The 115343-nt window shown below is 50.5% G+C and carries 115 protein-coding genes and 3 tRNA genes (2 of these 118 only partly in view); 39 read left to right on the top strand and 79 right to left on the bottom strand.

The window, feature by feature from the left end:
- The 6 genes from OGY72_RS24735 to OGY72_RS24710 form a co-directional block, all read left to right on the top strand.
- On the top strand, positions 1-286 hold the 3' end of the coding sequence (locus OGY72_RS24735; protein WP_286550204.1) for a RecT family recombinase. It extends 806 nt beyond the left edge of the window; only the last 286 of its 1092 coding nucleotides appear in the window; the start codon falls outside the window, past its left edge; its stop codon occupies positions 284-286.
- 34 nt (positions 287-320) lie between these two features.
- Positions 321-665 carry a hypothetical protein gene (locus OGY72_RS24730; RefSeq protein WP_234692051.1) on the top strand — a complete coding sequence of 115 codons (345 nt, stop codon included), beginning with the start codon at positions 321-323 and terminating at the stop codon, positions 663-665.
- Positions 658-852, top strand: coding sequence for a hypothetical protein (locus tag OGY72_RS24725; RefSeq protein ID WP_234692052.1), 195 nt, complete (start codon positions 658-660; stop codon positions 850-852). Before OGY72_RS24730 ends, OGY72_RS24725 begins: the two co-directional genes overlap by 8 nt.
- Positions 849-1091, top strand: coding sequence for a DUF4060 family protein (locus tag OGY72_RS24720; RefSeq protein WP_137375969.1), 243 nt, complete (start codon positions 849-851; stop codon positions 1089-1091). Before OGY72_RS24725 ends, OGY72_RS24720 begins: the two co-directional genes overlap by 4 nt.
- Positions 1092-1155: 64 nt before the next feature.
- Entirely contained in the window at positions 1156-1428 is a 273-nt protein-coding gene (locus tag OGY72_RS24715; RefSeq protein WP_181640991.1) for an excisionase, read from the top strand.
- Positions 1397-2482, top strand: coding sequence for a tyrosine-type recombinase/integrase (locus tag OGY72_RS24710; protein WP_286550196.1), 1086 nt, complete (start codon positions 1397-1399; stop codon positions 2480-2482). The genes OGY72_RS24715 and OGY72_RS24710 overlap by 32 nt, the downstream gene beginning before the upstream one ends.
- Positions 2483-2818: 336 nt before the next feature.
- Here OGY72_RS24710 and OGY72_RS24705 read toward each other — a convergent pair whose 3' ends face one another.
- From OGY72_RS24705 to yobA, 3 genes are read right to left on the bottom strand one after another with little or no spacing between them, the layout of a single operon-like run.
- Positions 2819-3157, bottom strand: coding sequence for a YebY family protein (locus tag OGY72_RS24705; RefSeq protein WP_003833793.1), 339 nt, complete (start codon positions 3155-3157; stop codon positions 2819-2821).
- Positions 3158-3177: 20 nt separating this feature from the next.
- Positions 3178-4050: a copper homeostasis membrane protein CopD gene (copD, locus tag OGY72_RS24700; RefSeq protein ID WP_286550194.1), complete on the bottom strand. Its 873-nt coding sequence runs from the start codon at positions 4048-4050 to the stop codon at positions 3178-3180.
- 3 nt (positions 4051-4053) lie between these two features.
- Positions 4054-4428, bottom strand: a complete 375-nt coding sequence (gene yobA / locus OGY72_RS24695) for a CopC domain-containing protein YobA (protein WP_003833799.1) — start codon at positions 4426-4428, stop codon at positions 4054-4056.
- A 143-nt stretch (positions 4429-4571) separates the two neighbouring features.
- Here yobA and OGY72_RS24690 point away from each other — a divergent pair, with 143 nt between their 5' ends.
- The 3 genes from OGY72_RS24690 to exoX all read left to right on the top strand — a co-directional run bounded on the left by OGY72_RS24690 (position 4572) and on the right by exoX (position 6251).
- Positions 4572-4802 (top strand): DNA polymerase III subunit theta, encoded by a 231-nt coding sequence (locus tag OGY72_RS24690; RefSeq protein WP_003833800.1) that lies wholly within the window; start codon positions 4572-4574, stop codon positions 4800-4802.
- A gap of 106 nt (positions 4803-4908) precedes the next feature.
- Positions 4909-5565: a carbon-nitrogen hydrolase family protein gene (locus tag OGY72_RS24685; RefSeq protein WP_003833801.1), complete on the top strand. Its 657-nt coding sequence runs from the start codon at positions 4909-4911 to the stop codon at positions 5563-5565.
- 23 nt (positions 5566-5588) lie between these two features.
- On the top strand, positions 5589-6251 hold the full coding sequence (gene exoX, locus OGY72_RS24680; protein WP_003833802.1) for an exodeoxyribonuclease X: 663 nt from the start codon (positions 5589-5591) through the stop codon (positions 6249-6251).
- On the opposite strand, the gene ptrB is transcribed toward exoX, so the two are convergent.
- The 4 genes from ptrB to yebG form a co-directional block, all read right to left on the bottom strand.
- Positions 6242-8296, bottom strand: a complete 2055-nt coding sequence (gene ptrB, locus OGY72_RS24675; protein WP_286550190.1) for an oligopeptidase B — start codon at positions 8294-8296, stop codon at positions 6242-6244. The two genes, exoX and ptrB, sit on opposite strands and share 10 nt — an antisense overlap.
- 86 nt (positions 8297-8382) lie before the next feature.
- Positions 8383-9042 (bottom strand): tellurite resistance TerB family protein, encoded by a 660-nt coding sequence (locus OGY72_RS24670; RefSeq protein ID WP_063940875.1) that lies wholly within the window; start codon positions 9040-9042, stop codon positions 8383-8385.
- A gap of 94 nt (positions 9043-9136) precedes the next feature.
- On the bottom strand, positions 9137-9490 hold the full coding sequence (gene yebF / locus OGY72_RS24665; protein WP_126317828.1) for a protein YebF: 354 nt from the start codon (positions 9488-9490) through the stop codon (positions 9137-9139).
- A gap of 121 nt (positions 9491-9611) precedes the next feature.
- Positions 9612-9902 carry a DNA damage-inducible protein YebG gene (gene yebG, locus OGY72_RS24660; RefSeq protein ID WP_032943780.1) on the bottom strand — a complete coding sequence of 97 codons (291 nt, stop codon included), beginning with the start codon at positions 9900-9902 and terminating at the stop codon, positions 9612-9614.
- Between the two features lie 132 nt (positions 9903-10034).
- Here yebG and purT point away from each other — a divergent pair, with 132 nt between their 5' ends.
- A complete protein-coding gene (gene purT / locus OGY72_RS24655) occupies positions 10035-11213 on the top strand; it encodes a formate-dependent phosphoribosylglycinamide formyltransferase (RefSeq protein ID WP_149384876.1) in 1179 nt (392 codons plus the stop codon).
- A 102-nt stretch (positions 11214-11315) separates the two neighbouring features.
- Here the strand turns inward: purT and kdgA are convergent, their stop codons facing one another.
- From kdgA to zwf, 3 genes are all read right to left on the bottom strand, one after another.
- Positions 11316-11957 (bottom strand): bifunctional 4-hydroxy-2-oxoglutarate aldolase/2-dehydro-3-deoxy-phosphogluconate aldolase, encoded by a 642-nt coding sequence (gene kdgA / locus OGY72_RS24650; protein WP_286550184.1) that lies wholly within the window; start codon positions 11955-11957, stop codon positions 11316-11318.
- A gap of 34 nt (positions 11958-11991) precedes the next feature.
- A complete protein-coding gene (gene edd, locus OGY72_RS24645) occupies positions 11992-13803 on the bottom strand; it encodes a phosphogluconate dehydratase (protein ID WP_008785050.1) in 1812 nt (603 codons plus the stop codon).
- A 233-nt stretch (positions 13804-14036) separates the two neighbouring features.
- Positions 14037-15512 carry a glucose-6-phosphate dehydrogenase gene (gene zwf / locus OGY72_RS24640; protein ID WP_003833817.1) on the bottom strand — a complete coding sequence of 492 codons (1476 nt, stop codon included), beginning with the start codon at positions 15510-15512 and terminating at the stop codon, positions 14037-14039.
- Between the two features lie 364 nt (positions 15513-15876).
- Between zwf and OGY72_RS24635 the strand changes: the two genes are divergently transcribed.
- Together OGY72_RS24635 and pyk are read left to right on the top strand one after the other, a co-directional pair.
- Positions 15877-16746 carry a MurR/RpiR family transcriptional regulator gene (locus OGY72_RS24635; RefSeq protein ID WP_126319786.1) on the top strand — a complete coding sequence of 290 codons (870 nt, stop codon included), beginning with the start codon at positions 15877-15879 and terminating at the stop codon, positions 16744-16746.
- Positions 16747-16865: 119 nt separating this feature from the next.
- Positions 16866-18308 (top strand): pyruvate kinase, encoded by a 1443-nt coding sequence (pyk, locus tag OGY72_RS24630; RefSeq protein ID WP_003833821.1) that lies wholly within the window; start codon positions 16866-16868, stop codon positions 18306-18308.
- Positions 18309-18355: 47 nt separating this feature from the next.
- Here the strand turns inward: pyk and lpxM are convergent, their stop codons facing one another.
- From lpxM to znuA, 3 genes are all read right to left on the bottom strand, one after another.
- Positions 18356-19327 carry a lauroyl-Kdo(2)-lipid IV(A) myristoyltransferase gene (gene lpxM, locus OGY72_RS24625; protein ID WP_148361861.1) on the bottom strand — a complete coding sequence of 324 codons (972 nt, stop codon included), beginning with the start codon at positions 19325-19327 and terminating at the stop codon, positions 18356-18358.
- A 120-nt stretch (positions 19328-19447) separates the two neighbouring features.
- A complete protein-coding gene (gene mepM / locus OGY72_RS24620; RefSeq protein ID WP_003833825.1) occupies positions 19448-20767 on the bottom strand; it encodes a murein DD-endopeptidase MepM in 1320 nt (439 codons plus the stop codon).
- Positions 20768-20782: 15 nt separating this feature from the next.
- On the bottom strand, positions 20783-21727 hold the full coding sequence (gene znuA, locus OGY72_RS24615; RefSeq protein WP_063940898.1) for a zinc ABC transporter substrate-binding protein ZnuA: 945 nt from the start codon (positions 21725-21727) through the stop codon (positions 20783-20785).
- A 78-nt stretch (positions 21728-21805) separates the two neighbouring features.
- On the opposite strand from znuA, the gene znuC reads away from it, so the two are divergent.
- Together znuC and znuB are read left to right on the top strand one after the other, a co-directional pair.
- On the top strand, positions 21806-22561 hold the full coding sequence (znuC, locus tag OGY72_RS24610) for a zinc ABC transporter ATP-binding protein ZnuC (RefSeq protein WP_003833829.1): 756 nt from the start codon (positions 21806-21808) through the stop codon (positions 22559-22561).
- Positions 22558-23343, top strand: coding sequence for a zinc ABC transporter permease subunit ZnuB (gene znuB / locus OGY72_RS24605; RefSeq protein ID WP_003833831.1), 786 nt, complete (start codon positions 22558-22560; stop codon positions 23341-23343). The genes znuC and znuB overlap by 4 nt, the downstream gene beginning before the upstream one ends.
- 78 nt (positions 23344-23421) lie before the next feature.
- Here the strand turns inward: znuB and ruvB are convergent, their stop codons facing one another.
- The 6 genes from ruvB to aspS all read right to left on the bottom strand — a co-directional run bounded on the left by ruvB (position 23422) and on the right by aspS (position 28678).
- On the bottom strand, positions 23422-24432 hold the full coding sequence (gene ruvB / locus OGY72_RS24600) for a Holliday junction branch migration DNA helicase RuvB (RefSeq protein ID WP_003034872.1): 1011 nt from the start codon (positions 24430-24432) through the stop codon (positions 23422-23424).
- 8 nt (positions 24433-24440) lie between these two features.
- Complete coding sequence (ruvA, locus tag OGY72_RS24595; protein ID WP_286550170.1) at positions 24441-25052, bottom strand: Holliday junction branch migration protein RuvA; 612 nt, start codon at positions 25050-25052, stop codon at positions 24441-24443.
- Positions 25053-25132: 80 nt separating this feature from the next.
- Positions 25133-25654, bottom strand: a complete 522-nt coding sequence (gene ruvC, locus OGY72_RS24590; protein ID WP_003034867.1) for a crossover junction endodeoxyribonuclease RuvC — start codon at positions 25652-25654, stop codon at positions 25133-25135.
- Between the two features lie 34 nt (positions 25655-25688).
- Positions 25689-26432 (bottom strand): YebC/PmpR family DNA-binding transcriptional regulator, encoded by a 744-nt coding sequence (locus tag OGY72_RS24585; RefSeq protein WP_003833836.1) that lies wholly within the window; start codon positions 26430-26432, stop codon positions 25689-25691.
- Between the two features lie 28 nt (positions 26433-26460).
- Entirely contained in the window at positions 26461-26904 is a 444-nt protein-coding gene (gene nudB / locus OGY72_RS24580) for a dihydroneopterin triphosphate diphosphatase (RefSeq protein WP_003034863.1), read from the bottom strand.
- Between the two features lies 1 nt (position 26905).
- Positions 26906-28678 carry an aspartate--tRNA ligase gene (gene aspS / locus OGY72_RS24575; protein ID WP_003833841.1) on the bottom strand — a complete coding sequence of 591 codons (1773 nt, stop codon included), beginning with the start codon at positions 28676-28678 and terminating at the stop codon, positions 26906-26908.
- A gap of 287 nt (positions 28679-28965) precedes the next feature.
- Here aspS and OGY72_RS24570 point away from each other — a divergent pair, with 287 nt between their 5' ends.
- From OGY72_RS24570 to cmoB, 5 genes are read left to right on the top strand one after another with little or no spacing between them, the layout of a single operon-like run.
- Positions 28966-29532 carry a hydrolase gene (locus OGY72_RS24570; RefSeq protein ID WP_286550164.1) on the top strand — a complete coding sequence of 189 codons (567 nt, stop codon included), beginning with the start codon at positions 28966-28968 and terminating at the stop codon, positions 29530-29532.
- The gene (locus OGY72_RS24565; RefSeq protein WP_003833844.1) at positions 29529-30347 is read left to right on the top strand and encodes a DUF72 domain-containing protein; all 819 of its coding nucleotides are present in this window, start codon (positions 29529-29531) and stop codon (positions 30345-30347) included. Before OGY72_RS24570 ends, OGY72_RS24565 begins: the two co-directional genes overlap by 4 nt.
- 52 nt (positions 30348-30399) lie before the next feature.
- Positions 30400-30795, top strand: a complete 396-nt coding sequence (locus OGY72_RS24560; protein ID WP_003833847.1) for an MAPEG family protein — start codon at positions 30400-30402, stop codon at positions 30793-30795.
- A 40-nt stretch (positions 30796-30835) separates the two neighbouring features.
- Entirely contained in the window at positions 30836-31579 is a 744-nt protein-coding gene (cmoA, locus tag OGY72_RS24555) for a carboxy-S-adenosyl-L-methionine synthase CmoA (protein ID WP_003034686.1), read from the top strand.
- Positions 31576-32544 carry a tRNA 5-methoxyuridine(34)/uridine 5-oxyacetic acid(34) synthase CmoB gene (gene cmoB / locus OGY72_RS24550; RefSeq protein ID WP_125112494.1) on the top strand — a complete coding sequence of 323 codons (969 nt, stop codon included), beginning with the start codon at positions 31576-31578 and terminating at the stop codon, positions 32542-32544. The genes cmoA and cmoB overlap by 4 nt, the downstream gene beginning before the upstream one ends.
- A 231-nt stretch (positions 32545-32775) precedes the next feature.
- Here cmoB and cutC read toward each other — a convergent pair whose 3' ends face one another.
- Positions 32776-33522 (bottom strand): copper homeostasis protein CutC, encoded by a 747-nt coding sequence (gene cutC, locus OGY72_RS24545; protein WP_286550160.1) that lies wholly within the window; start codon positions 33520-33522, stop codon positions 32776-32778.
- A gap of 2 nt (positions 33523-33524) precedes the next feature.
- Positions 33525-34091: a VOC family protein gene (locus tag OGY72_RS24540; protein ID WP_003833855.1), complete on the bottom strand. Its 567-nt coding sequence runs from the start codon at positions 34089-34091 to the stop codon at positions 33525-33527.
- A gap of 238 nt (positions 34092-34329) precedes the next feature.
- On the opposite strand from OGY72_RS24540, the gene argS reads away from it, so the two are divergent.
- Positions 34330-36063, top strand: coding sequence for an arginine--tRNA ligase (argS, locus tag OGY72_RS24535; RefSeq protein ID WP_003833857.1), 1734 nt, complete (start codon positions 34330-34332; stop codon positions 36061-36063).
- A gap of 230 nt (positions 36064-36293) precedes the next feature.
- Positions 36294-38231 carry a peptidoglycan DD-transpeptidase MrdA2 gene (gene mrdA2, locus OGY72_RS24530; protein WP_286550157.1) on the top strand — a complete coding sequence of 646 codons (1938 nt, stop codon included), beginning with the start codon at positions 36294-36296 and terminating at the stop codon, positions 38229-38231.
- On the opposite strand, the gene bglB is transcribed toward mrdA2, so the two are convergent.
- The 10 genes from bglB to tar form a co-directional block, all read right to left on the bottom strand.
- Complete coding sequence (gene bglB, locus OGY72_RS24525) at positions 38203-39342, bottom strand: beta-galactosidase BglB (RefSeq protein WP_286550154.1); 1140 nt, start codon at positions 39340-39342, stop codon at positions 38203-38205. The two genes, mrdA2 and bglB, sit on opposite strands and share 29 nt — an antisense overlap.
- 306 nt (positions 39343-39648) lie before the next feature.
- Positions 39649-40041: a flagellar protein FlhE gene (gene flhE, locus OGY72_RS24520; protein WP_003833862.1), complete on the bottom strand. Its 393-nt coding sequence runs from the start codon at positions 40039-40041 to the stop codon at positions 39649-39651.
- On the bottom strand, positions 40041-42119 hold the full coding sequence (gene flhA, locus OGY72_RS24515; protein WP_003034666.1) for a flagellar biosynthesis protein FlhA: 2079 nt from the start codon (positions 42117-42119) through the stop codon (positions 40041-40043). The genes flhE and flhA overlap by 1 nt, the downstream gene beginning before the upstream one ends.
- Entirely contained in the window at positions 42112-43263 is a 1152-nt protein-coding gene (gene flhB / locus OGY72_RS24510) for a flagellar biosynthesis protein FlhB (protein ID WP_079939875.1), read from the bottom strand. Before flhB ends, flhA begins: the two co-directional genes overlap by 8 nt.
- Before the next feature lie 158 nt (positions 43264-43421).
- Positions 43422-44066 carry a protein phosphatase CheZ gene (gene cheZ, locus OGY72_RS24505; protein WP_003034659.1) on the bottom strand — a complete coding sequence of 215 codons (645 nt, stop codon included), beginning with the start codon at positions 44064-44066 and terminating at the stop codon, positions 43422-43424.
- Positions 44067-44076: 10 nt separating this feature from the next.
- Positions 44077-44466 (bottom strand): chemotaxis response regulator CheY, encoded by a 390-nt coding sequence (cheY, locus tag OGY72_RS24500; RefSeq protein ID WP_003034656.1) that lies wholly within the window; start codon positions 44464-44466, stop codon positions 44077-44079.
- A 17-nt stretch (positions 44467-44483) separates the two neighbouring features.
- Positions 44484-45533, bottom strand: coding sequence for a protein-glutamate methylesterase/protein-glutamine glutaminase (locus OGY72_RS24495; protein WP_286550147.1), 1050 nt, complete (start codon positions 45531-45533; stop codon positions 44484-44486).
- Complete coding sequence (cheR, locus tag OGY72_RS24490) at positions 45530-46402, bottom strand: protein-glutamate O-methyltransferase CheR (RefSeq protein ID WP_032943796.1); 873 nt, start codon at positions 46400-46402, stop codon at positions 45530-45532. Before cheR ends, OGY72_RS24495 begins: the two co-directional genes overlap by 4 nt.
- 19 nt (positions 46403-46421) lie before the next feature.
- The gene (gene tap / locus OGY72_RS24485) at positions 46422-48023 is read right to left on the bottom strand and encodes a methyl-accepting chemotaxis protein IV (RefSeq protein ID WP_148361848.1); all 1602 of its coding nucleotides are present in this window, start codon (positions 48021-48023) and stop codon (positions 46422-46424) included.
- A gap of 43 nt (positions 48024-48066) precedes the next feature.
- Positions 48067-49722, bottom strand: a complete 1656-nt coding sequence (gene tar, locus OGY72_RS24480) for a methyl-accepting chemotaxis protein II (protein WP_003833879.1) — start codon at positions 49720-49722, stop codon at positions 48067-48069.
- 406 nt (positions 49723-50128) lie between these two features.
- Between tar and OGY72_RS24475 the strand changes: the two genes are divergently transcribed.
- Complete coding sequence (locus OGY72_RS24475) at positions 50129-51388, top strand: dicarboxylate/amino acid:cation symporter (RefSeq protein WP_003833882.1); 1260 nt, start codon at positions 50129-50131, stop codon at positions 51386-51388.
- A 76-nt stretch (positions 51389-51464) separates the two neighbouring features.
- Here OGY72_RS24475 and cheW read toward each other — a convergent pair whose 3' ends face one another.
- The 6 genes from cheW to flhD all read right to left on the bottom strand — a co-directional run bounded on the left by cheW (position 51465) and on the right by flhD (position 56890).
- On the bottom strand, positions 51465-51968 hold the full coding sequence (cheW, locus tag OGY72_RS24470) for a chemotaxis protein CheW (protein ID WP_003034638.1): 504 nt from the start codon (positions 51966-51968) through the stop codon (positions 51465-51467).
- 20 nt (positions 51969-51988) lie between these two features.
- Positions 51989-54025, bottom strand: a complete 2037-nt coding sequence (cheA, locus tag OGY72_RS24465; protein ID WP_063940886.1) for a chemotaxis protein CheA — start codon at positions 54023-54025, stop codon at positions 51989-51991.
- Positions 54026-54029: 4 nt separating this feature from the next.
- On the bottom strand, positions 54030-54959 hold the full coding sequence (motB, locus tag OGY72_RS24460) for a flagellar motor protein MotB (protein WP_003034631.1): 930 nt from the start codon (positions 54957-54959) through the stop codon (positions 54030-54032).
- A complete protein-coding gene (gene motA / locus OGY72_RS24455; protein WP_003034628.1) occupies positions 54956-55843 on the bottom strand; it encodes a flagellar motor stator protein MotA in 888 nt (295 codons plus the stop codon). The genes motB and motA overlap by 4 nt, the downstream gene beginning before the upstream one ends.
- A gap of 124 nt (positions 55844-55967) precedes the next feature.
- A complete protein-coding gene (flhC, locus tag OGY72_RS24450) occupies positions 55968-56552 on the bottom strand; it encodes a flagellar transcriptional regulator FlhC (RefSeq protein ID WP_008785071.1) in 585 nt (194 codons plus the stop codon).
- Positions 56549-56890, bottom strand: coding sequence for a flagellar transcriptional regulator FlhD (flhD, locus tag OGY72_RS24445; protein ID WP_003034622.1), 342 nt, complete (start codon positions 56888-56890; stop codon positions 56549-56551). The genes flhC and flhD overlap by 4 nt, the downstream gene beginning before the upstream one ends.
- 793 nt (positions 56891-57683) lie before the next feature.
- On the opposite strand from flhD, the gene uspC reads away from it, so the two are divergent.
- Entirely contained in the window at positions 57684-58112 is a 429-nt protein-coding gene (uspC, locus tag OGY72_RS24440) for a universal stress protein UspC (RefSeq protein WP_063940887.1), read from the top strand.
- A gap of 17 nt (positions 58113-58129) precedes the next feature.
- On the opposite strand, the gene otsA is transcribed toward uspC, so the two are convergent.
- The 6 genes from otsA to OGY72_RS24410 form a co-directional block, all read right to left on the bottom strand.
- Complete coding sequence (otsA, locus tag OGY72_RS24435) at positions 58130-59551, bottom strand: alpha,alpha-trehalose-phosphate synthase (protein ID WP_200921453.1); 1422 nt, start codon at positions 59549-59551, stop codon at positions 58130-58132.
- Positions 59526-60377: a trehalose-phosphatase gene (otsB, locus tag OGY72_RS24430; RefSeq protein ID WP_502873464.1), complete on the bottom strand. Its 852-nt coding sequence runs from the start codon at positions 60375-60377 to the stop codon at positions 59526-59528. Before otsB ends, otsA begins: the two co-directional genes overlap by 26 nt.
- 127 nt (positions 60378-60504) lie before the next feature.
- Entirely contained in the window at positions 60505-61491 is a 987-nt protein-coding gene (araH, locus tag OGY72_RS24425) for an L-arabinose ABC transporter permease AraH (RefSeq protein WP_003034609.1), read from the bottom strand.
- A gap of 14 nt (positions 61492-61505) precedes the next feature.
- Positions 61506-63020 (bottom strand): arabinose ABC transporter ATP-binding protein AraG, encoded by a 1515-nt coding sequence (araG, locus tag OGY72_RS24420; protein ID WP_063940899.1) that lies wholly within the window; start codon positions 63018-63020, stop codon positions 61506-61508.
- A 132-nt stretch (positions 63021-63152) separates the two neighbouring features.
- A complete protein-coding gene (locus tag OGY72_RS24415) occupies positions 63153-64142 on the bottom strand; it encodes an arabinose ABC transporter substrate-binding protein (RefSeq protein WP_003833897.1) in 990 nt (329 codons plus the stop codon).
- A 318-nt stretch (positions 64143-64460) separates the two neighbouring features.
- A complete protein-coding gene (locus tag OGY72_RS24410; protein WP_206159597.1) occupies positions 64461-65018 on the bottom strand; it encodes a DJ-1/PfpI family protein in 558 nt (185 codons plus the stop codon).
- 553 nt (positions 65019-65571) lie between these two features.
- Between OGY72_RS24410 and OGY72_RS24405 the strand changes: the two genes are divergently transcribed.
- Positions 65572-66075: a non-heme ferritin-like protein gene (locus OGY72_RS24405; RefSeq protein ID WP_003034597.1), complete on the top strand. Its 504-nt coding sequence runs from the start codon at positions 65572-65574 to the stop codon at positions 66073-66075.
- A gap of 139 nt (positions 66076-66214) precedes the next feature.
- Here OGY72_RS24405 and OGY72_RS24400 read toward each other — a convergent pair whose 3' ends face one another.
- Positions 66215-66466: a DUF2766 family protein gene (locus tag OGY72_RS24400; RefSeq protein ID WP_003034595.1), complete on the bottom strand. Its 252-nt coding sequence runs from the start codon at positions 66464-66466 to the stop codon at positions 66215-66217.
- Positions 66467-66595: 129 nt separating this feature from the next.
- On the opposite strand from OGY72_RS24400, the gene OGY72_RS24395 reads away from it, so the two are divergent.
- Entirely contained in the window at positions 66596-68017 is a 1422-nt protein-coding gene (locus OGY72_RS24395; RefSeq protein WP_286550130.1) for an MFS transporter, read from the top strand.
- 33 nt (positions 68018-68050) lie between these two features.
- On the opposite strand, the gene OGY72_RS24390 is transcribed toward OGY72_RS24395, so the two are convergent.
- Positions 68051-68689 (bottom strand): RpiB/LacA/LacB family sugar-phosphate isomerase, encoded by a 639-nt coding sequence (locus OGY72_RS24390; RefSeq protein WP_003034591.1) that lies wholly within the window; start codon positions 68687-68689, stop codon positions 68051-68053.
- Between the two features lie 267 nt (positions 68690-68956).
- On the opposite strand from OGY72_RS24390, the gene yecR reads away from it, so the two are divergent.
- Both yecR and ftnA read left to right on the top strand, forming a co-directional pair.
- Positions 68957-69292 carry a YecR family lipoprotein gene (gene yecR, locus OGY72_RS24385; protein ID WP_149282011.1) on the top strand — a complete coding sequence of 112 codons (336 nt, stop codon included), beginning with the start codon at positions 68957-68959 and terminating at the stop codon, positions 69290-69292.
- A gap of 194 nt (positions 69293-69486) precedes the next feature.
- Entirely contained in the window at positions 69487-69984 is a 498-nt protein-coding gene (ftnA, locus tag OGY72_RS24380; protein ID WP_125112500.1) for a non-heme ferritin, read from the top strand.
- Between the two features lie 45 nt (positions 69985-70029).
- On the opposite strand, the gene OGY72_RS24375 is transcribed toward ftnA, so the two are convergent.
- Positions 70030-70269 (bottom strand): YecH family metal-binding protein, encoded by a 240-nt coding sequence (locus OGY72_RS24375; RefSeq protein WP_003034586.1) that lies wholly within the window; start codon positions 70267-70269, stop codon positions 70030-70032.
- A 225-nt stretch (positions 70270-70494) separates the two neighbouring features.
- Here OGY72_RS24375 and tyrP point away from each other — a divergent pair, with 225 nt between their 5' ends.
- Positions 70495-71706: a tyrosine transporter TyrP gene (gene tyrP / locus OGY72_RS24370; protein WP_148361841.1), complete on the top strand. Its 1212-nt coding sequence runs from the start codon at positions 70495-70497 to the stop codon at positions 71704-71706.
- Positions 71707-71732: 26 nt separating this feature from the next.
- On the opposite strand, the gene OGY72_RS24365 is transcribed toward tyrP, so the two are convergent.
- The 6 genes from OGY72_RS24365 to OGY72_RS24340 form a co-directional block, all read right to left on the bottom strand.
- The gene (locus OGY72_RS24365; RefSeq protein WP_003034581.1) at positions 71733-72398 is read right to left on the bottom strand and encodes a YecA/YgfB family protein; all 666 of its coding nucleotides are present in this window, start codon (positions 72396-72398) and stop codon (positions 71733-71735) included.
- 209 nt (positions 72399-72607) lie between these two features.
- Positions 72608-72889, bottom strand: coding sequence for a heavy-metal-associated domain-containing protein (locus OGY72_RS24360; RefSeq protein WP_003833910.1), 282 nt, complete (start codon positions 72887-72889; stop codon positions 72608-72610).
- Positions 72886-73242 carry a mercuric transporter MerT family protein gene (locus OGY72_RS24355; protein WP_003833912.1) on the bottom strand — a complete coding sequence of 119 codons (357 nt, stop codon included), beginning with the start codon at positions 73240-73242 and terminating at the stop codon, positions 72886-72888. The genes OGY72_RS24360 and OGY72_RS24355 overlap by 4 nt, the downstream gene beginning before the upstream one ends.
- Entirely contained in the window at positions 73220-74362 is a 1143-nt protein-coding gene (locus OGY72_RS24350) for a transglutaminase-like domain-containing protein (RefSeq protein ID WP_149282013.1), read from the bottom strand. Before OGY72_RS24350 ends, OGY72_RS24355 begins: the two co-directional genes overlap by 23 nt.
- Positions 74363-74570: 208 nt before the next feature.
- A complete protein-coding gene (locus tag OGY72_RS24345; protein WP_286550122.1) occupies positions 74571-75041 on the bottom strand; it encodes an SRPBCC family protein in 471 nt (156 codons plus the stop codon).
- An 11-nt stretch (positions 75042-75052) separates the two neighbouring features.
- On the bottom strand, positions 75053-75742 hold the full coding sequence (locus OGY72_RS24340; protein ID WP_286550119.1) for a LolA family protein: 690 nt from the start codon (positions 75740-75742) through the stop codon (positions 75053-75055).
- Positions 75743-75946: 204 nt separating this feature from the next.
- Between OGY72_RS24340 and OGY72_RS24860 the strand changes: the two genes are divergently transcribed.
- A complete protein-coding gene (locus OGY72_RS24860) occupies positions 75947-76291 on the top strand; it encodes a hypothetical protein (RefSeq protein WP_353655459.1) in 345 nt (114 codons plus the stop codon).
- Positions 76292-76818: 527 nt separating this feature from the next.
- Here the strand turns inward: OGY72_RS24860 and mzaE are convergent.
- The 12 genes from mzaE to OGY72_RS24275 all read right to left on the bottom strand — a co-directional run bounded on the left by mzaE (position 76819) and on the right by OGY72_RS24275 (position 96336).
- Positions 76819-78615, bottom strand: a complete 1797-nt coding sequence (gene mzaE / locus OGY72_RS24330) for an MZA anti-phage system associated AIPR family protein MzaE (protein WP_097470985.1) — start codon at positions 78613-78615, stop codon at positions 76819-76821.
- A complete protein-coding gene (gene mzaD / locus OGY72_RS24325) occupies positions 78602-79630 on the bottom strand; it encodes an MZA anti-phage system associated PD-(D/E)XK motif protein MzaD (RefSeq protein WP_286550113.1) in 1029 nt (342 codons plus the stop codon). Before mzaD ends, mzaE begins: the two co-directional genes overlap by 14 nt.
- Positions 79614-82472: an MZA anti-phage system associated Z1 domain-containing protein MzaC gene (mzaC, locus tag OGY72_RS24320; protein ID WP_286550110.1), complete on the bottom strand. Its 2859-nt coding sequence runs from the start codon at positions 82470-82472 to the stop codon at positions 79614-79616. The genes mzaD and mzaC overlap by 17 nt, the downstream gene beginning before the upstream one ends.
- Positions 82469-83971 (bottom strand): MZA anti-phage system associated ATPase MzaB, encoded by a 1503-nt coding sequence (gene mzaB / locus OGY72_RS24315; protein ID WP_097470988.1) that lies wholly within the window; start codon positions 83969-83971, stop codon positions 82469-82471. Before mzaB ends, mzaC begins: the two co-directional genes overlap by 4 nt.
- Positions 83968-86019, bottom strand: a complete 2052-nt coding sequence (gene mzaA, locus OGY72_RS24310; RefSeq protein WP_286550106.1) for an MZA anti-phage system associated sigma-70 family RNA polymerase sigma factor MzaA — start codon at positions 86017-86019, stop codon at positions 83968-83970. The genes mzaB and mzaA overlap by 4 nt, the downstream gene beginning before the upstream one ends.
- 433 nt (positions 86020-86452) lie before the next feature.
- Positions 86453-87634, bottom strand: a complete 1182-nt coding sequence (locus OGY72_RS24305) for a restriction endonuclease (protein WP_286550104.1) — start codon at positions 87632-87634, stop codon at positions 86453-86455.
- A gap of 104 nt (positions 87635-87738) precedes the next feature.
- Entirely contained in the window at positions 87739-88866 is a 1128-nt protein-coding gene (locus OGY72_RS24300) for a PD-(D/E)XK nuclease family protein (protein ID WP_237931716.1), read from the bottom strand.
- 106 nt (positions 88867-88972) lie between these two features.
- Entirely contained in the window at positions 88973-89461 is a 489-nt protein-coding gene (locus OGY72_RS24295) for a hypothetical protein (protein ID WP_286550099.1), read from the bottom strand.
- 41 nt (positions 89462-89502) lie between these two features.
- Complete coding sequence (locus OGY72_RS24290; protein ID WP_286550095.1) at positions 89503-90258, bottom strand: M48 family metallopeptidase; 756 nt, start codon at positions 90256-90258, stop codon at positions 89503-89505.
- A complete protein-coding gene (locus OGY72_RS24285; protein WP_286550092.1) occupies positions 90255-93539 on the bottom strand; it encodes a type I restriction endonuclease subunit R in 3285 nt (1094 codons plus the stop codon). The genes OGY72_RS24290 and OGY72_RS24285 overlap by 4 nt, the downstream gene beginning before the upstream one ends.
- Positions 93540-93560: 21 nt before the next feature.
- Positions 93561-94823: a restriction endonuclease subunit S gene (locus tag OGY72_RS24280; protein ID WP_286550089.1), complete on the bottom strand. Its 1263-nt coding sequence runs from the start codon at positions 94821-94823 to the stop codon at positions 93561-93563.
- Positions 94813-96336, bottom strand: a complete 1524-nt coding sequence (locus OGY72_RS24275) for a type I restriction-modification system subunit M (RefSeq protein WP_000998251.1) — start codon at positions 96334-96336, stop codon at positions 94813-94815. Before OGY72_RS24275 ends, OGY72_RS24280 begins: the two co-directional genes overlap by 11 nt.
- Positions 96337-96667: 331 nt before the next feature.
- Here OGY72_RS24275 and OGY72_RS24270 point away from each other — a divergent pair, with 331 nt between their 5' ends.
- The 7 genes from OGY72_RS24270 (at position 96668) to OGY72_RS24240 (ending at position 104259) form a co-directional block, all read left to right on the top strand.
- Positions 96668-97795 (top strand): hypothetical protein, encoded by a 1128-nt coding sequence (locus OGY72_RS24270; RefSeq protein ID WP_286550080.1) that lies wholly within the window; start codon positions 96668-96670, stop codon positions 97793-97795.
- Positions 97796-97944: 149 nt separating this feature from the next.
- Entirely contained in the window at positions 97945-99066 is a 1122-nt protein-coding gene (locus OGY72_RS24265) for a tyrosine-type recombinase/integrase (RefSeq protein ID WP_286550077.1), read from the top strand.
- A gap of 136 nt (positions 99067-99202) precedes the next feature.
- The gene (locus OGY72_RS24260; RefSeq protein ID WP_286550074.1) at positions 99203-99391 is read left to right on the top strand and encodes a helix-turn-helix transcriptional regulator; all 189 of its coding nucleotides are present in this window, start codon (positions 99203-99205) and stop codon (positions 99389-99391) included.
- A gap of 25 nt (positions 99392-99416) precedes the next feature.
- On the top strand, positions 99417-100019 hold the full coding sequence (locus tag OGY72_RS24255; protein WP_286550072.1) for a hypothetical protein: 603 nt from the start codon (positions 99417-99419) through the stop codon (positions 100017-100019).
- Between the two features lie 70 nt (positions 100020-100089).
- Positions 100090-102681: a DNA polymerase type-B family protein gene (locus OGY72_RS24250; RefSeq protein WP_286550219.1), complete on the top strand. Its 2592-nt coding sequence runs from the start codon at positions 100090-100092 to the stop codon at positions 102679-102681.
- 263 nt (positions 102682-102944) lie between these two features.
- The gene (locus OGY72_RS24245; protein ID WP_286550069.1) at positions 102945-103871 is read left to right on the top strand and encodes a helix-turn-helix transcriptional regulator; all 927 of its coding nucleotides are present in this window, start codon (positions 102945-102947) and stop codon (positions 103869-103871) included.
- Complete coding sequence (locus OGY72_RS24240; RefSeq protein WP_286550066.1) at positions 103864-104259, top strand: hypothetical protein; 396 nt, start codon at positions 103864-103866, stop codon at positions 104257-104259. Before OGY72_RS24245 ends, OGY72_RS24240 begins: the two co-directional genes overlap by 8 nt.
- A 79-nt stretch (positions 104260-104338) precedes the next feature.
- Here the strand turns inward: OGY72_RS24240 and OGY72_RS24235 are convergent, their stop codons facing one another.
- The 7 genes from OGY72_RS24235 to OGY72_RS24210 all read right to left on the bottom strand — a co-directional run bounded on the left by OGY72_RS24235 (position 104339) and on the right by OGY72_RS24210 (position 108723).
- Positions 104339-104731 carry a hypothetical protein gene (locus OGY72_RS24235; RefSeq protein WP_286550063.1) on the bottom strand — a complete coding sequence of 131 codons (393 nt, stop codon included), beginning with the start codon at positions 104729-104731 and terminating at the stop codon, positions 104339-104341.
- A gap of 29 nt (positions 104732-104760) precedes the next feature.
- Entirely contained in the window at positions 104761-105093 is a 333-nt protein-coding gene (locus tag OGY72_RS24230; protein ID WP_286550060.1) for a hypothetical protein, read from the bottom strand.
- 85 nt (positions 105094-105178) lie between these two features.
- A complete protein-coding gene (locus tag OGY72_RS24855; protein WP_167350270.1) occupies positions 105179-105412 on the bottom strand; it encodes a DeoR family transcriptional regulator in 234 nt (77 codons plus the stop codon).
- A 298-nt stretch (positions 105413-105710) separates the two neighbouring features.
- Positions 105711-106145 (bottom strand): DUF2787 family protein, encoded by a 435-nt coding sequence (locus tag OGY72_RS24225; protein ID WP_286550057.1) that lies wholly within the window; start codon positions 106143-106145, stop codon positions 105711-105713.
- A 72-nt stretch (positions 106146-106217) separates the two neighbouring features.
- On the bottom strand, positions 106218-106748 hold the full coding sequence (locus tag OGY72_RS24220; RefSeq protein WP_286550055.1) for a hypothetical protein: 531 nt from the start codon (positions 106746-106748) through the stop codon (positions 106218-106220).
- 25 nt (positions 106749-106773) lie between these two features.
- A complete protein-coding gene (locus tag OGY72_RS24215) occupies positions 106774-107145 on the bottom strand; it encodes a hypothetical protein (protein WP_286550052.1) in 372 nt (123 codons plus the stop codon).
- 360 nt (positions 107146-107505) lie between these two features.
- Positions 107506-108723 carry a site-specific integrase gene (locus tag OGY72_RS24210; protein WP_286550049.1) on the bottom strand — a complete coding sequence of 406 codons (1218 nt, stop codon included), beginning with the start codon at positions 108721-108723 and terminating at the stop codon, positions 107506-107508.
- Positions 108724-108803: 80 nt separating this feature from the next.
- Between OGY72_RS24210 and OGY72_RS24205 the strand changes: the two genes are divergently transcribed.
- Complete coding sequence (locus OGY72_RS24205) at positions 108804-109544, top strand: hypothetical protein (protein WP_286550048.1); 741 nt, start codon at positions 108804-108806, stop codon at positions 109542-109544.
- A gap of 241 nt (positions 109545-109785) precedes the next feature.
- On the opposite strand, the gene OGY72_RS24200 is transcribed toward OGY72_RS24205, so the two are convergent.
- From OGY72_RS24200 to uvrY, 6 genes are all read right to left on the bottom strand, one after another.
- Positions 109786-109872 (bottom strand) — tRNA-Leu (locus OGY72_RS24200).
- Positions 109873-109884: 12 nt separating this feature from the next.
- Positions 109885-109958 (bottom strand) — tRNA-Cys (locus tag OGY72_RS24195).
- 52 nt (positions 109959-110010) lie between these two features.
- Positions 110011-110086, bottom strand: a tRNA-Gly gene (locus OGY72_RS24190).
- 151 nt (positions 110087-110237) lie between these two features.
- Entirely contained in the window at positions 110238-110786 is a 549-nt protein-coding gene (gene pgsA / locus OGY72_RS24185; RefSeq protein ID WP_003030490.1) for a CDP-diacylglycerol--glycerol-3-phosphate 3-phosphatidyltransferase, read from the bottom strand.
- A gap of 55 nt (positions 110787-110841) precedes the next feature.
- The gene (gene uvrC, locus OGY72_RS24180) at positions 110842-112674 is read right to left on the bottom strand and encodes an excinuclease ABC subunit UvrC (RefSeq protein WP_126317802.1); all 1833 of its coding nucleotides are present in this window, start codon (positions 112672-112674) and stop codon (positions 110842-110844) included.
- A complete protein-coding gene (gene uvrY / locus OGY72_RS24175; protein WP_006684079.1) occupies positions 112671-113327 on the bottom strand; it encodes a UvrY/SirA/GacA family response regulator transcription factor in 657 nt (218 codons plus the stop codon). Before uvrY ends, uvrC begins: the two co-directional genes overlap by 4 nt.
- A 296-nt stretch (positions 113328-113623) precedes the next feature.
- Between uvrY and OGY72_RS25015 the strand changes: the two genes are divergently transcribed.
- Entirely contained in the window at positions 113624-113767 is a 144-nt protein-coding gene (locus tag OGY72_RS25015) for a hypothetical protein (protein WP_420269641.1), read from the top strand.
- A gap of 19 nt (positions 113768-113786) precedes the next feature.
- On the top strand, positions 113787-114011 hold the full coding sequence (locus tag OGY72_RS24170; RefSeq protein WP_003030482.1) for a DUF2594 family protein: 225 nt from the start codon (positions 113787-113789) through the stop codon (positions 114009-114011).
- Positions 114012-114077: 66 nt separating this feature from the next.
- On the opposite strand, the gene sdiA is transcribed toward OGY72_RS24170, so the two are convergent.
- Both sdiA and tcyN read right to left on the bottom strand, forming a co-directional pair.
- Positions 114078-114800: a quorum-sensing transcriptional regulator SdiA gene (gene sdiA, locus OGY72_RS24165; RefSeq protein WP_032934487.1), complete on the bottom strand. Its 723-nt coding sequence runs from the start codon at positions 114798-114800 to the stop codon at positions 114078-114080.
- Positions 114801-115030: 230 nt separating this feature from the next.
- Positions 115031-115343 carry the final stretch of an L-cystine ABC transporter ATP-binding protein TcyN gene (gene tcyN, locus OGY72_RS24160; RefSeq protein WP_003030477.1) on the bottom strand. 440 nt of this gene lie beyond the right edge of the window, so only the last 313 of its 753 coding nucleotides appear in the window; its start codon lies beyond the right edge, outside the window; it ends in the stop codon at positions 115031-115033.

Here is a 115343-nt window from a genome sequence, read left to right as displayed (position 1 = left end):
TGCAAAAGCACTGCGCGCTGATATCGAAAGCGCGAAGGCCACACTCGGATCTGCCCTGTTCACCGAGCTGAAGAACAAAGCGGTGAAACGCTATTACCTGGTTGATTCACGTAACAAGGTTGAGGCCGCGATCAACTCCCTGCCGTCTCCGGACGAACCGGATGCAGCTGAGCGGTTTGGGGAAGTTGAGCGAGTTCTTGCAACTGCGAAACGTCATCTTGGCGACGAGCTGCACGATCAGTTCAGCATCACCCTGGCGGATATGAAACCGGAATACGTGGCCTAAGGGAGGCGGGAGGGTCCGCCCTCCCTGTAACAAGATGAGTAAATCTTTAAACGCACGCTGCATCCGCCGCTGGGAAATTGAGTTCAAAGGACGTTGCGATTCGAAAGTAAGTCCTTGGTGGCGCAAACACCACCTTCGCGGTTACATCCGGGAATGCGCCCTGACAACTGCCGACTGCATGGTTGAGCGTATGGCTGAGGACAACGCTCTGGTTGATTTTCAAGGTAATGGTCGCGGCTGGTCGCCGGAGTTCTCTGCCTGGTACCACGAACGCCGAGAACAGTATCTCAAAGAGGCGCGCGACTATCTAAACGATGACGCCACTAATGACGAGATCGACGAGGAAATCGAGAACGAGCTGGAGGCCTGGAATGACTGAACTGAATTACAACCCGGCAGACCCCGACAAAATGCAACTCCCGGAGGGTAAGACCTGCGGCGACTGCGCCCATATCCGTCGCTGTAAGGCAATTTTCGGGCATACCGAAACCGATGCATATTGCGATTGGTCGCCGTCCCGAGCAATTTTCCGTCAATCATCCAACCCAGATGGCGGTGAAGCATGAAACTGATTAACCGAGGCAATCAGCAATCCCCGTTAGCGCGTCAGGCTTGCGATATCGCGCTGGCCACTCATCACGAACGTTACGGCGACTACGGGCGCAGCAAGATGAAGGAGACATACACGGTGAGAGTTGAAGGTGTGAAGGTCTGGGTGGAGGTAGTGAACCGTAAGGCTAGCTACGTGGCCACGGCGATGACAGGTATGCGCCGGTTGCGCGCGCTACCTGGCCAGGTGAGTTGATAACGATATTTCATTAACAATTTTCCGGCAGCTCTATAATAAGTTGCCGGAAGCCGGAGGTAGTATGGCCAAGCTTCTTAATCTGCTGGAATGGGCGAATTCAACTTATTCAACCCCACCGTCTCTTTCAACACTTCGCCGCTGGGCACGGGAGGGGCGTATTTACCCAGCTCCGGAACTTCACGGCAAAGAATATAAGGTTCAGCCTGACGCCATCTATGTGGATCCGAGCAAAAAGAACCTTCGTCCCAAAGCAAAACGCATACCGCTGCCAACTGGTGGCACTCTACTGGAGAGACTGACTCATGGCGAAAAGGCCAGTACGTTACGACGCTAACCTGCCCCGTAACCTGACCTATCGTAAAAGAGACCGGCTTTACAGCTGGCGAAACCCGATTACCGGTCAAGAATTATCTCTTGGCCGGATCGACAGAAAGGACGCCATTTCTCAGGCCATCGAGGCCAACAACTACATCGACCAGAATTACCTTCCGTCAGCGCTGCTGGACCGTATAAAGGAAACACCAACATTTACGGTGAAAGCGTGGCTCGAGCGCTACGAAGTAATTCTTGAGCGAAGAGAATTGAAGCCCAACACGATGAAGGTCAGGCACAATCAGATCGCCACTATCAGTGATGAATTCGGACGTATGCCGCTATCGTCGGTCAGCACGAAGGATGTATCTACTTTCCTGGAGAGTTACATACTCTGCGATAAGAAGAGCATGGCCTCAGGCCTGCGTTCGGTATTGTTGGATATTTTCAGGGAGGCGATCGTCGAGGGACATATTGAAAGGAACCCGGCAGAGCCGACAAGAACGCCGACGCCAAAAGTGAAGCGTGAGCGTCTTTTGCTTGAGCAGTTTGAGATAATAAGGGATGCCGCAACCGCTCATTCTGGATGGGCTGCAAATGCATGTGACCTGGCGCTGGTCACCGGGCAGAGAAGAGAGGACGTATCGCTGTTCAGATTCAGCGATATCAGGGATGGAAGATTGTTTGTCACGCAGGAAAAGACAGGTCACAAATTGGCGTTGCCACTTGATTTGCGACTGGACTCTGCTGATTTGGTATTGCAGGATGTTATCGACCGTTGTCGTAAAAACAACCCGTCAGACTTCATGCTTTATTCTGCGGTAAGGCGTGGTGGCAGGAAGCCAGGTCCGTTAACTCCGGACGGAATCACCCAAGCATTTTCTGATATCAGGGATTCTACAGAGTTAAAGTTTGGCCCCAACCCTCCCCCGTTCCATGAGATCAGGAGCTTGGCGAGCAGACTGTATGAAAGGGAGCGCGGAGAGGATTTCGCACAGAGACTGCTGGGGCATAAAAATTTAACAATGACCAAAAAATACCTGGACGCACGCGGTGCAGAATATGTTATGGTTTAGACAGGATATGGAAATTTCGAGTAATTTTCGTGGGATTTCGTGAAAGAACCGAAAAAACTCAATGAAAACAGACAGATAAAAAGAGACCGAATACGATTCCTGTATTCGGTCCAGGGAAATGGCTCTTGGGAGAGAGCCGTGCGCTAAAAGTTGGCATTAATGCAGGCTAAGTTACCCTGCCATTTAAGAATAGATGACAGCGCCAGGTTTTCCAGTCCGCGACTAAAGTGGCCGGAAAAAAAGGACGTTTGTTACGCATCCAAACGCAAAAACCGCAAGTTCTCCTGCGAGATGCTTGCGGTTTTTTATTGGAAATCAGAGCGCTACATCTGACAATTAACAGAGCTTTTCTGCACGCTCTACAAACGGTGCCAGGCTCATTTTTTCGCCCGGTTTCGCCGGATCATCAATCTGGATAATCTCTATCGGCTTTGCCGTGGTTTTTCCGCTCTCCACCTGCTGTCTGGCGACATCGTTCAACGGGTATTGCACCAGCGTACTGGGATTGATGACATACAGCGCGTTACCTGGACGGCAGGTCAGCATCACCTCTTCCCGATTAAACGCCCACTTATCTTTGCCAACCTCAAAACGGCTGACGGTAATGACCTGCGGCGCAGCCAGCGCGGCTCCGGAGCTTGCCAGGAGTAATAAAGAGATAATGATTTTTTTCATGCGTTTCGCCAGTCCATCAATCAGAAAGGTTCGAGGGTTGCAAACAGGCTGACAATCGCCAGAACAACGGCTCCTATACCCCATTCCAGCTTGGTCATCCAAATAAAATAGAGAGTCATGCCGCGGTTATCCTGCCGCATGCGTGGTACCAGAACATACCGATTCACCAGCGCAATCGCCACCATTAGCATGACCAGGGCACCTTTTAACAAAAGCAGTCGCCCGTAAGCCATGTGCCAGGGAACAGAAAAACCGACAATAAACAGCGCATTCATAATACCGGTTAGTAAAACACCGATAACGAAAAGATGTCCATAGCGTGAGAAGCGCATCATGGTACTGATGGCCTGTTCCCGCCAGCGACCTTGCGCCATTCGCATACAGTAAAGTACGGGCAGCAAACCACCGAACCAGGCGGCAGCGCATACCAAATGTAAAGCGTGGTTAACCTGCTGGATTGCGCCAGGGATACCGCTGTGCAGCGTCGCATGTCCGACGCCAGCCAGCAAAATAAACTGCGCAATAGTCAGCATTAACAGTAGTCGCGGCATACTGCGCGGCACCATGATGGTCACCACCATCGTGACCAACGCGAGGATAATCTGCCATAACCAGACGCCACCAAATTGCGTTTGCAACACGGCGAGCCAAACGTCAGTAGAGACAACATCCCGCCAGCCTGAGCCCATTAACCCACCCTGAATCGCCAGCATCAGCGTCGCGCTGATAAAGCTCCACGTCGCAGCATGCCGTTGCAGACGTAAAAAACGACGCATCATTAAACGACGAACCGAAACGGGAGCCAGCCATGCGCCGTAAAGCGCACAGCCAAACACCAGCATCAAAGCGGTAAAATGGATAAACCGTAGTGCAACCCAGGTAAATGCCAGCATTGGTTATTTCACGCTAAAGGTATATTGCCCCTTCGTCTTGTGACCATCCACGGAGACAACGTGCCAGTCGACCGTATATTTTCCTGCTTCAAGTGTTTGATCAAGCGGAACAATCAGCTGCGTTTTGTCCTGCTCACTGCGCGATGCCTTGCCCGTTTTGATCTGTTCTTTGTTAGGACCGGTCAGCGTTGCACCGCTGAATCCCGGCTCTACGCCTTCAGAAAAATTCAGCGTCAACGCCTGAGGAGATGCCGCAACTTCAGCGTTAGCCGCCGGACTTTGTTTTGTGAGGTGGGCATGCGCCAATGCCGCAGGTGTTGCCAGAACGCTGGCGAGTACGATGAGCGCGTTGCGAAGCATAGATGCAGATGAAGCCATTTCAACTATTCCTTTTTGTTATGTCTAACCTGTAGAGAATAACCTTCTACAATGGTCGAGTCGAGAATCATCATTTCTGTCTTGCCATTAACGCACACTCTTAGTAACTTTGCGCGCCGAAAGACAGAGAAAAGGAAAAGCCCATGAACATCAATCTGGCCAAACTTGAGCAAGCGGAAATGGATAAGGTCAATGTCGATCTGGCTGCGGCTGGAGTGGCATTTAAGGAGCGATACAATATGCCCGTTGTTGCAGAAGTTGTTGAACGCGAACAGCCAGAGCATTTACGCGACTGGTTCCGCGAAAGACTCATCGCGCACCGTCTGGCATCCGTTACGCTTTCACGTTTACCATACGAGCCTAAAGTTAAATAAAACTTATATTACGTTACGATTCCTTACATGACGCCTGCTACAGTATAAGCATATTCTTAATCCACACATTAAGGATGGTTGTAGACACTATGAAAAGGAAATCATTATGTCATACTGGAAAATCGCAGCAGCACAATACGAACCTCTTCACACCTCAGTTACCGAACATGTCGCGCATCACCTGCAATTCATTCATGCGGCAGCTCAATGCCAATGTGAATTGCTGGTCTTCCCTTCCCTCTCATTGCTGGGTTGTGTTGATGAGAATGACGCGCTTCCTGCCCCACCCGATGAAGCGCTGTTAGAACCTCTCGCACATGCCGCCGCGACTTATCGCATGACGATAATTGCGGGACTACCGGTAGAACATAACAACCGGTTCGTGAAAGGCATTGCGCTTTTCTCTCCCTGGATGACTTCGCCATTAACCTTCCATCAGAGCCACGGGGCCTGTATTGCCAGACAGCGAAATGCCATCAGCGTTGTAGATAGCCAACCGGAAGGCATTGATATCGACCCGGCTTTTTCGCTGTTCACCAGCTGCCAGTCAGTCAGTGAACCGGAACTGCTCTCCTCTACATCTCGCCTACAAAGTTTCTCACATAAATTCGCCATCGCGGTATTAATGGCCAATGCGCGGGGTAGCAGTGCGTTATGGGATGAACGAGGTCGATTGATTGTTCGCGCAGACAGCGGTTCGTTGCTGTTAACCGGCCAACGCACGCCACGGGGTTGGCAAGGTGATATCATTCCATTACGCTAGTCGTTTTGGGTCAGGAGCATGGCATGTTGCGCATAATAGATACAGAAACCTGTGGTCTACAGGGAGGCATTGTTGAAATTGCTTCTGTCGACGTGGTTGACGGAAAAATAGTCAACCCCATGAGCCACCTGGTACGCCCTGACCGCCCCATCAGCCCACAAGCAATGGCTATCCATCGCATTACTGAAGCAATGGTGGCCGATAAGCCATGGATTGAAGACGTCATCCCGCAGTATTACGGCAGCGAGTGGTACGTGGCGCACAATGCCAGCTTTGACCGCCGCGTATTGCCCGATATGCCCGGGGAATGGATTTGCACCATGAAGCTCTCCCGTCGGTTGTGGCCGGGGATCAAATACAGCAACATGGCGTTGTATAAATCGCGCAAGCTGAGCGTCCAGACACCAGCGGGTCTCCACCATCACCGCGCCCTGTACGACTGCTACATCACTGCGGCACTGCTGATCGACATCATGCAGACGTCAGGCTGGACAGCCGATCAAATGGTCGATATTACCGGCCGTCCCGCCTTACTCACTACTTTCACTTTTGGTAAGTACCGCGGAAAACCGGTATCAGAAGTGGCTGAACGCGATCCGGGCTATCTGCGCTGGTTATTTAATAACCTTGACAATATGAGCCCGGAACTGCGATTAACGCTAAAACACTATTTGGATCACGCCTGAGCAGGCAGCGTTCCCTGCGCCAGTCCAATCAAAAAAGCGTACTCAAGGGCCACGCCTTCGTAAGATTTAAAACGCCCGGATTTACCGCCGTGTCCGGAATCCATATCCGTGCAAAGTAGCAGCAAACGATCGTCCGTTTTCAGCTCACGCAGTTTTGCCACCCATTTTGCTGGTTCCCAGTATTGCACCTGGGAATCGTGCAATCCCGTCGTGACCAGCAGATGTGGGTATGCCTGCGCGGTTACATTGTCATACGGGCTGTAGCTTTTCATATAGGTGTAATACTCTTCGTCCTGCGGATTACCCCACTCTTCAAACTCACCGGTCGTCAGGGGAATTGATTCATCGAGCATTGTGGTTACCACATCGACAAACGGCACCTGAGCAATAACACCATGGAAGCGTTCCGGGCGTTCATTAATGGCGACGCCCATTAACATGCCTCCGGCGCTTCCGCCCATGCCATAACATAACTCAGGCGCGCCATAGCCCATTTTTAGCAACGCATCACAGACGTCGAGGTAATCATTAAAAGTATTTTTCTTGTGCAGAAACTTACCGTCCTCGTACCACTGTTGTCCTAATTCACCACCACCACGCACATGGGCAATAGCATAAACAAAGCCACGATCCAGTAAGCTCAAACGGCTGCTGCTGAAATCGGCGTCCATGCTGGCGCCATATGAGCCATAGCCATAAACCAGTAACGGATTTTTTCCTTTCAGGAAATACTTTTGATGATAAACCAGCGAAACCGGAACCTCGGTGCCATCACGCGCGGTTATCCATAGGTGTTCGCTACGGTAATTCGCTGCATCAAATCCGGGGACCTCCGTCTGCTTAAGCACACGACGTTCCCCGGTGTCCATATCCAGTTCAAACAACGTGTCCGGGGTGGTCATGGAGGAATAGCCATAGCGCAGGCGCGATGTCTCCGGCTCCGGATTATAGGCAAGCCAGGTCACATAAGCCGGATCGTCAAAGGCGATCCCGACCACTTCGCGCGTTTTACGATTAATCTGTCGTAGGCTGGTTAAGCCGCGCTGACGCTCTTCTACCACCAGCCAGTCAGTGAATAGCGTAAAGCCCTCGAGCATCACGTTGTCGCGCGGAGGGATCAGCGTCTCCCAGGCTTGCTCATCACGAACACGGGTACGATACAGGCCGAAATTTTTCCCCTGACGGTTGGAGCGCAGATAAAAATTGTGTTGATAGTGATCGAGACTGTATTCATGGTCTTTGCGTCGCGCTAAAAAGACCAACGGTTCGGCATCCGCCAGTTCTGCGTCAAGCAGTAAAACCTCACTGGTGGTCGCGCTGGCGATATGAATAACCACATAGTGTAGCGAGGTGGTTTTATGCAGGCTGACATAAAACATATCATCGGCTTCTTCATACACCAGCTCATCCAGTGACGATGGCGAGCCGACCGTATGTCGCCACACCTGATACGGCAATAACGTTGTTTCGTGCTTGCGCACGTAATAGAAAGTCTGAGAATCATTCGCCCAGACCAGATCCGCTTCGACGTTTTCCAGCACTTCCGGATACCAGTTGCCGCTTTGCAAGTTGCGAAAACGCACGCCATATTGCCGGCGAGAGAGATAATCTTCCGCCAGCGCCATGATGGTGTTATCCGGAGATATCGCCAGTCCACCCAGCGTATAAAACTCGCTGTGTGCCGCGCGCTGGTTCCCATCCAATAGAGTATCCCAATCATCCCACTCTTCACTGAGGGCAGACTGACGCTGATAAATAGCATATTCGCACCCCGGTTCATAAATATGCCGGTAGCGATAACCATTCTTCACATAGGGGGCGGATGCATCCTGAGGCGGGATACGGTCGATAATCTCTTTCAGGACACGATCCTGCAAAGCCTGCTGCGAGGCCATAACCTGGCGGCCATACACGTTTTCTTGTTGCAGATAATCCAGCACTTCTGGCTGCGAGCGGGTGTCATCTCGCAGCCAGTAATAATTATCAACACGAGTATCGCCATGCTGCGTCATGGCGTGAGGAATACGAGAAGCTTTTGGTAGCATGTCATTGTTCTTTTGCTTAAACATCCTATAAGGGTGGCAAAAGACAGCAATGATGCAAGCGAAACATGCGCCTTAGCGGTAAGTAATTAACCCGGTAAAGCCTGTTTTTGTTCTTTGAGATCCTGTTCAATTCCTTCACGAACATCCAGCGGGATCTTCAACGCATCGCCCAGCGCATTGAGATAGCTACGCTCCATAAAGTGGTCGATATCAATCGCCGCACAGCTCAGGAAGTAAATTTCCAGCGCTTCTTCTTCGTTGCGGATGCCCTGCGCCAGGCGCTGAGGATCTAACGGTTGTTCAATAGCACGTTCAATCAGAACGCGGCCCTGCTCTTCCACGCCCGCTTCACGGAGCTGCTGTTCAATGGCCGCTCGTTCTTTGGCATCAATATGTCCATCGCTTTTCGCCGCAAAAACCAGCGCCAGGATCAGACGCTCGGTGCGCTCATCCAGCGGTGAACTTTGTGCGCCAAACTGCGGCTCATCCTGATGCGCAGCGCGAACCTTATCCTTGTATTTGTTCCATAACACGGTACCGGCAACCGCACCGCCGCCCACCAGAAGCGCGCTGGTGCCGTATTTGCTCAGCAATTTTCGTGAAGATTTGTTGGCAACCAGTAATCCTGCCAGACCGCCTAACGCGCCTGGAACCAGAAGTTTACTCAGCCCTTGCTCGCCAGAAGATGACGCGGAGGATCCTTTTTGCCCAAGAAGAGATTGTAGTTGATTCAGCCAATTAGCCATTTTGCCCCTCAAGTACAGACGAATAATCATCAAAGCGTACCCGAGGGGATGTCAGGAAGTGTTCAGGTCATCAAAAGATGTGCAAATACCTGCGTTACTGCGGCTGATACTCCGCCGTTCCGGCTTTGCAGTCGACTTTTACCTGATAGTGAATATCCGCGCTTTTACCGCGAACCGTCAGAGGAACTGACCATTTCCCGTCTTTGCCCGTAATATCGGGCGTGTTGACCCAGGCGACAGGGTCGGCTTGCCCGACGAGTTTTTGATCGTCAGCCCAGCGCGCGATGCGATTTTGCTGATAGTCACGTTTCACGCTTGCCGCAATACCGTCAGCATCCAGTCCTTCGCACTTGGGGAACTGAACATTCTTGCTTTCCGTATTTGCCGCAAATACCGATACGCTGGCAGACAATAACAGCAGGCTCAATAACGCTCTTTTTTTATACATTCTTTTCTCCTTAATCTCCCCTTCGTCCTTCAGGTTGCCTGCGGCAACGTGAAATAACGTCAGGGATTGCACAATGATTCAGGGAAAAGCATGGTACAAAACGTCAGGAGCGCAAGTCGTTTCAGGCAGCCTGAGTATCATCCTCAGTGTGTGCATCGTTTTCGACAGCCTGTGGCGAAGGCAGCTTGCCGTTTTTCAGAATGGCGCTCAGCACATCTTTTTGCTCAGCCAGCCACAGGGAGAGAGCTTCACGCTGCTCGTCTTCGAGCGCTACCGGCGATTGCTCCAGCCATGTGTCGAGCAGATCTGCTGTATCCAGCATTTTGTCATACGCATCGGCTTCCTTTTTGCTGGTAAACGACATTTTTTCCTCACCTTCCCGAATGACTACGTATTTAACTTCAACCGCCATTTTTGCAGCCTCTTAAATTACCTGTATTTATGTACAGTATATTCTTTTTAAGCCCTGAAATCAACCTGGTGATAAAGACAGGCGCAAACGTTTTCGTATATACTGCGCCCAGATAAAACAGGGGATTAATTTATGACGTTATTAGGCACAGCGCTGCGTCCCGCAGCAACGCGAGTGATGTTATTAGGTTCAGGTGAACTGGGTAAAGAAGTGGCGATTGAATGCCAACGCCTGGGTGTGGAAGTCATTGCCGTGGATCGTTACCCCGACGCGCCAGCCATGCACGTTGCCCATCGCTCCTACGTAATTAACATGCTGGATGGCGAGGCATTACGCCAGCTTGTCGAGCGTGAAAAACCACATTACATCGTGCCGGAAATAGAGGCGATTGCCACGGATATGCTGGTCAAACTCGAACAGGAAGGTCAACACGTTGTGCCTTGCGCACGAGCGACCCAACTGACCATGAACCGGGAAGGAATCCGTCGTCTCGCCGCCGAAGAATTGTCTTTACCCACATCATCTTTCCGTTTTGCAGACACCGAAACACGCTTTCGTGAGGCCGTTGCCGAAATCGGCTATCCCTGCATTGTGAAGCCGGTCATGAGTTCTTCCGGCAAGGGGCAGAGCTTTATCCGTTCAGCCGATCAGCTCACCGAGGCGTGGAACTATGCTCAGCAGGGAGGCCGTGCAGGTGCCGGGCGCGTTATCGTCGAAGGCGTAGTGAAGTTTGATTTTGAAATCACCCTGCTAACCGTCAGCGCCGTTGATGGCGTGCATTTCTGCGCGCCGGTAGGTCATCGTCAGGAAGATGGCGATTATCGCGAGTCCTGGCAGCCGCAGCAGATGAGTGATCTGGCGCTGGCGCGCGCGCAGGAAATAGCCCGCAAGGTGGTACTGGCGCTGGGCGGTCACGGACTGTTTGGCGTGGAGCTGTTTGTCTGCGGTGATGAGGTGATTTTCAGCGAAGTCTCCCCTCGCCCTCACGACACGGGTATGGTGACCTTAATTTCGCAGGATCTGTCTGAGTTTGCCTTGCACGTACGTGCATTTCTCGGTCTGCCCGTTGGCGAAATCCGCCAGTATGGACCTTCTGCTTCCGCCGTTATTCTGCCGCAACTTACCAGCCAGAATATCACATTTGATAACGTACAAGCCGCTGTAGGTGCGGGTATGCAAGTGCGTTTCTTTGGCAAGCCGGAAATCGACGGGAGCCGTCGTCTGGGCGTTGTGCTGGCCACAGCACAGAGCATTGAAGATGCGGTGATACGCGCGAAAGACGCAGCCGCACAGGTGAAAGTCGCAGGATAAAAACCAGACCCGTAGGCCGGATAAGGCATTTTTGCCGCATCCGGCAAAGCCCGATGTCGGCGCTGGCGCGTCTTATCGGGCCTACGGTTTATACATAACGGCTTAATGCTTCGCGCCTTCTACTGCTTCACGAGCCAGTTTGGTAATACGATCGTAATCACCCGCTTCCAGTGCATCCGCCGGAACCAGCCAGGAACCACCGATGCACAGCACGCTTTTCAGTGCCAGGTAGTCGCGGTAGTTCGCCGGAGAGATCCCCCCGGTTGGGCAGAAACGCACCTGAGAGAACGGACCCGCAATTGCCTGCAGCGCTTTGGTACCGCCATTTGCTTCAGCAGGGAAGAATTTGAACTCTTTCAAACCGTAGTCCATACCCAGCATCAGTTCAGACACGGTGCTGATACCAGGGATCAGCGGAATAGTACCTTCCGTCGCGGCTTTCAGCAGCGGCTCGGTCAGACCCGGACTGATAGCAAACTGTGCACCGGCTTCGGTAACTTCAGCCAGCTGTTGTGGATTCAGTACAGTACCTGCACCAACGATAGCGTCCGGAACTTCTTTTGCGATCGCGCGAATGGCATCCATCGCACATGCTGTACGTAAGGTCACTTCCAGAACGCGCACGCCGCCTGCAACCAGCGCTTTTGCCATCGGCACTGCGTGTTCCAGTTTATTAACCACGATAACCGGTACAACCGGGCCAGTGGTCAGGATTGCTTCTGCACTTGTCTTCCAGTTTTTCATCAGAGTTTTCTCTCGCCTGATTACAAAATAAGTCTTAAAAAGTGATACAGGTTGCGCCCTGTTCCGCACCGGACAGCTTTTCACGCAACGCGCTGAACATTTCACGGCCTGTGCCCACGCGCGATGCGCTGAGATCAGGAATGTGAGGCTGACGAGAAGCAAGTTCCTCTTCATCAACCAGCAGCGTCAATTCACCTGTCTGTCCATTCACACGAATGATGTCGCCATCGCGTACTTTTGCCAGCAGCCCGCCATCGTAGGCTTCTGGGGTTACATGGATTGCTGAAGGCACTTTACCTGAAGCACCTGAAAGTCGTCCATCGGTAACTAACGCAATTTTGAAACAACGGTCCAATAATACACCAAGTGGCGGCATGAGTTTATGTAATTCTGGCATTCCGTTTGCTTTTGGTCCCTGATGGCGCACAACGACTACGCAATCACGGTCGAGCAGTCCCGCATCGAAGGCCGGCAACACATCATGCTGACTTTCAAAAACAACCGCGGGCGCTTCAATTACCTGATTTTCTACCGGAACCGCCGACGTTTTCATCACAGCACGTCCGAGGTTACCGCTCAGCACTTTGGTACCGCCGTGGTGGGAGAATGGCTGATCGATGGTAGCAATCACATTGCTGTCCAGCGACTTCGCTGCCCCTTCGCGCCAGTCCAGTTCACCATCGTTGAGCCAGGGTTCCATGGTGTAACGCGACAAACCAAACCCAGCAACGGTGTTCACATCTTCATGCAGCAGACCCGCATTCAGCAGTTCGCGCATTAACACCGGCACGCCACCCGCTGCCTGGAAGTGGTTAATATCTGCCGGACCATTCGGATACAGACGCGCCATCAACGGCACGATATCGGACAGATCGGAGAAGTCGTCCCAGTTAATCAGAATCCCGGCTGCGCGCGCCATCGCAACCAGGTGCATTGTATGGTTGGTTGACCCCCCGGTCGCCAGCAGCGCGACAATACCGTTCACCACTACTTTTTCATCGATCATTTTACCGATCGGCATCCATTCATTGCCGTTACCGGTCAGACGCGTTACCTGACGAGCAGCCGCGGCGGTCAACGCCTCGCGCAGCGGGGCATCCGGGTGTACGAATGAGGAGCCAGGCAGTTGCATCCCCATAAACTCTACCACCATCTGGTTGGTGTTTGCCGTACCATAGAACGTACAGGTCCCCGGTGCGTGATAAGACGCCGCTTCGGATTCAAGCAGCGCCATGCGATCGACTTTGCCTTCAGCATACAGCTGACGGATACGCACTTTTTCTTTGTTCGCCAGACCACTCGCCATCGGGCCGGAGGGAATAAAGATCGAAGGCAGATGACCAAATGACAGTGCCGCCATCACCAGACCCGGGACAATTTTGTCGCACACGCCAAGGAATAACGCGCCGTCGAACATATTGTGTGAGAGGCCGACAGCAGCCGACATCGCAATCACTTCGCGACTCAGTAACGAAAGCTCCATCCCATCCTGTCCCTGGGTCACACCGTCGCACATCGCAGGAACACCGCCAGCGACCTGGCCTACCGCATTGGCTTCATGCAGCGCTTTACGAATGATGTCCGGATAATGTTCGTACGGCTGATGCGCGGAAAGCATGTCGTTATAGGAGGTAATGATCGCGATATTGTTACGCAGCATGCTTTTCAGCGAGGCCTTGTCATCTGGCTGGCAGGCAGCAAAACCATGCGCCAGGTTACCGCACGCCAGTTGTGAACGATGAACGGTAGTCGATTTCGCTTGTTCAATACGGGCAAGGTAGGCGGAACGCGTGTCGCGAGAACGTTCGACAATACGTTTTGTTACGCGTAACAAATTCGGATTCATAGAGGCTCCTAAAATTTATCTGTCAGAGCGTTGGATCAACAATGTGTTTCAGTTGGGTTAAAAGCAGCTGAATCGCTTGTTAGCCGTAGCTCAGGGGCAAAATCGTTTCAGGCAGTGTAATAAAAAAAGCCCCGCGGGTGAATCCACGCGGAGCTTAAAAGTGCAAAAATTATTCTACAATCTGTGTTAGATCATGTTACCGGTAAAATAACACCTATGGGCTAGATGATATTTTACTCGAATTCGTTCCAGGAACGACCATCACGGGTAATCATGGCCACAGAGGCAACCGGTCCCCAGGTCCCGGCCTGATACGGTTTAGGTGCGTCGTTGTCCATTGCCCAGGCTTCAGTAATAGAATCGACCCACTTCCATGCTTCTTCAACTTCATCTCGACGCACAAACAGCGCCTGAATGCCACGCATCGTTTCAAGCAGCAGGCGCTCATAAGCGTCGGCCAGATGCGTTTGGTTGAAGGTTTCGGAGTAGCTCAGATCAAGTTTGGTAATTTGCAGGTTATGCTTGTGATCCAGCCCCGGCACTTTGTTTAGTACCTGGATATCGACACCTTCATCAGGCTGCAAACGGATAGTCAGCTTGTTCTGCGGCAGGTCCTGCCAGGATTCTCTGAACAGGTTCAGCTCAGGCGTTTTGAAGTAAACCACCACTTCAGAGCATTTGGTCGGTAAACGCTTACCGGTACGCAGGTAGAACGGTACGCCCGCCCAGCGCCAGTTATCGATATCCACGCGGATCGCCACAAACGTTTCCGTGTTGCTGCTCTTGTTCGCGCCTTCTTCTTCCAGGTATCCCGGAACTTTTTTGCCCTGGGCAAAACCGGCGGTGTACTGACCACGAACTGTCTTTTCACGTACGTTCGAACGATCGATACGACGCAGTGATTTCAGTACTTTCACTTTTTCATCACGGATGCTGTCGGCGCTCAGATCGGACGGCGGAGACATCGCGATCATGCACAGGATCTGCAGCAGGTGGTTCTGGATCATGTCGCGCATTTGACCGGCCTGGTCAAAGTAGCCCCAGCGCCCTTCAATGCCCACTTCTTCCGCCACGGTAATTTCTACGTGGTCGATAGTGCGGTTATCCCAGTTATTCACAAACAGGGAGTTGGCAAAACGCAGTGCCAACAGGTTCAGTACCGTCTCTTTGCCGAGATAGTGGTCGATGCGGTAAACCTGGCACTCTTCGAAATACTCGCCAACCTGATCGTTGATTTCACGGGATGTTGCCAGTGATGTACCCAGCGGTTTTTCCATCACCACGCGGGCAGGCTTAGCATTCAGCTTTGCTTCACCCAGACCTTTGCAGATCGCGCCAAAGGTGCTAGGCGGCATTGCAAAATAGTTGATGGTGGTACGCGATTTTTGATCCAGCATTTTGCCCAGACGCTTAAACGCGGCGGTGTCGTTGACGTCCAGGTTACAAAACTCAAGACGACCGCTGAGGGTTTCCCACAAACTTTCATCAATTTTTTCTTTCATGAAGGTTTCGAGCGCTTCGCGCACAACCTTGGTATAGGCTGCTTTGTCCCAGTCGGCACGCCCAACCCCAATGATGCGGGTATCCGGGTTAATCTGGCCGGCCTTTTCCAGTTGATACAGGGAAGGCAGCAATTTCCGTCGCGCCAGGTCGCCCTTCGCGCCGAAAATGACCAGATCACATGCCTGGGCTGTTTGCGTTACCGCCATGTCATTCTCCTCAATTAAGTGCCTGGTGCTTTTGCCAGACACTGGTTGTAATTTTATTACAGTGCACTGTACTGCTTTTACGTGAATCCGGAAACCGTAAACGCTTATCCAGCCGTGCTGTTACCGCGAACAGCCGCTTTATTGGCGTATAACCCATCAAAATGGATAAAAAAGTCGTCTTTTTCGTACCCACGAAGAAGTATGAAAATCCGACTCCGATCATGTAATGAAAAAAAACAACAACTATTTTGTCCATTTTGCCCCGTTGATGCACTAGCAGGGGTACTATCTACCAGAGTTACCACTCGATTTCCCCTTATCGTTGAAATCGTTTTTGCCCATGACCCATGAGTCTACCTACATCATGAATATGCTGGAAAAAATCCAGTTAAAACTGGAACATTTGAGCAAGTCAGAGCGTAAAGTCGCCGACATTATTCTTGCCTCTCCCGAGCGGGCAATTCACTCAAGCATCGCTGCGCTTGCTGTAGAAGCCAACGTCAGCGAACCGACGGTGAACCGTTTCTGTCGTAGCATGGATACGCGCGGCTTCCCTGATTTTAAACTGCATCTGGCACAAAGTCTGGCAAATGGTACCCCTTATGTTAATCGCAATGTGGATGAGGATGACAGCGTAGAATCTTATACGGGGAAAATCTTCGAATCGGCGATGGCAAGCCTTGACCACGTTCGTCAGTCGCTGGATAACACAGCGGTAAACCGGGCGGTAGATTTGTTAACCCAGGCGAAGAAAATCGCCTTCTTTGGTTTAGGTTCTTCCGCCGCGGTCGCGCACGACGCGATGAACAAATTTTTCCGCTTTAACGTACCGGTAATCTATTCCGACGACATTGTCCTGCAACGGATGAGTTGTATGAATTGTAGCGACGACGACGTCATTGTGCTTATTTCTCATACCGGAAGAACCAAAAGTCTGGTTGAACTGGCGCAGTTAGCAAGGGAAAACGACGCTATGGTTATCGCCCTCACCTCTCCCGGCACGCCACTGGCGCGTGAAGCCACGCTGGCTATTACCCTCGATGTACCGGAAGATACTGACATTTATATGCCCATGGTCTCTCGACTTGCTCAACTGACCGTGATAGATGTGCTGGCTACAGGATTTACTTTGCGCCGAGGGGCAAAATTTAGAGATAACTTGAAGCGTGTCAAGGAAGCGCTCAAGGAATCGCGTTTTGATAAAGAATTACTCATCAAGAGTGATGACCGCTAAAAGCAATAACAATGTTCTACCCTTTTATCATCCGGGTCGTTCATTTTACCGTTAATGTTTGAGAACGGCCGGATTAATGTTCACGCAACACCTAGTTGTTTCAGTCAACGGAGTATTACATGTCCAGAAGGCTTCGCAGAACCAAAATCGTTACCACGTTAGGCCCGGCAACTGACCGCGATAACAACCTTGAGAAGATTATCGCCGCGGGTGCGAACGTCGTACGTATGAACTTTTCCCACGGCTCTCCAGAAGATCACAAACTGCGGGCGGATAAGGTCCGTGAAATTGCCGCAAAACTGGGACGTCATGTAGCTATTTTGGGTGACCTGCAGGGACCTAAAATCCGCGTATCTACCTTTAAAGAAGGTAAAGTTTTTCTTAATGTTGGCGACAAGTTCCTGTTAGACGCCAACCTCGGTAAAGGCGAAGGCGACAAAGAAAAAGTCGGCATTGATTATAAGGGACTGCCTGCAGACGTCGTGCCTGGCGATATCCTGCTGCTCGACGACGGTCGCGTACAGCTTAAAGTGCTGGAAGTTCAGGGCATGAAAGTCTTCACCGAAGTCACTGTCGGTGGCCCGCTGTCCAATAACAAGGGCATCAACAAACTGGGCGGCGGTCTCTCTGCTGAAGCCCTGACCGAAAAAGACAAAGCCGACATCATTACCGCAGCACAAATCAGCGTTGACTATTTGGCTGTCTCCTTCCCGCGCTGCGGCGAAGATCTAAACTATGCCCGCCGTCTGGCGCGCGATGCCGGTTGCGATGCGAAAATTGTCGCCAAGGTAGAACGTGCAGAAGCCGTCTGCGACCAGAATGCGATGGATGACATCATCCTGGCTTCTGATGTGGTAATGGTGGCGCGTGGCGACCTGGGCGTTGAAATCGGCGATCCTGAACTGGTAGGTATTCAGAAAGCGTTGATTCGTCGCGCGCGTCAGCTGAACCGTGCGGTCATTACCGCTACGCAGATGATGGAGTCGATGATCACCAACCCAATGCCGACTCGTGCGGAAGTGATGGACGTGGCTAACGCCGTCCTCGACGGTACCGATGCCGTGATGCTTTCTGCCGAAACAGCAGCAGGTCAGTACCCGGCGGAAACCGTCACGGCAATGGCGCGCGTTTGCCTGGGTGCAGAGAAGATCCCAAGCATCAACGTTTCTAAACACCGCCTTGATGTGCAGTTTGATAATGTTGAAGAAGCGATTGCGATGTCAGCGATGTACGCTGCTAACCACCTGAAAGGGGTCACCGCTATCATCGCTATGACAGAATCCGGTCGTACTGCGCTGATGACTTCTCGTATCAGTTCCGGCCTGCCGATTTTCGCGATGTCTCGTCATGAGCGTACGCTGAATCTGACCTCTCTGTATCGCGGCGTCACCCCGGTTCACTTTGACAGTGAAACAGATGGCGTCGTTGCCGCCAATGAAGCAGTGAACCTGCTGCGCGATAAAGGCTATCTGGTTTCCGGTGACCTGGTGATTGTGACGCAGGGCGATGTGATGAGCACCATTGGCTCAACTAACACCACGCGTATTCTGACCGTCGAGTAACGCCAGCGTTTGATGTAAAAAAGCCTCTCGTTTGAGAGGCTTTTTTTTTATTTTTTCGGATAGAGATCTTTGCGCTTATAGGGCTCAATCTCGCCGGGTTTACGCGTCTTAAGCAGTTTCAGAATCCAGGTGTATTGTTCGACATGAGGCGTGACAAAAATCTCCACCTCTTCGTTCATCCGTCTGGCAATGGTGTGGTCATCTGCCGTCAGGATGTCATCCATCGGAGGACGGACCTTAATCGTCAGGCGGTGCGTTTTACCGTCATACACCGGAAACAGCGGCACTACACGCGCGTGGCAAACCTTCATCAAGCGACCAATTGCCGGTAACGTTGCTTTATAGGTAGCAAAAAAATCGACAAACTCGCTGTGCTCAGGCCCATGGTCCTGATCCGGCAGGTAGTATCCCCAATATCCCTGACGTACAGACTGAATAAACGGTTTGATGCCATCATTACGTGCATGTAATCGGCCTCCGAAACGACGGCGCACCGTGTTCCAGACGTAATCAAATACCGGGTTCCCCTGATTGTGGAACATTGCTGCCATTTTCTGTCCCTGGGAAGCCATCAGCATCGCCGGGATATCTACGCCCCAGCCATGAGGAACGAGAAAAATCACTTTTTCATCGTTGCGGCGCATCTCTTCGATGATTTCAAGGCCCTGCCAGTCAACCCGATTCTGAATTTTCTCCGGACCGCGCAGGGCCAGTTCCGCCATCATGACCATCGCCTGAGGGGCTGTCGCGAACATCTCATCGACAATGGTTTCGCGCTCAGCTTCGCTGCGTTCAGGAAAACAAAGGGATAAATTGATCAGTGCTCTGCGACGTGAGCTTTTTCCCAAACGTCCAACCATCCGTCCGAGCTTTGCCAGAATAGGATCGCGAAGTGACGCCGGCGTTAACGCAATCCCAGCTATCGCCGCTACACCCAGCCAGGCGCCCCAGTAGCGCGGATAGCGAAATGATTTATCAAACTCAGGGATATACTCAATATTCTTTTTTTTCGTTTCCATGCTCTTCCAGTGTCTGGTGCGGCGAAAAGTAGATCTGCTGATAGTGTAGCGGCGCACGATGCGCCGTACAAAATAAAAAAAGCCGGCACGCATCGCGTACCGGCTTTATCAGTGTGCTAATTAATCAAAACGTAGCTGAGGCATAACTTCTTTCACCTGCGCCAGATAATCGGTGCGATCCGAGCCGGTCAGACCTTCTGTACGCGGCAGTTTCGCCGTCAGAGGGTTCACGGCCTGCTGGTTGATCCACACTTCGTAGTGCAGGTGCGGACCGGTTGAACGCCCGGTGTTACCTGACAGCGCGATACGATCGCCACGTTTCACTTTTTGACCTGGTTTCACCAATAGCTTACGCAGGTGCATATAACGGGTGGTGTAGGTGCGACCATGACGTACCGCAACATAGTATCCGGCAGCGCCGCTACGCTTCGCTACTACCACTTCACCATCGCCTACCGACAGTACTGGCGTCCCCTGCGGCATCGCAAAGTCGACACCTTTGTGCGGCGCTACGCGTCCAGTCACCGGATTCAGGCGACGCGGGTTAAAGTTCGAGGAGATACGGAACTGTTTCGCCGTCGGGAAACGCATGAAGCCTTTCGCCAGCCCGGTACCGTTACGGTCATAGAACTTACCGTCTTCAGCACGGATGGCGTAATAGTCTTTGCCTTCAGAACGTAAACGCACGCCCAGCAGCTGGCTTTGCTCGCGCTTACCGTCCAGCATTTCGCGAGACATCAGCACTGAGAACTCATCGCCTTTTTTCAGTTTGCGGAAATCCATCTGCCACTGCATGGCCTTAATCACCGCGCTGATTTCAGAGCTGGTCAGTCCGGCCTCTTTGGCGCTGGCGACAAAGCTTCCGCCCACCGTGCCTTTGATACGGCTGTTAACCCAATCGCCCTGCTGCATTTCGCTGCTCATTTTGAAACCTGTCGCAGTGCGATCGTAAGTGCGGGTTTCACGGCGGGACACTTCCCATGTCAGGCGCTGCAGGTCACCTTCCGCGCTTAACGTCCAGGATAACTGTTGACCAATTTTCAGATTGCGCAGTTCTTTATCGGAAGCAGCGAGCTGACTGATGTCGCCCATATCGATGCCGTACTGATTAAGAATACTGCTCAGCGTATCGCCTGTGGAGACGACATACTCATGCACGCCGGCTTCACCAGACGTTTTGTCATCCAGTTCATCCTGCGGAATGGCTTCGTCTTCCTGCGCGGCCTGATCGATAGGTTCACTGGCCTCAGGTAACAGCGAACGAATCTCGCTTTTTTCCAGCTCGATAGTTTTAACGATGGGTGCAGAATCGGGATGGTAAACATAAGGCCGCCAGACGGCGACGGCCAATGTCAGTACGGTAAGCGACCCCAGCATAACGCGATGGGGTCGCGGCAGATTATTAAATGCCAGAGCGACAGAGCGGGCTATCTGTTGCACGTATTCACTTCCTCATTAATCTCCTTTCAGGCAGCTCGCATACTGGTTGGCTAATTGGTTCAAAAACGCTGAATAGCTTGTTTTACCCAGTTTGATATTCGTTCCGAGCGGATCCAGCGTTCCCATTCGAACGGATGTCCCTCTCGCGACGGCTTCAACGACCGCTGGCCTGAACTGTGGCTCAGCAAAAACGCAGGTTGCTTTTTGCTCAACCAACTGTGTTCTTATTTCATGTAAACGCTGCGCACCGGGTTGAATCTCAGGGTTCACGGTAAAGTGACCAAGCGGTGTTAGTCCGTAGTGTTTTTCGTAGTAGCCATAGGCGTCATGAAAAACGAAATAACCTTTTCCCTTGAGCGGTGCGAGCTCGTTACCTACCTGCTTATCGGTTGCGGCTAATTGTGCCTCAAAATCCTTCAGGTTGGCGTCAAGTTTGGCTCGACTTTGCGGCATAAGTTCCACTAATTTTTCATGGATTGCAACCGCTGAGGCCCGCGCTATCTCTGGGGAAAGCCAAAGATGCATGTTGTAATCGCCATGATGGTGATGCTCGTCACTTTTTTCACTGCCAGCATCATCGTGTCCATGATCGTCATCGTCGTCATCGGCACCTTTCATGAGTAACGGTTTCACGTCATTGAGCTGCGCAATCGTTACCTGTTTCGCGTTAGGAATATTCTTGACTGACTTCTCCATAAACGCTTCCATCTCAGGTCCAATCCAAACAACTAAGTCCGCGCCCTGTAAGCGTTTTACGTCTGATGGACGCAGTGAATAGTCATGTTCGGAAGCCCCATCAGGCAACAGAACCTCAGTGTCTGTTACCCCGTCTGCAATAGCTGAAGCAATAAACCCCAGCGGCTTGAGCGAGGCCACCACAGCGGCATTTGCTGCCTGTGTTGCACTACCCCAAAGAGCAGCGGATAATGCTGCGAAAAGAAGCGTATTTTTATGTAACATAATGCGACCAATCATCGTAATGAATGTAAGAAATGTGATATTATAACATTCTATAACTTCTGCAAGACTAAAATTGATATGACGACTTTGGTTTCACTGGAAAATGTCTCGGTCTCTTATGGTCAACGCCGCGTCCTGTCTGACGTATCGCTTGAACTTCGACCCGGTAAAATTTTAACGCTTCTCGGCCCAAATGGCGCCGGGAAGTCTACGCTGGTGCGCGTTGTATTAGGGCTGGTAGCGGCTGATGAGGGAGTAATCAAGCGTAATGGTCAATTGCGGATTGGCTATGTACCGCAAAAACTGTACCTCGATACTACACTGCCACTGACGGTAAGTCGGTTTATGCGCTTACGTCCCGGTACCAAAAAAGAGGATATCCTTCCGGCACTGAAGCGCGTTCAGGCTGGGCATCTGATGGATGCGCCGATGCAAAAGCTCTCTGGCGGGGAAACACAACGCGTCCTGTTGGCCCGTGCTTTATTGAATAAACCTCAGCTACTGGTGCTCGATGAACCCACCCAGGGCGTGGATGTCAATGGGCAGGTCGCACTGTACGACCTTATCGACCAGTTGCGACGTGAACTGGATTGCGCCGTGCTGATGGTTTCCCATGACCTGCATCTGGTGATGGCCAAAACCGATGAGGTACTGTGCCTGAACCATCATATTTGCTGTTCCGGTGCGCCGGAAGTGGTTTCTATGCACCCGGAATTCATCTCCATGTTCGGGCAACGCGGCGCCGAACAACTCGGAATTTACCGTCATAATCACAATCACCGCCACGATTTACAGGGTCGTATCGTCTTACGCCGGGGAAATGGTCACTCATGATTGAATTGTTATTACCCGGTTGGTTAGCCGGGATCATGCTGGCCTGTGCCGCTGGCCCACTCGGCTCGTTTGTAGTCTGGCGTCGAATGTCTTATTTCGGTGATACGCTGGCCCACGCTTCGCTGCTGGGGGTCGCCTTTGGCCTGCTGCTGGATGTAAACCCTTTCTATGCGGTTATCGCCGTCACCCTGTTGCTGGCTGGCGGTCTGGTATGGCTGGAGAAGCGCCCTCACCTTGCGATCGATACCTTGCTGGGTATTATGGCGCACAGCGCGTTGTCATTGGGGCTGGTTGTTGTCAGCCTGATGTCCAACATCCGTGTGGATCTGATGGCTTACCTGTTTGGTGATTTGCTCGCCGTGACGCCAGAAGATCTTATCTCCATCGCCATCGGCGTGGTTATTGTTCTGGCGATTCTGTTCTGGCAGTGGCGTAACCTGCTGTCGATGACCATCAGTCCTGATCTGGCATTTGTCGATGGTGTGAAGCTGCAACGCGTGAAGCTGCTGTTGATGCTGGTTACGGCGTTAACGATTGGTGTGGCGATGAAGTTTGTCGGGGCGCTGATTATCACCTCACTGCTTATCATCCCTGCGGCGACCGCCCGTCGCTTTGCCCGTACGCCGGAGCAGATGGCAGGGGTTGCCGTTGGAGTGGGAATGATAGCGGTTACAGGCGGGCTGACCTTCTCGGCCTTCTATGACACCCCGGCAGGTCCTTCCGTGGTGCTGTGCGCCGCGCTGCTGTTTATTTTCAGCATGATGAAAAAGCAGGCGAACTAAGCATGCGTTGCCCGGTGGCGCTGCGCTTACCGGGCCTACAAAATCGCCCAGGCCTGATGAGCGTCACGACATCAGGCACTAAGGCATCTGTGGCGGTGTAATGCCAAAATGGTTCCAGGCGCGCACGGTTGCCATACGTCCACGCGGCGTACGCTGCAGAAAACCTTGCTGAATCAGATACGGCTCCAGCACGTCCTCAATGGTTTCACGCTCTTCCCCAATCGCCGCCGCCAGGTTATCCAGCCCTACCGGTCCACCGAAGAATTTATCGATAACCGCCAGCAGCAGCTTACGGTCCATATAATCGAACCCTTCCGCATCCACATTGAGCATATCCAGCGCCTGAGCAGCAATATCTGCTGAAATTGTGCCGTCATGCTTCACTTCGGCGAAATCGCGTACCCGGCGTAATAAGCGGTTGGCGATACGCGGTGTACCGCGGGCGCGGCGTGCCACTTCCAGCGCACCTTCATCGCTCATTTCCAGGCCCATAAAACGTGCGCTACGCCCAACAATGTGCTGCAGGTCAGCCACCTGATAGAACTCCAGTCGCTGCACAATACCAAAACGGTCACGCAGCGGAGAGGTTAACGATCCGGCGCGTGTCGTCGCCCCGATCAGCGTAAACGGCGGCAGGTCGATCTTGATCGAACGGGCAGCTGGCCCTTCGCCAATCATGATATCCAGCTGATAATCTTCCATCGCCGGATACAGCACCTCTTCCACCACCGGTGACAGACGATGGATTTCATCGATAAACAGCACATCGTGGGGTTCAAGGTTGGTAAGCATTGCCGCCAGGTCACCCGCTTTTTCCAGTACCGGACCGGACGTGGTGCGCAGATTAACGCCCATTTCATTGGCGACAATATTGGCAAGCGTGGTTTTACCAAGACCTGGAGGACCGAAAATCAGCAGGTGATCGAGAGCGTCACCGCGCAGCTTAGCCGCCTGGATAAAAATCTCCATTTGCGAACGGACCTGAGGCTGGCCAATGTACTCTTCCAGCAATTTTGGGCGGATCGCACGATCCACCAGATCTTCAGGGGTAGTGCTGACAGCCGAAATCAGGCGATCTGCTTCAATCATCCTTTACCTCACAATGCCGCGCGAAGCGCTTCACGAATCAGGGTTTCACTGCTGGCATCAGGGCGGGCAATTTTGCTCACCATGCGGCTGGCTTCCTGTGGTTTATAGCCCAACGCCACCAGCGCAGCAACCGCTTCCTGCTCGGCGTCGTCCGTTGTCGGACTTGCCGGAGAAGTCAGGACCAGATCCGCCGCTGGTGTAAAGAGATCGCCATGCAAACCTTTAAAGCGGTCTTTCATTTCAACAATCAGGCGTTCAGCGGTTTTCTTACCAATACCCGGCAATTTCACCAACGCGCCCAGCTCTTCGCGCTCAACGGCATTAACGAACTGCTGAGCAGACATACCTGAGAGGATCGCCAGCGCCAGCTTCGGCCCCACGCCATTGGTTTTGATTAACTCTTTAAACAGCGTGCGCTCTTGCTTGTTGTTAAAGCCATACAGCAGTTGAGCGTCTTCACGCACCACAAAATGGGTGAAGATAATGGCTTCTTGCCCGGCTTCCGGCAACTCGTAGAAACAGGTCATCGGCATATGCACTTCATAGCTTACCCCGCCCGTTTCCAGAAGGACCAACGGGGGTTGTTTTTCAATAATGATGCCTCTGAGTCTGCCTATCACGTGACGCTCCTGCGTTAAGGGCTAAAAGGTAATGCGCTATCATAAAAAAAGGCTGGATAGATATCCAGCCTCATTTGTCACTAACGTAATCGACCTCGCGCCAAATTCAGCCTCGACTCGCTCATTTGCATGGCGTTCTGACTGACATGGCAGTGGGTAATGGCTATCGCCAGTGCATCCGCGGCATCCGCTTGCGGATTCGCCGGGAGTTTTAGCAGCGTGCGTACCATATGCTGGACCTGGCTTTTTTCCGCGCTACCGATCCCCACCACGGTCTGTTTTACCTGGCGGGCCGCGTATTCAAAGACCGGTAGATCCTGATTGGTCGCCGCAACGATTGCCACGCCGCGAGCCTGTCCCAGCTTTAGCGCCGAGTCGGCGTTCTTCGCCATAAAAACCTGCTCAATGGCAAAATAGTCCGGCTGAAACTGGGTGATGATTTCCGTCACGCCCGCGTAAATCAACTTCAGACGTGACGGTAGATCGTCGACTTTGGTGCGAATGCAGCCGCTGCCGAGGTAGGTCAGCTGCCTGCCGACCTGACGAATAACACCATAACCGGTGATGCGCGACCCCGGGTCAATGCCGAGAATAATAGACATCACGCATCTCCTGTTATTTTATGGCTTAACCACATCATTCTAAGGTGGCAGCAACCTCATCGGAGATTTCACCGTTGTGGTAAACTTCCTGCACGTCGTCGCAGTCTTCTAGCATATCGATCAGACGCATCAGCTTCGGCGCTGTTTCTGCATCCATATCCGCTTTGGTGGATGGGATCATAGACACTTCAGCTGCGTCCGCTTTCAGACCAGCCGCTTCCAGCGCGTCACGTACTTTGCCCATCTCTTCCCACGCGGTGTAAACGTCAATTGCGCCGTCGTCGAAGGTCACAACGTCTTCAGCACCTGCTTCCAGCGCCGCTTCCATGATGGCGTCTTCGTCGCCCTGTTCAAAGGAGATTACGCCTTTTTTGCTGAACAGATAAGCCACGGAACCGTCGGTACCGAGGTTACCACCCGTTTTCGTGAACGCGTGACGCACTTCCGCAACGGTACGGTTACGGTTGTCAGACAGACATTCAATCATAACGGCTGTACCGCCAGGACCGTAACCTTCATAGATGATGGTTTCCATGTTGGAATCTTCATCACCACCCACACCGCGCGCGATTGCACGGTTCAGGGTGTCACGGGTCATGTTGTTAGCCAGCGCTTTATCAACCGCTGCACGCAGACGCGGGTTAGCATCCGGATCGCCGCCGCCCAGTTTAGCCGCCGTCACCAGCTCACGAATTATTTTGGTGAAAATTTTACCGCGTTTAGCATCCTGCGCTGCTTTACGGTGTCTGGTGTTGGCCCATTTACTATGACCTGCCATAAATAATATCTCCAAAAAGCGCGCCTTTTCAGGCGACGTTAATTACAAACTCTTCAATCGCCTGCCGGTTACTCCACGACTTGGTTAATTGGGCGGCTTCAACCGCATTAACCCAACGATAGGTCAGATGTTCGGTGAACACGATCTCTCGTTCTGAGGGAAGTGCCAGGCAAAACCAGGATTCAGTATTACGTTCAATTCCCGGCGCATAGCGATGACGTAAATGGCTAAAAATCTCAAACTCCACCGTGCGCTGACAGTCAATTAAGGTCAGTTGCTCAGATGCAACATCAATGGCGACCTCTTCCTTTACTTCGCGCATAGCGGCTTGCGACGCGGTTTCACCTTCTTCAAGGCTGCCGGTGACCGACTGCCAGAAATCAGGATCGTCGCGTCGCTGTAACATCAGCACTCTCCCGGTGTCCTTTGCATAAATCACGACTAACACCGAGACAGGCTGTTTATATGTCATATCAGTTATTCTCGGCCTTCTTAACAACCTGAATGCTCAGTTCCGCCAGCGCAGCTGCGTTGGCAAAGCTTGGCGCTTCAGTCATCAGACACGCTGCAGCCGTGGTTTTCGGGAAAGCAATAACGTCACGAATGTTGTCAGTACCGGTCAACAGCATAGTCAGACGGTCCAGACCAAACGCCAGGCCCGCATGCGGCGGTGTACCATATTTTAGCGCATCCAGCAGGAAGCCGAATTTCTCACGCTGTTCTTGCTCATTAATGCCCAGAATACCGAATACGGTTTGCTGCATGTCGCCGTTGTGAATACGCACGGAACCGCCGCCTACTTCGTAACCGTTGATGACCATATCGTACGCGTTGGCAACCGCGTCTTCCGGCGCTGCTTTCAGCTCAGCGGCCGTCATATCTTTCGGCGCGGTGAACGGGTGATGCATTGCGGTCAGTCCGCCTTCACCATCGTCTTCAAACATTGGGAAGTCGATAACCCACAGCGGCGCCCATTTGGCTTCGTCGGTGATGTTCAGGTCTTTTCCCAGTTTCAGACGCAGCGCGCCCATCGCGTCGGCAACCACTTTCTTGTTGTCGGCACCGAAGAAAATCATGTCGCCGTCTTGCGCGCCGGTACGTGCCAGAATCGCTTCCACAATTTCTGCGTTCAGGAACTTAGCAACCGGGCTGGTAATACCTTCCAGACCTTTCGCACGTTCGGTGACTTTGATGTAAGCCAGGCCTTTCGCGCCGTAAATCTTGATAAAGTTACCGTAATCGTCGATCTGCTTACGACTCAGTGCAGCACCGCCCGGTACACGCAGAGCAGCTACGCGACCTTTCGCATCGTTTGCCGGACCAGAGAACACTGCAAACTCAACGTCTTTCACCAGATCGGCAACGTCCACCAGCTCCATCGGGTTACGCAGGTCTGGTTTATCGGAACCGTAGCGACGCTCAGCTTCGGCAAAGGTCATGATCGGGAAATCACCCAGATCCACGCCTTTAACTTCCAGCCACAGGTTACGTACCAGCGCTTCCATCACTTCACGCACCTGCGGTGCGGTCATGAAGGAAGTCTCAACGTCGATCTGGGTAAATTCAGGCTGACGGTCAGCACGTAAGTCTTCATCACGGAAGCATTTTACGATCTGATAGTAGCGGTCAAAGCCAGACATCATCAGCAGCTGTTTAAACAACTGAGGTGATTGCGGCAGCGCGTAGAATTTACCTTTATGTACGCGAGAAGGTACCAGGTAATCGCGCGCGCCTTCCGGCGTTGCTTTGGTCAGCATCGGTGTTTCGATGTCGAGGAAGCCGTGGTCGTCCATAAAACGACGCACCAGACTGGTGATTTTAGCACGCGTTTTCAGGCGCTGCGCCATTTCAGGGCGACGCAGATCTAAATAGCGATACTTCAGTCGCGCTTCTTCGGTGTTGACGTGGTTAGAGTCCAACGGCAGCGAGTCTGAACGGTTGATGATGGTCAGATCGGAGGCCAGTACTTCAATTTCGCCCGTCGCCATATCGGCGTTGACGTTTTTCGCGTCACGCGCACGCACAGTGCCCGTAACCTGGATGCAGAACTCATTACGCAGTTCGGAGGCCAGCTTTAACGCGTCCGCACGGTCCGGATCGAAAAATACCTGCACGATACCTTCGCGGTCGCGCATATCGATAAAGATCAGGCTACCAAGATCACGACGACGGTTGACCCAACCACACAGAGTCACCTGCTGCCCCTCGTGGGACAGACGTAGCTGTCCGCAATATTCTGTACGCATGAGATATCCCTTAACTTTGCCGCAGGCGGATTGTCACCTGTCTCGCAGATGACGAAGTCGCAGCTTTAGCTGAATGTCACAACTGAATGAAAAAAGGCGGCTATTATACTGGAAATTCTGCCGCACGATAAGAGCCTACTGGGATAGACTCTCAGTCCGGTACTGACTGTACGCCTGTTTCCTGGACGGGCATTGCGTAATCTCACAAAAAATAACAAAAATTGTCGCCCCTTTCACACTGATTCGCGATTAAGGTGTAACGGAATTCTTTTATTACTGGAGTGACCATGCTGGAATTGAACGCTAAAACAACCGCCCTTGTCGTGATTGATTTACAGGAAGGGATCCTGCCTTTCGCTGGCGGACCTCATACGGCACAGGATGTGGTTACCCGCGCCGCGCAGTTGGCGGAAAAATTCCGTGCCCACGGTTCCCCGGTGGTAATGGTGCGCGTTGGCTGGTCTGACGATTACGCCGAAGCGCTGAAACAACCGGTAGATGCTCATACTCCGGCAAAAGCGTTGCCCGAAAACTGGTGGGATTACCCGGCGGCTCTGGGGAAATGCGCCAGCGATATCGAAGTGACTAAACGCCAGTGGGGAGCCTTCTATGGCACTGATCTGGAATTGCAGTTGCGTCGCCGGGGCATCGATACCATCGTCCTGTGCGGCATCTCTACGAACATTGGCGTGGAGTCAACGGCGCGAAATGCGTGGGAGCTGGGTTTCAGTCTGATCATTGCAGAGGATGCCTGTAGCGCCGCCAGTGCTGAACAACACCAGGGCAGCATGACTCACATTTTCCCGCGCATTGCGCGCGTTCGCAGCGTGGAGGAGATTCTGCAAGCGCTATGATCTATATCGGTTTACCCCAGTGGTCGCATCCAAAATGGGTGCGTCTGGGGATCACCAGCCTTGAAGAGTATGCCCGCCACTTTAACTGCGTGGAGGGCAACACTACGCTGTATGCGCTGCCTAAAGCCGATATTGTTGCCCGCTGGCAGGCACAGACCACCGATGCGTTTCGATTTTGTTTTAAGTTTCCGGCGACCATCTCGCACCAGGCCGCGCTGCGTAATTGTGATGACCTGGTACAGGAATTTTTTACGCGTATGTCGCCGCTGGAATCGCGCATTGGACAATACTGGCTGCAATTACCCGCGACCTTTAGCCCACGCGACCTGCCTGCCCTGTGGCAGTTTCTCGATGCGCTCCCGAAACCCTTTACCTACGGTGTGGAAGTTCGCCATCCAGACTTCTTTGCCAAAGGCGAAGCCGAACAGCTATTTAATCGCGGTTTACACGAGCGTGGAGTAAACCGGGTGATTCTGGACAGCCGCCCGGTGCATGCCGCAATCCCACATACTGAAGCAATACGTGACGCTCAGCGCAAAAAACCGAAGGTTCCGGTGCATGCTGTGGTGACGGCAAACCATCCGATGGTACGCTTTATCGGTAGCGATGATATGGCACAAAACAGCGCCCTTTTTGCCGTCTGGCTGACCAAGCTGCCGCTATGGCAACGCACCACGACGCCGTATCTGTTTTTGCATACGCCGGACATCGCGCAAGCCCCAGAGCTTGTTGATACGCTATGGGCAGATTTACACAGTGCTCTGCCAGAGATCGGATCAGCTCCCTCTATTCCACAGCAATCTTCTCTTTTCTGAAAATGCCACCTATCATAGTCAATGCCAGCAGCCATTTTAAAAGGGAGTTTGTATGGTAAGCGCGCTTTATGCCGTATTGGGTGCGTTATTGTTAATAAAGTTCTCCTTTGACGTCGTTCGCCTGCGCATGCAATACCGCGTTGCCTATGGCGATGGAGGTTTTAGCGAGCTGCAAAGCGCTATCCGCATTCACGGTAATGCAGTGGAATATATTCCCGTCGCATTAGTGCTGCTGTTATTTATGGAAATGAACGGCGCAGAGACGTGGATGGTGCATATTTGCGGGCTGATGTTGATTGCCGGACGTCTGATGCATTATTACGGATTCCACCACCGACTATTCCGCTGGCGCCGTTCGGGCATGAGCGCAACCTGGTGTTCGCTGTTGCTAATGGTGCTGGCGAATCTTTGGTATATGCCCTGGGAGTTGGTTTTCTCCCTGCATTAGCGCACAATACGCCACTTTATTTTTCCCGGATTTTTACGTTATGTCTCACCGCGACACGCTTTTTTCTGCGCCTATCGCCAGTCTGGGTGACTGGACCTTTGATGAACGGGTAGCTGAAGTCTTCCCGGATATGATCCAGCGTTCCGTTCCTGGCTATTCCAATATCATATCTATGATTGGCATGCTGGCCGAACGTTTCGTACAACCCAACACGCAGGTCTACGATCTGGGCTGTTCTCTGGGCGCGGCGACGCTCTCGGTGCGTCGCAATATTCATCACGAGAATTGCAAAATTATTGCCGTCGATAACTCCCCGGCGATGGTTGAGCGCTGCCGTCGTCATATTGATGCCTATAAGGCACCGACCCCGGTTGAGGTTGTCGAAGGCGATATTCGCAACATTACTATCGAAAACGCCTCGATGGTGGTGCTGAATTTTACCCTGCAATTCCTTGAGCCACCTGAGCGCCAGGCATTGTTGGATAAGATTTATCAAGGGTTGAATCCCGGCGGCGCGCTGGTGCTGTCTGAAAAATTCAGTTTCGAAGACGCTAACGTTGGCGAGTTGCTGTTCAACATGCACCACGACTTCAAACGGGCCAATGGCTACAGCGAACTGGAAATTAGCCAGAAACGCAGCATGCTGGAAAACGTGATGCTGACCGACTCGGTAGAAACGCACAAAGCGCGACTGCATCAAGCCGGCTTTGAGCACAGCGAATTGTGGTTCCAGTGCTTCAACTTTGGCTCTCTGGTGGCGTTGAAAGCTGAGGTTAGCGCATGATCGATTTTGGTAACTTTTATCAGTTGATTGCCAAAAATCATCTGTCCCATTGGCTGGAAACGCTTCCGGCGCAAATCGCTGCCTGGCAGCGCGATCAGCACGGTCTTTTTAAGCAATGGTCAAACGCCGTCGAGTTTCTGCCCGAGCTGATGCCGCATCGTCTGGACTTACTACACAGCGTTACCGCAGAAAGTAAAGAACCGCTCAGCGAAGGCCAGCTTAAACGCATCGACACCCTGATGCGGAACCTGATGCCATGGCGTAAAGGACCGTACTCGCTGTACGGCGTCAACATCGATACCGAATGGCGTTCCGACTGGAAATGGGATCGTGTCCTGCCGCACTTGTCTGATCTCACCGGGCGGACCATTCTTGACGTCGGCTGCGGCAGTGGCTATCACATGTGGCGCATGATTGGCGCGGGGGCGCATCTGGCGGTTGGCATCGATCCTACGCAACTGTTCCTGTGCCAGTTTGAGGCAGTGCGTAAACTGCTGGGCAATGACCAGCGCGCTCACTTGCTGCCGCTGGGCATTGAGCAACTTCCAGCGCTCAACGCCTTTGACACTGTGTTCTCCATGGGCGTGCTTTATCACCGCCGCTCGCCGCTGGAACACCTGTGGCAGTTAAAGGATCAGTTGGTAAAAGATGGCGAACTGGTGCTGGAAACGCTGGTCGTCGAAGGTGATGAAAATACCGTACTGGTGCCGGGCGATCGCTACGCGCAGATGCGTAATGTCTACTTTATTCCGTCTGCGCTGGCGCTAAAAAACTGGCTGGAAAAATGTGGTTTTGTTGATGTGCGCATCGCCGATGTCTGCGTCACCACCACCGAAGAGCAGCGCCGCACTGAGTGGATGGTAACCGAGTCACTGGCCGACTTCCTCGACCCGAACGACCACAGCAAAACGGTAGAAGGTTACCCCGCCCCGCTACGTGCAGTCTTGATTGCGCGTAAGCCGTGATGGATTGCCGGATTCCCGTTACGTATAGCACCGTTTCTCCAAAATAGTTCAAGTTGCAGCAAGGCGGCAACGCAGCAAATCCCCGGGAGCGTAGATAACTACGTGACCGGGGTGAGCAAGGCGGCCAACGCGGCTGCGGCTTGAAATATGAAGGAGAAAAAAAGGCCCCTGTAATAGCAGGGGCCTGGTACGAGCAAGCATCATATTGGGCGACATGATGCAACGGTAAAATCAGTTGGCCTGATGGTGTGCAATGATTGCTTTCATTTCAGCAACCGCCGTCCCGTCTACCGCATAGCGCGAATACTCATCCGCCTGCGCATCCGAAGACATCGACAACCCCGAATTGCGATAACGCATTGGTGAAGCCAGCCATACTCCGGCAGAACTGTGGACTTCCTGCACTCCAGCATCAAGGAGCAGGGACAAATTCGAGGCGCGAACCCCCGCTCCGGCCATAATGATTGGAGCACCGGGCTGCGCAATAAGTTCCATTATTTTTGTTAAACCTTGCGCCGCATCTGATTTTTGCCCTGAAGTGAGTATTCTGGCAACACCCAAATCAGCTAATTTTTTAAGCGCATTGAGTGGGTTAGCACACATATCAAAGGCACGATGAAAAGTGACTTGCAGCGAACCGGCGGCAATCATTATTTTCTCCATGCGCGGCATATCGACATTGCCATCCACATCTAAAATGCCGGTCACCAGCCCTGAGAATCCCAGTTCCCTGACCATCGCAATATCATCCAGCATTGCAGCAAATTCACCTTCGGTGTAGCAAAAGTCGCCTCCACGTGGGCGAATAATGGGATTGACGGGAATCGAAATGTGCTGGCGAACGGAACGCAAGACGCCCAGTGACGGCGTTAAGCCCCCTTCTTTGGGTGCCGAGCATAGTTCAATGCGATCCGCGCCGTTTTGCTGCGCCGTGCGCGCGCACTCCATGCTGTAACAGCAGATTTCCAGTATAGCCATGCTCACTCCTGACGTTCGCTTGCCACAATGGTTTCAATCGACCACGGATGGAATTTTATCGTCACGCTGCCATCGCTAACCGCCAGCGTCGGATTCGGTAAACGCTCACGCTCTCCTTTTGGCGAGCTGGTTTTCACAAAAATACCCGGTTGACTCAGACCGTGATCGGAAAGCAGCGCCAGCGCGCGCGCATTCAGCGTTTCCGCCTCTCCCGGCAGAACAATTTCAATATGTTCCCAGCCTTCATGTGGGTAGCGTTTTTCGCCCGGCCACGGCAGTTCGACGATGGAAAATTGCCAATGTTGCACACAAACCGGCTCATGCAGTTTAAAAAGACAAATAGGTCTGCCGTTAATGATGTTTTCTGACAACAATTCACCGCACTGTTCAAACCCACGACGCCAGCGCTCTGCGGTGGTATTTTGATGGCAACGCAAGGAAATGTGATCGGCTTCCAGGCCTGTGATATCCAGCCCAAGACGGGTAGAAAGTTCCGTTAATGCCTGCGTGAAATGCGGTAAATCTGCAGAAATATCCTGTAGTTCTGCAACGGTTTGCCAGTTCGCCATTTTAAAAGCTCATATCCATGTTCAAAGTCGCTAATTTACTCTGTTGCGCTGCGCCATCCAACCGCTGTTTTCTCCGAACACATCATGAATAAATTTACGCCATTACATTGTTTATATTTCAGGCTACTGGCGGTACACACAATGCTGACGGCAACGGGCATTTGCAGTATACTCCCGCCCTTAATTCTTAAACTGGTGCGGTGAGTTTTAGGCCGCTTCATAAATGTAAGGTATTCCGGTGAATATTCAGGCTCTTCTCTCAGAAAAAGTCAGTCAGGCCATGATTGCTGCAGGTGCGCCTGCAGATTGCGAACCGCAGGTTCGTCAGTCAGCAAAAGTACAGTTCGGCGACTATCAAGCTAACGGCATGATGGCTGTCGCTAAAAAACTGGGTATGGCGCCGCGACAACTGGCTGAGCAGGTGCTGACTCATCTGGATCTCAACGGGATTGCCAGCAAAGTTGAAATTGCAGGCCCGGGCTTTATCAATATTTTTCTCGATCCGGCATTTCTGGCGCAGCACGTTCAGCAGGCGCTGGCTTCCGATCGTCTGGGCGTCACTCAACCGGCTAAACAAACCGTCGTGGTTGACTACTCCGCGCCTAACGTAGCGAAAGAGATGCACGTTGGTCACCTGCGTTCCACCATCATCGGTGACGCGGCGGTGCGTACGCTGGAGTTCCTCGGTCACAACGTTATCCGCGCCAACCACGTCGGCGACTGGGGTACTCAGTTCGGTATGCTCATTGCATGGCTGGAAAAACAGCAGCAGGAAAATGCCGGAGAGATGGCGCTGGCTGACCTGGAAGGTTTCTACCGTGATGCGAAAAAACATTACGACGAAGATGAAGCCTTCGCGGAACGCGCCCGTAGTTATGTCGTGAAACTGCAAGGCGGCGACGAATACTTCCGCGAGATGTGGCGCAAACTGGTCGACATTACCATGTCGCAAAACCAGTTAACCTACGATCGCCTCAACGTTACTCTGACCCGTGACGACGTCATGGGCGAAAGCCTGTACAACCCGATGCTGCCTGGTATCGTGGCCGATCTCAAAGCTAAAGGCCTGGCTGTTGAAAGCGAAGGCGCTACCGTCGTATTCCTTGATGAGTATAAGAACAAGGAAGGCGAACCGATGGGCGTTATCATTCAGAAGAAAGATGGCGGCTATCTCTACACCACAACCGACATCGCCTGCGCCAAATATCGTTACGAAACCCTGCATGCCGACCGCGTACTTTATTACATCGACTCCCGTCAGCATCAGCACTTAATGCAGGCCTGGACCATCGTACGTAAAGCTGGTTATGTGCCGGATTCAGTGCCGCTGGAACACCACATGTTCGGTATGATGCTGGGCAAAGACGGCAAGCCGTTCAAAACCCGCGCGGGCGGCACGGTGAAACTGGCTGATCTGCTGGATGAAGCGCTGGAGCGCGCACGTCGTCTGGTCGCGGAGAAGAACCCGGACATGCCTGCCGACGAACTAGAAAAACTGGCAAATGCGGTCGGTATCGGCGCAGTGAAATACGCGGATCTGTCCAAAAACCGTACTACCGACTACATCTTCGACTGGGACAACATGCTGGCGTTCGAAGGTAACACCGCGCCATATATGCAGTACGCTTATACCCGCGTACTGTCCGTGTTCCGTAAAGCAGATATCGACGAAAGCGCGCTGGCAAATGCGCAGGTCGTCATCAGCGAAGATCGCGAGGCTCAACTGGCGGCACGTCTGCTGCAGTTTGAAGAAACGCTGACCGTCGTTGCACGTGAAGGTACGCCACACGTGATGTGTGCTTACCTGTACGACGTTGCTGGTCTGTTCTCCGGCTTCTACGAGCACTGCCCTATTCTCAGCGCTGAAAACGAAGAGATTCGTAACAGCCGACTGAAACTGGCACAGCTGACGGCGAAAACGCTGAAGCTGGGTCTGGATACACTGGGTATCGAAACAGTAGAACGTATGTAATCACCTCAAGTAATATGAAAGCCCGCGCTATGTCGCGGGTTTTTTTATTTCCCCGAATTACCGCCCTCGTAGGCAGCACTATCAGGCCGACGAGAAACGGCTACGTTCACTGTAATTTGTAACAACCCACAAGGAATGACACATTTCCCTAGAGATATGGAACATCTTTTGCCTGTCATCCCGTCTAAGCCTCCGTATCATTAGGCGGCGAATTAATCGGGTACGGGTCAATGACATTCAGAGATTTTGAGGCGGAAGAAAAGCTCTTCCAGCGGCGTGTATTGGTGGCCTTTGGCCTGGTAGTCATCTGTTTTGGCATCCTGATTTACAATCTGTATAACTTACAAATCTGTCAGCACCAGTATTACACCACCCGGTCGAATGCAAACGACATCAAAATGCTGCCCGTCGCCCCAACGCGCGGCATGATTTACGATCGCAACGGCATCCCGCTGGTGCGCAACGTTACCTGGTACGATATTTCTGTTACGCCGTATAAAATCAGCGATATGAATGCGTTACTCCAGCAGCTCACGCCGATCGTTGACCTCACTCCTGATGACATAGACCAGTTTCGCCATGAGCTGAAAACCAGCAGCCGCTATCGTCCTGTGGTGCTAAAAAATGCGCTAACCGATGTCGAAATCGCCCGTTTCTCGGTAAACCAGTTTCATTTTAGCGGCGTCAACATCAATAGTTACGAAGACCGCCAGTATCCCTATGGCGCGGCGCTGGCGCATGTCCTGGGTTATGTTTCAAAAATCAATGACAACGACCTGAAAGCACTGGATCAAAAAGGTCTGGCGGAGAACTACGCCGCCGATCACAACATCGGTAAGCAAGGTATTGAGCGCTATTACGAAAACGAACTGCATGGAAAGACCGGTTATCAGGAGGTGGAAGTAGATAACCACGGACGCATCGTACGCCTGATCAAAGATGTGCCGCCCGTTGCCGGAAAAGATATCCATCTGACGCTGGATTTACATTTACAGCAATACATTGAGAGCTTGTTGGCTGGCCAGCGTGCCGCCGTTTTGGTTGAAGATCCACACGACGGTTCCGTACTGGCGATGGTCTCAAACCCCAGCTACGACCCTAATCCATTTGTCAAAGGCATCAGCTATCAGGACTATAACAAGCTACTCCAGGATAAAGACCTGCCATTAATCAACCGCGTCACGCAGGGATTGTACCCTCCCGCTTCAACGGTCAAACCGTATATGGCGATGTCGGCATTACTGAACGGTGTGATCACGCCGCAGACCAGTTTCTTCGGTGCCCCTACCTGGACGCTACCCGGCACCGAGCGACATTACCGTGACTGGAAAAAAACGGGCCACGGTATGCTGGATGTCACCAAAGCGATAGAAGAGTCTGCCGATACGTTCTTCTATCAGGTGGCGTATATGATGGGGATCGACCGGATTAACAGCATGCTCAGCCAGTTTGGTTACGGTAAACCGACCGGCATCGATCTTGATGAGGAGTATAACGGCCTGCTCCCGAGCCGCGAATGGAAGCAAAAAGTACACAAAAAAGCCTGGTATCAGGGGGACACTATTTCAGTTGGCATCGGTCAGGGCTACTGGATTGCCACGCCTATCCAGATGGTAAAAGCCATGGTCGCACTGATTAACAACGGCAAGGTTATCGTCCCTCACCTGCTGCTCGATGAAGAGAGCGGCAAAACCATCACGCCGTATCAGGCTCCAGAAGCACCTTCACAAATCGCCTCGGCCTCATCGCCCTACTGGGGACTGGTGCGTCAGGCGATGTTCGGCATGGCGAATGAACCAAATGGTACAGGTTATAAGTTCTTTCACACCGCGCCTTACGGCATTGCGGCAAAAAGCGGCACCTCGCAGGTCTTTAGCCTGAAAGAAAATCAGACCTACAATGCGAAGATGATCCCTGTCCGCTTGCGCGACCACGTGTTCTATACCGCATTTGCACCCTATAAGAACCCGAAGGTCGCGGTGGCGTTAATTCTGGAAAACGGCGGCAACGATGGTGTCACCGCCGCGCCGGTTATGCGTCAAATCATGGATCATCTGTTTGCCCCGCAGGACAATACGGAACAAACAGCGACGGCTGAACCATCAGGTCCGATAACAACATCGCCATCGAATACCGATATCAAAAATACTTTCGCAAGTATTCGGTAAGACACAGCATCGCCATCGCCTGTCCGTAAGGCATGGAGGTCCGAGGAATATTGCGATAGAAATCGAGATTGTGTCCCATCCCGGTACCAAACGAGGTGTGCAGCAGTTCACCTTCCGGTGAAATATGCTGCACAATGCCGCGAATGGCTTTTTCGGCCACCAGCGCATACTCTTGCCCAACATAGCGTTTACGCACTGCTTTGAGGATCCCATAGGCAAATCCGGCAGTTGCCGATGCTTCCAGATACGACTGAGGGTCGTCCAGCAAGGTATGCCACAACCCACTTTCATCCTGGCATTTCGCCAGCGCCGCGATTTGCGCGTTCAGGACCTGAACCAGATAGCGGTGAACAGAATTGTTTTCCGGTAAATCAAGTAATTCGAGGAAGTCCGGGATCACGATAGTTAACCAACTGTTGCCACGCGCCCAGCGGGCATTAGCAAAGTTATGATTTCCTTCATAGCTCCAGCCGTGGAACCACAGCCCCGTTTCTTTATCCATCAGGTTTTGCACGTGCAGCAGGAACTGATACGTTGCCTCTTCGATGTAGTCCGGGCGATTGAGTAGCTTGCCAATCTTCGCCAGCGGTAAAACCGTCATCATCAGCGTGTCATCCCACATCTGTTGATGGTTTTCTTCCGCCAGCGTGATGTGTTGCATACCACCAAATTCGGTACGCGGCATCTCATGCATTGCCCACTCAGCCCAGCTGTCGAGCCACGGCAGATACGCTGGGTTACGCGTCTCTTCATAGCGATACGCCAACGTTAAAAATGGCGCCATGGTGTTCACGTTTTTGGTGGTCGCACCTTCAGCAAAACGCTCGGCAAACCAGCTATCGATGATATCGCGCATCGTTTCATCGCCGGTTTGCAGATAGTACTGATACATCCCGTACAGGCCGACGCCGTGTGTCCACTCCCATCCCGCCCAGCCTTTAGTATCAATTACGCGTCCATCGTCCAGACGCAGCAAGAACTCGCCGGTTTCGTCATGAATATTGACCAGGTTATGCGTCACCTTTTTGATCAGCGTTTTTAATTCATCCCTGGTAATAAAATGTTCTGGCTGGCGCAATAACGGGCTATGTTTAACCGGGTAAACAATCATTTACTTAACCTCTGTCAATGTCGGATTCAATGCTGAGACTTGCCCCTGTTACGGCGCAGCAGCTTTTTTGGAGGCCCCGCAATCCTCGCTTTGACAATGGGCATCCTTATAGGGTCACAGTAAAAGCTAACAGGAAGTGAAACCTTTCTATTTCTGCCAGAAGGATTCGTGAAATGGCAAGAATACAAAGAGTCCGGCAACGTACGTCACTTATTTTATAAAACGGCGTTTCTATTTAATTGAGTGAGAGACTGAAATGTTGAAACAACCAGCAGTTTCAACTGCTGGTCTGAATGACGGAGGGTGTTAACGGTAGTTCACAATCACCTGATTGCTCTGAATGCGTAACGCGGGGATCAGGCGACCACCGCCGGGGACCTCCCAGACAAAATGCATCGGTTCAATGGCCGGAACGTTATTGAACCCGTTGGTGGTCCCACTTTGCCCGTCCAGCTCAACACAACGGGACTGAGAACATAAACGCACCCGCAAACCTGCGGGCGTTGGGCCATTCAGCTCATAGCGCCAGGCCACCAGCGTCATCAAGCCTGAGACCGGCTGGCTGGGAACCAAAGGATCAGACGAGGCTGATTGGCCACGGTGATTTAAGGTGATCCCCATGCCACTTGCCTGCCAGGCCCCTTCTCCAGCGGCCTGCGCCACCAGAGGAAAAAACAACAACCACAGTAGCTTACGCATTATTTACCTCCAATGGTCGCCGTCATACGGATATGGCGGTTATCGGAAAGCTCCATATTCGATAACACCACCAGCTGCGGGATGCTGCGACGTAAAAACCGCGCCAGTAACGGACGTAACGCGTGATTAACCAGCAAGACCGGCGGCGCGCCCAACATTTCCTGCCGGGACAGCGCTTCCTGAGTCTGCGCCAGCAGGCGGTCTGCCAGCCCAGGCTCCAGGCCGCCGCCTCCCTGCAGCGCTTGCAGCAGCAAACGCTCGAGCGGAGTATCAAGGCCGATAACCTGAACCTCTTCATTCCCCGGGAACCACTGCTGAGTGATAGCGCGTCCTAACGCAACACGGACCACCGCGGTAAGCTCATGCGGATCGTTTTGCAGCGGCGCATGTTCCGCCAGCGTCTCAAGGATGGTGCGCATATCGCGAATCGGTACTTTCTCATCCAGTAAGTTCTGCAGCACTTTATGCAGCGTGGTGAGCGTCACAACGCCCGGCACCAGATCTTCCGTCAGCTTTGGCATCTCCTGCGACACACGGTCCAGTAGCTGCTGCGCCTCCTGACGGCCAAACAGCTCGGCGGCGAACTGGCCAATCAGGTGGTTAAGATGCGTAGCGACAACAGTACTGGCTTCAACCACCGTAAAGCCCTGAATCTGCGCCTGTTCCTTCAATGCGCTTTCAATCCAGATAGCGTCCAGTCCGAAAGCCGGATCGACCGTTTTCTCGCCCGGCAGCGACCCGGCGGCAGTACCCGGGTTAATGGCCAGCCAGCGTCCCGGATAGGCGTCACCGCTGCCTATTTCAACCCCTTTCATCAAAATTCGATAGCGAGCCGGCTGCAGATCCATATTGTCGCGGATGTGTACCACCGGCGGCAGGAAGCCCATATCCTGAGCAAATTTCTTACGAATACTGCGAATTCGCCCCAGCAGCTCACCATCCTGCTGAAAGTCCACCATTGGGATCAGGCGATAACCTACCTCCATTCCCAGGGAGTCTTCCAGTTGCACGTCGTTCCACGTGGCTTCCACCACGGAGTTGTTTTCCGGCATTTTCACCGGCTGCGGTTCATCTGGCGCTTTTTGCTCACGCCCGCGCATCCACCAGGCCAGACCCAATAACGCGGCGGTAAACATCAGAAATACCAGGTTCGGCATGCCCGGAACCAGACCCAAAAGTCCAAGCACCGCCGCACTGAGCAGCATAACGCTAGGGTTGCTGAACAGTTGGGTCACCATCTGTTCGCCTACGTCCTGGTCGGTACTCACGCGGGTCACGATAACGCCCGCCGCGGTAGAGATAACCAGCGCAGGAATTTGTGCCACCAGCCCGTCACCGATGGTCAGCAGGGTATAACTTTCCGCAGCGCTGCCCATGCTCATACCATGCTGCAACACCCCAACTAACAGACCACCGACCACGTTGATCACCATGATCAAAATCCCGGCGATGGCGTCTCCACGGACGAATTTACTCGCACCGTCCATTGAGCCGTAAAAATCCGCTTCCTGTGTCACTTCCGAGCGTCGTTTTTTAGCTTCATCTTCGCCAATCAGACCGGCATTCAAATCCGCATCAATCGCCATCTGCTTGCCGGGCATTCCGTCCAGCACGAAGCGAGCGCCAACCTCGGCGATACGTCCGGCACCTTTGGTGATTACCATAAAGTTAATGATGACGAGAATCACGAAGACCACGATACCGATCGCAAAGTTACCGCCCACCAGGAAGTGGCCGAAGGCTTCAACCACCTTCCCCGCCGCCGCCGCCCCGGTATGCCCTTCCATCAAAATGATACGGGTCGACGCGACGTTCAGGGCCAGACGTAACAATGTGGTGAACAGCAAAATCGTCGGGAATGCGGCAAACTCCAGCGTACGCTGGGTGAACATGGCCACCAGCAGCACCATGATCGACAGCGCAATGTTAAATGTGAACAGCAAATCGAGGACGAAAGCCGGCAGCGGCAGCACCATCATCGACAGGATCAGCAGGATGAGGATCGGTCCGGCAAGGATTTGCCATTGCGTGGATTTCAGGTTGCTGGGCAGGCGCAGCATCGCGACCAGATTAGCCATCAGTATTCTTCTCGTTCATGAAATCCAGTGCTTCAGGCACCGGAAGGTTTTCAGGTTGTGGTGGACGTTTGCCGCCAGCCAGGCGCCAGCGTTTTAGCTGCCATACCCATGCCAGCACTTCAGCAACGGCGGCATATAATTGACCCGGTATTTGCTGACCAATCTCAGCATGGCGATAGAGCGCACGCGCCAGTGGCGGCGCTTCTAATGTAGGGACACGGTGCTCTGCGCCAATTTCACGAATGCGCAACGCCACCAGCCCTGCCCCTTTCGCGACAACTTTCGGGGCACTCATTTTGTTCTCGTCATACTTCAACGCCACTGAGTAGTGCGTGGGGTTAGTGACAATAACGTCTGCTTTTGGTACATCCGCCATCATGCGACGCTGAGCGGCCGCGCGCTGCATTTGACGAATTTTGCCCTTAACGTGCGGGTCACCTTCGCTTTGCTTAAATTCATCGCGGATATCCTGACGCGACATGCGTAGCTTTTTCAGATGGCTATAGATCTGGAAAAAGACGTCGAACCCCACCATCGGAATAACACCAAGTACCACCAGTAGTGCACACATACCGACTAAATCCAGGGCGTTGCCCATCGCCGTAATCGGTGACTCCGCCATCAGACGCATCATCGCCGGCCAGTTATGCCAGAGATAAAATCCAGCCACGCTTCCCACCAGCGTGGACTTCAGTATCGCTTTGAGCAGTTCTGCGCCGGTTTGCGCGGAAAACATGCGCTTAATGCCCGGCAACGGATTCAGCTTAGAGAATTTGGGCTGCAGGGATTTACCGCTGAAGATCAAGCCGCCAAGCATCACCGGGGAGATTAGTGCCACCAGAACGACGCCGGTAATCAACGGCAACAGCGCAATCATCGCGTCTTTAATCAGCAGGATGATTTGGCTCAGGATCAGATTCGGGTCGTTGACCATACTGTGGTCAAAACGTAATCCGGTCGACAGCATGCCAGCCAGTCTGCGGGCAAGCGACTCCCCGCCAATCCAGATAATGCACACACCCACCAACAATATAAGTAGTGAGGTCAGCTCTTTGGATCGGGGGATCTGCCCTTCTTCCCGTGCTTTTTCAAGTCGGTGGGGTGTGGGGGCTTCTGTTTTGTCGTCGTCGCTTTCTTCTGCCACGCATCAGACCCTGGATAGAGATATAGGCGAGAATGATGCCAGAACAGCTATCCAGCAATGGGAAGAGTAAGCGGTAAAAAAGACGGGATTTATGGCTTTAAGCAGAATTGCGCGTAAGCCGGATGCGAGGTCCACGCCTCACATCCGGCAAATACGCATCAGAACCCGAGGCTGTCCAGCAGGTCGTCAACCTGATCCTGGCTTGCCACTACGCCGGCTTTCGAGGCGTCAACCTGCGGGCCGTTAAGCAAGCTTTCGTTTTCACGTTTTGGACGTGCGCCCTGTTCCGGAATGTTTTCCAACAGAACCATCAGCAGCTGACGTTCAATTTCCTGGATAACATCCATCATGCGCTTGATGACCTGTCCGGTGAGATCCTGGAAATCCTGCGCCATCATGATGTCCAGCAACTGGGCATTGGTAAAGCTGGTATGTCCGGGCACATCACCAAGGAATTGACGGGTATCGGTGACCAGTTCACGAGCATCGGAGAGTTCAATCGGATTTTCGAACCATTCATCCCAGCGTTTGGTCAGGTCTTTGGCCCCTTTTTCCATCGCGTCCTGATGCGGCTGCGAAGCTTCTACGCTGTTTAGCGCACGCTCCGCCGCCTGCGCGGTCATCTGCACAACATAATCGAGACGATCGCGGGCATCAGGAATCGCTTCTGCCGCTTCGGCAATGGCCTGATCCAGCCCCAGTTCACGCAAGCTGTCGCGCAGCATTCGGGTCAAACTGCCGATGCGCGCGATGATGTCCCCTGCAGAGTGTTCGTCAGCAGGTTTAATTTGTGGTTGCATCATCATCACACCCTCACATGCCCAGTTTCTCAAAGATTTTATTCAGTTTTTCTTCCAGCGTCGCTGCCGTGAACGGTTTCACGACATAGCCACTGGCACCTGCCTGTGCTGCCGCAATAATGTTCTCTTTTTTCGCTTCTGCCGTGACCATCAGCACCGGCAGAGAAGCCATCCCGCCATCGGCACGGATGGTTTTCAGCAGTTCCAGTCCATCCATGTTCGGCATGTTCCAGTCAGAAATAACAAAGCCGAATCCCCCAGCCTGCAGCTTGTTCAGCGCATCCACGCCATCTTCAGCCTCTTCAACATTGTTGAATCCCAGCTCTTTAAGCAGGTTACGCACGATGCGACGCATGGTGGAAAAGTCATCCACAACCAAAAACTTAAGCTCTTTATCCGCCATAAAAATAAACTCCTGATTCAAATACGTATTGCCTGTCCGGCACTAATTTTCACCAGCATTTGCTGGCTCACCTGGCTAAGATCGACCACTTCGCTTACGCCACCCATATTGATGGCCTCGCGCGGCATGCCGAACACCACACAACTTGCTTCGTTTTGCGCAATGGTCCAGGCTCCCGCCTGACTCATCGCTAACATTCCGGCTGCGCCATCGTTGCCCATACCGGTCAGGATCACCCCGACGGCATTGCGCCCCGCATGTTTCGCCACCGAATGGAACAGCACATCCACTGAAGGCCGATGCCGATTAACCGGCGGACCGTCATGAATTTTGATTTGATAGTTCGCGCCGCTGCGCGCCAGTTCCATATGCTTGTCGCCCGGCGCGATATACGCATGCCCTGGAAGTACGCGCTCTCCGTCCTCTGCCTCTTTCACGGTTATCTGGCACAGTTTGTTCAGACGTTCGGCGAACGAACGGGTAAATCCTGGCGGCATATGCTGGGTAATAAGAATACCCGGACTTGAAAGCGGCAATGGCTGGAGTACATGGCGAATTGCCTCTGTTCCTCCGGTTGAGGCGCCAATCACCAGCAATTTTTCTGAACTGAGTAATGGCCCCGCTTTCAAGGTTGTGGGTGCCGCCATGGGCTTATGGGCCGCCAGTTTTGCGCGCGATGCGGTGCGGATTTTCTCCGCAATCATCTCGCTATACGCCAGCATTCCTTCGCGGATCCCCAACTGAGGCTTGGTGACAAAGTCAATCGCACCCAGTTCCAGCGCCCGCAGCGTGACCTCAGAACCTTTACCGGTCAGTGAAGAAACCATGACTACCGGCATCGGACGCAGACGCATCAACTTCTCAAGAAAGTCGAGGCCGTCCATGCGCGGCATTTCCACGTCCAGCGTCAGGACGTCGGGATTGTATTTTTTGATTAAATCCCGGGCGACCAACGGATCCGGCGCCGTCGCCACCATTTCCATATCACTGTGACTGTTAATAATTTCGGTCATGATTTGACGCATCAATGCAGAATCATCTACCGACAACACCCTGATTTTACTCATGCTTTATCCTTACCTGGCGCATGCGCATACACGGTCTGTCCACGCAGGCTAAACTCGCGCACAAGGTTGCTAAAGTTTTCTGAATGACCTGCAAACAGCAGCCCGTCAGGTTTAAGAAGTGGAACAAAACGGTGCAAAATGTCCTGTTGAGTCGTTTTATCGAAATAGATCATAACGTTACGACAAAATATGGCGTCGAACGGTCCGGGCACGTTGTACTGCTTATCCAGTAAATTCACGCTGGAAAATTCAACATGCCCTGCCAGTTCCTGCCGAACGCGTACCAGCCCTTCATGCGGCCCGGTGCCGCGCATGAAATAACGCTGCAACTGCTGGGGTGACAGCGTCTTTAGCTCATCGAGGCGGTAAATGCCGTTTCTGGCCTTTTCCAGCACTTCGGTATCAATGTCGCTGGCAAAAACACGCCAGCGGCCCGGTGCCATACCTAAGGTATCGGCAAGCGTAATCGCAATGCTGTAGGGTTCTTCTCCGGTTGACGCCGCCGCGCTCCAGACGCGGTATTCACCGCTGCGCCGACGAGCGTGATCTGACAGCACCGGAAAATGATGCCCTTCGCGAAAAAACGCGGTCAGGTTGGTAGTCAGGGAGTTAATAAAAGCCTGCCACTCAGCGCTGTTCTGGTTAGCTTCCAGCATGCTGAGATAGCGACCAAAGTCATCCAGCCCCAGGGTACGCAGACGACGAACCAGGCGGTTATAAACCATGTCCCGCTTATGGTCGGCCAGTACGATCCCCGCACGCTGGTAGATTAATTGACATATCCGACGAAAATGCGCGTCAGACAGCGCGAGGCGCTGTGTCATCTGTAACAATAATGACGTTTGCCCGGAGGGCAGAGATGATGTCATAGCGCCTTCTCAATCACATTCAGGATACAACGGGCGCAACCTGAGGCTGCGCCAACTCTTGTTTTGCTACGGTTTGCTCTTCAAGTTTAAAAAATGCGACACAAGCAGAAAGATGATCGGCCTGCGTCGCAAGTTGTCCGGCGGCGGATGCGGCTTCTTCCACCAGACCGGCGTTTTGCTGCGTCACGGAGTCCATCTGGCTGACGGCCTGCGCCACCTGCTCAATGCCTCTGCGCTGTTCATCGGATGCCGAGGCAATCTCGCCCATGATGTCGTTAACCCGGGTCACCGAACTGACAATTTCCGTCATCGTGCGCGACGCCATATCCACCAGTTGCGATCCCTGATGCACCCGGATGACGGATTCCTCAATCAGTCCCTTAATTTCTTTCGCCGCCTGTGCGCTACGGCTTGCCAGATTGCGCACTTCTCCGGCGACGACGGCAAAACCACGCCCTTGCTCCCCCGCTCTGGCGGCCTCTACCGCGGCATTCAACGCCAGGATATTGGTCTGGAAGGCAATGCTGTCAATCACCCCGATAATGTCGCCGATTTTCTGCGAGCTGGCAGAAATCTCATGCATGGTGCTGGCGACCCGGGACGTCTGCTCGCCACCTTTATGCGCTGTGTCTGCCGCACTTTTGGCGATTCCTGACGCCTGGCGTGCGTTATCAGCGTTCTGGCCGACGGTGGCGGTCAGTTGTTCCATGCTGGCCGCCGTTTGCGCCAGCGCAGCCGCCTGCTGTTCAGTCCGTGAAGACAAATCGTTATTGCCCATCGCGATTTCTGAAATACCGCTATGCATGGCTGAGCTGCCCTGACGAACGTCACTTACCGTTTCGCGTAACGCCTTTTGCATCTTCTGCAGGCTGGCAAAAATAGCCGAGATCTCATTGCGCCCATAAACCGCTACCGGTCGTGCCAGGTTCCCCGCGGCAATACTGTCGAAATGGCTGCCAATAATCGCCAGCGGCTGAACGATCATCTTGCGTGACCAGAACAGCGCACCGCTGGTGAGCAGTGCCGCCAGTACCACCATGGTGGCGAAAATCACCCCCGACATATGGTAATTACGCTGACTCTGCTCCCCCGCCGTTTGCAACACGCTGTCAATGTTGCTCTGCCACGCATTCACATTCGCATCAAAAGCATCCTGAGCCGCCTGCACCGGCGCGGTCAGAAAATCTGACAACTGATTGTTTTCAAGCCAGGTTGCCTGATGCGCGAGAGCGCTGTGCCACTGGCTGAAGCTATTCTCCGTTGCGCCAAACAGCGCCTTGCCTTGCTCCGTCGAATCCGACGTCGCCATAAAGCGTTTAAACATCAATTCAGACTGCGTCAGGCTATCGCGCGCGAGGGTCATCAGCGTTTTGATGTCCTCTGGCGGATAGCTCAGGGCAGTCAGCGTCCCTGCCTTATTAAGGGCCGTACTGGCCTGTAATAACACAGCGCGGGTTTGGGCCAGCGCAGCGCGTTGCTGATTACTCCGTTCGACCTGATTCAGGTTCTGAAAACCGTCCCGAAATGACCAGAAGGACAAGCCATTACTGCCAATCTGCAAAACTCCGCAGAGGATCAAAATCAAAAACAGCGTGGTCGAAATTCGAATACGATTAAACATCAACGCTCCCATCGGGCGGCACTGGCCGCGGTTTAACTATCAGTCAAAATGTTTCCCAATTCGTATCTTGTTCAATGCTCTGGCGCGGATAGGATGCGCTCGGGGCTGCAGGTAATCGTGTATCGCGCGGTTTTGTCGAGGCCGGACGTGACGCAAGACGGAAAGTCGATACCGACTGCGTTAAGCGACTGGCCTGTTCTTCAAGAGCGGCCGCTGCGGCAGCTGACTCCTGTACCAAAGAGGCGTTTTGCTGCGTAACACGATCCATTTCAGAGACCGCGAGCGCAACCTGATCAATCCCCCGGCTTTGCTCGTCAGATGCCGAGGCAATCTCGCCCATAATGTCTGTCACCCGCGTCACGGCATTGACGATATCGTTCATCGTTTCCCCGGCGCTTTCTACCAGTACAGAACCGGTATCCACGCGGGAAACGGAATCTTCAATCAACGCTTTGATCTCTTTTGCCGCCTGCGCACTGCGGCTTGCCAGATTACGCACTTCGCCCGCCACCACAGCAAAGCCGCGGCCTTGCTCACCGGCGCGCGCCGCTTCAACCGCCGCGTTCAGTGCGAGAATGTTGGTCTGAAAGGCAATACCATCGATGACGCTGATGATGTCGGCGATTTTCTTCGAGCTATCGGCGATTTCGTGCATGGTGTTCACCACGCTATCAACCACTTTGCCGCCATGCTGCGCGGTATCGGACGCGCTTTTCGCCAGTTGCGAGGCCTGACGCGCGTTGTCCGCGTTTTGCTTCACGGTTGCGGTCAGCTGTTCCATGCTGGCTGCGGTCTCTTCCAGTGCAGACGCCTGCTGTTCCGTACGAGATGAAAGGTCAGTGTTTCCGCTGGCAATTTCGCTGGTACCGGAATAAATCGCATCAGAGCCTTCACGCACCAGGGTGACGGTTTCCGTCAAGGAGCGCTGCATATGATCAACCGTACTGGCCAGCTCGCCGATTTCGTTACGGCCGCTAACAGCGAGAGTTGCGGTCAGGTTACCGCTGGCGATTTCCCGAATATGGGCAATGACACGGGACAGAGGATTAAGCAGGGTATGACGGATGCCGTACCAGACCACCACCAGAATCAGCACCAGCACGACGGCCAACACGCCAAGCTGCCATTGGGCGAAATGGTAATCCCGCGCGCTTTGATCAAATGCCTGGACGTAAAGCTTTTCGCTAACGCTGGCGTACTTGCCCAGCGCCTCGCCGAGCGCGTTTTGCATTCCCTGCGTAGGCTGCGCGAAGTAGGCGTCCATATTGCCGCTTTCCAGAAACTGAACCAGTTCTGCCAGGGCAGCATGGTACTGCTGATATTTTTCCTCGACGTTGCCGCTGGCTTCTGCCATTTCCGGCAACGGTGTGATGTTTTTAAATTTTGCGTAATGCGTTTCGGCCTGCGCCAGCGATGCTTTCGCATTCTTCAGCAGATCGTTTTTAGCGCTGCTTTGCTGGTTAGACGCATCCATCATCATGCGCGCAGAAGAACGGCTTAAATTGATTCGTGTCTGCAGCATCAGATCCCATGTTGAGGTGAGTTCACTTTGCTGCTGTCGAAGATCGTTAGAAATAACAAAACTTTGCTGATTCTGCTGCAATGAAGAAAACAACAGACCACCGGAAACAAGCTGTAGCAGTGCGAAAACCCCCAGCACCATCATCAGCATTGTGACAACGCGGATACGGTTAAACATAAGGCACCTTCCTGAAAACGAGTTATCAACGTTATCGGCACTCGCTGAGATAACTTTACGTTTGCGAAAAGGAAATCCTGAAGGGATGTGAAGCCTGGCGAGGGGAAAATAAAACGGGTGCGCAGCAACCACAAATCATTCACATAAAAACACCATAATTATCATGTAAATAACATTTATTTTCATCGATGAGCACGGCCAGAATGGCCGAAGTACGCATTTTTGTGTGATTGAGATCACACATACGCATCGTAAATACCACAACAAAATGGATAAAAAATTAAAAAAAGTTGTATCCGCTTACGCTTTAATCCAATTTATATGATGAATACCTCGTTACCACTTAATAAGTATAAAAAATGAGTAACCGATCAATAAATGTTAAATCCTTACTGAGGGCTTTTTAGTGGCAAATGCAAACAAACTCACGTTGTTTATCGTGATCTTCATGCTGGCGGGGATCCTGTCGGGTGCGGTGATCCACTCTTATGCCTCCCCCGGCGTTGTGACCGCCTGGGCCGATAACATTACGCTTCTTACCGACATCTTTTTACGCCTGATTAAAATGGTGATCGCGCCTTTAGTATTCAGCACCCTGACAGTTGGTATTATGCGCCTGGGAGAAACGTCCACCATCGGGCGCGTGGGCGGCAAAGCGATGATCTGGTTTATCAGCTCTTCTATATTGTCTATCCTGGTCGGTCTGTTTGTGGTTTCCCTTGAGCAACCTGGCAGCGGGCTGAACCTGGCGATCCCGCTGGAAGCCACCGACACCGGCCTGGCCGTGGGCGGCATGAGCCTGAAAGGTTTTCTGACGCATACCATTCCAACCAGCATCGCCGAAGCGATGGCTAACAATGAGATCCTGCAAATTGTGGTGTTCTCAATGTTCTTCGGTATTGGTGGCGCATCGCTCGGAGAGAAATTTAACGCTCCACTGGTTGCCGCGCTGGATGTGGTTTCCCACATTATGCTGAAAGTGACCGGCTACGTGATGTACGTTGCGCCGCTGGCTATTTTTGCCGCCATCTCTTCCGTCATCTCCACCCAAGGGCTGGGGATCCTGCTTAACTATGCGTCGTTTATCGGCGGCTACTATGTGGCGATTTTGCTGACCTGCCTGGTTCTGCTGGCTGTGGGATATGTCATGCTGAAAAAAGAGGTATTTCGCCTGGTGAGCATGCTGAAAGACCCGGTTTTGGTCGCATTCACCACCAGCAGCTCTGAGGCCGCTTATCCGAAAACGCTGGAGCAATTAACTAAATTTGGCTGCTCACCCAACATCGTGTCATTCGTGCTACCTATCGGTTATTCGTTTAACCTGGTCGGTTCCATGGTCTATTGTTCATTTGCCTCTATGTTTATCGCGCAGGCCTATAACATCCACCTATCCTTCGCAGAAATCACCGTCCTGATGCTGACGCTGATGCTGGCGTCCAAAGGGATTGCCGGTGTGCCGCGTTCAGCACTGGTAGTGTTGGCTGCAACCATCCCGAGCTTTAACATTCCGGTCGCCGGGATCCTGTTGCTGATGGGAATTGACCACTTCCTGGATATGGGACGTTCAGCAATCAACGTATTAGGTAACGGGATTGCAACGGCGATGCTGGCGCAGGATGAAGGTTTACTGGAAGAAGAACCCGAGCTGGTTGAGCGGGAAGCGTAAGAGAGAAATCTGCCGGATGCGCTACGCTCATCCGGCCTGCAACAGCAATCATTGTAGGCCGGATGAGTTATGGCGATTATGCGACGTGGGAAGCGGCAATATCCAGCAGCGCCATTTCTTCGCTGTTCAGCAGCTTCTCAATGTTGACCAGAATCAGCATCCGGTCACCCAGCGCACCCAATCCCGTCAAATATTCCGTTGACAGCGTGACCGCAAACTCCGGTGCCGGACGGATTTGATCCGTTGTCAGCGACAGCACATCCGAGACGCCATCTACCACAATGCCAACCACCCGCTGACCCAGATTCAGCACGATCACCACGGTGTTTTCGTTGTAATCCACATCGCTCTGGCTAAATTTCACGCGCAGGTCGACGATAGGCACAATCACACCACGCAGGTTTGTGACACCTTTGATAAACGCTGGCGTGTTAGCGATGCGCGTCACCTGATCATAACCACGGATTTCCTGCACTTTCAGGATATCGATACCGTACTCTTCATCCCCCAGCGTAAACACGAGGAATTCCTGACCTGACGGTTCGCCGGCCAGTTTAGTTACATTACTCATACCGGTCATATTATTCCCTTCTCACTCAATCAGGCGGCTGTGATCGCCACACGTTGTTCGCGGTTTAACCCCTGCAATGCAGAGACATCGACAATCAGCGCGACGCTGCCGTCGCCGAGGATCGTTGCAGCAGAAATACCTGGCACTTTGCGGTAGTTGCTTTCCAGGTTTTTGACCACCACCTGGTGTTGGCCAATTAACTGATCCACCAGCAGCGCATAGCGACGCCCTGCACTTTGTAAAATGACCACTATGCCCTGAGTCGCTTCAGTTTTAGCGCCTTCAACCTCAAAGACTTTCCACAACTCAACCAGCGGTAAATATTCGCCACGCACTTCCAGAACGCGCTCTCCTCCGGCCAGCGGATGGAGATCTTCTTCGCGCGGTTGCAGCGATTCCATAACGGCATTCAGTGGCAGAATGAAGACCTCATCGGCCACACGCACGGACATCCCGTCGAGGATCGCCAGCGTCAGCGGCAGCAGAATGCGAATAGTGGTCCCCTGTCCCTGTTTAGACTGGATCTCAACATGGCCGCCCATCTCCTGGATATTTCGCTTCACCACATCCATACCCACGCCGCGTCCGGAAACATCCGTCACCTGTTCGGCGGTCGAAAAGCCTGGAGCGAAGATCAGCATACCCACTTCGTCATCGCTCATGTTTTCGTGGATCGGCATGCCCTGAGAGACAGCTTTAGCCAGGATACGTTCGCGGTTCAGGCCAGCGCCATCATCGGTCACTTCAATACAAATATTCCCGCCCTGATGCTCCGCGGAAAGCGTCAGATTGCCGATTGGGCTTTTGCCGGATTCAAGGCGTTTTTCCGGCAATTCGATACCATGGTCGAGGCTGTTACGCACCAGGTGCGTCAACGGATCGATGATGCGTTCAATCAGGCTCTTATCGAGTTCGGTTGAGCTACCTACCTGCGTCAGCTCGACCTGTTTACCCAGCTTACCGGCCAGATCGCGCACCAGACGAGGGAAACGGCTGAACACGTACTCCATTGGCATCATACGAATCGACATCACCGACTCTTGCAAATCTCGGGCGTTACGTTGTAACTGACCCATACTGGTGATGAGATCGCCATGATTGACAGGATCCAGTTCGTTAGAGCGCTGGGCCAGCATCGACTGGGTTATCACCAACTCGCCAACCAGGTTAATAAGCTGATCAACCTTTTCAACCGCTACGCGGATACTGGTCGACTCGCTGGCGCGGGCGGGTTTTTCACGTTCCGCGCGGCTATGTGGTGCTTCACTGGTGGTAGCTTTCACCGCAGGTGCCACAGCAACCGGCTGCGGCTCAGTGACAACAGCTACCTCTTCAGCTTCAGCTGCCACAGGCGCTGCGCTGACGGTTTCGAATTCAATTTGGTCAGCTTCAATGACAAAGCAAAGCACCGCGATGATGTCATCTTCTGCGAGGTTGCCATCAAGCGTTGCTGATAACGTGTCGCTTCCTTTTACCACATCGGTTAAGGTCGCCAGATTCCCCAGTTCCTCTTCCAGTAAATCCACTTCGCTGGCTTTCAGGCGCGAGAGAGTAATGCGTTTTTTGCTCTCTTCACTGGCGGGTTCAGGCTTTGCAACCGCCTCTTCCTGCATCGCGGCGCTGTCAACAACGCTAAGTTTTGCTGGGTTGACAACTGCCGGTGCGGTTTCACCTTTCGCTTCGAGCGCTAACTGCCGTAACGCCTGGCAGATATACTCAAAACTGTCGGCATCAGGCTCCACTGAGCTTTTATAGGCGTCGAGCTGTTCCTGCATAATATCTTTCGTTTCCAAAAACAGGTTGATAATGTCGGCATTGAGCTGCATCTCGCCACGCCGCGCTTCATCCAGCAGGTTTTCCATCAGATGGGTCGTTTCCTGCAAAATGGTAAAGCCGAAGGTGCCCGCCCCGCCTTTAATCGAGTGCGCTGCACGAAAAATGGCATTCAGCTGTTCGGAATCTGGGGCTTCAGGAACCAAATCAAGCAGGTGTTGCTCCATATCAGCCAACAGTTCGTCAGCTTCATCAAAAAATGTCTGATAAAAATCGCTAATATCCATGCTCACGCTATCACCTCGGATTGGCTGGTGGCGATGTGGGAACGCTTACCGGCGGGAGTTCCGCTGGCCGTTGTAAGACACTTACCGGCTCATTCTGGCTTTCAGCGTTTTCATGCAAAATGGCCTCTTCTGCCTGCTTATTGAGAACCAGCAGGCTAATACGGCGGTTGATAGCGTCTTCAGGACCGCGATCGCTCAGACGCATCGTGGCGGCCATACCTACCACACGTAATACTTTTCCATCATCCAGACCGCCGCTAACCAGCTCGCGACGCGATGCATTTGCGCGATCGGCAGACAATTCCCAGTTGCTGTACCCTTTCTCACCATTCGCGTAAGGGTAATCATCCGTGTGACCGGAAAGGCTGATCCGGTTAGGGATCCCGTTGAGCACTGGTGCAATCGCGCGCAGGATATCGCGCATGTACGGCTCAACTTCAGCGCTACCGGTCTTAAACATCGGACGATTCTGACTGTCGATAATCTGTATCCGCAGCCCTTCCTGAACTAAATCAATCTTTAAATGCGGACGCAGCGCTCGCAGTTTGGGATCGGATTCAATCAGTTGATCGAGATCGCCGCGAAGTTTGCTCAAGCGGCTCTGTTCCATACGTTTTCTCAGGTCATCAATATTCGGCTGTTTGTTCACCTCGCCCTGCTGCTGGGTGTAATCATCCCCGCCGCCTGGAATCGGGCTTTGGCTATTCGAAATACGATTTCCCCCGGTCACTGCGGTGGCCAGCGGTGTACGGAAATATTCGGCAATCTGGATCAATTCTTTAGGGCTGGAAATAGAAATGAGCCACATCACCAGAAAGAAGGCCATCATCGCGGTCATAAAATCGGCGTAGGCGATTTTCCACGAGCCATGCGCCCCACCACCGTGATTCTTATGCTTGCGTCGCTTTACAACGATAATGGGATGGGCCTGATTTTTCATGCGTCCTCGGTCGTCTGTTGCGCAGTTGGATTTCTCACCGCACGAACATGTTCTTCCAGTTCGATAAACGAAGGACGTTCGCTGGAATACAGTGTTTTACGACCAAATTCAACGGCAATCGGCGGCGCGTAACCATTCAGATTGGAGAGCAGCGTTATCTTCACGCACTGCATCATTTTGGTTGTTTCAGCGCTTTTCTGTCGCAGAACGCTGGCAAGCGGAGAAATAAATCCATAGGCCAGCAAAATACCGAGGAATGTTCCCACCATCGCATGCGCTATCAACGCACCCAGCTCTGCTGCTGGGCGATCGGCAGAAGCCAGCGCATGCACAACCCCCATAACGGCCGCGACGATCCCGAATGCCGGTAGTGAGTCGCCGACCATCGCCAGACTATTCGCCGGGACTTCAGCCTCACTCTCATGAGTCTCAATTTCTTCGTCCATCAGCGCTTCAATTTCAAACGTATTCATGTTGCCGCTGATGATCAGGCGCAGATAATCGACAATAAAATCAAGCATTACAGCATCCGCAAGAATGCGCGGATAGCTGGCGAAGATTTCACTTTCTTTTGGGTTTTCGATGTCGCGCTCAAGCGAGAACATGCCCTGTTGACGCGACTTGGCCATCAGGCGATACAAGAGCGCCAGCAGATCCATATACATCGCTTTGGTGTATTTCGAACGACGGAAAAGCAACGGGATCGCTTTCATCGTCCCTTTGATGGCTTTCCCGTTATTGCCGACGATGAATGCCCCAATACCCGCACCACCGATAATCACCAGCTCAGCCGGTTGATAGAGTGCCCCAAGGTGTCCGCCGGTCATCATGTAACCGCCGAAAACTGTACCAATAACAACCAGGTAACCTAATAAGATAAGCACGACATCATCCTTTCGCAATTGACTATGACAGGATGCGCAGTCGGGCAATTAACGTAAGGTCAGGACAAAAAAAAGCAGCGGTAATTGCTTACCGCTGCTGGAGTGTTCATCCACACCGTATCAGTTAAACAGCCTGTTCGATCTGTTCATCCAGCAGTTGTGGAATAATATCGGCAGCATTCTGGGAAAGTTTACGTCTTTTTACGGCCCGTGATGGCGGTTGGCATAAACTACAGGCAAAGCTGCCTGCGGGTTGGTGTGCGTGGGTGATAAAATTCCCACCGCAGCAATTGCATTGGGACAACTCCAGCAATCCGCTGTCGACAAATCGCACCAGCGTCCACGCGCGGGTTAACGCCAGCAGTGGCCCTTCTTCAGGCTGCGGGCACTGCTCAAGATATAACCGATACGCCTTGATCACGGCATCCACGCCGCTACAGAGACCCGTTTTGAGCAAGAATTGCCATGCATTGCAAAACATCGACGCATGAATATTTTGTTCCCACGTCATAAACCAGTCGGTGGAAAACGGGAGCATCCCTTTTGGCGGAGGACTACCGCGTAATTCTTTGTACAGCTTGATTAATCGACCACGGCTTAATTGCGTTTCGCTTTCCAGCATTTGCAAACGGGCGCCCAATGTGATTAATTCCATTGCCAACTGGATATCACGCGCTTCCTGAACAATGCTTTTTTCGCTCATCATCAAGCCCTTTTCTTACGTGCTGCATCATCGATGTCGCTTAACAGGCGTGTTGAAAGCATGATACCAGTATGAATTTGCTGAAGATCGTCAACGCGGGAGTCTTGCGTCAGGCGAGTAACAGTCTGGTGATCGTCGAAACGGAAATGACATACCAGCTGGTTTGTTTCGGCCAGTTTGACCATTTGAGGAAGTGTTAATGTTGCCAACGTGTCCGCCATTTCCTCGCTGATACCAAGGCGAAACATCGCAGATGCTTTGTCCTGAACGATCAAACGCTGTGCAAGCAATAAATATGACAAATTGATGTCATAAATGTGTTTCAGCAACTCGGATGTATGCATTATTTGCATCCATAATAACCAACATTGTTTTCATGCGGTAAAACCGCACCCCGTGATGTCGCCGGGAAGGCCCGGTAAAAAAAAGCAAAAGGTCAAATACATAGCAGCGTGACGACACTTACGCGTTGTCTAAACATTCCCTTTTAAGAAGGCAGCGTCCCTTACAAGCTCACATCAATTCTTACAAATGTCTAAGATTTTTCCTAATTCGACGCAACTCTACCCGCCGTCAGTTACACATACAACGGAGCTATGCTGCGAATTTAAAGAATATGTGATCAAGATCACATAAACCAGCCAAACACTTAACATAAATCCATCAGCGTAGCTTTTACTTTGCTTATTTTTTACTCTGCCATCATCCATTTCAATTCCTGATGTACGAATATTCTTGCAATAAAAGCGAATAGTATTTTGTTCACATCCGTTAATATCACGCCGTGAAATAGCGAGCTGGATCACATATTTAACTCAAAAAACTTTTTTAATTAAATTCTTTATAAACAATAAGTTAAATATTTAGAGTGATTAATTAATACCGCGATGTGACGACCTTGCAAATGTTAATATATGTTTAATTTCTATTAACACATTGTTTTCATTAGCAGTGGGTTTCACTTAAGTAACTTGAACATATCTGCAACTAATATGAATCGATTATTCTATTTATAAGAATAATTAATGAATAATCATGATGACATTCACACTATGAAGGAAGGAAACGTTGCAGTATGGAGTAAGCTGAGTAAAGCTGAAAAGCCCTCTCATAATTCTTGAAAAAAAGGAGCGAGTTATGAGCTATTCGCACATTCTTGTTGCTGTTGCCGCCACCCCTGAAAGTCAGCAGTTGTTAGACAAGGCGGTTTCTATCGCTCGCCCTGTCAACGCCCGAATTAGCCTGATTACACTGGTCTCAGACCCCGAACTGTATAACCAGTTTGCTGCCCCCATGCTGGAAGACCTGCGTGAAGTCATGCAGGAAGAGACTCAGGATTTTATCGACAAACTTAGCAAAGAAGCAGAATACCCCATTGAACATACCTTTATTACCTATGGGGCTCTGAATGAACATATCCTGGATGTATGCCGCAAACACGCCGTTGATCTGGTCATTTACGGCAACCATAACCACAGTTTTTTTTCGCGCGCTGCCTGTTCAGCGAAAAGCGTGATTCATACCAGCCAGGTGGACGTTCTTCTGGTTCCGCTAGCTGGAGATTAATCCACGGTGCCACGACTTCATGCGAGTTTAGAACAGGAAGAGATATTGTCTGGCAGTTGGCATTGACTCCGACGCGGCGTGACCGTTTTAAGATCGCAAATGAACGTCGCCTGCCAGTTGTCGATATCGTTTTTAACGATAGTCTCAAGCATTTCAGCGTGGCGCGAGATACGTTCGGTAAGTGGCATCGTCAGCGCCTGGTTTAATGCGCCTGCCACTTCATCCCGGTCATAAGGATTAACAATCAGCGCGGAGGTTAGCTCGTTCGCCGCCCCGGCAAATTGCGATAAAACCAGCACGCCAGGGTTAGTAGGATCCTGTGCGGCCACAAACTCTTTCGCCACCAGGTTCATACCATCGCGCAACGGGGTCACCAACCCTACATCCGAGTAGCGGAAGATCTTCATCAGCAATTTACGATCAAAATACTGGTTCAGATAGTAAAGCGGCGTCCAGCCCAGTTGCCCATATTTGCCGTTTATTCGCCCTGCCTCTGTTTCCAGTTGGTGGCGAATATCCTGATAGGCCTGCACCTCTTCACGCGAGGTCGGTGCTATCTGCGTATAGCGAATTTTACCGTGGTGCTGCGGATAATGTTCCAGTAAGGCCTCATAGGCCTGAAAGCGCTCCGGCAAGCCTTTGGAGTAATCCAGACGCTCCACGGAGAAAATATTCTGCACATTTTTAAGCTCCGCTTTTAGCTGTGCCAGTTTTGGCGGCAGCGGACCGGACGCCTGTCGAGCAATCTCATCCGGTTCAATACCGATGGGATAGACCTGAGTGCGAAACGCTTTTCCCCATGCCTGGTGGTGCTTATCTTTATGCGTGGTCACCCGAGTCTGGGCTGCGAGACAGTCCAGAAAAGCCTGACGATCGTTTTCGGTCTGGAAACCAAGCAAATCAAAATCACACATTTGCTCAAGCAGCGCCAGATGTGGCGGGAGCGCATTAAAAATTTCCGGCGTCGGAAACGGAATATGCAGGAAAAAACCGATGCGATTACGCACGCCGCGCTTACGTAACTCGCAGGCAAACGGCAACAGATGGTAATCATGAACCCAAATAATGTCGTCATCGCCAAGCAACGGCAGAAGTTTATCCACCAATAAGGCATTAACCCGTTGGTAGCCTTCCCAGGCAGAGCGCTGAAACTGAACTAAATCCAGTCGATAGTGAAACGCGGGCCATAAAACCGCATTTGAAAACTGGCAGTAATACTCTTCGTAATCTTGCTCACTCAAATTAAACGAGGCCCAGGTGATATTGCCACGCGTGACCTTTTTTAACGGTTTATCCTCATTACCTGTATCACCACTCCAGCCAAACCATAAACCACCAGCAGCTTTTAACGCGCCCAGTACACCGACCGCGAGCCCACCCGCGCTCCCTTTGTCATCTGGTGAGGCGATACGATTAGATACTACGACTAAACGACTCATAGCCACCTCTTCTGTTATTCGTTGCTTTCGGTTCTTGCTGCGAAGAGTTATTTTTCTCCAGCCAGCGCCAGACATCCCTGACGCCATCCAGACGCCATGTTGCCTGCGTCGGCCCGCTCCCTACCTTTACAGAAATACCGCCAGCGCGGTTAACTACAGCAAACCCTGTTTCATCTGTCAGATCATCACCGAAAAACACAGGGATCCGGCCAGCAAAAGGCGCTTCCTGCATAAATGCAGCTATCGCGTCGCCTTTATTGCTGCCCTTAGGCTTTATTTCCACGACACATTTTCCGTGCTGCAGAGCAAGCTGCGGCCATCTGCGCGTGATGCCTTCAGCCAGGGTAACCAGCGCCGCTTCGTGTTCGGGTGCCTGGCGATAATGCAACGCGAAGGCCATGCCTTTGGTTTCAAGTGTTGCCCCCGGTAACGTCACCAACGCTGCGTGTAATAACGCCCCGGCTTCACGTTCGATACCTTCAGGCAGGTTTACTATGTGCGTCTGACCATTGATGTCACGGCGTTCTGCCCCATGTACTCCGGCAAGCGGAAAACGAAACGGAGTAGTGAGTGCGTCAAGCTCAACCATTGAGCGCCCTGAAATCAATGCCAGCGCATCCGCATTCTGCGTCGCTAACTGATGTAGACATTGCAGGATTGTCTTCGGGACAACGACCTGGTCGGGAAAGGGTTTAATCTCAGCAAGTGTCCCATCGAGATCAAAAAAGTAAGCACAGTTTGCAGATTGTTCAGGGGGTAAAGTCAGTGATGCTGTCACCCGGTTATCCTCCTCATCATGGTCAGAACGCCACGCGGATCGCGGCATATAGATGATGTATGACGGATATAAGTATAGACAGTGTGACCATGCTCGCCATTTGAAAAAACAATCGCCAGCCGGGTAGCGGCTGGCGACGGGCAGAAGCTAGACTAAAAAGTTGGGGTTTAAATCATCAAACGGTACGCTTCGCTTTTTGCTTATAACGGTCGAAGATCACCGCCGCCAGCAGGATGAGGCCACGTACCACATACTGCGCGAACGGAGAGATATTCAGCAGGTTCATCGCATTCTCAACTGTACCCAGGATCAGCACCCCGGCCACCACATATGAGATTTTTCCGATGCCGCCTTTAAGCGAAACGCCCCCTAACACGCAGGCCGAAATAACGATCAACTCATAACCGATTGAGGTCATTGGCTGGCCGCTGGTCATACGCGATGCGAGGATAATCCCGGCAATGGCGGATACCAGACCGGAAAGAATAAAGATAATAATCTTGGTGCGAACAACCGGAACCCCAGCCAGGCGCGCCGCCTCTTCATTGCCCCCAATGGCCAGGGTATTACGCCCAAACGTGGTTTTGTTCAGCAGTAAGCCAAAGACAATGAAACAAACGACCGTGATCCAAATAGGCGCCGGCAGACCAAACCAGTTAGCATAGCCGAGTGTGAAGAAACGCTCGTCTTCAATCCCGACTGCCTTACCGTCGGAGATAATATAGGCCAGACCACGTACAATCTGCATTGTCGCAAGAGTAGTGATCAGGGCGTTAATTTTTAACCGCGCAATCACGAACCCATTGACCAGGCCACACAGAATTCCGAGCAGCAGTCCGGCAGCTACACCAATCCACAGACTTTCGGTCATGTTAATAACTACGGCAGTGGTAACACCAGCACAGGCAATCACAGATGCGACAGACAGGTCGAAATCACCGGATGCCAGGCAAAACAGCATCCCGCAGGCAACCATACCCGACATCGATACCGCCAGCCCTAACCCCTTCATGTTGATGAAAGTCGCAAAGTTTGGCACAAAGAGGGAACAAACCAGGAACAGCACGGCGAACACCACCAGCATGCCGTATTGATCCCAAATGCGGCCCAGATTTAGCGCCGACTTCGCAGCACCTGAACCCGATGTAGAAACGGAAGACATCATACTCTCCTTATTCAGGCTACAGCCTGGCTGACTTTTGGCATAGCAAGGCTCAACGCCTGGCGCTCATCCGCCTGTTCATGAAGCAACTCACCGGCAACTTCGCCCTCTCTCATCACCACGATACGATCGGCGACACCGAGCACTTCTGGCAGGTCACTGGAAGCAAACAATACGGCCACACCGCGCGCTGCGAGGGCATAAATCACGTTGTAAATTTCATGCTTGGCGCCCACATCAATGCCGCGTGTAGGCTCATCCAACAAAATCACTTTCATCTCTTCCGATAACCAACGACCGAGAATAGCCTTCTGTTGATTACCGCCGGAGAGGTTCATGATCAGTTGCTCTGCACCCGGCGTTTTGATGTTGAGTGAACGAATATGGTGATCGGCATTGGTCTCTTCCCAGCCGTTGTTGATCACGCATCCCCCCAGAACATGCTTACGCCGTGCACTAATGTTGATGTTGTTGCGCACTGAATGGACCGGAATGATCCCTTCGGCTTTGCGATCCTCCGGGCACAGCATCATACCCGCTTCAATGGCATGGCTTGGTTTACGGATATCGATAGGCTGTTCATCAATAAATACCTGGCCCGCCGTGATACGCGTACCGCCGAACAGCCCTTTCATTAATTCGCTACGTCCGGCCCCCACCAGGCCAAACAGCCCGACAATTTCACCGCTTCGCACAGATAAGCTGATTGGCGTACGCACGCCTGGAGCTTTGACTTCATGCAGCCGCAGACGCTCTGTGCCATACGGTCTGGATTTCCAGCCATAGATATCCCCGAGGTCACGCCCGACCATCGCCTGCACCAGCGCATCGTGATCGACCTGCTGCATGTCCGAGAACGTTTTGACGTAATGGCCATCTTTAAACACGGTGATGGCATCGCTGAGAGCAAAAATCTCCTCCATACGGTGCGAAACGTACAGAATGATACGTCCTTCGTTGCGCAGCTCACGGATAACGCGAAACAGATTCTCAATCTCGCGGGCCGACAGGGAGCTGGTTGGTTCATCAAAGGCGATAATTTTGGCGTTTCGCGCCAGCGCTTTTGCAATCTCCACCATCTGCCACTGGCCAATGGAGAGGTATTTCAGTGGGGTATCGGGATCAATATCCATCCCCAGATGCTTCAGCTGGATTCCTGCTTCATAGTTCAGCAGCGAGCGGTTCACAATCCCGCCTTTGTGCGGTAACTGCCCTAAGTAAATATTCTCGGCAACGGTCATTTCCGGGACGAGATGCAGTTCCTGATAAATAATGGCGACACCGGCGTTGAGTGCGGCAGTGGTATCCGCGAACGAAACTTCCTGTCCGCGGATCGTCAGAGATCCCGTTGTTGGCGCATAGTTACCGCTGAGAATTTTTAAGAGTGTTGATTTCCCGGCGCCATTTTCGCCCATCAGCGCATGCACCTGTCCGGCATAGCAGTCGAAACTGATATCCGTCAGCGCCTTAACGCCCGGGAACGTTTTGCCAATGCCGCGAAATGAGAGATACGGGGTAGACTGTTGCATAACGTCTCCGTGAGTCAGGATTTTACCGGCCTGGAAAACCGCCGGACGTAGGCCCGGTAAGCACAGCGCCACCGGGCATTGCGCCGGATGGCAGCTTCGCCTTATCCGGCCTACAACATCGCAGCATTTCTGTTACTTACCGCCTAAGCCTTTCTTCGCCAGCTCTTCTTTGAAGTTATCGCGGGTAATCAGCACCACATCCGTCACTTCAGTGAATGCCGGTGGCTCTGCACCTTTCGTTACCCAGTTGTAGAGCATTTCACTGGATTTATAGCCGTGCACATCCGGGCTTGGCAGCAGTGAACCGTAGAATCCGGTCGCTTCGCCTTTAGACAGCTCGCTAACCGCGTCAACGCCGTTGATCCCGATACCAATCACGTTTGGTGCTTTGAAGCCCTGCCCTTCGGTAGCACGTACGCCACCCAGCACGGTGTTGTCGTTCATGCCGACAATCAGCCAGTTTTTGACTTCAGGATGCTGAACCAGCATGGAGTTGGCGGCGTCAAATGCGCCGGGGATGTCATTCGATTTTGTTGGGACCTGGTAAATCTGTTTTTCCGGGAAGCCTGCGGCTTTAAGCGCTTCCATTGAACCAGAAGTACGACGACGTGCGGTATCCAGTTCGTTGGCGGTAATGGCCATTACGGCGGTGGATTTCACATCCCAACCGCGTTTTTGCATCTCCTTGTACAGCTCCTGGCCCTGGCGTTCACCAATTTTGGTTGCCGCCATCATCACCAGCGGCACGGTATCCATCGGCTTACCTTTAGCATTGGCAAACTGGTCGTCGACGGCAATAACTTTCATATCGTAGCCACGCGCCTTAGCCATAATGGCTGGTCCCAGTTTTGGATCTGGCGTGCAAATCACAAACCCTTTTGCTCCACTTGCAGCCAGGCTGTCGATGGCGTTAAGGGTTTTCTCACCATCCGGAACGGCAATTTTAATCACCTCAAAACCAAGGTCTTTACCGGCTTTATCGGCAAATTTCCATTCAGTCTGGAACCACGGTTCTTCCGGCTGTTTGACCAAGAAACCGAGCTTCATGGATTCAGCGATAGCGGATTGTGACATAATGGCAGCCAGACCGATGGCAGCCAGCGCTTTAGTGAATTTGTGCATGGTTAACTCCAGCTTTAACGTTCTTTTATGTAGGGTAAAATCAGACGATTTTTTGTAATTCGGACGTAAAACAAGGCATTACCTTTTATTGATAAGATCAATGCCAGTGCTGAGAGTATTTTTAGCGGGAAATTGATTCTCCATAAGAGAGCGGCATCACACCACAGAATTACAGTAATTGCGTACATAAATTCAGCGGGAAATGACATAAAAAAACGCGGTTTTGTCGACGGAAAAAAAGAGGGATAGCAGATTAGTCCATAACGTCAGCCAACGAATCCTTGTTCCCGAATACCGAAGCATTCGGGAGCACAATGATTACCATCTGTAATAAATGTGGTCAGCATGATCGCGAACCGGAATGTCATCTTCCAGCAGACGCGCTGAAAGCGTGAAAGCAAAATCGAAAATATGCCCTAACCCTTTGCCGCTAATAAGGTTGCCATCTTCAACAACCGGCGCATCAATATATTCGCCATCCGCGACGTTTTGCCACAGATCTCCCGAACACACATAGCGGCGCCCCTTCAGCAGGCCGTTGCCGCCCAGCACACGCGCCGCCGCAGAACACACCGGGCAAATGAGTTTTCCTGCATCGTCATGGCGAGCGATAAACTGGATGACAGCCTCACTGGCGGCAAGGTTAACGCTGCCCTGCGGCCCGCCGGGTAACACAACGGCATCATAAAGATCCGTCTGACGCGCAGCCAGCGTGCTGTCCGTCACCATCGGCACGTCATGGTAGCTCACCACCGCACAGGACTCGGCGCAGGCCAGTGTTTCAACTTCGATCTGCAGGCGACGCAGAATATCAATGGTAACAATGGCTTCCGCCTCTTCAAAACCAGGTGCCAGTAGCACGGCAACCTTTTTCATACACACTCCTCGATTTTTCCAAATACACCAAACAATAAATGCCGAATCATTCAGGCGCTTAACTTTATTAATTTCCACAAAACTGATCTGGCGCAAAAAATTAGCCAGCAGATAGCGTTCACCGACGCGGGTCAATGGTGAAATTTCTTCATCCGAAGACAAGATAATCATCTGGCGACAGACAATACCTGATTGTGAAATTCCATTTCGTGATATGAAACATCATTTCATTATCAATATTTTACTTTAATCCCATAAATATCAATCTGTTATATTCACAGCATTTATATGCACAAGCGGAAAAATCACTAATATTGCTATGACAATATGTAAAAAATCATAAATACGCAGATTTAAGGATTTTCTTATGTCGGGACTGGAGTTATGCTGAATCTCGATCGGGAGCGAATATAATTCGTGATCACTAAAGGACCGGCGGAACGGATTTATTCTGCTAACAGTTTTAATTGTACGTAGTGGTGACGTGTAGCGGCAGCCCGTTGCACTGACGTTAGTAACGTACATCCCCCTTTCTGGAAATAAGGATATTGATATGGCTGCAGTTGGAATTGTTCATAAACTCAACACACAAATGAACCTCGAGTTCTACGCATCGAATCTTTACCTGCATCTCAGTGAATGGTGCTACGAACACAGCCTGACTGGCACCGCAACCTTTCTACGCACCCAGGCGCAAGGTAACGTGACTCAAATGATGCGTATGTTTAATTTTATGAAAAGTGCCGGGGCTAACCCTATCGTCAAGGCTATTGATGTTCCGGGTGATGAACTAACTTCCCTTGAAGAACTGTTTCAGAAAACGCTGGATGAATACCAACAGCGCTACAGCAAGCTATCACGCTTAACTAATGAAGCAGAAGCCTTGAATGATGCAACAACCATTGATTTTCTTCACGATCTGGAAAAAGAGCAGCAGCAGGATGGCGTGCTGTTACAGACGATTCTTGATGAAGTCCGCAGCGCTAAACGTGCGGGACTGTGCATGGCGCAAACCGATAAGCACCTTCTGAACGTCGTGAACTATCAACATCACTAATCTTCAATTTTCATAGTGTTAATGCCGGATAACGATGCGACGCACCTTATCCGGCTGGTGCTTAATTTTCTCTACGCTCACGCCTCTCATTCTGCGAGGCGCAAAAAAACCTTTCTAAAACCTGAAACAACGGTTTATTTTAGTGAGATTCATTCTGCGGCGTGAATTTCAACTCGATCAAGGCAACCGCTTTTTGTATTGCGCGCATAGTGACCGGATCGGCACCTGCAGGATGGCTGGAAAAGTCGATGCTTTTCAGCTGGCTGGACATTTTCTCCCGAACTTCTACTGGGGCAATAACATCAAGAACATCCAGAATCTGCTTGATAACCAGCTGACAGGCAACAACGTCCGAGAGCAGTTCCTGATCGGCATTCAGTGTTTGGGACATAGTGAGCTCCTTATAGAAAGGTCGTCATAGTACCCATTCAACGAACGAAACGATAGCCGCGCATGCCTTCCGAATGCGCTGAAAATAAAAATAGTTCCAGTCAGTTTCTTTTGAGATGGCAAGCACAACATGAGTGAACATTTTGCGGTTGAGAACAAACGCGGTCTATCCCCGGCGGCATTACTTGTTGCCGGGGCTTTCTTTATGGAGTTTATTGACGGCACGGTGATTGCCACCGCACTGCCCGACATGGCGAAAAGTTTTGGCGTGCAGGCAGTTGACCTAAACATAGGTATCAGCGCCTATCTGATCACCCTCGCGGTACTGATCCCCGCCAGCGGCTGGATTGCGGATCGCTTCGGCGCCCGAAAGGTGTTTACCCTTGCACTGGCGATATTTACTCTCGCCTCGGTTTTATGCGGTTTGTCCGAAAGCCTTGAGAGCTTTGTCGCCATGCGAATCTTACAGGGTGTAGGTGGTGCGTTAATGGTTCCGGTTGGCCGACTCGCGGTATTACGAACCACGCCTAAACATCAGTTGATCACCGCTATTGCGACCCTGACCTGGCCCGCGTTAGTCGCGCCCATCATTGGCCCTCCCCTTGGCGGATTCATTACCAGCTATGCCAACTGGCGCTGGATCTTTTTCATTAATGTACCGCTCGGAATACTGGCGATTGCGCTGGCGCTACGTTTTATTCCGGATATTCATGACGACGAGCGCCGCCCATTTGATATAACGGGATTTATCGCAACCTCTGTTGCGATGGTGAGCCTGGTGTATGCCATGGAGTTACTGGGAACCCAACAGCCTCAAGGCTGGCTGACCGCCGGACTTTTGGCGCTAGGAACAGTGACCTTTCTGTTTGCCCTGCATCATTTTCATCACACCGCCTGGCCAATGATTCGCCTTGATGCCATGAACGTCCCTACTTTTCGCGTCACCATGTATGGCGGATCGCTGTTTCGTGCCTCTATCAGCGCCGTGCCGTTTCTGCTGCCGTTAATGTTTCAGGTAGGTTTTGGCATGAACGCTTTTCACGCGGGTTCGCTGGTACTGGCGGTATTTGTCGGCAATCTGACGATTAAACCTGCCACCACACCGTTGATACGCTGGCTGGGCTTTAAGAAACTGCTGTTGATTAACGGTGCACTTAACGTTCTGGCGCTGCTGGCCTGTGCATTAATTACGCCACAGACCCCCGTGTGGATTATTTTGCTGGTGTTGTATCTGGGCGGCGTGTTCCGCTCAATTCAGTTTACCGGCGTCAGCACACTTGCCTTCGCGGACGTCCCCGCGGCACAAATGAGCTACGCTAATACGCTGTTCAGTACGGCGACACAATTAGCGGTGGGATTGGGCATTTCTTTAGCCGCTATTGGCATCCGCATTGGTGATGTGGTCAGTGAAAGGCTGGCATTGGGCAATATTCCGGGGATCAGTTTCCGGCTGGCCTTTGTCGCTATTGCCATTATTTGTCTGGTAGGTATGGTGGATACGCTGCGGCTCACCCGTGATGCAGGAAGCGCAGTATCGAACAAGAACAGGTAGCCCGGAGTGTGAACGCCGCCGGGCCAACAGGATTTAGCCAATCACTTCGCGTACAAACGCTTCGATTGCTTTGTCCTGGCAGTTTTCAAAGAAGCACTGCTGGAAGCGCGGGCCTGATACAGCGGTTTTCACCAGTTCAGGATCGATCGCGCGCAGCGTGTCCAGATAATTTTCTTTTACCACAGCCGCTTTCACCTGATTCAGAATACCGGCGTTACGCACCTGCGGCTCTTTACGCTCCGGTGGGTAGCCTTCACCGTTACGCCCGGTGAACGCTTTTTCAAACATATAGCGCACATTCAGCTCAGCACCCCAGCCAAAACCTTTGGCGAATGCCAGAGAAAGCGCGTTGCCGTTGTTAATCTGAGAGAACAAGAACGCATCTGCAGGATCGAGGCAATAACCACACACCACACCCGGATGGATATTCAGTGACATCATTGCCCCCTGGCCCGTACCGCAACCTGTAACAACAAAGTCTACAGCTTTGGAATTAAGCAGGATGCTGGCCATAATTCCTAAATGGATGTAGGTCAGATGATGATCATTTTCGTCGCTCATCCCAACGTTATAGACCGGAAAACCTTTCTCATCCGCAACGGCCTTAAGCTCGTTATGGATGATGGCGTTTTTGCTTGCCTGGCTGTTTTCCATCATCAATGCAATTTTCATTCTGTACTCTCCTGAATGCGCTGCGGTAGCCCGCTGAAAGTCATAACATTCAGCCACATTACTATTTTGCAATCACACTTTCAAATTTAATGAAATTTAGTTTTAAAAAACAAAGTTGCGCTCACATTCCTGTCTGAACAGTTCAGAATTGCCGCAAACAAATGACCTCGTTGTGATTAATCGCAGGTGATCTTAGGGCTATTCAAGCCATTGATGAGGGTCTCTGTATGCCATGATAGTGTATCTTCGAACTTTCAGAGCGATCTCATGAAGACTTTTATCCTGGCGCTTTTGCCGCTCATGCTGACAGGATGCACAATCACAAAACAGGCACAGGTCAGCGAAGCCAGCGCCATCACTGGTGTGGTTCGCCTGACTTATAATCAGGCCATGTTACAAACAGCACGTACCGATGACTACGTTACCCAAGGGACAGCCACCAAAGAGTGTCAGCGCCTGGGCTATGCCAGCGCAGAAGCGTTTGGTCAGCCGGTGTCAACCTGTAGCGTATATGCCGGTTCTTTATGTTTGAATACCAAAATTACGCTCGCGTGGCAGTGCCACGGCGTCGCGGTACCCCAGTCGCCTTCCTTGAGTTATTAATATTTCCGACCAGCACATTATTGCTGGTCTTCTGCCTTTTTATTATTTATTTCCTCTGTTTAATAGCGTTAATGCGTTTTATTCCCATTCGCATTTTTAATAAATAAATTTATTATTTTACCTTTTGCAAATAATTAAATAACAAATTATAGTGACGCCACGTCAATATATAATAACGTTTGTGGAGCAGAACCATGCTGAAAACAGAAATGATCGAGCAACTGAATGAGCAAATGAACCTTGAATTATATTCATCTCTGCTCTACCAACAGATGAGCGCGTGGTGCAGCTATCACAGTTTCGAAGGTGCCGCCGCATTTTTGCGCCGTCACGCTCAGGAAGAGATGACGCACATGCAGCGTCTGTTCGACTACCTGACCGATACCGGCAGTTTGCCGCGTATTAATACCGTTTCTTCACCCTTTGCTGAATATGCGTCTCTGGATGAACTGTTCCGTGTTACTTACGAACACGAGCAGCTAATCACCCAGAAAATTAATGAGCTGGCACACGCGGCAATGACCCACCAGGATTATCCAACCTTTAATTTCCTGCAATGGTATGTTGCCGAGCAGCATGAAGAAGAGAAATTATTTAAATCTGTTATTGATAAGCTGTCGCTGGCAGGAAAAAGTGGCGAAGGTCTTTATTTCATCGACAAAGAACTGGCTACGCTTGATACACAGAATTAATATTTTAGGGCAATGATGGCAGCCCGCCATCATTGCCCCTTGAAATCAGTGACGGCAGATCTTGCTTTCGTGCGTAGAGAAGCCGTCTTCTTTTGCAATAAACTTTCCCTTCGCCGCTAAAAACGCCACCAACTCGCCTGCTGTCATATCCGCCGCAGAACAAGTGTGAAAACGCGCCTGCTCGCCGAAACGTGCCGTAATCGCTGCTTCAAGGCTGGCATTTGAATACTGCTCGCCAGATTCAATCATCATGTTGAGCACTTCGTGACCGTGAATAGATTCCATACTACCTCCTTAATAAAGTCCGTAGCCTAATGTGAACCGCACATCGTCGCTTTGCGCTAACGCAGGTTTATCAGCAGATAAATGTCATTTGTTATACACCTTAACGGTCAAAGCATCGTAAACATTAATGTACAGCCATTGTAACGGTGATTTGACGAAAATAGCGTTTTGCCTTAATCTGCGCCGCAGATATAACCATTGATTATCTCTGGGACAGAGGAAAGCGTGAAAAACAGAACCCTGGGTAGTATTTTTATCGTGGCGGGAACCACGATTGGTGCCGGTATGTTGGCAATGCCGCTGGCTGCGGCAGGCGTGGGGTTTAGCGTCACGCTGGTATTGTTAGTCAGTCTTTGGGCGTTGATGTGCTACACCGCGCTGCTGCTGCTTGAAGTGTATCAACATGTCCCGGCAGACACCGGGCTGGGTACGCTGGCAAAACGTTATCTTGGTCGTTACGGACAATGGGTAACGGGCTTTAGCATGATGTTTTTAATGTATGCCCTGACGGCGGCGTACATCAGTGGTGCAGGTGAACTGCTGGCTTCCAGCATCAGTGACTGGACCGGAACAAATGTATCCCCGACAACAGGCGTACTGCTGTTCACCTTTGTTGCCGGTGGCGTGGTTTGCGTTGGGACCTCGCTGGTCGATCTGTTCAACCGTCTGCTATTCAGTGCCAAGATAATCTTCCTGGTGGCGATGCTGGCTCTGTTAATGCCGCATATTCATAAAGTGAACCTGCTTACGCTGCCGCTGCAACAGGGGCTGGCGCTCTCCGCAATCCCGGTCATCTTCACCTCATTCGGTTTTCACGGCAGTGTTCCCAGTATCGTCAGCTATATGAACGGTAACATTCGTAAACTGCGTTGGGTGTTTATTACGGGTAGCGCTATTCCTCTGGTCGCCTATATTTTCTGGCAACTGGCGACGCTTGGCAGCATTAACTCGACAACGTTCATGGGGCTATTAGCTAACCACGCAGGCTTAAATGGCTTATTGCAGGCATTGCGTGAAGTCGTGGCTTCGCCGCACGTCGAACTGGCGGTGCATCTGTTTGCTGACCTCGCGCTGGCGACCTCTTTCCTCGGCGTTGCATTGGGATTATTTGACTACCTGGCCGACCTCTTCCAGCGCCGCAATACCGTAGCGGGAAGAATGCAAACCGGCGCGGTGACCTTCCTGCCGCCGCTGGCATTCGCGCTGTTCTATCCGCGTGGTTTTGTCATGGCATTAGGGTATGCGGGCGTTGCCCTGGCGGTGCTGGCGCTGCTCATTCCCTCGATGCTGGCCTGGCAGAGCAGAAAACATAATCCGCAGGCCAACTACCGCGTAGCAGGCGGTGCTCCGGCGCTGGCGCTGGTATTTTTGTGCGGCATTGTGGTGATAGCAGTACAGTTTTCTATTGCAGCAGGATTACTACCAGAAGTGGGTTAAAACAAAGGGGCTTTCGCCCCTTTCTGTTAGTGCAAACAGCACTGCTTATATTTCTTGCCGCTGCCACACGGACAAGGGTCATTTCGCCCTACTTTGGCATCCACTTTCACCGGTACTTTGACCGGCGTTTCCTGAGGATGCGCCATCCAGTAAGCATGCAGGTCCAGCGCTGCCAGGCGGATGGCATCGACGCTCTCTTCAAACGCTTCCGGCGTTAGTTTCTCAACCACCGCAAAGTTCTCTTCCGTACCGTGCAGCGCAATAGCTTCAAGTGCTGGTTTTAACGTGTCCGGTAACGCGGACCAGTCTGACAGTGCGACGCCGCGCATATAACCAAAGCACCACTCTTCAACGATGGTCAGTTCATGCTCGTCAATTTCACGTAAACCAAACAGCGGCTCAAACTGCTCAGGATATTCATCCAGACGATCGGCCGTATCCGCCATATGTTGAAACGCCAGGTTCATGAAACGCGTCATTTCTTTTTCGGAAGACCAGCGAGGGACATACTGCGCGCCGCCCCAAATCGCGACCAGCCACTGCTCTGGTTCAATTTCATACGGTGAACTCAGCACCGCTGTCAGCAAACCATCCAGTTCTGACACATCCAGAATAGCCTTGTCTGTATTGTACTTAGTCAGTACATCATCCAGCCATTCCAGTTCGCTCTCGTTTAATGGTCCCGTTTTCATAACGCTTTTCCTTAGTCAAAAAATCTTGCCTGTGATCATCCTACATGGCTGGAGGGATAACAGATAAAAATGGGCATATGCGGCATACAGCTGCCGCCTGTTCAGGTTAACAGGAAACGCGTGGAATTCCGGAAGTTAACGCACAAAAGAGAACACTAAGCCGCCGGGCATCATACCGGGAAAACACAATAAAACCACCCGTAGGTGGTTTACTGTTGTTCAATACGGTTGAGCGTTGCGGTATAGCCCGTTTTCGCTACCGCGTTAAGTAAAGTATCGGTTGGGAAACCTTCTGGCACAATCGCTTCTGCTTGTCGGGTTTTTAGGGAGGATTTTGCTTTAATCACACCGTCGGTTTCACGTAGCGCCTGATTGACCGAAATAACGCATAACGAGCAGGTCATATTTTGTATATCCAGCACCACTTTTTGATTAGCCGCCTGAGCCCACAGCGGCAGAAGCAGGCATGCAACTAGCGTGAAGATCTTCATTCAAATACCTCATAAAACCAGGCAACGAGCGTTGGATAAAATAGCACCGGCAAAATCAACGCCAACGCGCACCAGTAGAGAACGCGCGCTTGCTTCAACGTTAACCATCCGGAACACCACAGCCGCCTGGAAAAATAGAGCCGCCAGAAGACGCGCAGTAATAAACCCAATGACACCAGCATCAGGGGAATTCGCAAAAACTCAAACTGGGTGAAAACAGCAAAGCTCGCCGCCGAAATACCAAACAGCAGATAGAGCAGCGGTCCAACGCAGCATAAGCCAGCGGTGACGGCAGCCGCCGCGGCCGTCAACAGGGTGAGTCCCGCCCCTTTAGCGTTGTTCTGTGGCGACATAGCTGTAGGAGAACGCTTTAGGATCATAGAAATTGATCGGGTCACCATCGACTTCAGCGTAAGGATAGCCAAAGTTGTTCATGGCTCCCTGCTCCGTTGCCGGATACAGCTCGAAATCACGTCCATAGTTGAATCCAACCCAGTTCATTTCCCAGTTACCAAACAGGTAAGTGTTTACCGCCTGGACATCGGCGTCCTGATGCGACTTTTTCTCTGCCAGACGCATTTTGGTCACATCAGCAGGATCGCACGGTAACCAGCCGTAACCGGCCAGATAGAATTCGGCGCGACAATGTTGTCCGCCACTCACATCAGCGACACCTGCACTGTCAGCTTTGCCAAAAGCGCTTTTCGAGTAGCGTTCGAGCTTATTGGCTTTGCCCAGACGGATGCCAAACAGTTCGCGCGCTGGAATGCCGCTGGCCCGCGCCAGAGCCACAAAAACGGAGCTCATGTCGGTGCATTTTCCTTTGAGCTTACCGCTTTTTAAGATCTCCGCCACATCCCCCGTGCCGCAGCCGATGACGTCGTTATCGCGCTCCATATGGCTACTCACCCACTCGTAAATCAGGCGCGCTTTTTTCAGCGGATCCTGCTCATTACCGGTAATTTTACGTGCGGTTTCCAGAACCTGCCCATCAACTGGGGTATGTGTCGTCGGCAGCAGGTACGGTTTTACATCCAGCGGATAAATAATCTGCTCCGGCGCTTGCCAGGTTTTCAGCGCGTCCTGCTTCAGCGGCTCCCAGTCGGCGGTTTCAATGTCGATATCAACGTTAATCAACAATTCGCCCTGCGAGTCAGGCCAGGTGGCAAACAGCGTTTTCGCGCCATAAGTATTATTAGTGGTAACGTACGCCTGCTTGTAGTTTCCGCTAAAGGCAAGCGCCGTCATTTGTTGAAACGCGGTATCTACCGGAAGCGGGATCCACAGTTTTACCACGCCGCTCGACCCCTTAGGAGGGTTAAGTTTATATGTCTGGGATAATACAAAGCGCCGACGCACGGCTGGTGCAACGGATGGCTCAGCGGCGTGAACCGTCTGGCTAATAACCGCAGGACCGACTAAACCGGCGGCGGAAAGGAGAACGCTATTTTTGAGAAATTGTCGACGTTGCATTGCTGTCTGTCCATGTTATAAGAGTTGAGCTACGGCTAAGAAGGTAAAAACCGTATGCGATCATCACAGCAGACAGACGCTGACATAAAAAGGTGAGCCGATGGAGGTTATTCATCAATAACAGACCTGTTAACTGTGAATGAAATAAGAAACTGCGCGACAGATAGTAAGCCATAGACAGGCAAAAAGTACAGCCGTGAGGGCGAGTTCAGAAAATATAGACATTCGTTGCAAGCTTACGGGCTAGCCCTCTGGCCCCTTCGCGCATAACCATATCGTGATTCCAGCGAAAAACGGGTGCCGCCAGCGGAGCCAGGTAATTCATCCAGCGAATCGTGGTGCGAACATTCCAGTCATATCTGACGATGGTTTCTGCGCCACTGGCAGAAAAAGACCACACGCCTCGCCCTTCAACCGCTCCACTGGCTTGCCCTACAAGCAGTGAGCAAGGCAAAATATTCAACACATTGATGTCAAAGGTTAAGCGATAAGGAAGCGCTCCTTTCCAGGTATAACGATGCAGCGCCCCAATGCCCTGTATATCACCTTTTTTAATCTCAACGATGCGTTCCAGACTTCCCCACCATTCAGGCCACTGATCGGGATGAGATAAAACATCCCATACTTCCTGAATTGAAGCCTCAACCCGCCAGACGGTGGAAAACTGATAGTCAGCCATAGAGCGGCTCCTCAAGGCGAGAAGAAATTGGCAGGAAAACGGATGTTAATGACCATAGCATCCAGAAACACGGTTTCTAATCGCTGCTCATCTGGCGCATAGCTGATCACTTTGGCAGGGAGTCCGTGATAATTATCCAGCCAGACGTCATAACGATGTACTCCATCAATCACCATTGTTCCAGGCCCAACCACAGATACGTGCATTGTCGCCCGTCCTGCAAGGTTTTCCTTACCAACTGTGGTTGTTGCCCCTTCGCGTTGCAGATGACGAATATTGCCCAACAACACGCCGATATCAGAGCGATCCACCCGATGACCACGCTCATCCTGGATCAATGAATTAGTAGGCGACAGGTGCAAAATGGGCAATGTACCCACACCAAATGGCCATAACGTCACTTTACCGCTGACAGGATTAAAGATAAGCACCGCACCTGAATGCGGTTGGGTAAAATCCATCCGCACATACCCAGGCTTTTGAAAGCTATAGCGAATAATTTTGCTTTCATCGGATGGCGACGAGGAGCGCATCATAACCTGATAAGACCTCAGGTTATTAAATGACTGTTGAGAAAATGCGATGGGATCCGTAGCCCTGGCATTCTGCGAAAAGATATCTTCTTTTTCCACCGAATATGCTGCACCACTAAGGGTGAGCAATGCTGCGAACATGACTATCGGAAAAGATGAAATGTTCATAGCAGCCCCCTGAACCAGCACTGTCTGCAAACAGAAGTAATCACCTGTTGACTGTTTTTATTATAGTTCTTAACTGCGCAGCACTACTCTTCCGGTCTTTTAAATACAGTATGGACAGCAGGTTTAAAATATTGGTTTTCTTTTCAGTTAAGATGACAACATAAAGCTATACTTTAATAGCCATGCTTTTTATAGGTATTAATCATGAAACTGCCATCGGTATTTTCATGCGCCGTTCTCATATTACTGCTGTTGGCGTCATCGTCTGCCACAGCCAGCGCGTTACAAAACCAGGCCGTCAGAGAGCAAGAGTTGAGCGCGGCACTTCGAGCTGGTAATGGTGTGTTCATCATTGGCGGGACGGGTGATTTCGCTTTCACGTTCAGGGCACGAAACCGAATCCACAGACAGCTGGCGATACAGAATGGCTTTGGCGATCCCATCCTGATGAATGGTTTCCAGGACCACAACTATAATCCCGCCCGCGATGGGTTTATCAACAACCCTGCCCGAGGGGGCTTTATGTTTAACGCGCCGATTCGGCGATAGATTGATTATCAATAGTGAGTATATAGAGGGCAGTTTACGTTTCTGGCAGGCTGCTTGACGCAAAGTATCTATGCTTGTAAAAAACAGGCACAAAAAAACCACCCGTAGGTGGTTTCACGACACTGCTTATTGCTTTGATTATTCTGTTCTTTCCCATGGTACCCGGAGTGGGACTTGAACCCACACAGCGCGAACGCCGAGGGATTTTAAATTCTACGCAGGATCAATGAGTTACATAGCAGTGCATTGCGAAACTTTGCTGTAGTTGTCCTTTTACTTTACTGTAATTTGCATTAAATAGATAGGCATGGATAACGTTGAGCACAGAAAAAGCACAGGAGAACAGTTTCCTGCCTGAGAATATTTTAAATAATGATGATGTGAAGCGCCATGGGGCTACCGGCGTTGTATGGTGATGTGTAATCTAAGTCTTCAACTAAGAAAAAGTTCGGTTTATTCAACAAAGCCCCGCTGCGAGCAACCCATAACACACACGCGGGGCTTCGATCATGAACTCAGTGGACAATTTAACTACTCATGTGATCTTCCATTTTTCCATGTGCGGAGAAATAGATTTTACTGCGGACATACTCCCAGCATTCAGGCTTCTTCGCCCACTCCGATATCATCCTGCCATTCGCGGATTCAGTCAGAAGACTATTCACCCGATGGGCTAAGCTGACAAGCCGGTTGCCCATCGTTTCCTCAATGCCTTGTTGATTCCAGATCTCTGCAAGATCCGTTTGGTTGCCATAAAAATGTGAATAGGCGGCCACAGTATAGGCGGCAATATTCGCCTTAAATGCGGGGAAAAGTGAATTAATCAACTTATAGGCTTTCTTATAAATAATGGCCTGCGCGATGTAATTTTTAAAACGCTCAATGTTCAGTTCATCCCCATAACGCTCAGTATCCTTGTCGATCATCGTCATTAATGCGGCAAAGTTCTTCTGTCCGCCGAGGCTGACTAAATCCGGACGCTGGAGCCAGGCACAATGATATTTTGCGAAATCTGTTTTCGTTATCCGGCGAGAGGCAGGAATCGCGTCTTTTAACCGTTTGATTCCAGCGGGTGTTTTACCTTCCCGTTCCAGCATAACCTTATAACTGCCGTTCGCTCGCTCGTAAAACCAACGGCTGTATCCGTCCGGGCAATACACCGTGTTTGCCATTTTTTCCAGCTGTACATGTACCGGTCGATTGGCTGACAGATCGGAAATATTGACTTTATTCTGGCTATTCGAGAAGCGCGAAATATCCGCAATTAGCATCTCTTCTTGTGCATTATTCGTCTGTTTCAGCACAATGACTTTTGCGGGTACACGCACGTTACGCAGATTGGTTGCCGGGAATTTCTTTTTGGTGAAAAACATAGAAGCCGTCGTCTGCCCACCGTTGACAATCTGCATCCCCTGCATCCACGCAATACCAGGACCACCTCCCGGCGCTTCGCCAAGCCTGACCTGATCGGCAACAATCACAATGCCGTTGTTATAAGCCATAAAACGCTCAGGCTGCTCGCGTAAAGTGTCACGAATCCCTTTGTTGACTTTCCCCGTCTGGCTCAGAAATGAGCGAACGTTCGCTTCCAGAATCCGGTTGCCATATTTTTCATAGATAAATCGCAGCGTCTCGCCCGGAACCACCGTCAGCGCATAATCATATTCACCCATTTCATCCGGGATCCAGACACAGGGGAGTGCGCCCCCCGCCACCTCATCAAAATTAACCTGCAGTTCGTCGCGTGGCTTACCTTCCTGCCAGTGGTTAAACAGGCGGACAATGTCCATAACCTCTAATTTAATGGTTTTACCGGCCACATCGCGGGACTGATACCAGCGGGTTTTCACCTGACCATCGGTCAGAACATAAATTCTGATTTGCTCCAGTTCCGTGTAGGACTGTTCGATGGTCGTCACCAGTTGCCAGGCATCATTGGACTGATCGAGCGTGGATGATAATTTACCGTCAACGCACTTCTGCAAAAATTGAATGCAGTGACCGGCAATCGCTTTTGTCTCAGCATCCGGGACGTGACAAAGCTCGTCGCTACCGTGATAAATGCTGACAAAAAGGTCAAGTTGATCGCCATCTTCTGAGAAGGCATAACCGCTGAGACGCACATTGTGCCCACTGACTTTCGCCATAAAGTGACACGTCTCGGCATCATCGAATGTCATGCCGATATCGGCCATATGACGCATAACAATATCGGTAAAAATCAGTTCCGGAAAAGGCGACTCAACCCCAGGCTGAGCCATTTGATCCTGATATTCCTTGCGAATCTCATTCTGCGTTTGACGTAAAAAATCAATAAGTTCCATGCGGTAATCCTGCAAAGTCTGACAAGCAATGGTTAAAATTTTGAGCCTGAGGAATAAGTGTCTGGAGTTCGAGTTGATAGCACGCACTCACCACCGGCAACGGGACATTGGCATGCGTCAAAGAGGGAAAATCCGCTTCAATCGGAAGTGCAAACGCCTCTGTCAGCAAGAAATGACGTGTATAGAATTCAGCATGTTCAGTGAAATATCCGACGTGACAAAGCGATCCCTCAAAAAGACAGACCGCCGGAGCGTTTCCCTCAAACCGCTGACGAAGACGGTAAATGAGGTCATTCAGGGTCGCGCCGGTGGGATGCTCGCTGAAGCGCAAACCGCACAACATGAGCGAGCCAGGCCGCTGCCAGTCCAGTTGTTCAAGCGCGTGGATGGTTACGCAAAAGCCCTGCTCTGCTGTGGTGCTTTTTACCTCAATGGCGCGTTCATCGAGTTCAAAATCCTGTAGGCCATGCTGCGGTCCTACCCATGCTTCGACTGCCGTTGACGGCGCAAGACCGCTCTCGATTAATCGCTCCAGACACGTCAATTCCCCGATTAACCCCACTTCTTCTTCATGACTGAGTGGACGGGTATCGCGCTCCATAAACGCCTGCCATAAACGAATCCGACGGAGCAGGGTTTCAAACAGACGCGGTTCAGAAACGTTCAGGAGCGAATGGAGAATATCCAGAATCATCGTCGTAAAGACATCCGCATTCCCCGTTTGCTGACGACGGATCATCAAACCGTTCTGCCGCCCCTCCTCTGTTCCGGTCATCTCAACGCGAAATCCTTTACTGGACGGCAGCGCCGTCGACCCCGGCGAAAGAGGATGAGGAAACACGGCAATCAGCATTTCTTCATTATCAGGCTGACGACGCCCGGCATGAAAGCTACAGCCCTGGTGCGTAAAAAGCCGAATCCCGCGCCAGCCCTGAGCGCCGGGCTGTTCGTCTATCTGAGATCGATCTAAGGCTTTCCAGGCCGCCAGCAGATCATCTTTACTCAGCCGCACCATACTCTTGCTCCCACAGTACGTTGTTCACTTTGTACTCCACCGTTACCCCACTGCGGCTTCCCGGAAAACTGATGCCAAAAGCCACCACCGGCAAGGCATCGTCCTGATATTCCGCTGCCGACAACGCCTGTTGCGGGTCCAGTAAGTAAATGAGCAATAGCCCTTTTTGACGCTGTGCCGGGATGTCGTTTATGCCAAATCCTTTGATCCGACGCAGTACTACGCCACCAGGAATGACGGGCTCCTCTCGCCCTTCATTGCGTCCGGGATCGGCATGAAAAATACGCTGCGTTTCGGCCAACGCGGCAAGCCAGGTCGATTCATCGCAGTCAATCCCTTCATCGCGTGGGGAAAGTAAACGGCCAATAGAATAGCGGTCAGTGACCCCCTCAGACGCTTTACGCATCATAAGCGGGACGGGGAAGCCACAGACAGCATGATGACGATCGACGCCCCCCCCTATCACCGCAACCGTCCATTGGGTGAGTTCATCAACACGATTCATCCGCGTAATGAAATCCGCCAGCAGTTTGCTGTTGGCTTTCCTGGCCTGAGCGTGGGTTTCATATTCCGTTAAGAAATCAATGATCGGCTCGGGAGAGACGTTTTGCCAAATGACCCCTTTCCATTTTTCAATCTTCTCTGCGCGCCGTCTCTCAGGGATCGGCGCGCCAGAACCGACACGCCCGGTCAGATGCTGGAAGGCCGCGTAGTTACGCTTGTGGTACTCCGGTTCTTTAAACAACGAAATCGTTTCGACCACCGTGCCACTGAAAGAGAGCCATAGTGAGCGCGCGCTACGCATTTTTAAGGGGGATGTCACCATTAACACGGGGTGTGATTTCACTTTTAGCCCGAAATCACGCGGGGTTCCGCCGCTGGCGACCATATTGTCAAACTCTTCCCGCAGCTCTTCTGAGGCATCCGCAATGTGCTCAAACCATTCAATCAGCTCATCGGTGGTATACAGCCGACATACATCCAGATATCCCTGTCGATAGCCAAACCAGCGCCCCATCTGCATTAACGTGTCATACATGCGGGAGGCGCGTAAGAAATAACTGGTGCATAATCCCTCAAGCGTTAGCCCTCGAGCCAGTTTGTCTCCGCCAATCGCAATGACTTTTAAGCCTGTCGCACTGTCCGAATAATCAAGCGCATCCTTCGCCGTTCCGTTTATCATTCGTACCGACACGTTTTCGATCACGGTATACAGCTTGTCGACGATCTCCCGCCACGCAAAGGCGTCGTCCGGAATCTGCTGCGGCATGACGTCGCGAATCGTCTGACCAGTCGGCAAAAAGTCGGCCTGCCAGAGTGATTCAAGCTGATGTAAAAAAGGCTCGTGTCCAATCCTTCGCGTCAGTCGCTGTCTCACGTCCTGAATGTAGGCGTCAATATGCTCATAAACGACCGATTGCACTTTATTGAAGCGGGTCACATGGACCAGCATCGAACTGTGTTTATCTCCCTGACCGCGTAATTCTCTGACACAGCACGCCAGCAAAAAGCTATCGATGGCGTGTTTTAACGAGTCCGGGAAATGGGTTAGCGTATCGAGCGTGGGATAGTGCGAGCTCTTATGAGAAACCGGCATCCACCCTCTTTTTCCGTCATCGCTGCAATGATCGCTCACCCGCCTGATCAAAGGCAGTTCACCGGTCCGCCCTTCCGCGGCGGCCCGACCAAATACCCTCGCCGGGCCGATGTAATTAGAAGGTGCGCCGAGGTTAATGATAAAGGCGGAAGGGAACAAATCCGGGCCTTCATCACGCGTTTCATTGCTCTCGTGAATAAAAATATTGGCAAAGGGCGTGGCAGTATAGCCAACATACGCCTTACGGCTGAACTGCATCAACAGCTTACGAATCAGGCTATTGATTGCCGTTGGCTGATGTTCAGCATCCGGTTTTCCATCGTCATCGTAAACGATTTCCCCCGTATCAACTGAGGCATTATCCGCTTCATCATCAATCATCAGCAGCGGTAATTCCGAAACAAAACGCTTTCCGGTGACGGGGTCAACGCTGGTGGCAACATGGTTCTCAATCCAGGTATGCAGGCGTTTCAGAATAGATTTATTTTTCTTTACCACGAACAGCCAGGGCCGTTGCTCGGGGCTGATTCCCAGATTCTTAGCCACTCCGGCACTGAAGTCGCCCTTTTCAGATCGGTTGGTGACGTAATTGGGACGAATGACGGGATCGCTATCAATATCGCCCACCCCAATGATGGTCACTTTTTCTCTGAGTGGACTCGTCTCGTAGCCAAGAAATCCTTCATCCAGACGCATTTGGGTCTGCGAGCGGAGGTTATTATGCAAACCCGCAAGCACAATGATTATCTTATATCCCGCATCCGCGGCTTTACAGATTAGACCGGTATAGTGGCTGGTTTTCCCCGACTGAACATGGCCGACCACCAGACCACGCCGGTCCCAGCGCCCTTCCCGCCCTGGCTGCTCAAGTAATCCCAGAACACGATCCGTTGAACGGTCAAGGGTATCCAGGACTCCCCAGGGCATCGTTTTACCAAGCCATTGGCGATATCGATGCCAGTAGCGCCACTCGCGTTTCGCATCTGCGGTCAGCCAAGGTTGATGTCCTTCATCATTACTCAGAGAAGTATCTTCGCCCATCCAGATGCTATAACGGCGGATCAGCTCTTCGACCAGAATCTCCCGGTTATCAAGGCGGCTCCACTCCGGTTTCATCTGACAAACCATGTCAATATGTTGGCGCAGAATGCCAGGGGTGATCGTGCTTTTATCCTGGCCTTGCAGGAGCGTTTGCACAATCTGCAATACACTCAGTTGCGTGTCATCCAGGGGATTCAGACTCATAGCGATTTCTCTTGTTGATCGTCGGGGAGTTGTGCAATTAATTCGGGATAATTATCGAAAGGTTCCATATTTTGCAGATGCTGTTTCGCCAGCGCCGGTGACATCGCCTGCTGACCAACCAGGGTCTGGTACATGACCTGCAATACGGATAACACCTCTGCGGGCGGCGCGGTTTCAAAGCCTGTCCGCGGCGTCTCTTTTGTCTCAGCCGTATCAAGCCAGATTTGCTGAACCGGAACGGTTTCCTCAATCAGTCTTAGCATGGCCTGAATTTGTGGGGATAACTCACCAGCCTGCGAAAGGACATTGCTGATGACAGGATGTTGTAACGAAATCTGGTAACGAACACCTGATGACGTCTTCTGCGCCTGCCAGAGATGAACGAGTTCCTCGCCAGGCTTGCGCTTATTCATTTTCCCGCGTTTGGCAAATGTCCTTACCGCACGATCGCGTGTTGATTGCGCCAGCTGAGTTAACCAGGGACGCAGCGAAACCGGCGGGCGCGCCATCGATTTACGAATATCAATCTTCCAGTCTATGTCGGCATCATTAGGGATATCCAGACGGATCCGCGCAAGGCGGTGGGTTTCATCTTTCGTCCAGGCCCGGGCATTTCCAAGTCCAAGCCAGTTGCCCGCCACCAGCAATCGCTCATTCCGGTATACATAAAATCCTTGCTGAGCCGTCCAGCCTGCCGGTCCTTGAGCCTGTTGATACTCCTGCGTCGTCAGGTGATCCTGATGCGGCAGAACATGACACTCCACTTTCACGGCAGGAGCGCCTGGCGCCATTGCCGAAGGCGAATGCCAGGGCTTGGAAGGATGCCCGCTGAGAAAGGGATCCCAGGCTTTAATTTTGCGACCATTGAGGGTGAGAGTGAGTCGGGGAGCGTTCCCCTCAAGGAATCGGTGAAATACCATCGCCAGATGTTGTTCAACGCCATCCATCAGATTGAGGAAATCTTTCTCACCGTAGCCGGGGGTGACAATTCGGTCTAAAACGTCCCACAGCACCACCGTACCGTGGGAGTCAGGATCCGCATTTGCTAACGCCTCCTGACTCCCTGGGTCAGCACCTTCAAGCAAATACCAACCGTCGTCCGTACTGGCGGCGAGAATGTCCAGATCCCACCGCAGGATGGTCGTTATCCCCTCTTTTTTAGAGGAGACCGTCAGGCGACGACATTGCGAAAAGGAGGCGGTTTTGAGTCCAAGACCGAAGCGGCCCAGATCGTGTCCTGGACGCTTTGTCAGCGGGTTTTTGACCCCCAGCCGCATCGCAACATCCAGTTCAGCGGCCGACATGCCGCAACCATTATCCCGAACCACAATATAGCTATCCGACTCACGCCAGTGAAAAGTCAGATCGACCTTACGGGCACCAGCACTGATGCTGTTGTCGATGATATCAGCCAGTGCGGTGGCGGTGTTGTAGCCGAGCCCTCGCAGAGCTTCGATCATAATGGCTGCATTCGGTGGCGCATGGCGCATGGTCGTCATTCTTCTTCTTCCTGCATCTCGCTCAACGCGGTTTCCCACTGTTCGACGAAGCCGCCTAATTTCGACGCCCGGCTGTGATGACGTAGCTTACGGAGCGCTTTGGCTTCTATCTGACGTATCCTTTCTCGCGTGACATCAAACTGTTTACCCACCTCTTCCAGCGTGAAATCTTGCGTCATACCGATGCCAAAACGCATTTTTATGATCTGTGTTTCGCGTGGCAACAGCGTATTCAGGACCGATGAAATATGTTCTCTTAGCTCCAGAGACTGAACGGGAGCACTGGTGAAATCCCTTCTGGTCAGCAGCGCGTCTCCCGACAATGCTGCTTCGCGATCCTGTGCGTCTTCATGAAAATCACCAATCAGCACCGTCTGTTCTTCATATTTAGCCATCTGAAGAAGTTGACGCTCTGGCAGGTCGGTCATTTCCTGCAACCGTCTGAGGGTGGGCGTTATCCCCTGGCGATGCAGCAACTGATCCCGACTGCTCCGCCAGCGCCTGAATTGCTCATAGAAGTGAACGGGTAAACGAATGAGCTGAGCCTGATCGGCAATCGCGCGGCTGATCTTCTGGCGGATCCACCAGGAGGCATAGGTAGAGAATTTGAATCCACGCCGATAGTCGAATTTTTCAACGGCCTTGATCAAGCCCAGATTACCTTCCTGGATCAGATCCTCGATATCTAATCCTCGCCCGCAGTGTTTTTTCGCAATCGCGACCACAAGACGTAAATTGGCGTGGATTAACCCCTCCCATGCGTCTCTGTAACTACTGACATACAGACTGACATTATGGCATTCATCAGGGATGAGCGTTTGGGCGCGCTCGACTATCTGCTGCAGGTCACGGTACTCCGGGCGAGGGATATGATTATCCTGGTACTCTTCAGCTTTCCCACTTCTCAGCAGAATGAGCAGATCGTTAAAGGTGATGGCGTCATCGTCATCGGCTGCGGAAGAGATTTCCTCATCCGCTTCTTCCGCGTCGTCATCCTCTTCAGTAATCTCAGGCGATGTCGCGGGAAGGCAATTCGGATGCAGCAACTGTAGATATTCTGCTTCGGGTAATCTCGCCAGGATCGTCATCAAGTTGATAAGCGCCGTATCCATGCGCTGCCCGAGTCGCTCTTCCTTTGTTTTATCGACGACATCCCATTGGCGAATGTCCACAAGATAACGTTCAAAGATGCCGGACTGCCGCAATGCACCGAAAGCGTCAAACCAGGGCTCGAGATCATCACTCGCCGCTAATTCCCCACAGGCATCACTTTCCGGGAAAGCATCATCGCCATCCACAATCAAAGGTAAGTCCTTGATCAATGCCTCTACTCTGAGCCGGAATTCAGGCCACGGCATGCCGAAATCATCTTCCCCGGCAGACCGGATGTCACGAACAGAGACACGACCGGCATCCAGTGCGCTAGTGAGCAACGTTGAGAAATGGGGATAATTTTGCGGAGAGTGAGAAACTGGCGTCGGCGGGTCAGGAAGGGAGAGTTCGATATCGATCCACTCAGCAGCGTTATCTATCGGGCGATAGCGGGATAATAATTGCTGAGCCTCAGCGGAAGCGTGTCGTAATGTCAGATTATCTTCGGCGGGTTCCGATTCGAATTCAGCATCCCACTGCATAAAATCCATTGCGTCTTCGGTTTCGGGAGGTTCTGTTTCGACATCGGCTTCAATTACAAGCTCAACGTTTGCCTCATCATCTAGCCCCCCTGCTAGTTGCTGCCCGTCAGGCGGAGGAGATTGCCGATAACGAGCTAACAGATCACGCAGCGTTTGCTCCTGCGCGAGGTCACTGGCGCGAAACCCGAGGTTGTTTTGATGCTCAACATCGACACCCGCACACAACAACATTTCGCAAAGAGCGAAATGCCCATTCTGGGCCGCAATCATCAATGGGCTATTTCCCAGAGAATCTCGTGAATCTTTCGGCAATCCCCTGCTGAGATGAAACTCCACCACGGAGGCGACCCCGCTTTTTAGCGCCCGAATAAGTAAAGGGGGGATGCGATAAAACTTAGAAACAGAGCGATGCATGCTGACAGCCTTTCCTTGTAAACCACACCCGCGGAAATGCAATCTATCTTATAGGGAGAAAATCGAATTTGGTACTGTATATATAAGCAACATATCATTTTTGGTGATCTTCATCGCCAATTGGGCTTTGATGAAAAAATCGAGCTTTTGCTGAGCTGAAGGACCTGTTAAAGCATTTGCTGACAACACATGCAGCCGTGTAGTATACCAGAAGTTCAGAGCCACCAATTGGCACACCTACAAAAAGCCCTTCTCAACCTTGGCTCAATGGCTTTCTGGCTAGATGACGAGGCCATTAGGTCTCATATGAATGAAGTGGTTACTGAATTTGGCCACCTGAGCAGAAGTGCTTTACTCACCTCAGAACAACACAGGTAAGTCCCCCTCTCACGGAGGCCTACCTGTCCTTTGCTATATTTATATGACTGCAAAGTTACGAGTTTGACTGGAAATCTTCGATTATCTTCTGATTGTAATCATCCAGATACTTTTGCAGTTCATCCCTGTCGATCAGACGTACCAAGGCTGACTCAGCTAACTCTTTGGCAGAGCGTGTGAAGTAGGAATTAGTCACAACCATCGCCTCATCACAACCATAGAACGTTTTAGCAGAGATCACCTGCTGCACCGCCGAGTTACCTACAGAACCAGAATAATTTTTCGCCTGAATAACCATATCCTTACCAAATCGAGTGACGAAAAGATCTGCACCCTGATCTTGCGTTCTCTTGGTTTCTTTGACGTCATAACCCATAGTCTGGAATATTTCCACAAGGAAATCTTCGAACTGGAAACCGTCCATTGCATCAACTAAATACATGGTGACGAATTTATTAGGGTTAAAATGCTCAAGGCGTGTAGCTAATCTATCAACCAGAATATCAAAATAAATACGTTCGCACACAGCCAAGTATTTTTTAACTTCATCAAATAAAACCAAAGGGACACCAGGCGTGGCCTCCGCTTTTTCATTGAATTCTACTGATGAAAACTCTATTTTATTACTCCATATATAGAATAGAAATAATGAAAGATCTGCCCGAAAAGTGGTGCCTGCTTCCTCAATCCATGACTTCAAGGATTCAGTAAGTGTAGATTTAATATGCCGTTTAACTTCCTTAGCGAAACCATAATAAAGAGCGTTAAATGACGTGGTAAGGAGTAATTTATCTAATAGCTCAGGTAACTCCTCAAGCTCATTGAACCCTTTTCTGATCAACACCTCACGGAAAAGTTGTAATTCGGAGTATGTGCCATTATCTGTTGAGAAATCTGCTTCCGATTTATTATTATGTGAGAATCTGGAAGTGTAAATGAAGTTAGTAAAATATGGATCTTTTAAACTGGAGTATTTTTCGAGAACATTTTCAAGCAATTGATTAAGCTGAGTTTGTTCTTTCTTTTTCCCAAACAGATCTTTCAGCACACCCTTTGAACGATACTGAAACTCGGGATAAAACGATGGATTCAATGGTGTCATACGTTGTATATCTATTGCTTGTGCGGTCGATGGTGCAGAACCCCATGCAGACATTTTTACAGGTGAAACTCCACTACACCAGGGACAATTAACCTCAAAAGTCGTTCTACTGCAAGTATCACACTGATAAATCATTTGAATATTCTCCTTTTATTCCAATATCTGACTATTCGACACTTTAATTCCCTGCCTAATAATCCACAATTTAAAAAAGAACGTTATCACCCAGTCATATTACTTTATGTTCTTATTTTTGAGTCCATCCACTCAGTCATATCCTTAAGAAGAACCAGTGCATCTTTTTTGCTTCTCGTATTTCCCCAAAAACTCAGTTCAAGCACTTTCCCCTTCCCAGTAATTGATACTTCGTAGTCTTCAGGGCTAGCTGTTGGAATGAAATCTCCAGCACTTAAAGCAACTCTTATTTCTTCTTTTAGTGCATTAACTTCAGGGTAATCATCTGAATGTATCCAGCCATATACGTAGAACTCAGCTTCATCTCGTCCATCCTCTGAAGGGCGATAAACTAACGTAATTCCTGTTTTACCTTGCCCCCAGCATCCAGGCATCAGATGAATTGCTTTATAGTAACCCTTCCAGTTATTAATACCTGTTGCAATATGAATATCAGGCAATACCTCTGAGACAACCGATTTAGCTTCCTCGGTGATAGCATTTTGGTACATTTCCAGCAATTGAACCGATTTTATCAAAGCCGTGAAATTTTCAGTGACAAACTCCACATTTTTATCAGATACCTTATCCATACTAACCTCACTCAATTTTTTAAGATGACTTAAAAACTCCTGATAAAAAACAGTCCACTTGCTGAACTCTTGATTCATCATCTCCAACCCCAGACGTCGGATGGCGGTTTCCAGCAGCAGTGAATAATTGATAAGTTGCCAACCGTCTACGCCTTTAGCGCAGTTACCATCAGGCTTTAATATACAACGAAATAGATTTTGATTGTTGCCGCCGTAACTATCAATGAGACTTACATAGCTGGGAAAAGGATTATATGTATCAGCCAAAACTTTATGCTCAATACCTATGATGAATTCATCATGTCTGATAAGAATATCAAGATATTTCCCATCCTCTGTTCTGGCTTCTCTCATTAATTCCAGAGAGGTGAAATCAATTTCATCAACATCGAGGGAATCATCCAGGCAACATAACAATGCTTTTAGCAACCATGGCGGCACCATTTTCTGGGCTCCCATAAACAAAGCCATCAAATCCGTTGTTGGGTTTTCGAGATATCCGGAACCTCCCAATTCAAAAAAATTGAATTCAACATCATCCTCAACCGAGATGCCTTTCAGTTGTTCAATAAATTCGATAGCCAACGCTTCAGAATGCAATTCAACCTCCCTTTAACAATCATGTTTACTATGCCATTTGTTTGATATTTTAGTTATTGAAAACTGTCACTGTTAATCAATATCCATGCAGAAAACTCAAACATTATTAATTAATCCTCTTGCGGGCAATATCTATCTCTATCGCCATTTTAATTTCATCTTTCTGGGATTCTATAATCCTGATATCTTTTTCCATACTTTCAATTAAAGCATTAAGTGTTTTTCTTTTTTCAGGGTCACTTTCATATTTTAACTTTACCTCCGGCTCAATCATTTTCATTCTTATTGCATGAATTTGTTCGTTATGAGGTTTTGTTTTTTCATTTATGATTCTGTTTTTCTCATTGAACCAGTGCATGCCTTCATTAAAACGTTCCAGCCCGGCATTTGTATCATTTAGCACCCTGGCTACAACATTTGATACTTCTCCTGATTTACTCTTTCTTTTACCGATAAGTTTCATTAATAATCCAGAAACAACAATCACCGGAATAGCCACATAAGTTAAATAGACACCAACATAGCTGACAGTTAGTAATGTCAGGACATAAAGAATCAGAGCGGTATAAAAAATATACTTTGATACTGAATACATAACTTCCCCGATTAGTTTCTAAATTAGAATAAGCCCCAAAATCACATATCAGCCAACAACATCCCTGCCATCCCGTCCAGCCGTTTCTTGACCTTTTCCCACCCCGGCATGACCTGCCCCATCAGGCGGTAAAACTCTTCACTGTGGTTGTGCTCAGCAACATGGCATAGCTCATGTAGCAAGACATAATCGATACATTCTGAAGATGCCTTAACCAGCCATGGATTCAGTGTCAGACAGCCTTTTGCTGAACAGTTACCCCATTGCGTTTGCATCGCCCGCAGACGTATCGGCGGACGTTCACTCACCCAAAGGGTCTGCGGTATCAATAAATCAAGCCTGCGTTGAAAGACATCTCTGGCGTGTTCCCGATACCATTCGGCCAGCAACGCTTTAACTTTTTCTGCCGATTTGTGCCTGACCGTCACTTCCAGACGCCCACGCAACATTTTCACTCGTTGCGGGGCAGTAGCATCCTCTGTCACTTTCAATTGATACTGCTTACCGAGATAGTAATGACTTTCTCCGCTGACATACTGACGCGGAACAATGTGTGTCTGTTGCTCCCTGAAATCACGCAGTTGCTGGTATATCCAGCGCCCTTGTTTTTTCAGCGCAGACAGTACTTCGTGCTCCGGTGTTTCTGGCGGGACAGAGGCTACAACCCGACAGTCCGGATGCACCTTGATGAGTACTCTGCCCTTTACGACCTGACGCAGAACACACTGTACGACGATAACCTCATCACCATAAACAATGCGTAACGCTTTCATTGCTGGCGATTCTTTTTCACTCATGATTTCATCAAACCAACGCGCAGGATCTGGATGATGGTTTCCACAATACGGTTAACCTGGTTCATTCCGGCACCAATTTCCCGGCAGGCCGTAAACAGCAGTGGTAACAGACTTGTCTTAACGACCTTCTCAATGTCCTGAGGATTCAGGGAGTTTTCTGCCACCGCTTTGACGATAATGCTGTCCACTTCAAAGGCCAGCTTCGTCCACTTATCCTGCACCTGAACGTCGTTTACCGCAAAAACCTCAGGTAGCTCTTTTTTAAATACACCGTAATACGCCTGAGCATGCTTGTTTACCGCCAGTGCATCCGGGATATCGCTGAGCTTACGGGCTTCAACCTGTTCTTCAAATTCACGGAACAAAAGGTACTGTTTCAGCGGATGGTCAAACAGTTTTTCAGCCTCTTCGATAGCCATACGCAGGAGTTTTGAAAATGCCTCCTGAGCATACGGGTCATCACGCAATTCCTGCTCAATCATCTTCGTCACGCGGGTTTTAATGATGTCGGTTTCATTGCGGGTTTTATTGTTGTCCCACTCTGAGGGCTTTTCGCTCTTGCCCATTTTACCGACTTCATACACGCCATCCGGTTCACGAACCTCAACGCCGGTGACATGCTTATCCAGCAGTTTTTTCACCTGCTCCGCGTAGTCGTCATAATTGACCTGCTCTCCGCTGACCTGCATCGCCCACTGGCGCAGGCTGGACATCTGTTTTACGGTTTCTTTATAGAGGTTTCGGTCTTGTTCCGTAAAGCTCTTGTCGGTGAAGAAGGTGGCGGACTGCAGTGCCACTTTCAGGCATCCGGCGAAGGCCGTTAACGCCTCGAAGAAATCATCACGGGTTTTCTGATGGATATCGACCATCTCTCCGTCACGTTCTTCCATTTTAGGCACCAGTACCGCACGTAACTGCTCAGTATCATTTTTGTTTTTGACACCAGCAAATATGGCCCACAGCTGGTTATACAGATGCGGCAGGCGCTTGTATTCAGAGCTCATGGCGCTGTATAGCCCGTCAATATCCTTGATGTCGTATCCTCCCTGGGTTCGGGAGGCGAGATCCTGATATTTACCGATAGTGGTGTCCAGCTCAGCCAGAATACCGCGATAATCAATCAGCAGGCCAAACTTTTTCAGTGGATGCAGTCGGTTCACCCGGGCAATCGCCTGGATTAGGTTGTGGGACTTAAGCGGTTTGTCGATATACAGCACGGTATTCTTCGGTTCATCAAACCCGGTGAGCAGTTTATCGACGACAATCAGCAATTTGAGCTTATCATCGGTATCGAAACGGCTAATGATATTGCGGGTATACACAGACTCATCCTGCGTGCCGACATTATCCTTCCACCATTTCGTCACTTCTGGTAGTTTGCTTTCATCCACCTCGGTATTCCCTTCCCGGGTATCCGGAGGGCTGATCACCACCGCTGATTCAAACAACCCCGCCTCATCAAGATACTTTTTATATTTGATGGCGGAAATCTTGCTGTCGCAGGCAAGTTGCCCTTTCAGCCCCTCATCAATATTTTTCGAGAAATGTGCGGAGATATCGAGTGCGATCAGCCGGATGCGGTCATCTGCACTGTAAACCTCACCTTTACGGGCGTATTTACGCTTAAGGTCGGCTTTTTGCGCTTCACTTAACCCATCCGTAATACGGTCAAACCAGGCATCTATTGCCCGGTCGTTTACCTCAAGATCGGGAATACGTTCCTCATAAAGCAGAGGCGTCACGGCCTGATCTTCTACCGCCCGCTGCATGGTATAAGCATGGACAATCGGCCCGAATTTATTGGTGGTTTTATCTTCTTTCAGCAATGGCGTACCGGTGAATGCCACAAAGGCGGCGTTCGGCAGGGCCAGTTTCATTCGCACATGGTTCTCGCCCCCCTGGCTGCGGTGTCCTTCATCAATCAGAACGATGATATCGGGGCTGGTATTGACGCATTCAGGCAATTTTGTCGCTGAGTTAAATTTCTGGATAAGGGTAAAGATTATACGTTCTTTACCGGAGCCAATCTGCTGTGCCAGCTTCTGGCCTGAGGTCGCCATCGCTTTGGCCTTATCATCCTTCCCGGCCAGTTCTCCACCAGAAGCAAAAGTACCGCTGAGCTGCCCTTCAAGATCGACACGGTCCGTCACCACCACAATGCGACACTGCTTCAGGCTGTCATGAAGAATCAGCGCCTTACTGAGGAACACCATGGTGTACGATTTACCGGACCCCGTGGTATGCCAGATAACACCACCTTCCCTGCCCCCGTCCGGTCTGCGTGTGCTGATGCGTTCCAGCAGTCTTTTTATCCCGAACACCTGCTGATAGCGGGCGACAATTTTCCCGGTTTTGTTATCAAACAGGGTGAAGAAGCGGGTCATCTCCAGCAGACGTTCCGGCGAAAGCAGGCTGATAAGCAGCTTATCCTGTCCACTGACAGCCAGTTCACCAGCGGCGATTAACTGCTGGTACCAGTCGAGATCGGCTGAAGGACGATGATCAAACAACGCATGAATCTGTTCAGTCGATAACTGATGGTTGCGCAGCGCATACATTTGCGGATCGGTAATATCTTCTTCGCGCCATGCTGCCCAGAATTTCATTGGCGTATGGCAGGTACCGTAGCGCCCGTCATGCCCGTTAATCGACAGCAATAGCTGGCTGTAGGCAAACAGCTGCGGGATTTCGTCGTTGAGCTGATTACGGATACTCTGAGATATCCCCTCGTCAATGGTTGGCCCTTTTTTGCCGTGGCCTGCCGGGCTTTTCGCTTCAATAACAGCCAGCGGAATACCATTAACAAAACAGACAATATCCGGTCTGCGGGTTTCAACACCGCCTGACCGCAATACCGTAAATTCTTCAGTAAAGTGGAACTGGTTATTTTCCGTATGTTCCCAGTCAATCAGCGCAATGGTGGGGTTAACCTTCTTGCCATCAACAAACTCGGTGACGGCAATACCGTAGAGCAGATGGTTGTACATCCGCTCATTGGCTTTCAGCAGCCCTTCGTTCAGCGCCGGAGAACAAACCTGTGATATCAGGTTATCCAGCGCTTTTTCCGATAACTGGCAGACTTTGCCACCCGCCATAAAGGAACGCTTCGACAACGCCTCACGAAGAACCGGACGCAGCACTACCTCATCCTGTTTATAGCCCCGATAATCCATAATCTGTTTCGGGGGTAAAAACGTCCAGCCGAGGCTGGTCAGTAGCGTCAGTGCCGGGATTTTGGCGCTGTATTCTTCCTGAAACTTTGGCGTGTACGTCTGGTTCATTGGCTTTCCTTGTTCTTCGCGTTAAGCGCTCACGGCTTCTTCAGCTTCTACTTTCACACGACGCTTTCCGGTCAGTAATTGCTGCATCAGGGCTTTTTTCTCATCTTTCAGACAGGCGAGTTTTTTCTCCAGCGTGAAGATTTCAGCGTCGGCAGCGGACAGGACGGCGGCAATTTTTTGTTGTTCTTTCAACGGTGGTAAGGGCACATGAATCTGGCTGAATTCTTTCCAACGTAGGCTTCCTCTGCGATCAACAGAAGCGTTAGTTGCCGCACCAAATATTTGCCTATAGTGATCCGTTTTTAGAACCGCATACAAATAAGAGTTGTCTACCAAAGTTGGCGATGCTCTGAAAACCACATAAATCGGGCTAACGATGCCTGTTTCATAAAGGCTCTGAAGCCCAATAGAACCTTCTTCTATGTGGTTAGAAGGGAAACCGAAACAACCACGATGAATTAATCGATAACCCGATAAATCATCACTGTAAACTTTCTTGTTGAAGTACTTCAGAGAATCGACAAAACCATCATGCTTAGAGCATGAAAGGACTGGGTAATCTGCAGCCTCTGAATTCTTCTCGCTTACTTGAGTACATACTTCCTTGATTGCTGGATAATCCCAGTCTTTCGGAATCGAGCCATAATGAGTAAGCTTAAATTCATAGCTGTCAGCAGGCATCCCCAGACGTTTCTTCCCGGTAAGCAATTGCTGCATTAGGGCTTTTTTCTGCTGCTGACTGTTGGCTAGAATCTTTTCCGTCACCGAAATCGCCTTATCCCAGGTTGATAGGATTTGGGCTATTTTTTTCTGTTCAAGAAGGGGGGGTAATAATGTTCTTACCTTGCGTAATTCTGTCAGCGATATTTCTTGTAATGCTGATCCACCGACTCTCCGTATTAAATCCGCCCGGAATTGAGGGGACCGAAGTTCCCACAGTAAGAACTCGGGAAGAACAACTTTAGTTTCAGGAGAGATCCTTGCCAAACCTCTAGTAATGTTTGCGCCGACAAGATTATCGTCAATAAGACGTGCTAAGCCAATCTCTCCACGCAATGCCATTACGATTTCATCTTTCTCCAGTATTGTTTTTCTGTATGCTTTATTTGTCTCTTCAGATGTCTTAATCATATCCTCGAGACGCATGACATCTCGTGTGAGATCCACAACTCGAAGACATGGTATACCGTTGGGCAAATTATCCCCTGTCTGTACAATCCCATATGATATTTGCTTTCTACAAATATCACTTAATATCCAGCTGTTCCATCCCTTAGGCACCATAACCCAACTCCTTCAGGTAACCTGCCATCTCCGTTTCCAGCTTCGCCAGTTCCACTTTCAATTGCTCACGTTCGGCATGTACGGCACGTATATCAATCTCGTCCTCTTCCTCAAAGGTATCGACATAACGAGGGATATTGAGGTTATAGTCGTTGTCCTGAATCTCCTTCAGGCTGGCGAGATAGGCGTATTTCTCGACGTTATCGCCATCACGGTAGGTCTTGACGATTTTCTCAATGTTTTCTTCGCTGAGCTGATTCTGGTTTTTACCTGCCTTGAATTCGCGGCTGGCATCGATAAACAGCACCTTGTCATCCACTTTCTGCTTTTTGAAAATCAGAATCGCAGCCGGAATCCCCGTACCGTAGAACAATTTCTCTGGTAGACCAATCACCGCATCCAGCAGATTTTCATCAATCAGTTTCTGCCTAATTTTGCCTTCGCTGGAGCCACGGAACAGCACACCGTGTGGCACCACCACGCCCATACGACCAGTCCCCGGTTTTAGGGTTTCTATCATGTGTGAGATAAAGGCGTAATCTCCTTTAGTCTTCGGCGGTACACCGCGACGGAAACGACCAAACTTATCATTCTCGGCCTCGTCATGACCCCACTTATCCAGGCTGAACGGTGGGTTTGCGGTCACGATATCAAACAGCATCAGGTCGCCATTTTTATCGAGCAGCTTCGGGTTACGAATGGTATCGCCCCACTCGATTTTGTGGTTGTCTTCGCCATGCAGGAACATGTTCATTTTCGCCAGCGACCACGTGGAGCCAATCGCTTCCTGACCGAACAATGCATAGTTACGGCTGTCATGCCCGGAGACAATCTTACGCCCGCACTTCATTAACAACGAACCTGAACCACAGGCAGGATCACAAATGGTATCACCCGGCTGCGGATCGAGCAGTTCAGCAATCAGGTCCGAGACTTCCGGCGGGGTATAGAATTCCCCGGCTTTTTGCCCACCGCTGGCGGCAAAGTTTTTAATCAGATATTCGTAGGCATTACCGATAACGTCCAGCGTACCTACACGGCTTGGCTTCAGGTTAAGATCTTCACCGGCAAAGTCTTCCAGCAGCTGACGCAGGATGGTGTTCTTTTGTTTTTCTTCACCCAAGCGGTCAGTGTTAAACGAAATATCCTGGAAGACACTTTTCCCGGCGTCTTTCAGTTTGGTGCCATTGGCTTCTTCAATCGCATGCAATGCCTGATCGATACGTTCACCGTTGCCTGGCTCATGACGGCGCTCATACAGCGCATAAAAGCTGGCGCTTTTCGGCAACACGAAACGTTCATTCGCCATCATCGCTTCAATCAGTTCCGGCGCATCACCATATTGCTCTTTATATTCGTCATAGTGATCCTGCCAGACATCAGAAATGTACTTAAGGAACAGCATTGTAAGGATAAAGTCTTTGTAGGTATCAGCACTGATGGTGCCACGGAACGTATCACACGCGGCCCACAGGGCTTTGTTGATCGTGTCCTGACTGATTTTGTCGTTCATGAATCATCCTGGTATGAAGAAAAGCTAGCGATGCAGGGCTTTGCATCGTAAAAAATTGTGGTAAATGATACCTCAAGAAACGCCCCTGGACACACCTGAATCGCAGTATCTTTACGGGAATTGTCCACCTGCTACCAACAGATGACTTACGGATGCCCTCAGGTTTACAAGTTAATAAATTCTAATAATATTAGTAGGATAGACTCAATATAAGCTATGGTGTAAAACTGTCGTTGGGGTAAATAGCCTACTCATTCTCTTGTAATCACAGCACTACCTTGCAAACTTCCATCAGAAAAAGGGTTTCTGACCTAAATAAACGAGGCACATTATGTTTGAAAACTATCTTGAACACCCTAAACGAGAACAAAAAAACGCTAACCTTCTAGCTAAATATCAGAATGACATTGATAAATTATCCGAAATTTTCACTGAGGATGATTTACTACACCTGATGACACAAGAACAACCAGATGGCACGCGTAAGATGCGCCCCTCATTAGCCTCTATCGAGATTTTCGCGCCCTCCGCATCAACATCCAATCAGATTAATTTTTTTCAGCATACCGATTACCTTGAAAAATGGTGTGCGCTACAACGTAAGGAGTTCGAAATATTGGCTATTAATATCTATGGCCGTATATCGATTAAACAAAATAAAATCCCAGTTAAAACCCTAAAGGAAATTGACACATTTCTGGAGATATTTCTGGATAAGGCATCCAAAGACTCGACACATCCGTTTTTCTCATTTTTAAACTCCCTCAATACTCTTGTGGATGAAAAAACGTATCAAAATAATGAATCTGACCATTGGGATGGAAAGGCTACAATGCTCAGCCATCGCAGCACCCTCAAAGACACATGTGAAAGCATCACTAAATATATCACCTCGTCAGATTTCATGAACTCTCTCCCGAAAGTTTCAAACCTGGAACCTCGGGATACCGCCCTCCTTTTCTTTGCACGACTTTGTGATGAATTTTATTTTACCTTCCTGTTTAAAACAATAGACCTAATGATAAATACTGGGCTTATTAAAAACAGCCATCTCAACCATCCTACAATGATTCAATTGATTACGTTTGCAATGATACCCTGTGAGGTTATGCGACCTGTTATTAATGAAAATGGCTATACAGCCACTTTAACCAACCCTGACAAGTTTATTTTTAATGAAACCATCCCCCGAGATAAAGAAAACATGACAGGGATACAAAAAAACATAAACCAGATTTTACACAAGACCTATATTTACATTGCACTACTTTTATTTCCCGCATGGAAACCCACAGCCAAAGAAATTATCCTTTTTCTTGAAGGTAAAAGTAAAACCGTTAAAGGATTATTAGATCTAAAATCGACAGCTCTGGGACTACCTTCAAAGATTAACGATGTAGGTCGTCTCAGCAAAGAGGAATATGTCACCCGATTACTATCACTTGCTCAGACTAAATGAACTCATAACGTCACGGCCCACAGAGAAAGGTCGTCTGAAGATAAAAAAATACAGTTCTAAATTGAAATGATGAACTGTGAAAACGACAACTCGCAATTAGCTCCCCTGACATCGTAATTTTCCTGGTACATATTCACAGGAGAACTACGATGTCCATTATTGATCTGCGTTTCAGCACTAAATCACTTCAGCAACTGCCGCATCCGACGACTGGTTGCCAGGAATACCGTGATATTCACTGCCCCCATCTGAGGGCGCTGGTCTATCCCAATCAAATCACGCTTGCGTTTCGGGCGACCATCAACAATCAGCGTATTTATGAAACGCTTGGCACTTTCCCGCATCTCGATATTGAAGATGCCCGTCTGAACACTATGATTCGGCTTGGTAATAAAAAACGCCTTGCCATACAGTCTCGCCGTCATACCGTCGAACAGGCTATCAATGACTTGTGGCTTCCTGACATGCGGTTATATAAGAAAAGTCCACAGTCTGAGCTATCGAAGCTCAATCGCCATATCCGTCCCTTCTGGGGAAAGCGTCGCCTCTGTCATATCACCCCAGGGGAAATCGAAAAATTCGCCGCTGGCCTGCGTCCGAAATTAAGCCCGGCAACAATAAACCGCCTTCTGGCTCTGCTCTCAAAGATATGCTCTCTGGCTGTACGCGCTGAATGGATAAATCATTCTCCGATGACCCACGTTCGTTATCTGAAAGAGAACAACGTTCGGTATCGCACACTTTCTGCCACTGAAATTCCATTATTTATTGCTGCCGCTGAAGCCCTGAATACGCCCGCTGCTGATGCCATATTGCTCGCACTCTATACCGGTATGCGTATTGGTGAAGTTTGTACCCTGAAATGGGATTACTGGCATCCTGATGCACAGCAGTTACTTCTCCCGGATACGAAATCAGGGCACCCATTCACCTGCCCGCTTGCAAATCCCGCAGTGTCTATTATTCAGCGACAGGAACAACTGGCACTCAGTACGAGCTGGATTTTCCCTCGCCTTACTGACGCCACTCGTCAGTTGAGCTATCCGCGTGAAACCTTTGCCCGTACCTGTCGGGATGCCCGTATAGAAAACCTGCGCATGCATGACCTTCGCCGGACGTTTGCTACCCGCGTTCTACAGGCAACCAGCGATATCGCCATGGCCTCCCGATTACTGAATCACCATTCACTCACTGCGACCCGCCGCTATGCCTTTCATAATGTAGCGGACTCTCAGGCGGTCGTATCACAAGTTATTGATGCATATAAATAAAAAATCTGACGGAATGAGCTGTGAGTTTTTTGACGTGTCATCAAACTGCGCGGCTCGTATGGTTAGAGCACACCACTGCAGGGCCCGGCAGTGACTGATAAAACCCTAACGACTTTTAGCTCAGAGGAGCCCTGATATGTACATAAATAGCAAACAGCTTGCTCTCCGCTGGGGGATTTCACCCAGCACGATTGCCAGCGACATCACCCGAAACCCGGCGAAACTCCCTCCGTTCATCCGGCTGGGACGTGCTATCCGTTTTCCCGTGGCTGAAGTGGAAGCCTGGGAAAAGCAGCAACTAACAAATATTCAGCCTTCGCACTAATTTCTCTTATCAAGGAACTAAACCGATGCAACCAGTAACAACACTCAACCCTGATTATCTGGTCAACACAAGTAATAACATTATTCCTGCTTCTGATGTCAGTGGCATCAGTGTCGTTGAAAACCGTCTGTACTTTATTGGCCGGGCGAGCCGCGCACTACACATTGAACACTTTGACACGCCGGACGCCGCCAAAATAGCGTTCAACACTTATGTCAGTATCTTCAAAGACAGCCTTTCTGACGAGGCTATCTACGAAGGTCGTAGCTGTATTGCCCGACTGAAGTTCGTCCACGGCATCAGCCTGTTCCAGGACAGCGAACAGGCCATTCTGATGCTGGTCAACCATTATGGTGGAGCACTAGTCAGCGAATCAGCTAAACCTGACACCCTTGATGATGCATTTCAGGAACTGGCTACCGCTCTTGGTAGTCGTGAATTTGAAGCAACACGCTTCCGCTGGTTACATGCAAACTGCCTTCTCTCCTCGCGGCTTTTGCCTATGGTCAAAAAAACGCCTAACGGCGTCGTAATTACAGTGAACGAAAAATTCGTTTCATTCGTCGCGACCAATGATGATGAGCACAAAGAGCAACTTTTTGCTGAGATTCGTACAGCTCTCATCTGATTTCCCTCCTGAATTCACGGTGCCTGTAGTGGCACCGCTCACCTGAATAAGAGAAACACCAATGATTGACATGAATGCACTGCTCGCGAATGTGGCGGGTGTGACGCAACCTGTCGCCCACACCGCTAAAACGCTTGATAACTTTCCGTTAATACCGCAAAAATCAAAAAAACGGCTGGACGTCAGCAGCCAGTTACATCTTGATATCGGCTTTGACACTGAATACGTCTATAACCCTGCAACAAAACAAAACGACATTCTGTCTTATCAGAGTTATGTTGTGCTGCCTGATGGAACGGGTGTTCCCGGAATCCTGTACCCCGCCAGCGCCCACAAAAAAGATCGCCTGTCGCTGAAAAACTTTCTCGCGAAAACCCTGACGCCGCTATTGAAGAATGAGCAGATTACCGAATGGCCGGGTTCGATTACGCTTTATGCTCATTTCCTGCGGGCTGATGTTGCCTCGTTTTCCGATTTCTGGAGCGATCACAAAATACTGCTGAAAGGAATTCGCAGTACAGTTAGCAGTTTTAAAAACCGCTACGGTATTGATTTTGATGAAGTCGAAAATCGTCGTGAAAAAAATAGCCTCATCACGTTTGATAAACGGACCAGCCCGCCCCGTTGCAGCAATGTGACGTTCACCGATACGTTGTTGATCACTCCGGGTGGGATGGGGCTGGCGGAATGTGGCCAATTACTTGGCCTGCCGAAACTAACCATTCCAGCACCTTATTCAATCAGCGATATGCGCCAGTATTTAAAAGGCGATCGACGCGGTTTCGAAGTTTATGCAGTTCGTGATGCCGAAATTGCCGTGCGCTATGCCTTACAGGTGAAATCGTTCTGCACCGAAAGTCTGATGATTGAGCGCGTCCCCACCACGATTGGTGCGATGGCTGTTTCCCGGTTTCTCAAGACCATTAAGGAAAGCGGCCAGTCTCCTGAAGTCTGTATGGGTACCCGGACAATATCGCAACAGTGCTGGAATCCGGATACTCATGGATTCAGAACGTTAAAATCGACGCAGAGTATACCCGCAAGGGAACTTTATGAGACATTCGCCATAAACTGCTATCACGGCGGTCGAAATGAGTGCTTTATGATGGGCATCACCCCTGAAAGCCAATGGTATGACTACGATTTGGCAGGCGCATACACCACAGGCCTATTGGATGTTTTGCAACCCGATTATGACAATCTTTATACGGGCCAAAATCCTGAGGAATTTTGCGGACATACCATGGGATTTGCGCTGGTCAGTTTTCGATTCCCCGACACAGTACGTTACCCCTGTCTGCCTGTCAGAACAGACCAGTATGGGTTGTTTTTTCCCTTGACGGGTGAATCATGGGCGACCGCCCCGGAAATAGCCCTCGCACTGTCTCTGGGTGCGGAAATAACTATTCAGCACGGTATTATAATCCCATGGCGTCAGTATAAATCTGATAATGCCTCGTCCCCGACAAAACTCGCAAGCTCCGTGTTTTTACCCTTTGTGCAACAGGTACGCGAAAATCGTAATCGCCATGATAAAGGGTCTCTGGAGGAGAAATTCTGGAAAGAGATCGGAAATTCACTGTACGGAAAACTCGCTCAGGGTCTTCACGCAAAGACTGCATTTGATACCGCCCGTGGGCTGAACAGCCCTCTGCCGCCTTCGTCAGTCACCCAGCCATTTTTTGCTGCACATGTCACGGGATTTGTCCGCGCGGTGGTGGGCGAGTTGATGAATGCACTTCCGCCGAATGCAATCGTGGTCAGTGTGACTACAGATGGTTTTCTGACAGATGTCTCTCTCGAGAATATCGATATGTCTGGTCCGCTATCTTCACGTTTTCAGGCGTTATGCGACATTGCGGATCCGGGCTCGTCTATGCTGACCTGTAAACATCAGGTCCGACAACTGGTCGCCATGAAAACCCGGGGACAGTTGACCTATAAGGAATCAGAAGGCTTCCCAATCGTCCACGCACGTGCAGGCGTTAAACCCCCTGCTGATATTCCACGCGACGACTATAACCGCTATATGGTAGATCTCTATATGAACAGGGCTCCGGGTCAGAAACTTCGCAGGGGGTCTCTCATTTCAACCCGTGATATGTGGTTGAATGAAAGCGACCTTGTCGCCGTTGAATCGGATATCCGATTAAATCTGGAGTTCGACTTTAAGCGCCAACTGATCGCCCCCACCATGAATGATGGACATTTGTTGATGTATTCCCGTCCGTGGAATGATATAGCGCAGGCACTTAAGCAACGCCAGCTTTTCGATGACTGGCGACAGAAACATACCCTGAAAGACGAATCCGACTGGGAGGACTGGTGTGATTTTCTCTATTGCAGAAACGTTTTTACCCCTCTGAAACTGAAAGTAGGACAAAATCGAAGCGATGATGTCCTTGTTCGCCTTTTCCTGCGGGCCCTGGCTCAACATCAATGGGGGCTCACGCCGGACGACAGAAAGCGACAAACCAGTGTTGAGATAGCTGCATGGCTGGTCGAAGCAGGCTACTCTGTGACATCCAGTGATGTTAAAAATGCAGGTCGGGCTAAGCTCCCACCCATTATCTTTGGTTCTCTAACTTCCCGAATGACTCGCCTGATGGACCATATAACGCTGAAATATCCTGGCTTCGCATTGCCCTCGGTAGTTTTGTAAATCCTTCACGCTGAATACCTGTTTGCTAAGCCCACGCTCCCTGTCGCGGGCTTTACTGTTTGGTAGATAATGAAGCATCGGTAATAAAGCTGCTTCCCGCAACCACCACAACATGGACAGGTTGAGTCCACAAAAACCATGCTAAAAATATATCACTGAATTTTATGGTTTTTATTTTTTAGAAATCCCTCTTCGGCCTGGACTCATCTTGTCCACCACCCTGCTGAAAATATCCTTCCAGCTTCAATTGATTGGATGCCTGAATGGATAAGCATGACAAACTTGGGTATCGCCTTGGATTGATACTGACTCGCCTTAACAACGGTGACTCGGTCACGGTGAGTGGGCTCGCTGAAGAGTTTAATGTCTGTGATAAGACCATCCGGCGTGACCTTACGCAGCGGCTGGCTTATCTCAACCTTCTTCGCAGTGGTAAGAAATATCACCTTCCTGTTGGCGTTCTGGGACAGCGCAGCAATACAGACTTGCGCCGCTTTACGCGTATTCTGGGTATTGAAGGGTTATTTCCACGCTGGGATGACCGCCTGTTAGGCATATTGCTGGGCAATGCTGAAAGTAATCCGTTTCTCATCAAACAGCGCCCCTACGAAAATTGTGGGGTTTTTATGTCTACGTTGAATACATTGTCAGACACGATTCGCAGCAGCAAAAAAATAAGCTTCATGTATAAAGCGAAAAGCTACAGCACCATTGAGCCCTATCGTATCGTCAGTGACAGGGGGATCTGGTATCTCGCTGCCATTGAGGGGGGTGTGCTGAAGAGTTTCGTCATTTCAGCGATGAAACAGGTTCTCCCCAGTAACGTGTCGTTTGCCATGTCGCCGGAGATTCATCTGCAAATCGAGAATGCGGAGAGTATCTGGTATGGCGCAGAGCTTACTGAAGTACTGATGTCAGTTTCTGCACGTGTAGCCCCCTGGTTCTTACGCCGCGCTCTGTTACCCGGACAGGAAATTATTCACACTTCCGCAAGCGGGGATTTACTCATGATTTCCCGGGTGGCTCACTTCGACCAAATTATCCCCCTCATCAAATACTGGATGCCCGGGGTAGAAGTTCTAAAACCAGCATCGATTCGTAATCAGGTGACGCAAGACATACGCCTTGCACTGAAACGATACGAGCTGAATGAAAGTACGGAATCAACCGGAGATAGCCCTAATGAATAAAGATGAAAAAGCGCTCGAGAATTTTTTTGAAACAATGGCAACGGATTTACTCAGCGGCCTTCTTGACGCCAATGATAATGAACAGAATGCGCATCTTAAAGCCTGGCTTGACGCGCCATTCAATGTGGTTCCCAAACATCTCCTCCAGCATGCAGAGATGATTTGCAATCACTTCAATGCCGGTGAAAACGGACATTTGTTAATGCACGGTATTGATGATCAACTGGCAGCAATGAATCTTTCCCGCAAGGAACGCTTTAGCCCTATGAAAAAAGGGATCGTTGGTTATGCTGCACCCCGTGACCTGGAGAAAGTAAATTCATTGCTAAAAGTGATTATTTCTTATTACGAGTGTGCATTAATCAAAGCGAGGATGAGTACTGATTAAACAATGGAGTTTTGAAAAACATTATTGTTGATTATTTTCTGTTAAAAAACGGGAGTGATTACTCCCGCATACCTTATCGTCAGAGTTTAACTAATCCAGCTTTAATTGCCAGACGGACACATTTATTAGCCTCCTTCATAATGACATCCTGCGGATATCGGTTCATTTCCCGATACCCATCAGATTTAGCCATACGGCCTTCCATTCCGGCATTATCCAGAATGGCCTTCCAGGCATCCCGAATTTTCTTTGAGTCCTTTTCTCCGACGCCACCGGAGAGTGTGCCAAATAACTCTTTGGCATTACTGTTGAGATTTTTGTATTCTGCTGAGTTTGGATCCAGCAACATCGCCATTTGAGTTGACTGGCGAGTAGCTTCATAACAACGCCCTGCTGTATCAAGAGAAACGGAAGCGGCTATTGAGGTGAGAGGCACAATAGCCACAAGACATACAATAATTATCTTTTTCATATCATTCATATCCACTTAGATGAGAGGAATTATCTGTTCTGGCTACTGTCTGTTTGATGGTTTCGGTAAAATGTCACACACTTATCTGCAAACGCTGCCTGCTGGTATGCCCGAGGCAGTTCATTCTCCAAGGCGATGGTGTTTTCATTAATCGATTCTTCGTCAACGCCATAACGTTGTAGCTCTCCCTCCAGATATTTATGAATTTCAGCAGTGACCTTTTTATCTGACTGCATGAGTTGCCTGTTTGTACTGTCCATCGCAAGATAACAGGCTACACGGTTATTTACCTGAACAAGCCCGGCATGCGCCTGTGACAAAAAACCTATGAACAACAGAGTCGCTATTATCTTTCTTTTCATCTTATATCCTAAATTAAGGTGATTTATTTGGTTCATTGCAGAGCCTAATGCAATGCGAGGACAGGTTATGTCCATGTAGAGAAAATTATTTGAATATTCCTTGCCTGACTCGCTCTCTTATCAGAGGAGCCAACCGCACTTTCCCGGGAGAAATAACTTCCGTTACTGTTTCCACCCTCAATAAGTCCCGTCGCCCTGTCCTACGGGAAACAGAAAACTGCTGGCAAATATCATTAACCGACAGAGAATTACCGGTATAGAGCTGGAGCAATATCCACCCCAGTCTTTCAGCGATCTTCTCGCCTCGTGACTGACGCATCATGGGTACCTGTATAGTTTCGTTTTAACAATCCATCGGCCAACTCCTCACCTAACACACTGTAATATCGATATTATTTATGCGGTGTAAAACTGCCGTTGGGGTAATAGAGTAATCGTTATCACCCTGCCTCTAAGGGACACTCCATTTGGAACTAAACCACGAGGGATCTGAGATCCCCCGTGTCTGCACATTTTTATGCGAACAGCCTGGTAAAAGAGACATCATCCCCATGCTGTGATGCACGCCACATGCAGAAGATTACAAAGCCGCCCGCTTTCTTCCTGTTCATAACGGGTCAACAACTTTCCGGAGTTACCGCTACCCGGTAAACATCCATAGCCAGATACTCCATAAAGTTTCCCTCCCACAAAGACCAGAGCTCATTCATCTCTGCTGTCAGTGCAATATCTCCAGCCAAATAATGGAAGACATAATGACCCGACCAACAAAAGTCCATTTCCTTTTCCAGTTCCGGGTAGACTCGCCCCATGTAACTAAAGTCTGTGACATAATCGAAATACCATTCGTTATCTTTACGGATAAACCGCATTTCAACCGGGTGAAAGCCACCGGATTCTGCACTGTAGTCCGGATCACGGAAATTAATGACTACTGATCTAACCGATGTTTGCAGAGATTGTTCTGCCAGAAGCGTAGCGATGTGCTGCTGAAATAACTTGGTAACAGGCAGCATTAATCCTGCCTGTTTTAAGACATACTGGGTTTGCATAATGAACTCTCCTGAAGAAGGTGAATAGTAGTGAGTAGGCGTATCTGATTGTATGAACGTACTGGTAAAGAATTAATCCTCCGCAACCCTTTCTCGATCACCAACCTTGCTGAGTGTTTTCAGGCGCACCCGCCAGTCGGCATATAAAACATGCGTAAACAATTTCTCCGGATGCGCCTCCAGCAGGCATATATCTGGCGAGCGCAGAACAGCAGCCAGAAAACCAGCATTATTGGCACTAGCCCCTTTAAACAGAGGCCTGAATACACCAGATGTGAAGCCCGTCGTTGGTTGTACTTCGAGCACACTTTCAATTTTAGAAAGTGAAATCCAGTCCTTAGAGAACAATCCCCCGCTGCCATTTGCCAGGAGGCGCAGATAAAGTTCATTATCCGTTTCAGACATTGCCAGTTGCCATGTCAGCATACCACTGGCTTTAGGGCTGATTTTTTCCGTCTGTCCTGATTCAATGAGCAGCTTATAACTTTCTTCAGGTAATATTTGCTCATCTTCAGTGATACTTTTTTCAACGTCACTTAAATCATTACTTAACTCCAGCTCATCGTGTTCATTATTATTTTTTCCTGACTTTGATTTTCTCATTTTTATCTCCTGATTTTAATCTGATTTACAGACGGGATTCCGCCACAGACATTAATGTATCAATCCCGCCCAGAGGGCAATTGGGATGAAACAACAAATAAATACCATTTCCATTATCTTCTGTAATTGATAGCATCAAGTAATATTCATCTGTCAGATAGACCACGAACTCAGGGTTTGCAATTAAATGATGAATTACATCCAATACGTGTTGTTTAATATCTTCGGGAACATCACCGGGTTCAATGTACATTAATGTCACACCGACCTTTCCCCAAAAAATCATTGCGGAAGCTTCATCATCAAATGGGAGAATCAATTCTTTTCTCAAGACAGTCATAACTGAATCGGGAAGAAATAGCGACGGCAGGTCTTGCCAGCTCGAGACCAATTTCATTGAAAAATCCTCATAAACAAAAAACCCGATACGTTTTAAGTATCGGGGTTAGATAGACAGGGAAAAGAATCTATAATTGACTTCAGAGGCCATCTATATTCGTTCATAATATCCACACGATTTACAGACCAGCACTGGCGCATTATTTCTCTCTCGTTGCTCCATAAACCCAAAGAGACGTTTTATTGCCCTGATGATGTCTTTGAGCAATTCAGATAATTGACTCGAGCTGATATAACCCGCTGACGTTGTCAGGAACCGATCATCGTGAGTCAACGCCGCTATCTTTCCGGCTGTTTCTGTCACTGTGTTTCGGCTAGCGCACTTAGGACATTTTAACGACATAATCATTCTCCACGTTTAAGGGGTGCTAAAATCATCATTGTTACCAGCAGTAACGGTGTTCAAAAGAAGGTCAGTTACGCCCTGCCCGGTCTGACGCATACGCTCTGGTGTCAATTTCGCGTAGCGCTCCGTGCTTTGAATACTGGCATGCGCCAGCTGGGCTTTAACGTCATACAGACTGTACTGGCCACTGGAGACAAGTAATGATGCGACGGAATGCCGCGTGGTGTGGAAACAGACTTCACTCTTATCTATACCGCACTCGGCCAGTATTTTTTCATACGCCCAGCGGGGTTCTGATATCGGCTTTCCATTATCTTTTACGGCAAACAGATAGGGGTTACTGCCAACCCTTGGGATCGAATCAATAATCGATAATGCGACATCACTGAGATACACAGTCCTGCTGCGACCATTCTTAGTATAAGGAATGAACAAGGACCTGTTATCCCGATCAATATGTTTGTGCATGACGTTAAGCATTTCTGATTTGCGGGTGCCAGTTAGCAGCAACATGGCGATCAGCCCTCCGGCAGCTTTATTGCGGTATCGAGATGCAGCATCGAGGATCCTCCTGATCTCATCAGCGTCAAAAAAGCGCGTCCGCTGATTATTCTCCTTCAGCAAAGGGATCTTATCGGCTTCATTCTTCTCCAGGACATCCTGTCGTAGCGCATAACGCCCCATAGTTTTCAGAATAGCCAGTGCCCTGTTACAGGTAGACGGGGCATACTGCTGGCCGTGAATACGACCCTCAAGCATGTCGAAAAGCACCTGCTGGATCTCCCGGGCCCGAAGGTCACAGTAACGAATCTTCCCCAGACGGGATTCAATGTATTGCGTGAAACGCTGCACATCCTTATCCCAGGACTTTTTATGGCGCTTGATGAACGGAACATAGGTCTGGTGGAAAAACTCACTAAGTGTGGGCATCGCACGGTAGTTATCGCGCTCCGCTTTCGGGTCATTACCCAATGCAATTGACTCTTTGTGACGACGCGCTATCTGACGGGCTGTCCCCACATCAATTTCAGGGAATCTGCCAATACTGATACTTTTTTTGGTACCGTGGAATGTGTAGCGCAAGAGAAAACGTTTGTTACCCGTTCGGCCTGAGAGACATTTAAGGCCGATGACTTCGGTATCAGACACCTCAAGCTCTGTAGAACGGGTACCAGTGTTTGCCGGAAGGGCTTTGATGGATGAATTGGTGAATCGGAAGGATTTTTTCATAATTACCCACATGTATCTTACTGATATCATGAAAATAATATATATCTGAAGGTGTATTTATTACGGGGTGGGATTGGAGAATGGAAAGGCTATTTGACGCGTACAAACGGATATTACAGGAGGTTGACGCCCGGTCATTTAACCTGAGTGAGGATAAATACTCAGGCGTCTTTTTACCTGTACCCTTTGAAGAATACTGGCATTCACCGGTAAAAATCATGCTGGTTGGACGTGAAACCGCTAGCTGGAATACGCTGAATGGTAAGAATACGATGTCACGGGTGCTGGGACTTATACCTGACGTCACCATCGGGCAAGTGGTTGAAGAGGCTGTAGCTCGTTACAGGAATCATCTTCCGGTACAAAATGATGGCACCACCGACCTCAAATCACGTAGCCGCTTCACGCAATATCATTTCAGGCTGGCCCGGGAGCTTAATATTCCTCCCCAGGCAATCGTGTATGCCAATCTACTGGCGTGGGATTACGACGGACTGACCCCTCTCAATCGCCCTCAAAATGAAGTGCAGGAAGTCATATTAGCCTCGCTGAAACTGCTGGCGGTACAAATTAAATACCTTGAGCCTGATTTCATCATCTTTGCATCTGGAGCACGGAGGACAGACTACATCATAAAACAGGTGCTTACTGAGCTAGGCGGCTATGAGACTTCTTCAGTCATTCCGGGGAAGCTATGGGAGTTCAAAACAGGTAATACAATCTGTTTTAGGATTGCCCATCCAAGGGCTATGCGCGGACATCAGAAGTACAGAGATGAGGTGATTGCACGAATTAAGCAATTTTGTACTCAGGGTGGCTAGAACATTACAGCTTGCTCAGCAGGCCCCCCTTCCTGGAAGAGTACCGGAAAACAGGCAAAGCGGCCTGGTTCTCTATGCTGGAGGCGACACGTTCGATTCGGCATTGCCAGGCTGGAGATTGCAGCTCATTGCACCCCGTGAGCACAGGATATGCACAGGGCGTGAATTTCAGGCACAAAAAAACCACCCGTAGGTGGTTTCACGACACTGCTTATTGCTTTGATTATACTTGTCTTTCCCATGGTGCCCGGAGCGAGACTTGAACTCGCACAGCGCGTACGCCGAGGGATTTTAAATCCCTTGTGTCTACCGATTCCACCATCCGGGCTCGGGAAGAAATTGGAGGCGCGTTCCGGAGTCGAACCGGACTAGACGGATTTGCAATCCGCTACATAACCGCTTTGCTAACGCGCCGAAATCTTCTGGCTTTACAGCCAGACATCCGCTATTGCCGATGTCTTAAATTTGGAGCGGGAAACGAGACTCGAACTCGCGACCCCGACCTTGGCAAGGTCGTGCTCTACCAACTGAGCTATTCCCGCATCACCAAGTAACTTTGTTAATCACTTGATTTTGTTATCGTCTGGCAATCAGTGCTGCCGTTCGATGCGTTGCATTCTACTTACCTGACGCAATGAGTCAACGATATTTTTCACCACTGACGATCGTTTGCTGAAATTTGCGTCGAAACGATCACTGATCAAGCAAATCTCCACGTGCAGCGCTCAAATACTGGAACATTGACCACAAAGTCAGTATCGCGGCGACGAAGAAAAGTGCGATCCCAGCATACTCTACCCAGATATTTGGACGCCACAGCAGCCAGGCCAGAGCAGCCATTTGCGAAGTGGTTTTCACTTTACCGATCCAGGATACGGCTACGCTGCTGCGTTTACCCAGTTCGGCCATCCATTCACGCAGTGCAGAGATGATAATTTCACGCGCAATCATTGTTGCGGCAGGAAGCGTCACCCACCAGCTGTGGTAATGCTCTGTCACCAGGACCATCGCGATTGCCACCAGCACTTTATCAGCGACCGGATCGAGGAAGGCGCCAAAACGCGTGCTTTGGTTCCAGCGGCGCGCCAGAAAACCGTCAAACCAGTCAGTGACCGCTGCGATACAGAAGATCAGCGCACAAACAAAGGGAGCCCAGGTGAATGGCAGGTAAAAAGCCAATACAAAGAATGGGATCAGGATGACGCGAAACAGCGTGAGCAACGTAGGGATATTAAATTGCATATGACGGATAACTATCTGTTGTCAGTGAAATTACCCCTATGTTGCTACAGAGGGCCTAATGTTTCAACGAGTAGAAGATCTTTTCTGCCAGAGCTTGCGAAATACCCGGCACTTTTGCAATTTCTTCGATACTTGCGTTACGAAGGCCTTGCAAACCTCCCATATATTTCAACAACATCTGGCGACGCTTTGGCCCGACACCTTCGATGGTCTCAAGCGTACTGGTGCTTTTCACTTTCGCCCGCTTTTTACGATGCCCGCTAATCGCATGATCGTGAGATTCATCGCGGATATGCTGGATAACGTGCAATGCAGGCGAATCCGGCGGCAAACTAAAGCCCTCACCTTCCGGCTCAAAGAACAGCGTTTCCAGACCGGCTTTACGATCGGCCCCTTTTGCTACCCCCAGCAAGAGTGGGTGCTGTTTGTCCCAGGGAACGTCCAGCTCAGCAAAAACGGCTTTCGCCTGCCCTAACTGACCTTTACCGCCGTCGATCAATATGACGTCCGGAATCTTACTTTCTTCAATCGCCTTACCGTAACGCCGACGCAAAACCTGATTCATCGCCGCATAATCATCACCCGGCGTAATACCGGTAATATTGTAACGCCGATATTCTGCGCGCAGCGGGCCATTGGCATCAAAGACCACGCAGGAGGCTACCGTCTGTTCACCCATCGTATGGCTGATGTCGAAGCACTCCATACGCTTCACCGCAGGTAACTTCAACACCGATGCCAGCGCCGTCAGACGTTGCGTAATCGTCGACTGCTGAGAAAGTTTCGTGGTGAGCGCCACTGCCGCGTTGGTCCGCGCCAGCTTCAGATAACGCGCGCGATCCCCTCGCGGTTTCGTCTGCACGTTAATCTTCCTGCCGGCCAGTTCAGACAGAGAGTCTGCCAGCAGGGTTTTATCGCTAAGATTAAAATCGAGCAGGATCTCCCCGGGTAAGGTACGCATCTGGCTCCCCTGCAGATAAAACTGCCCGACAAAGGTTTCGACGACCTCGCCGAGTTCCGTGCCACCGGGTACTTTCGGGAAATAGCTGCGGCTGCCCAGCACTTTACCCTGGCGAATAAACAGAACGTGCACACAGGCCATACCGGCGTCAAACGCCACGCCAATGACGTCCAGATCGTCTCCGTTATTAGAGACAAACTGTTTTTCTGTCACGCGGCGTACGGCCTGGATTTGGTCACGAATGCGCGCAGCCTCTTCAAATTCGAGATTTTGGCTGGCCTTTTCCATGCGGGCGATCAGCTGCGTTAATACCTGATCGTCCTTTCCGGACAGAAACAGACGAACATACTCGACCTGCTGAGCATACTCTTCCTCACTCACCAGACCCGCAACACACGGACCAAGACAGCGGCCAATCTGATATTGCAGACAAGGCCGAGAACGGTTGCGATAAACGCTGTTTTCGCACTGGCGGATAGGGAATATTTTCTGCAACAGCGCCAGCGTTTCACGCACCGCATAACCGTTAGGGAACGGTCCAAAGTATTCGCCTTTGGCATGCTTTGCCCCGCGATGCATCGCCAGGCGCGGGTGGGTATCGCCGCTAAGGAATATAAAAGGGTAGGATTTATCATCGCGCAGCAATACGTTATAGCGCGGCTGATACAGCTTGATGTAGTTGTGCTCAAGCAATAACGCTTCGGTTTCAGTGTGCGTTACCGTGACATCAATCTGCTGGATTTGCGCGACCAGCGCTTCGGTCTTGCGTGACGCAAGATTACTACGGAAGTAGCTGGAAAGCCTTTTTTTCAGGTCTTTCGCTTTCCCGACATAGATAACCGTCCCGGCGGTATCATACATACGATAGACGCCGGGCTGACTGGTCACGGTTTTCAGGAACGCTTTGGCATCAAACTGATCGGTCACTGGCTTGTTAATGTCTCCGCATTACACAGGCCATGGCGAATTGCCAGGTGAGTCAGCTCTACATCGCCGTGAATGTTTAATTTACTGAACATTCGATAGCGATAGCTGTTCACCGTTTTAGGACTAAGATTCAGTTGCTCTGAGATCTCATTGACCTTCTGACCTTTGGTGATCATCAGCATAATCTGCAACTCGCGTTCAGACAAACTGGCAAACGGGGTTTCCGTTTTCTCAGGCTCAATCTGGCTGAGCGCCATTTGCTGAGCGATATCGGAGGCAATATAACGCTGCCCGGAATAAACCGAACGAATCGCACTCACTACTTCCTGGGGGGCGGCGCCTTTGCTGAGATACCCTGCCGCCCCTGCCTGCATAACTTTTGCAGGTAATGGGTTTTCGGTGTGCACCGTCAGCATGATCACTTTAATGTCTGCCGTGGAACGCGCAATTTTGCGGGTTGCTTCCAGACCGCCAATACCGGGCATATTCATATCCATCAGCACAACGTCAACGGAATTTGAGCGGCACCATTTTACCGCATCTTCACCGCAGCACGCTTCGCCGACAACTTTTATGCCTTTTATATCTTCCAGAATGCGTCGTATCCCTGCGCGCACCAGTTCGTGGTCATCAACAAGAAAAACGTTGATCAAAGGAATATCTCCAGAATAGGGATAACGCTACCGATAGTTAATCGGTCCTATGTTAACGGGTTTTATCTCAACTTTGAAATGTAAAAAACGCCCGACTTTCGATTTTGCTCTCGTTTTTGGAAATTAGATTGTACGACGAGTGGAAACTTTCAGTCCTGACAGCCTTCTGCCACGGTTATATCTGCATAGCTGTTTCAGAATAGTGACAAAAAATTCATATTCCTCCGCTGAATGCAAAATAGGCAGTCAAAGTTGTAACAATAATTAACGAGGAAAATACTCGAAATAAACAACATGTGGAGAAAATATATGCACTGCAACATATTGTTTATTTTAATGTCCACAACATTAATCCGCGCAAAAAACAACCACAGATATTTTTAGCCTCGCTTATGGTATACTCCGCCGCCTTAAGATTTGACATCGCACTTTTTCATTGAAACATAACGAGGAAAATAAATGAGTACGCCTGACTTTTCCACTGCTGAGAATAACCAGGAACTGGCCAATGAAGTCACCTGCCTGAAAGCCATGTTAACGCTGATGCTGCAGGCAATGGGTCAAGCCGATGCAGGCCGCGTGATTCTTAAAATGGAAAAACAGCTCGCGCTGATTGAAGATCAATCACAGGCGGCGGTATTTTCCAACACGGTTAAGCAAATTAAACAAGCTTACCGCCAGTAAAAAGAAACCGGCTGATAGCAATGCTCTCAGCCGGTTTTGCGTCTGACACTCAGAACGATAATTTACTCAGATAAGCCCGGTTGCCGCGGCATAACAGGCTATCTGCGTTTTGTTTGGCGCATTGAATTTCTTTTGCATATTCTTCTGGTGGAAGTTCACTGTATTTTCGGAAATCGACAGAATGATGGCTATCTCTGAAGAGGTCTTGCCCTCGGCCGTCCATTTCAATATTTCCTTTTCCCGCTTGCTAAAGCGCATTTCTGGCGCCATAACCATGTCATCTTCCAGCCGCGTCAGTACAGACAGGCTTTCCCGTACCAGAAGCTGCATCCTGAGCTCCACTTCATCGTTTGCAAAGCGACTATTACGGATACTCGCCCGCGATACCGATAAAAAACCCAACGCCCGATTAGGCAACATTAAGCATTGCGTCATCCCTTTGCGTAAACCGTGATTGCGTGCGGCGTCCCACAAAGGTTGTGCATCGCGAAACAGAGTATCGTTCCAGGGTAAATGCCCCTGACTGAAGTTTTCAGGTTTCAGCACCGGATCAATGGCGAAATAATTTTCGGACTGATAATGCGCCACCCATGCTTTGGGATAGGTCGTATGAAGTGACGTTTTAGGTCGGGTAAAAGGTACCGGATGACGAACACAGAGCGCGTAAAAATCAAACTCTAAGTGCTGCGTCTGTTGCTGTAATTCATTATAGACATCCTCTGCCGCCGCCATTTCCTGAAAGCGTAACAGCATGCTCCGTCGCCAGGTGAAGAAATCATGATCCTGCATACTAAGTGGTAATGCCCCTGAGATTGATAATCATCCAAACATATGAAACAAGCTAACACATAAATGTATTTTATATATGCAAATTATCGGACAAATGAACAATTACTTGAGTATTACTCAACAGCGGAAGGAAGTAACAGAATCAAATGCTAATAATAAAGCAATAATTATAAATAGTTATGCGAAGAGCACTCGCCAGAAACAATCCCAGCGAGCGCTATATGTACTATTTATTGCATCAAAAACTTTTCAAGAAACTGACGGGTACGCGGCTGCTGCGGATGCGTGAATAAGGATTTTGCTGGTCCCTGCTCTACAATCCGTCCTTGATCCATAAATATCGCTCTATCGGCAACATCGCGAGCAAAGCTCATTTCATGCGTCACAATCACCATGGTGCGTTTTTCCTGCGCCAGTTGGCGGATGGTATTAAGTACCTCGCCAACCAGTTCAGGATCAAGTGCGGAGGTCGGTTCATCAAAAAGAATAACCTCAGGTCGCATCGCCAGCGCTCGGGCAATCGCTACGCGCTGCTGCTGTCCA

The organism is Citrobacter sp. Cpo221, assembly GCF_030332345.1.
GTDB classification, from domain to species: Bacteria; Pseudomonadota; Gammaproteobacteria; order Enterobacterales; family Enterobacteriaceae; genus Citrobacter; species Citrobacter portucalensis.
This window is presented reverse-complemented; position numbering and strand designations above follow the sequence as displayed.

Coding starts and splice junctions, on each gene's coding strand:
- OGY72_RS24215 (WP_286550052.1), bottom strand. CDS start 107,145: ATGAAATTGGTCTCGAGCTGGCAAGACCTGCCGTCGCTATTTCTTCCC.
- mzaA (WP_286550106.1), bottom strand. CDS start 86,019: ATGCATCGCTCTGTTTCTAAGTTTTATCGCATCCCCCCTTTACTTATT.
- OGY72_RS24730 (WP_234692051.1), top strand. CDS start 321: ATGAGTAAATCTTTAAACGCACGCTGCATCCGCCGCTGGGAAATTGAG.
- OGY72_RS24860 (WP_353655459.1), top strand. CDS start 75,947: ATGAAACTGCCATCGGTATTTTCATGCGCCGTTCTCATATTACTGCTG.
- ruvC (WP_003034867.1), bottom strand. CDS start 25,654: ATGTCTATTATTCTCGGCATTGACCCGGGGTCGCGCATCACCGGTTAT.
- cheZ (WP_003034659.1), bottom strand. CDS start 44,066: ATGATGCAACCACAAATTAAACCTGCTGACGAACACTCTGCAGGGGAC.
- OGY72_RS24235 (WP_286550063.1), bottom strand. CDS start 104,731: ATGAAAAAGATAATTATTGTATGTCTTGTGGCTATTGTGCCTCTCACC.
- OGY72_RS24585 (WP_003833836.1), bottom strand. CDS start 26,432: ATGGCAGGTCATAGTAAATGGGCCAACACCAGACACCGTAAAGCAGCG.
- cmoB (WP_125112494.1), top strand. CDS start 31,576: ATGATCGATTTTGGTAACTTTTATCAGTTGATTGCCAAAAATCATCTG.
- ruvB (WP_003034872.1), bottom strand. CDS start 24,432: ATGATTGAAGCAGATCGCCTGATTTCGGCTGTCAGCACTACCCCTGAA.
- znuC (WP_003833829.1), top strand. CDS start 21,806: ATGACGACTTTGGTTTCACTGGAAAATGTCTCGGTCTCTTATGGTCAA.
- OGY72_RS24275 (WP_000998251.1), bottom strand. CDS start 96,336: ATGAACGACAAAATCAGTCAGGACACGATCAACAAAGCCCTGTGGGCC.
- pyk (WP_003833821.1), top strand. CDS start 16,866: ATGTCCAGAAGGCTTCGCAGAACCAAAATCGTTACCACGTTAGGCCCG.
- OGY72_RS24270 (WP_286550080.1), top strand. CDS start 96,668: ATGTTTGAAAACTATCTTGAACACCCTAAACGAGAACAAAAAAACGCT.
- sdiA (WP_032934487.1), bottom strand. CDS start 114,800: ATGCAGGATCATGATTTCTTCACCTGGCGACGGAGCATGCTGTTACGC.
- OGY72_RS24255 (WP_286550072.1), top strand. CDS start 99,417: ATGCAACCAGTAACAACACTCAACCCTGATTATCTGGTCAACACAAGT.
- aspS (WP_003833841.1), bottom strand. CDS start 28,678: ATGCGTACAGAATATTGCGGACAGCTACGTCTGTCCCACGAGGGGCAG.
- OGY72_RS24340 (WP_286550119.1), bottom strand. CDS start 75,742: ATGAACATTTCATCTTTTCCGATAGTCATGTTCGCAGCATTGCTCACC.
- OGY72_RS24365 (WP_003034581.1), bottom strand. CDS start 72,398: ATGAAAACGGGACCATTAAACGAGAGCGAACTGGAATGGCTGGATGAT.
- OGY72_RS24360 (WP_003833910.1), bottom strand. CDS start 72,889: ATGAAGATCTTCACGCTAGTTGCATGCCTGCTTCTGCCGCTGTGGGCT.
- mzaD (WP_286550113.1), bottom strand. CDS start 79,630: ATGGTGCGGCTGAGTAAAGATGATCTGCTGGCGGCCTGGAAAGCCTTA.
- nudB (WP_003034863.1), bottom strand. CDS start 26,904: ATGACATATAAACAGCCTGTCTCGGTGTTAGTCGTGATTTATGCAAAG.
- OGY72_RS24415 (WP_003833897.1), bottom strand. CDS start 64,142: ATGCACAAATTCACTAAAGCGCTGGCTGCCATCGGTCTGGCTGCCATT.
- cutC (WP_286550160.1), bottom strand. CDS start 33,522: ATGGCTATACTGGAAATCTGCTGTTACAGCATGGAGTGCGCGCGCACG.
- OGY72_RS24715 (WP_181640991.1), top strand. CDS start 1,156: ATGGCCAAGCTTCTTAATCTGCTGGAATGGGCGAATTCAACTTATTCA.
- OGY72_RS24570 (WP_286550164.1), top strand. CDS start 28,966: ATGCTGGAATTGAACGCTAAAACAACCGCCCTTGTCGTGATTGATTTA.
- cheW (WP_003034638.1), bottom strand. CDS start 51,968: ATGACCGGTATGAGTAATGTAACTAAACTGGCCGGCGAACCGTCAGGT.
- OGY72_RS24540 (WP_003833855.1), bottom strand. CDS start 34,091: ATGGCGAACTGGCAAACCGTTGCAGAACTACAGGATATTTCTGCAGAT.
- OGY72_RS24280 (WP_286550089.1), bottom strand. CDS start 94,823: ATGGTGCCTAAGGGATGGAACAGCTGGATATTAAGTGATATTTGTAGA.
- OGY72_RS24350 (WP_149282013.1), bottom strand. CDS start 74,362: ATGCAACGTCGACAATTTCTCAAAAATAGCGTTCTCCTTTCCGCCGCC.
- OGY72_RS24565 (WP_003833844.1), top strand. CDS start 29,529: ATGATCTATATCGGTTTACCCCAGTGGTCGCATCCAAAATGGGTGCGT.
- bglB (WP_286550154.1), bottom strand. CDS start 39,342: ATGATTGTTTACCCGGTTAAACATAGCCCGTTATTGCGCCAGCCAGAA.
- OGY72_RS24725 (WP_234692052.1), top strand. CDS start 658: ATGACTGAACTGAATTACAACCCGGCAGACCCCGACAAAATGCAACTC.
- OGY72_RS24210 (WP_286550049.1), bottom strand. CDS start 108,723: ATGAAAAAATCCTTCCGATTCACCAATTCATCCATCAAAGCCCTTCCG.
- OGY72_RS24260 (WP_286550074.1), top strand. CDS start 99,203: ATGTACATAAATAGCAAACAGCTTGCTCTCCGCTGGGGGATTTCACCC.
- yebF (WP_126317828.1), bottom strand. CDS start 9,490: ATGTATAAAAAAAGAGCGTTATTGAGCCTGCTGTTATTGTCTGCCAGC.
- OGY72_RS24855 (WP_167350270.1), bottom strand. CDS start 105,412: ATGCGTCAGTCACGAGGCGAGAAGATCGCTGAAAGACTGGGGTGGATA.
- lpxM (WP_148361861.1), bottom strand. CDS start 19,327: ATGGAAACGAAAAAAAAGAATATTGAGTATATCCCTGAGTTTGATAAA.
- OGY72_RS24710 (WP_286550196.1), top strand. CDS start 1,397: ATGGCGAAAAGGCCAGTACGTTACGACGCTAACCTGCCCCGTAACCTG.
- mzaE (WP_097470985.1), bottom strand. CDS start 78,615: ATGGAACTTATTGATTTTTTACGTCAAACGCAGAATGAGATTCGCAAG.
- OGY72_RS24265 (WP_286550077.1), top strand. CDS start 97,945: ATGTCCATTATTGATCTGCGTTTCAGCACTAAATCACTTCAGCAACTG.
- OGY72_RS24390 (WP_003034591.1), bottom strand. CDS start 68,689: ATGAAAATTGCATTGATGATGGAAAACAGCCAGGCAAGCAAAAACGCC.
- OGY72_RS24720 (WP_137375969.1), top strand. CDS start 849: ATGAAACTGATTAACCGAGGCAATCAGCAATCCCCGTTAGCGCGTCAG.
- OGY72_RS24220 (WP_286550055.1), bottom strand. CDS start 106,748: ATGAGAAAATCAAAGTCAGGAAAAAATAATAATGAACACGATGAGCTG.
- znuB (WP_003833831.1), top strand. CDS start 22,558: ATGATTGAATTGTTATTACCCGGTTGGTTAGCCGGGATCATGCTGGCC.
- purT (WP_149384876.1), top strand. CDS start 10,035: ATGACGTTATTAGGCACAGCGCTGCGTCCCGCAGCAACGCGAGTGATG.
- OGY72_RS24305 (WP_286550104.1), bottom strand. CDS start 87,634: ATGATTTATCAGTGTGATACTTGCAGTAGAACGACTTTTGAGGTTAAT.
- OGY72_RS24205 (WP_286550048.1), top strand. CDS start 108,804: ATGGAAAGGCTATTTGACGCGTACAAACGGATATTACAGGAGGTTGAC.
- yobA (WP_003833799.1), bottom strand. CDS start 4,428: ATGGCTTCATCTGCATCTATGCTTCGCAACGCGCTCATCGTACTCGCC.
- araG (WP_063940899.1), bottom strand. CDS start 63,020: ATGCAACAGTCTACCCCGTATCTCTCATTTCGCGGCATTGGCAAAACG.
- ftnA (WP_125112500.1), top strand. CDS start 69,487: ATGCTGAAAACAGAAATGATCGAGCAACTGAATGAGCAAATGAACCTT.
- tar (WP_003833879.1), bottom strand. CDS start 49,722: ATGTTTAACCGTATCCGCGTTGTCACAATGCTGATGATGGTGCTGGGG.
- OGY72_RS24685 (WP_003833801.1), top strand. CDS start 4,909: ATGTCATACTGGAAAATCGCAGCAGCACAATACGAACCTCTTCACACC.
- otsA (WP_200921453.1), bottom strand. CDS start 59,551: ATGAGTCGTTTAGTCGTAGTATCTAATCGTATCGCCTCACCAGATGAC.
- OGY72_RS24170 (WP_003030482.1), top strand. CDS start 113,787: ATGAGTACGCCTGACTTTTCCACTGCTGAGAATAACCAGGAACTGGCC.
- copD (WP_286550194.1), bottom strand. CDS start 4,050: ATGCTGGCATTTACCTGGGTTGCACTACGGTTTATCCATTTTACCGCT.
- OGY72_RS24345 (WP_286550122.1), bottom strand. CDS start 75,041: ATGGCTGACTATCAGTTTTCCACCGTCTGGCGGGTTGAGGCTTCAATT.
- OGY72_RS24690 (WP_003833800.1), top strand. CDS start 4,572: ATGAACATCAATCTGGCCAAACTTGAGCAAGCGGAAATGGATAAGGTC.
- OGY72_RS24285 (WP_286550092.1), bottom strand. CDS start 93,539: ATGAACCAGACGTACACGCCAAAGTTTCAGGAAGAATACAGCGCCAAA.
- OGY72_RS24240 (WP_286550066.1), top strand. CDS start 103,864: ATGAATAAAGATGAAAAAGCGCTCGAGAATTTTTTTGAAACAATGGCA.
- OGY72_RS24705 (WP_003833793.1), bottom strand. CDS start 3,157: ATGAAAAAAATCATTATCTCTTTATTACTCCTGGCAAGCTCCGGAGCC.
- cheY (WP_003034656.1), bottom strand. CDS start 44,466: ATGGCGGATAAAGAGCTTAAGTTTTTGGTTGTGGATGACTTTTCCACC.
- OGY72_RS24635 (WP_126319786.1), top strand. CDS start 15,877: ATGAATATGCTGGAAAAAATCCAGTTAAAACTGGAACATTTGAGCAAG.
- tap (WP_148361848.1), bottom strand. CDS start 48,023: ATGTTTAATCGTATTCGAATTTCGACCACGCTGTTTTTGATTTTGATC.
- OGY72_RS24295 (WP_286550099.1), bottom strand. CDS start 89,461: ATGTATTCAGTATCAAAGTATATTTTTTATACCGCTCTGATTCTTTAT.
- OGY72_RS24250 (WP_286550219.1), top strand. CDS start 100,090: ATGAATGCACTGCTCGCGAATGTGGCGGGTGTGACGCAACCTGTCGCC.
- mzaB (WP_097470988.1), bottom strand. CDS start 83,971: ATGACGACCATGCGCCATGCGCCACCGAATGCAGCCATTATGATCGAA.
- cmoA (WP_003034686.1), top strand. CDS start 30,836: ATGTCTCACCGCGACACGCTTTTTTCTGCGCCTATCGCCAGTCTGGGT.
- OGY72_RS24225 (WP_286550057.1), bottom strand. CDS start 106,145: ATGCAAACCCAGTATGTCTTAAAACAGGCAGGATTAATGCTGCCTGTT.
- flhD (WP_003034622.1), bottom strand. CDS start 56,890: ATGCATACATCCGAGTTGCTGAAACACATTTATGACATCAATTTGTCA.
- OGY72_RS24375 (WP_003034586.1), bottom strand. CDS start 70,269: ATGGAATCTATTCACGGTCACGAAGTGCTCAACATGATGATTGAATCT.
- yecR (WP_149282011.1), top strand. CDS start 68,957: ATGAAGACTTTTATCCTGGCGCTTTTGCCGCTCATGCTGACAGGATGC.
- OGY72_RS24495 (WP_286550147.1), bottom strand. CDS start 45,533: ATGAGTAAAATCAGGGTGTTGTCGGTAGATGATTCTGCATTGATGCGT.
- mrdA2 (WP_286550157.1), top strand. CDS start 36,294: ATGACATTCAGAGATTTTGAGGCGGAAGAAAAGCTCTTCCAGCGGCGT.
- motB (WP_003034631.1), bottom strand. CDS start 54,959: ATGAAAAATCAGGCCCATCCCATTATCGTTGTAAAGCGACGCAAGCAT.
- mzaC (WP_286550110.1), bottom strand. CDS start 82,472: ATGAGTCTGAATCCCCTGGATGACACGCAACTGAGTGTATTGCAGATT.
- flhE (WP_003833862.1), bottom strand. CDS start 40,041: ATGCGTAAGCTACTGTGGTTGTTGTTTTTTCCTCTGGTGGCGCAGGCC.
- OGY72_RS24410 (WP_206159597.1), bottom strand. CDS start 65,018: ATGAAAAAGGTTGCCGTGCTACTGGCACCTGGTTTTGAAGAGGCGGAA.
- OGY72_RS24395 (WP_286550130.1), top strand. CDS start 66,596: ATGAGTGAACATTTTGCGGTTGAGAACAAACGCGGTCTATCCCCGGCG.
- uspC (WP_063940887.1), top strand. CDS start 57,684: ATGAGCTATTCGCACATTCTTGTTGCTGTTGCCGCCACCCCTGAAAGT.
- OGY72_RS24405 (WP_003034597.1), top strand. CDS start 65,572: ATGGCTGCAGTTGGAATTGTTCATAAACTCAACACACAAATGAACCTC.
- OGY72_RS24245 (WP_286550069.1), top strand. CDS start 102,945: ATGGATAAGCATGACAAACTTGGGTATCGCCTTGGATTGATACTGACT.
- ptrB (WP_286550190.1), bottom strand. CDS start 8,296: ATGCTACCAAAAGCTTCTCGTATTCCTCACGCCATGACGCAGCATGGC.
- kdgA (WP_286550184.1), bottom strand. CDS start 11,957: ATGAAAAACTGGAAGACAAGTGCAGAAGCAATCCTGACCACTGGCCCG.
- OGY72_RS24230 (WP_286550060.1), bottom strand. CDS start 105,093: ATGAAAAGAAAGATAATAGCGACTCTGTTGTTCATAGGTTTTTTGTCA.
- zwf (WP_003833817.1), bottom strand. CDS start 15,512: ATGGCGGTAACGCAAACAGCCCAGGCATGTGATCTGGTCATTTTCGGC.
- OGY72_RS24560 (WP_003833847.1), top strand. CDS start 30,400: ATGGTAAGCGCGCTTTATGCCGTATTGGGTGCGTTATTGTTAATAAAG.
- OGY72_RS24290 (WP_286550095.1), bottom strand. CDS start 90,258: ATGAGTGAAAAAGAATCGCCAGCAATGAAAGCGTTACGCATTGTTTAT.
- OGY72_RS24355 (WP_003833912.1), bottom strand. CDS start 73,242: ATGTCGCCACAGAACAACGCTAAAGGGGCGGGACTCACCCTGTTGACG.
- cheR (WP_032943796.1), bottom strand. CDS start 46,402: ATGACATCATCTCTGCCCTCCGGGCAAACGTCATTATTGTTACAGATG.
- araH (WP_003034609.1), bottom strand. CDS start 61,491: ATGTCTTCCGTTTCTACATCGGGTTCAGGTGCTGCGAAGTCGGCGCTA.
- znuA (WP_063940898.1), bottom strand. CDS start 21,727: ATGTTACATAAAAATACGCTTCTTTTCGCAGCATTATCCGCTGCTCTT.
- edd (WP_008785050.1), bottom strand. CDS start 13,803: ATGAATCCGAATTTGTTACGCGTAACAAAACGTATTGTCGAACGTTCT.
- OGY72_RS24670 (WP_063940875.1), bottom strand. CDS start 9,042: ATGGCTAATTGGCTGAATCAACTACAATCTCTTCTTGGGCAAAAAGGA.
- flhA (WP_003034666.1), bottom strand. CDS start 42,119: ATGGCTAATCTGGTCGCGATGCTGCGCCTGCCCAGCAACCTGAAATCC.
- otsB (WP_502873464.1), bottom strand. CDS start 60,377: ATGCCGCGATCCGCGTGGCGTTCTGACCATGATGAGGAGGATAACCGG.
- OGY72_RS24400 (WP_003034595.1), bottom strand. CDS start 66,466: ATGTCCCAAACACTGAATGCCGATCAGGAACTGCTCTCGGACGTTGTT.
- exoX (WP_003833802.1), top strand. CDS start 5,589: ATGTTGCGCATAATAGATACAGAAACCTGTGGTCTACAGGGAGGCATT.
- pgsA (WP_003030490.1), bottom strand. CDS start 110,786: ATGCAATTTAATATCCCTACGTTGCTCACGCTGTTTCGCGTCATCCTG.
- yebG (WP_032943780.1), bottom strand. CDS start 9,902: ATGGCGGTTGAAGTTAAATACGTAGTCATTCGGGAAGGTGAGGAAAAA.